This is a genomic window from Halomonas smyrnensis AAD6, assembly GCF_000265245.1.
GTDB classification, from domain to species: domain Bacteria; phylum Pseudomonadota; class Gammaproteobacteria; order Pseudomonadales; family Halomonadaceae; genus Halomonas; species Halomonas smyrnensis.
Genome location: NZ_AJKS02000002.1, coordinates 337,282 through 443,404, shown reverse-complemented (window position 1 = coordinate 443,404; position 106,123 = coordinate 337,282). Strand labels below are relative to the sequence as shown.

Here is a 106,123-nt window from a genome sequence, read left to right as displayed (position 1 = left end):
TGTGGATGCCAAGCTCTCTGGCAATCTGACGTCGGCTCATGCCCACGTCATGACGGGCATAGATCTGGTATCGTTGGGTCTGGGTCAGCTGTCGGTATCCCATGCTCTGCTTCACTTTGGTAGGTGAGCCGAGAAGGGTACCGGCGCTGCCCCTCCCGCCTCTACCTCGTGGGCCAAAGTGCTGCGTTTATTCTATGAATCCAGGAACAACAAGCCAGGCGAACCCGTGCCATGAGCGAACTCGATGACATCCCGACCCCGCGCGGCCATCTGACCCTCAAGCTGGTCGCCCGCCGCCAGGACACCAACTTCCACGGCGACATTCCCGCCGGCTGGCTGATCGGCCACATGGACCAGGCCGCCGAGCTCGCCGCCGGCCGCGAGGCCGGGGGGCGAACCGCCACCGTGGCCGTCGAGGCCATGGACTTCCTGTGCCCGGTACGGGTCGGCTCGATGGTCAACATCTTCACCGACGTCCGCGAGATCGGCCACAGCTCGATCAAGATCGACGTCGAGGTGTGGAGCCGCTCGCCCCACGAGCGCGACCCCGACGAACTGCACAAGGTCACCGAGGCCCGCTTCGTGACGGTGGCGCTGGACGACAACGGCCGCATCCGCGCGGTGCGTCAGGGCGGCTGAGCCGCCCCGATCTCCCTTCAGCCGACGAGCGTCTCCCGTGACTTCAGGTAGGCCAGCTCGCCGATATCGGTGAAGGCGCTGACCCGCTGCTGGAAGTCGCGATAGGCCTCGAAGATCCGCTTCGAGGCCTCGTCGTTCTCGACCTGCTGCTGGAGGACCCGCTGCGACGACTCGTGCAGCGCCGCCATGACGTCGTCGGGGAACTGACGCAGCTGGATGCCGTGCTCGTCGACCAGACTGCGCAGCGCCTCGGCGTTGCGGAAGGCGAACTCGCTGATCATCGCCAGGTTGGAGGCGCGGGCGGCCTCGGTGACCACCACCTTGAGGTCGTCCGGCAGCGCGTTCCACGCCTCCAGGTTGACGGTGCCCTCGAGGATCGCGCTGGGCTCGTTCCAGGCCGAGGTGTAGTAGTAGTCGGCCACCTGATGCAGGCCGAAGGCCAGATCGTTGTAGGGGCCGACCCAGTCGGCGGCGTCCAGCACGCCGGTCTCCATGGAGGTGAAGATCTCGCTGCCCGGGATCGTCAGGGTGGTCACGCCGATGCCGTTCATGGCCTCGCCGGCTAGGCCCGGCAGACGCAGCTTGAGGCCCTGCATGTCGTCCAGCGAGTGGATTTCCTTCTTGAACCAGCCGCCCATCTGGGTGCCGGTGTTGCCCACCGCGAAGGGCTTGAGGTTGTGCTCGGCGTAGAGCTCGTCCCACAGCGCCTGACCGCCGCCGTGGTACAGCCAGGCGTTGGTCTCGGTGGTGGTCATGCCGAAGGGCACGGCGGTGAAGAACTGGGCCGCGGCGACCTTGCCGCGCCAGTAGTAGGAGGCGGAGTGGCCCATCTCGGCGGTGCCGGCCGAGACCGCGTCGAACACCTCCAGGGCCGGTACCAGTTCACCGGCGCCGTGGACCCGGACCCGCATGCGGCCGCCGGACATGCGTTCGATGCGCTCGGCGAGGTCGTTGGCGCCGGTGCCCAGGGCCGGGAAGTTCTTGGGCCAGGAGGTCACCATGTTCCAGGTGATGGTCTCCTGGGCGCTGGCGGTGTTGACGAAGGGGGCGGCGACGGCACCGGCGGTGCCGGCCCCCAGGGTCTTGAGGCTGGTCTTGAGAAAGTTGCGACGCTCCATGGGGAGGGCGGCTCCTTGCGGTTCTTTTCGTATCGCATGCCGAGCGGCATACCGGTGTCCGCCGGGCAGTATCGCGAAAGCGGCATTTATCAGCAAGCGAACGACTGCCCAGGACAGTTGGGGGCCGATCCGGCGACCCTCACCACATCGAGGACCTGGTTTCTTGGTGTGTGCTCGCTAGAGAGGCGTCAACTTGGCGAAGCCCAGCACCAGCCACTTGTCGCCCTCGCCCTCGAAGCTGACCTGCACCCGGGCGCGCTCGCCCTCGCCCTCGGCGTTGAGGATCACGCCCTCGCCGAAGATCGGGTGGCTGACCCGCTGGCCCAGCGCCAGCGAGGGCAGCTCGGCGCCGCCGTCGACGCTCTCCTGGCGCGGGCCGGGGCGCGAGGCGGTGACCGGCCGCGAGACCTGGCCACGCAGCCGCACCTCCTCGAGGCAGTCCTCGGGCAGCTCGCGCAGGAAGCGCGACGGCCGCTGGAAGGTCTCCTTGCCGTGCAGCCGGCGCAGCTCGGCGTGGGTCAGGTAGAGCTTCTGCATCGCCCGGGTCAGGCCCACGTAGCACAGCCGGCGCTCCTCCTCGAGGCGGCCGGGCTCCTCCATCGACATCTTGTGCGGGAACAGGCCCTCCTCGACGCCGGCCACGAACACCACCGGGAACTCCAGGCCCTTGGCCGAGTGCAGGGTCATCAGCTGCACGCAGTCCTCGAACTCGTCGGCCTCGTGCTCGCCGGCGTTGAGCGCGGCCTCGGCGAGGAACGCCTCCAGCGCGGCCATGCCCTCGCCGGCCTCCACGGTATCCAGGGTCTCGCCCTGGCTGAAGGCCTTGGCGGCGGTGACCAGCTCCTCGAGGTTCTCGACCCGGGCCTGGCCCTTCTCGCCCTTCTCGTTGCGGTGGTGCTCGACCAGCCCGGTGCGCTCGTTGACGTGATCGATGATCTCGTGGAGCGCCATGCCGGAGGTCTCGTCGTCGAGCCGCTCGATCAGGTCGGCGAAGGCCTTCACCGAGGATACCGCGCGGCCCTTGAGCGAGCCGTCGAGCTGGGCGTCGTGCAGCGCCTGCCACAGCGAGATGCCGACGTGGCGAGCGCGCTCGCGCAGCACCTCGACGGTGCGGGTGCCGATGCCGCGTGCCGGCACGTTGATCACCCGCTCCAGCGAGGCATCGTCGTCGCGATTGAGCAGCAGCCGCAGGTAGGCCAGGGCGTTCTTGATCTCCAGGCGCTCGTAGAAGCGCTGGCCGCCGTAGATGCGGTAGGGCACCCCCTGGCGGATCAGCGTCTCCTCGATCACCCGCGACTGGGCGTTGGAGCGATAGAGGATGGCGATCTCGCGGCGCGTCATGCCCTCCTCGACCTTCTCGCGGATGGTGTCGACGATGAAGCGCGCCTCGTCCAGGTCGTTGAAGCCGCCGTACAGCGAGATCGGCTCGCCGCGGTCGCCGGCGGTCCACAGCTCCTTGCCCATGCGCTCCGAGTTGTGGCGGATCAGGGCATTGGCGGCGTCGAGGATGGCGCTGGTGGAACGGTAGTTCTGCTCCAGGCGCACCGTCTTGGTGGCGGGGAACTCGTCCTCGAAGCGGCGGATGTTCTCGATCCGCGCGCCGCGCCAGCCGTAGATCGACTGGTCGTCGTCGCCGACCACGGTCATCGGCGTGGTCATGCCGGTGAGCAGCTTCAGCCAGGCGTACTGCAGGGTGTTGGTGTCCTGGAACTCGTCGACCAGCACGTGGGCGAAGCGCTCCTGGTAGTGGGCCAGCAGGGCGGGATTGTCGCGCAACAGCTCGAGGCTCCTGAGCAACAGCTCGCCGAAGTCGACCAGGCCGCCGCGCTCGCAGGTCAGCTGGTAGCGCTCATAGAGCTCGACCATCTGGGTCATGTAGGCGTCGCCGTGGGCGTCCACCTGGTGCGGGCGCAGGCCCTCCTCCTTGCAGCCGGAGATGAACGACTGCACCTGGCGCGGCGGGAAGCGCTCGTCATCGACGTTGTTGTCCTTGAGCAGCCGCTTGATCAGGCGCAGCTGGTCGTCGCCGTCGATGATCTGGAAGTGCTGGGGCAGCCGCGCGTCCTGCCAGTGGGTGCGCAGCAGGCGGTGAGCGATGGAGTGGAAGGTGCCGACCCAGACGTGGCGCAGCGAGATGCCGAGCAGCGCCTCCAGGCGGGTGCGCATCTCGCGGGCCGCCTTGTTGGTGAAGGTCACCGCCAGCACGGCGTAGGGCGAGAGCCCCTCGGCCTGCATCAGCCAGGCGATGCGATGCACCAGCACCCGGGTCTTGCCGGAGCCGGCGCCGGCCAGCACCAGCATGTTGCCCTGGGGCGCGCTGACGGCCTCGCGCTGGGCCGGGTTCATGTGGTCGAGAATCGCCGTGACGTCGTCCATAGCGGGAAGGCATCGCTGCTCGGAAAATGGCCCGACAGCTTACCATATCGCGCCGGTCACGGCCGGTTCAGGACTCGTCGGGCTCCGGATAGCGCAGCGAGTTGAGGCTCTTCTTCACCGACTTGAGCTGCTCGGCGAGCCTGGGCCCGCGGGACTTGGCCACGCCGACCGCCAGCACGTCGATCATCACCAGATGGGCGATCCGCGAGCTCATCGGGGTGTAGATCTCGGTGTCCTCGTGGACGTCGATGTACAGCGGCAGGGTCACCTCCTCGGCCAGCGGCGAGCCGCTGGGGCACAGGCCGATCACCGTGGCGCCGGCCTCGCGGGCCAGGCGCACGCTGGCCACCAGCGCCCGGGTGCGCCCGGTCTGGGAGATCGCCACCACCACATCGCCCTCCTTGAGGGTCACCGCCGACATGTTCTGCATGTGCGGGTCGGTGTAGGCGGCGGTGGAGATCTGCAGACGGAAGAACTTGTGCTGGGCATCGAAGGCCACCGCGCCGGAGGCACCGAAGCCGTAGAACTCGACCCGATTGGCCATGCCCAGGGCATTGATCGCCTGGCTCAGCGCATCGTTGTCCAGCCGGTCGCGCACCGACAGCAGGGTACCTACCGTGGAGTCGAAGATGCTCTGGGAGAATTCCGCCACCGAGTCGCTGTCGTTCATCGAGAACTGGGCGAACTGGCTGCCGGTGGCCAGCATCTGGGCCAGCTTGAGCTTGAAGTCCTGGAAACCGTTGCAGCCCAGGGCGCGGCAGAAGCGCACCACGGTGGGCTCGCTGACCTTGGCCTCGGTGGCCAGGTCGACGATCCGCATGTGGATCACCTCATCGGGATTGCGCAGCACGAACCTCGCCACCTTCTGCTCGGAGCGGCGGAAGTGCGTCATGCGGCGTCTCATTTCATCGAACAGGCCAAGGCTCACGCGGCACTCCTGGGTCGGCGGATTCGAGGGCAATGCCCACAGTATGCCCCAACCGACGCCCCCATGGGCAGCAAGGCGCCGAAAGGATCGTTGACACTCCGATCTTCATCATTCTGTCAAGAGGGGTATAGTAAGAATTGCAGTGTCGCGCAGCGCCCCACGCCGATGCCGACACCCCCACTGCAGACAGGAGAGTCGATCATGCGTAATGTCGAACGCTTATCCTCCGTCAAGAGCGAACTCCTCGACATCTTCATGAGCATGGAAGTCGTCGAGCACGAAGAACGCTCCCGTACCGCCGCCCAGCGCAACCTGCGCGCCCGCCGCGGCATCGAGCTCCACGAGGAGTTCAAGCGTCTCAGCCAGGACATCGCCGACCTGCCCGAGGACGACGCCGACGAGATGCACTGATCCCGACTCCCGCCACCTCAGGCACCCGAACGCGGAGAGCCCCGCACGGGGCGGGGCTCTCGCGTCGGGGTCGGCCCCGGTATCGCCACGGCTTCGACCTCAGAGGCTGGTGAAGAACACCACCGCCACGCCGATCGGCGCGATGAAGCGCGTGATCAGGCTCCACAGGCTGAAGTCGTAGATGTCCATGCCGAGTTCGCGCCGCACGCTCTCCTTGTCGAGATACCAAGCGGTGAAGACGATGGCGCCCAGGCCGGTGAGCGGCAGCATGAACTTGCTGGTCACCCGGTCGAGCAGGTCGAAGACGTTCAGGCCGAACAGCACCGGGTCGCTCCACAGGTTGAACGACAGCAGCGCGGCGATGCCCAGCGCCCAGGCCGCCACCCCGGCCACCAGGGCGGAACCCACGCGCGGCAGCGGCGTGCGCTCCTCGACGAATTCCACCACCGGCTCGAGCAGCGAGATGGCCGAGGTCAGGGCGGCGAAGGTCAGCAGCAGGAAGAACAGCAGGCCGACCACGATGCCGCCGCCCATCTGGCCGAACGCCAGCGGCAGGGTGACGAAGATCAGCCCCGGGCCAGAGGCCACGTCGAGGTCGTTGGCGAACACCAGCGGGAAGATCGCCAGGCCGGCGCCCAGCGCGATCACGGTGTCCATGATCACCACGGTGCGCGCGGTCTTGAGCAGGTCGACCTCTTCGCCCAGGTAGGAGCCGTAGGCCATCATGATGCCCATGCCCAGCGACAGGGTGAAGAAGGCATGGCCCAGGGCCGCCAGCACGGTCTCGCCGGAGAGCTTGCTCCAGTCCGGATTGAACAGGTAGGAGACGGCCTCACCGAAGTGGCCGGTGGTCATGCCATAGCCGACCAGCACCACCATCAGCACGCCCAGCGCCGGCATCAGGATGCGGGCGGCACTCTCGATGCCCTTGGTCACGCCGCGGGCGACGATGCCGATGACCAGCAGCATGAACACCGAGTGGCCGGCCAGCAGCAGGCCCGGGCTACCCAGCATGGCATTGAACAGCGCGCCGATGCCATCGGCATCCTGGCCGCTGAAGGCGCCGGTGACGGAGTTCAGGGTGTAGTACAGCGACCAGCCGCCGATCACGCTGTAGAAGGACAGGATCAGGAAGGCGCCGAGGATGCCGCTGATGCCGACGATCATCCAGGCCCGGGTGCGGCCGGAGGCCTCGGCCAGGTCGGCCATGGCGTTGGCGGGATTGTTCTGGCCGCGGCGGCCGATCATCCACTCGGTGACCAGGATCGGCAGGCCGATCAGCGCGATGCACAGCAGGTAGACCAGCACGAAGGCCGCGCCGCCGCTCTCGCCCACCATGTAGGGGAACTTCCAGATATTACCCAGGCCGACCGCCGAGCCGGTGGCCGCGAGGATGAAGCCCAGCCGGGACGACCAGTGCGCGTGTTGCTGTTGCTTGAGGGACATAATTCACCTTGAAGGGTCGTGTCGCCATCGATCGATCGGATGCGATGACGTTCTGATTGTTGTCGCCACGTCCACGCCGTGCCGGATCTCGGTACGGCGCATTCAAGGGCATAAAACGCATGCCAAGCAGGATCACTACCAGGGCTACGTTTCCACCGGTGGGGTGAAGGGTGGAAACCGCAAGGAGGTATCGCGACACCCCACAGGGGTTAGGCGTGAGGGTCGACGATATTCGATGGCAAGTGACGAGCGAGGGGTAACATATCCGATCGTCTGCCCGGAGGCCACCCATGGCGGCAAAACCACGCAGCGCGCGCCCTGGCGTTCGAAACGAGCCGCCCCGCGGCTCAGAACAGCGCGGCCTGGCGCTCGCCCGGAAAGTCCGCCGTCGGCGGCAGTCCGGCCCGTGCCGCCACCGACGAATAGAGCCGACGCGCCAGCTGCGGGGCGCGGCGGTTATCGGCGGTATGCACAAACAGGAAAGGGGTTTTCCCCTGTTTTATCCACAGGACAAGGCGTTCGATCCAGGGCGTGAAGTAGTCGATATTGATCGACTCGTCAACATTGCCGATGAAGCGCACCACGGGAAATTCCCCTGTGGAAATCACATGTAACGGCCGTTTCGGCTTCTCGTGCTGAGCCTTCTGCATGCCCGGATGATCGCCGGCGGCGGTGGAGAACAGCGGCCGCACGTCGAGCATGACCCGGTTGGCGCCGTGACTTATCAACAACCTGTTGAGGGCCGTCTCGGCCGCCCCCTTGTGGAAAAACTCGCTGTGGCGCACCTCGACCGCGCAGGGCAGCCAGCTCGGCCAGCGGTCCAGCAGGGCCTCGAGGCGGGGCAGCTCCTCGGCGCCGAAGTCCCGCGGCAGCTGAACCATCATCGGCCCCAGGCGATCATGCAGCGGCGCCAGGGCCGCGAGGAAGTCATCGAAGCCCGCCTCGACGTCCACCAGGCGCCGCTCGTGGGTCAGCGACGACGGGAGCTTGAAGCAGAAGCGGAAGCCGGCCGGCGCCTGGCGCGTCCAGGCCGCCACCGTCTCGGCGCGGGGCGCGCCGCTGTAGAAGGTGGTGTTGCCCTCCACCGAGGAGAACACCCGGGCATAGTCGCCCAGCAGATCGTCGCTGCCGCCGTGGGGCGGATAGAGCCCGCCGCGCCAGTCGGGGTTGGCCCACATCGGCAGGCCCAGGTGCAGTCGCGGCGGCTCACTGGCGGCCATGTCGGCCTCGTCCCTCATTCCACGGTGACGGACTTGGCCAGGTTACGCGGCTGGTCGACGTCGGTGCCCTTGAGCACGGCGACATGATAGGAGAGCAGCTGCAGCGGCACGGTATAGAGGATCGGCGCCAGGGCCTCCTCCACCTTGGGCAGACGCAGCACCCGGATACCCTCGCCGTCCTCCAGTGCCACGCCCTCGTCGGCAAACACGAACAGCTCGCCGCCGCGGGCCCGGACCTCCTGGAGGTTGGACTTGAGCTTGTCGAGCAGGGCGTCGTTGGGGGCCACCGCGATCACCGGCATCTCGGCGTCGACCAGCGCCAGCGGCCCGTGCTTGAGCTCGCCGGCGGGATAGGCCTCGGCATGGATGTAGGAGATCTCCTTGAGCTTCAGCGCGCCCTCCAGCGCCACCGGGAACTCGGGCCCGCGCCCCAGGAACAGGGCGTGATGCTTCTCGGCGAAGGCCGCGGACAGCGCCTCGACGGCCGGATCCAGCGCCAGCACCTCGCCGACCCGGGCCGGCAGCTGACGCAGCGCCTCGACCAGCGTCGCCTGCTCGTCGGCGTCCTGGCCGCGCACCCGGCCCAGCGCCAGGGTCAGCAGCATCAGCGCGGTGAGCTGGGTGGTGAAGGCCTTGGTCGAGGCCACGCCGATCTCGGGACCGGCCTGGGTCATCAGCGTCAGGTCCGACTCGCGCACCAGCGAGCTGCCCGGCACGTTGCAGATCGCCAGGCTGCCCAGATAGCCGAGCCGCTTGGCGAAGCGCAGCGCGGCCAGGGTGTCGGCGGTCTCACCGGACTGGGACAGCGTCACGAACAGCGTGCCCTCGGGCACCACCACGCGACGATAGCGGAATTCGGAGGCCACCTCGACCTGCACCGGCACGCCGGCATAGCGCTCCAGCCAGTAGCGCGCCACCATGCCGGCGTGATAGCTGGTGCCGCAGGCCACCAGGTGGATCTGGCGGACCTCACCGAACAGCGCCTCGGCCTCGGGGCCGAAGCTCTCCACCAGCACGCTGCGATCGCCGAGCCGGCCCTCCAGGGCCGCGGCAATCACCGCCGGCTGCTCGTGGATCTCCTTGAGCATGAAGTGGCGATAACCGCCCTTGCTGGCCGCGCCGTCGCCGTGCTCGAAGGTCTGCACCGGGCGCTCCACGGCGTCACCGCCGGCATCGAAGATCTCGATCCTGCCGGCACCGGAGAGGCGCACCACATCGCCCTCTTCCAGATAGATGAAGCGGTCGGTGACCTGCAGCAGCGCCAGCGGATCGGAGGCCAGGAAGGCCTCCTCGATGCCGACGCCGACCACCAGCGGGCTGCCCTGGCGGGCGCCGATCACCACGCCCGGCTCGTCGACGTGGACCACGCCCAGCGCATAGGCCCCGTCGAGGCGCGCCAGCACCCGCTGCACGGCGGCCAGCAGGTCGCCGCCCTGCGCCTCGCGGGCGATCAGGTGGGCCATCGCCTCGGTATCGGTCTCGGAGCTGAAGGCATAGCCCTCGGCCTCGAGCTCGGCCTTCAGCGCCTCGTGATTCTCGATGATGCCGTTATGCACCAGCGCCAGGCGCTCACCGGACTGGTGGGGATGGGCGTTTTCCTCGCTGGGCCGGCCGTGGGTGGCCCAGCGGGTGTGGGCGATGCCGCTGTGGCCGGCCAGGGGCGCGGCGACCAGCGCCTCCTCCAGGGCCGCGACCTTGCCCAAGGCACGACGACGCTCGAGCCGGCCGTCACGCCCCGGCACGGCCATGCCGGCGGAGTCGTAGCCGCGATATTCGAGCCGCTTGAGCCCTTCCAGCAGGATGCCCTGTACGTTGCGCTGGGCGACAGCGCCGACGATGCCACACATGGTTCGCTCCTTAGAGGTCGTCTTTCTTGACCGGCCGCTGCCAGTCGTCCTTGCTGATCAGGCGTCCGCGGCTCACCGCCAGGGTATCGTCCGCCACGTCGCGGCTCAGCGTGGAGCCGGCGCCCACGGTGGCCCCCTTGCCGACGCGCATCGGCGCCACCAGGGCGGTATTGGAGCCGATGAAGGCCCCGTCGTCGATCTCGGTGCGGTGCTTGTTGGCGCCGTCGTAGTTGCAGGTGATGGTGCCGGCGCCGACGTTGACGTCGCGCCCGAGCCGGGCATCGCCCACATAGCTGAGGTGGTTGATCTTGCTGCCCTCGCCCACCTCGGCGTTCTTGGTCTCGACGAAGTTGCCGACCTTGGCCCCCACCGCCAGGCGCGAGCCGGGTCGCAGCCGGGCGAAGGGCCCGATGCGGTTGTGGCCGGCCACCACGGCGCCCTCGAGCACGCTGTGGGATTCGATCTCGCTCTCGGCGCCCACGTGGCTATCGCGGATCACGCAGTAGGGGCCGATGCGCACGCCCTCGCCCAGCTCGACGTGGCCCTCGAACACGCAGCCCACATCGATCTCGACGTCGTGGCCGCAGGTCAGGGTGCCGCGCACATCGAGGCGCGAGGGATCGGCCAGGGCCACGCCGGCGGTCATCAGCGACTCGGCGATGTCGCGCTGGTGGGCACGCTCCAGCTGCGCCATCTGCAGACGATTGTTGACGCCCTCGACCTCCAGCGCCCGGGCCGGCTGGGCGGTGGCGATCCTCACGCCCTCGGCGGCGGCCATGGCGATGACATCGGTCAGGTAGTACTCGCCCTGGGCGTTGTCGGCGGACAGCTGCGGCAGCCAGCGGCGCAGCTGGGCGGCGGTCATGGCCATGATGCCGGTGTTGCACTCGCGCACCGCGCGCTCGCTCTCGGAGGCGTCCTTGTGCTCGACGATGGCCACCGCCTCGCCGGCCTCGTTGCGCAGGATGCGGCCATAGCCGCTGGGGTCATCGAGGGTCACGGTGAGCAGGGCCATGTGCTGCTCGTCGACCCGTGCCAGCAGGTCGCGCAGGGTCTCGCGCCGGGTCAGCGGCACGTCGCCGTAGAGCACCAGCACCTTGCCCTCGCCGAGATGATCGAGCGTCTGGGCCACGGCGTGGCCGGTGCCCTTCTGCTCGGTCTGGCGGGCGAACCGCACCGGGCAGTCGGCCAGCGCCTCGCGCACGCGATCGGCGCCGTGGCCCACCACCACGTGGGTCCGATCGGCCTCGAGACCGGCGGCGGTGTCGATCACGTGCCGCACCAGGGGCCGGCCGGCCAGGCGATGCAGCACCTTGGGCAGGGTCGAACGCATCCGGGTCCCCTGCCCGGCCGCCAGTATCACCACGTCGAGACTCATCGTGACTCCTTGTCGATCCATCATTGAATCAGGCCATTCTAGTGCCTAGGGCCCCTCGGCCGCCACGCCGGCCACCGGCTCGTCCATCACCTCGATGCCCATCTCCTCGAGCCGGTCGCGGCCGAAGCGGGCCGCGAAGGCCGGGCTCGCCAGGCTGACCCAGTCGTCGTCGGCGGCGTTGCGCACCAGCATCATCACCGCCAGGTCATGTTCGACGGCCAGCGCCATGCCCTCGTCCTCGCCGAGTACCGACATGGCGGTGGCCCAGGCGTCGGCACGGGCATTGGAATCGTCCACCACCGTCACCGAGGCCATGCGATGCCGGATCGGTCGGCCGGTGCGCGGATCGATGGTATGAGAGTAGCGCCGGCCGTCTTCCTCGAAGTAGTTGCGATAGTCGCCGGAGGTGGCCACCGAGGTGTCCTCCAGCGGCAGCACGTACTTGGCCCGGGGCCGACCGTCGCGGGGAATCTCGACGCCGATGCGCCAGGGCTCGGCCTCGCCGTCGCGATGGCCGGCCACCTCGAGCTCGCCACCGATGTTGACCAGATAGTTGTCGAGGCCCTGGGAGGCCAGATAGGCCGCCACCCGATCGGTGGCGTAGCCCTTGGCCACGCCGGAGAGGTCCACGAACACGTCCTTGAGGCGACGCGCCCGCCGCTGATCCGCATCGATCTCCAGGGTGTCCATGCCGACCTCGGCGAGGCGCTGCTCGATCAGGGCGTCTCCCGGCACCTCGCGCGGCCTCGCCTCGGGGCCGAAGCTCCACAGGTTGACCAGCCCGCCCACGGTGACGTCGAAGGCGCCGTTGCTGGCCTCGCCCACCCGACGGGCGATCGACAGCACCTCGATCAATGACGCGGAGAGCGCCTGCCACTCGCCCAGCGGGGCGTGATCGAAGGCCACCAGCTCGGCGTCGTCGCGGTAGGTGGACATCGAGGCATCGACGCCCTCGAGCTCGTCGAGGATGCCCGCCTCGAGCTCGTCGCGGCGCTCGGCGGTGATCGGGTCGGCCAGCGTCACCTGGTAGAAGGTGCCGAAGATATCGCCCTCGAGCGTGACCGGCGTCTCGAGCGTTCGCTCGGAGCAGCCGGCCAGCAGGACGATCAGCATCAGCGTCACGAAGGCGAAGCGAAGACGTGGGAGTGGCATGAATCCTCCAACAAATAAACAAAAAGGATGCGCTGATTTATGTCGCGAGCGAAGAGAGGCTGGTTGCCGCCGGAGCGCAGGAACCGGAGTGTAGCCTGCTACATGAGGATTCCGATCGGACCGGCGCCCCGGCACCGCCGGCGACCAGGATATCAAGCGCAGCAATAAATCAGTGCTTCCTCAGCCGAACAGCCAGATCAGGGCAATACCCAGGATCAGTCGATAGGCCACGAAGGGCTGCATGCCGATGCGGCGGATGAAGACCAGGAAGAAATGAATGCACAGGTAGGCGCTGATACCGGAGAGCACGGTGCCCGCCGCCAGATCGCCCCAGGCCACCGGCACCGACGCCTGAGCCAGTTCCAGGGCCTCCAGACCGCCGGCCAGCACGATCACCGGAATCGACAGCAGGAAGGAGAAGCGTGCCGCCGCCTCCCGCGACAGGCCGAGCACCAGCGCCGCGGTCATGGTGATGCCCGAGCGCGAGGTGCCGGGAATCAGCGCCAGCGCCTGGGCCAGGCCGATCCACAGGGCATCGCGGCCGCTCATGCGATACTCGCTGCGGGTGCCGCGATGGCGCCAGTCGGCGATGCCCAGCACCACGCCGAAGACGATCAGGCCACCGGCCAGCACCAGCGGCGAGCGCATCACCTCCGAGATGACGTCCTGGAAGGCCAGCCCCACCACGCACACCGGTATCGTCGCCAGGATCACCCACCAGGCCAGGCGGGCATCGTCGTCGGTGCCGCGGCCGGCGACGCTGCGCCCCCAGCTGGCCGTCATGGTCACCAGCTCGTGGCGGAAGTAGAGCACCACCGCCATCAGGCTGCCCAGGTGCAGGGCCACGTCGAAGGCCAGCCCCTGATCGGGCCAGTCGGAGAAGACCGGCACCAGGATCAGGTGTGCGGAGCTGGAAACGGGCAGGAACTCGGTCAGCCCCTGGACGAGAGAAAGCACAACGATCTGTAGCCAATCCATGGTCGGTCTCAATCAAGCGAATTCAAGGAGATATAAACGTCACGAGGGCATACTGACCCGCCCTTCGTGTTGGCGTTCCCTTACCCGACGGGCAGCACCATGGTGGCGATGCCGAAGTAGATCAGCACCCCGGTGGCATCGATCAGGGTCGTGACCAACGGCGCCGAGGCCGTGGCCGGGTCCCAGCCCAGGCGGTCGAGCACAAAGGGCAGGCACAGGCCCAGCAGGCTGCCGACCAGCACGATGACGATCATGCTGACCGCGACCACCATGGCCACCGCCTCGCCGCCGCGGAACACGCCGATCGGCGCCACGGCGAGCGCCATGGTCAGCCCCAGCGAGCCGGCCACCAGCAGCTCGCGGCCGAACAGCTTGCCCCAGTCGCGCACCCCGACGTCGCCGGTGGCCATGCCGCGCACCGTCAGGGTGGCCGCCTGGGCGCCGGCGTTGCCGCCGCTGCCGATCAGCAGCGGCAGGAAGAACACCAGCGTCACCTGGGCCGAGATGGTCGCCTCGTAGTGGGCGATACCGGCCCCGGAGAGCAGGTTGCCGAACACCAGCAGCACCAGCCAGGTCACCCGCTTGCGATACAGGCTCAGCAGCGGCACCCGGCTGACGCCGCCCTCCAGCGCGCCGATCGACATCCCCTTGTGGAAATCCTCGGTGGCCTCGGATTCCACCACGTCGAGGGCATCATCGTGGGTGACGATGCCGACCAGCCGACGCATCTCGTCGACCACCGGCAGGGCCAGCAGGTCGTAGCGGGCCACGATCCGGGCGACCTCCTCCTGAGGCGTGTCCACCGAGGTATGGATGACGTCATGGATCATCATGTCGTCGACCCGGGCCCCGGGCCGCGCCACCATCAGCTGGCGCAGCGACATGGTGCCGGCCAGGCGACCCTCGGGGTCGATCACGTAGAGCTGGTAGACCGTCTCGGCGTCCGGCGCGGTCTGGCGCACCCGCATCATCGCCCGGGACACCGTCATCCCGGCGGGAATGGCCACGTAGTCGGAGGTCATCAGCGCGCCGGCGGTGCCTTCCTCGTAGCTGGCCAGGCGCTTGAGCTCCTCGCGCTCCTGATGCGCCATGCGCCTGAGCAGCGCCTCGCGGCGATCGTCGTCGAGGACCTTGAACAGGTCGGCACGCTCGTCGCCCCCCATCTCCTCGAGCACCGCCTGAAGGCGGTCGTCGCCCATGCCCGCGACGATCGCCAGCTGCTCCTCGCCATGCAGATAGCCCATCACGTTGGCACGCCGCTCCAGCGGCAGGCGGTCGAGCAGCGCGCGGGCGCGCAGCTCCTGCTCGCGTTCGAGCAGATCCTGGAGGATCTCGGCGATGTCCGCGGAGCGCAGCTCCGGCAACTGGGCGCTCAGGCGCGCGCGATCATCCGCTTCGAGGGCGGCAAGCAGGCCTTCCTTGTGGCGATTCAGGGCATCGCTGAGCGGCATGATCTTGTCCTCCCTGTGCCGGCGCGAACGAAAACGCCCCCCGGCCGGGCCAGGGGGCAACATGATCGCACAGGGCGTGGAGGGCGTCAGCTTCCCCTATCGGAAGGCGGCCCGATCAGACGCCGACCAGGCCTTCCCACCACTGACGCAGCGACGCCCACCCGTCCGGCACCGTTCTAGGCGTCGGCCGCCAGTGATCGGCGGGATCCTAAACGGCGGCCGGTGATGCCCACGCCGGGCGGCGATTCACCGCACCGTCGTCTCTTGCGGGGGATCGCCCATAAAAAAGCGCCCCCGACCGAGTCGGGGGCGCTGTCATCGCACGAGGCGGGGGCGCACAGCCTTAGCTGCTGCGACCCACCTTGCGACGCAGCTGCTGGATGGTCCGCAGCTGGGCCGCGGCCTCGGCCAGTTCGGCCGTGGCGCGGGTGTAGTCCATCTCGGCGGACTTGTCCTGCATCGCCTTGAGGGCCTGCTGGCGGGCCTCCTCGGCGGCGGCCTCGTCCAGGTCGTCGGCGCGCACGGCGGTATCGGCGAGCACGGTGACGACCTCGGGCTGGACCTCGAGGAAGCCGCCCGAGACATAGAAGTGATCCTCTTCACCTCCGCCACGGACGATGCGCACCGGGCCGGGGGCCAGTTCGGTGAGCAGCGGCGTATGCCCCGCCAATACCCCGAGATCCCCCGCGCGACCGGCCGCCACGACATGCTCGGCTTCGCCGGAGAAGATCGACGCCTCGGCGCTGACGATCTCGCACTTGAAGGTTTTCGTCATGATGACGTCTCCCAGGTGGAGGGATTACTTCATCTGGTTGGCTTTCTCGACGGCCTCGTCGATGGTGCCGACCATGTAGAAGGCCTGCTCCGGCAGCTCGTCGTACTCGCCGTCGAGGATGCCCTGGAAGCCACGGATGGTTTCCTTCAGCGACACGTACTTGCCGGGAGCGCCGGTGAAGACCTCGGCGACGAAGAACGGCTGCGACAGGAAGCGCTGGATCTTACGCGCCCGAGACACGGCCAGCTTGTCCTCGTCGGACAGCTCGTCCATGCCCAGGATGGCGATGATGTCCTTGAGCTCCTTGTAGCGCTGCAGCACGCCCTGCACGCCGCGGGCGGTCTTGTAGTGCTCCTCGCCGACGACCAGCGGATCCAGCTGACGAGAGGTGGAATCCAGCGGGTCGATGGCCGGGTAGATACCCAGCTCGGCGATGGAACGTGCCAGTACCACGGTCGCGTCGAGGTGCGAGAAGGTGGTGGCCGGGGACGGGTCGGTCAGGTCGTCCGCGGGCACGTACACCGCCTGCACGGAGGTGATGGAGCCGGTCTTGGTGGAGGTGATGCGCTCCTGCAGGACGCCCATCTCCTCGGCCAGGGTCGGCTGGTAACCCACCGCGGAGGGCATGCGGCCCAGCAGTGCGGACACCTCGGTACCGGCCAGGGTGTAGCGGTAGATGTTGTCGACGAACAGCAGCACGTCGCGGCCTTCATCGCGGAACTTCTCGGCGATGGTCAGGCCGGTCAGGGCCACGCGCAGACGGTTCCCGGGCGGCTCGTTCATCTGGCCGTAGACCAGCGACACCTTGTCGAGAACGTTGGACTCCTGCATCTCGTGATAGAAGTCGTTGCCCTCACGGGTACGCTCACCGACACCGGCGAACACGGAGTAACCGCTGTGCTCGGTGGCGATGTTGCGGATCAGCTCCATCATGTTGACGGTCTTGCCGACGCCGGCGCCGCCGAACAGGCCGACCTTGCCGCCCTTGGCGAACGGGCACACCAGGTCGATGACCTTGATGCCGGTCTCCAGCAGCTCGCTGGTGGCGGCCTGGTCGGCGTAGCCCGGTGCCTTGCGGTGGATCGGCATGCGCTCTTCTTCGCCGATCTCGCCCGCCTCGTCGATGGGCTCGCCGAGCACGTTCATGATCCGACCCAGGGTCTCCTTGCCGACCGGCACGGAGATGGCGGCCTGGGTGTTGGTGACGTCCATGCCACGCTTGAGGCCCTCGGTGGAGCCCATGGCGATGGTGCGCACCACGCCGTCGCCCAGCTGCTGCTGGACTTCGAGAACGGTCTCGGCATCCGAGACCTTCAGCGCGTCGTAGACCTTGGGAACATCGTCCCGCGGAAACTCTACGTCAATCACCGCGCCGATGATTTGTACGATACGTCCGCTCATCTTGGTTCCTCTCAAATACCTGCAAATGAAACCCGGTTGCCGGAAGGGATTCGCCCTTCCTCGGCGTTATACGGCGGCGGCGCCACCGACGATCTCGGAGATTTCCTGGGTAATGGCCGCCTGACGGGCCTTGTTGTACACCAGCTCCAGGTCGTCGATCAGATTGCCGGCATTGTCGGTGGCACTCTTCATGGCGATCATCCGCGCGGCCTGTTCGCAGGCCACGTTCTCGACCACCGCCTGATAGACCTGCGCCTCGACGAAACGCACGAGCAAGCTGTCCAGCAGCTCCTTGGCATCCGGCTCATACAGGTAGTCCCAGTTTCCGGGACGCTTGTTTTCTTCGTTCTGCTCTTCGGCACCCATCTCGGGCGACAGGGGCAGCAGTTGGCGAACCACCGGCTTCTGCGTCATGGTGTTGACGAATTCGTTGAACACCACGTACAGACGATCCAGCTTGCCCTCGTCGTAGGCGTCCAGCATCACCTTCACGCTGCCGATCAGCTCGTCGGCTTCCGGCGCCTCGCCCAGGCCGCTCTTGGCCGCGACCAGGCTGCCGCCGTACTTGCGGAAGAAGCTGGTGGCCTTGCTGCCCAATGCGCAGAAATCCAGCTCGGCGCCGTTGTCGCGCCAGGCCTTGGCCTCCTTGACGACGGCCTTGAACATGTTGACGTTCAGGCCACCGCACAGGCCGCGGTCACTCGACACCACGATGTAGCCGACCCGCTTGACCTCGCGATCCAGCATCCACGGATGCTTGTACTCGGGGTTGGCGTCGGCGACGTGGCCGACCACCTTGCGGATCTGCTGGGCGTAGGGCTGGCTGGCCTTCATCCGGTCCTGCGCCTTGCGCATCTTCGACGCAGCGACCATCTCCATGGCACTGGTGATCTTCTGCGTGTTCTTGATGCTGCCGATCTTGGTGCGTATCTCTTTTGCAGCTGCCATAGCGATCTACTCCGTTCGTGGCCCTCAGAAAGCTCCAGGGCCCGCTCCCCGGGGGGAGCGGGCCGGCGGGGTCACCAGCTCTGAGTGGCCTTGAACTTGTCGAGACCGGCCTTGAGGCCGCTCTTGATGTCGTCGCTGTAGTCGCCGGACTCATTGATCTTGTCGAGCAGCTCGGCGTGCTCGGCCTTCATGTAGTCCTGCAGGGCACGTTCGAAGTCCAGCACCTTGTTGACCTCGACGTCTTCCAGGTAGCCCTCGTTGGCGGCATACAGGGAGACGGCCATCTCGGCCACGGACATCGGCGCGTACTGGTTCTGCTTCATCAGCTCGGTGACGCGCTGACCGTGCTCCAGCTGCTTGCGGGTGGCCTCGTCCAGGTCGGAGGCGAACTGGGCGAAGGCCGCCAGCTCGCGGTACTGGGCCAGGGCCAGACGCACGCTGCCGCCGAGCTTCTTGACGATCTTGGTCTGGGCGGAGCCGCCGACACGAGACACCGAGAGACCGGCGTTGATGGCCGGACGGATGCCCGAGTTGAACAGATCGGTCTCGAGGAAGATCTGACCGTCGGTGATGGAGATCACGTTGGTCGGCACGAACGCGGAGACGTCGCCACCCTGGGTCTCGATGATCGGCAGCGCGGTCAGCGAGCCGGTCTTGCCCTTGACTTCGCCGTCGGTGAACTTCTCGACGTAGTCGGCGTTGACGCGCGCGGCGCGCTCGAGCAGACGGGAGTGGAGATAGAAGACGTCACCCGGGAAGGCTTCACGGCCCGGCGGACGACGCAGCAGCAGCGAGACCTGACGATAGGCCACGGCCTGCTTGGACAGATCGTCATAGACGATCATGGCGTCTTCACCGCGATCGCGGAAGTACTCGCCCATGGTGCAGCCGGAGTAGGCGGCCAGGAACTGCATCGGGGCCGGGTCGGCGGCGCCGGCGGCGACCACGATGGTGTGCTCCATGGCGCCGTGCTCTTCGAGCTTGCGCACCACGTTGGCGATGGTCGACTGCTTCTGACCGATGGCCACGTAGACACAGGTGACGCCGGTGCCTTTCTGGTTGATGATCGCGTCGATGGCGATCGCGGTCTTGCCGATCTGGCGGTCGCCGATGATCAGCTCACGCTGGCCGCGGCCGATCGGCACCATGGCGTCGATGGACTTGAAGCCGGTCTGGATCGGCTGGTCGACGGACTGACGGGTGATGACGCCCGGGGCGACCTTTTCCACCGCGTCGGTCTTGTCGGTGCCGAGCTCGCCCTTGCCGTCGATCGGGTTACCCAGGGCATCGACCACGCGACCGCGCAGCTCGGGGCCCACCGGCACCTCGAGGATGCGGCCGGTGCACTGGGCGGTCATGCCCTCTTCGAGCTGCAGGTAGTCGCCCAGCACCACGGCGCCGACGCTGTCGCGCTCGAGGTTCAGCGTCATGCCGTAGATGCCGCCGGGGAACTCGATCATCTCGCCGAACATCGCGTCGGTGAGGCCGTGGATCTGCACGATACCGTCAGACACGCTGACGATGGTGCCCTGGTTGCGGGCTTCGGTCGCGACATCCAGCTTCTCGATACGCTGCTTGATGATGTCGCTGATCTCGGAAGGATTCAGTTGCTGCATGCCATGTCCCTCAGACTCAGGCGGAAAGGGCCTCGTGGAGGCGGTTCAGTCGACCGCGCACCGACCCGTCGATGACGGTGTCGCCGGCGCGCAGGATGACGCCTCCCAGGAGGGTGGAATCCACCTGAGTGGTAATGGAGATTTCGCGGTTCAGACGCTTGGCCAGCGCGCTCGCGAGCTTGTCCTGCTGCGCTTCGTCCAGCGGGAAGGCAGAGACGATGTCGACGTCCATGCGCTTCTCCTGCTGGGCCTTGAGCAGCTCGAATTGCTCGGCGATGACCGGCAGGGCCGTCAGGCGACCCTGCTGTCCGACCAGACGCAGGAAGTTGCGCACGTCGTCGTCGACGGCATCGCCGCAGATCTCGACGATCGCATCCACCTTCTGTGCGCTGGAGAGTCGCGGGTTGCCCAGCACTCGACGGCGCATGTCGTCGTCTTCGACGACATGCGCCACGGTGGTGAGCATGCCGGACCAGTCCTCGAGCGCCTTACGTCCGACGGCGTGTTCGAAGGCCGCCTTGGCGTAGGGGCGAGCGACGGTAGACAGTTCCGCCATGGGTCACCTCCTCCTCAAAGCTCTTCGGCAAGTTGGTCAACGAGCTTGCCGTGCTGCTTCTCGTCGATGGAGGCTTCCAGGACTCGCTCGGCACCGACGATGGCGAGCCGCGAGACCTGACCACGCAGCTCTTCCTTCGCGCGGTTCACTTCCTGGTCGATCTCGGACTTGGCCTGGGCGATCATGCGCTCGCCTTCCTGGCGGGCCTGGTCGCGCGCCTCGTCGATCATCTGGGTGGACCGCTTGTGGGCCTGTTCCAGGATCTCGGCCGCTTGCTCCTTGCTTTCACGCAGGGTCTCGCTGGCCTGCTGTTCGGCCAGTTCGAGGTCGCGAGAAGCACGGCTGGCAGCATCCAGGCCATCGGCGATCTTCTTCTGGCGCTCATGGAGCGCGTTGCTGATCGGCGGCCACACGTACTTGGTGCAAAACCAGACGAAGATCGCGAAGGCGATCATCTGTCCGATAAGCGTCATGTTGATATTCACAGGGGCGTACCTCTGACAGATTCGTGGCGACCGGAAACAAGCAAACCGAGCGCAGCGCGCTCGGTATGCCAATCGTTAGCCGGCGACGACGAAGATCAGGTACATCGCGATACCAACGCCGATCATCGGCACGGCGTCCAGCAGGCCGGCCATCAGGAAGGTCTTGGTCTGCAGCTGGTTGCCCAGCTCCGGCTGGCGAGCGGTGGTCTCGAGCAGCTTGCCGCCCAGCAGAGCGAAGCCGATACCAGTACCCAGAGCGCCCAGGCCGATCATGAGGGAAGCGGCGATGTAGACGAGTTCCATGATGATACTCCTTACGAGTTGAGGTTAAGTTTCAAGGGTTTATCGGGTATTACGCGATTCAGTGATGCTCGTGAGCAGCGTTCAGGTAGACCACCGTCAGGACGGTGAAGATGAACGCCTGCAAGGTGATGACCAGGATGTGGAAGATGGCCCAGGGAACGTTGAGGGTCCAGGACACCCAGAACGGCAGCAGGGCGATCAGGATGAAGATCACCTCGCCGGCAAACATGTTACCGAAGAGACGCAGGCCAAGGCTGAGCGGCTTGACGAGCAGGCCAATGAGTTCCATCACCAGGTTGAAGGGGATCAGCAGCCAGTGGTTGAAAGGCGTCAGCGACAGTTCCTTGGCGAACCCTCCGAGGCCCTTGACCTTGATGCTGTAGTAGATGATCAGGCAGAACACGCCCAGCGCCATGCCCAGGGTGGCATTGGGATCGGTGGTCGGTACGAGCTTCATGTACTCGACCCCGAAGCGGGCGAACAGGGCGGGGGCGAAATCGACCGGCACCAGCTTGAGCAGGTTCATCAGGAAGATCCACACGAACAGCGTCAGCGCGATCGGCGCGATCAGCGGGTTCTTGCCCTTGAAGGCGCCGCGCACGGTGGATTCGATGAACTCGAAGACCATTTCGATGGCGTTCTGCAGCTTGCCGGGCACGCCGGTGGTCGCGGCCTTGCCGACCTTGCGGAACAGCCAGATGAACAGCGCGCCCATGGCCAGCGACCAGCCCATGGTATCCAGGTGAATGGCCCAGAACCCCATCTCCTGAGCCTCGCCCGCGGAGTGCGCGATGGACCAACCGTTCTCGGGGTGGTAGCCATATGTCAGGTTTTGCAGATGGTGCTGGATATACTCCACAGGAGTCGGGTTATTGCCTGCCATGAGCTGCCTCGATTTCAGTGGGGTAATGGTCGCGTGCCCAGCCAGGCGGCCAGCCAGTGAACGAACAGCATCACCACATAAACGCCAAAGAATAAAGCATGATTTGAGGGGGGCACTGCGATGAACACCATCGCGAACAGAGCCACCGTCAAACCAAACTTTCCCGCCTCCGCACGATAGAGGCCGCTCACCATCCGGCGCGCCTGGCGGCCGCCCCGATGACGAAACATTCGCCAGGCGAAGTAGCCGTTGGCGATCAGCGCCACACCGCCGCCCAGCAGGATCGAGACCGCGTCTCCCGGGCTCCCCAGGAGCCATCCCAGGCCGGACAGCGCACCGAGCATAGCAACCTGCGCGGCCATCAACCATCCGAGAATCGGGCGCCTGTACCTGGCTGCCATGGGATCTCCGTGCACGTTGCCGACATTGGGGCCGACGTCGGCGTCCCGTTTCCTCGCGCCGCCGTTCGCGGTAGCCAATGGCGAGCCCGGCGCGATTATAGGGAACCCCCTCGATGCCTTCAACCGATCGCGGGCCGATATCGCGCGAAAACGCCCCAGCTTACGACTAAAAGTCGATAAGTTTCGACAAACCGTTTAGCACCCTAATTGGGGCTACTTGATATGGCCGAGAATGCCGTCCAGCTCATCGAGGCTCGAATAGCGAATGGTCACTCGCCCCTTGCCGCCGCGGCCGTGCTGGATCTTCACCGGCGCGCCGAGCAGGTCCCCGAGGCGCGATTCCAGACGCGCCACATCGGGGCTCGCGGCCGGCGCCTCGGCCTTGGCCGGCTGTCCCTCGGCGAGTCGCTTCACCAGCGCCTCGGTGGCGCGCACCGTGAGGTCCTTGTTGACCACCTCGTGGGCGGCCTGGCGCTGCTTGGGGCCGGACAGCGCCAGCAGCGCCCGGGCATGCCCCATGTCCAGATCGCCGCGCTCGAGCAGCGTCTGCACCTCGGGGTCCAGCGCCAGCAGCCTCAGCAGGTTGGCCACCTGGGCCCGGGAACGGCCCACCGCGTCGGCGGCCTGCTGCTGGGTCAGTTCGAACTCGTCGAGCAGCCGCTTGAGCGCCAGCGCCTCCTCGATGGGATTGAGGTTCTCGCGCTGGATGTTCTCGATCAGGGCCAGGGCCAGGGCGACCTCGTCGGTGACCTCGCGGATCACCGCCGGAATGACGTCGAGCTCGGCCAGCTGCGCGGCCCGCCAGCGCCGTTCACCGGCGATGATCTCGTAGCGCTGCTCGCCGATCGGCCGCACCACGATCGGCTGCATCACGCCCTGGGCGCGAATCGAGTCGGCCAGCTCCTCGAGGGCCTCGGGCTGGATGTCGCGGCGCGGCTGGTACTTGCCGCGGGACAGCTGGCCAAGCGGCAGGCGCTCGAGCCGCTCGTCGGCGGCGGGGGCCATCGGCTCGGCGCCGTTGAGCTCGCCCTCCTCCGGCGCCTCTTCTGCCCCGGGCAGATCCAGGCTTTCGCGGCGGCGGGCGCCGGCGCCGATCAGGGCATCCAGCCCGCGTCCCAGAGCGCGTTGTTTGCGCGTCATCGAGTTCCCCTCATCGGTAAGCACCAAACGGTGTCGGCTACAGCGACAGGCGGCGAATCAGTTCCTTGGCCAGCACCCGGTGTGCCTGGCTGCCCCGCGAGAAGCGGGCGTACTTGGTGACCGGCAGGCCGTGGCTGGGCGCCTCGGCGACCCGCACGTTGCGCGGGATGGTGGTCTTGAGCAGGGCGTCGCCGAAGTAGTCGCGGAGCTGCTTGCTGACGTCGCGGGTCAGGCTGTTGCGGCCGTCGAACATGGTCCGCAGGATGCCATGGATCTCGAGGCCGGGGTTCACGCTGGCCTTGATCTGCTCAACGGTATCGAGCAGCGCCGAGAGCCCTTCGAGGGCGTAGAACTCGCACTGCAGCGGGATCAGCACGCCGTCGGCGGCGGTCAGGCCGTTGACGGTCAGCATGTTGAGCGACGGCGGGCAGTCGATCAGCACCACGTCGTATTCGCCGGCGACCTCGCCCAGCGCCTTGACCAGGCCCTGCTCGCGCCCTTCCTCGCGGTCGAGCAGCTCGACCTCGGCGGCGGTCAGGTCGCCGTTGCCGGGCAGCAGCGCGTAGCCGGCCTCGGGGCAGTCCAGGATCACCTCGGTGGCACGCTTCTCGCCCAGCAGCACGTCGAGCACGCTGCCGTCGAGGGAGTGCTTGTCGACGCCGCTGCCCATGGTGGCGTGGCCCTGGGGATCCAGATCGACCAGCAGCACGCGGCGCTCCAGGGAGGCCAGGCTGGCGGCCAGATTGACGGCGGAGGTGGTCTTGCCCACGCCACCCTTCTGGTTGGTCAAGGCGATAATCTTGGTCACGACGACATCCTTGCGTTGGGAGACAGGGTTCACGGCGGCGCCCGGCGGGCTCCCCGGGGGCGGCTCAGCGCTCGCCGGGGGCGCGCTCGAGGATCACCAGGCGGCGATCGCCGACCGAGAAGGGCACCCTCAGCGTATGGCGGGCCACCGCCGCGATCCCTTCCGGCAGGCCGGCGAGCTCGTCCTCCACGGCGGGCCCCTTCATCGCCAGCCACTGACCGCCCTTCCCCGGCAGCTCCCGGCTGAGGGCGAGGAAGTCCTCGAGGCTGGCGAAGGCCCGCGAGATGACCTGATCGAAGCCGCCGGCGGGGGCCTCGAAGGCCTCCACCCGGGCCTGCACGGGCGTGACCCGCGCAAGGCCCAGCTCCATCACCGCCTGACGCTGGAAGCGCACCTTCTTGCCGTTGCTGTCGAGCAGCGTGACGTCGAGCTCGGGCGCGAGAATCGCCAGCACCAGCCCCGGCAGGCCCGGGCCGGCGCCCACATCGAGCAGGCTCGGACCGGTCACGAAGGGCAGCACGGCGGCGCTGTCGAGCACGTGCCGAGCGACCATCTCCTCGGGATCGCGTACCGCGGTGAGGTTATAGGCGCGATTCCACTTGTGCAACAGGCCCACCAGGGCCACCAGCCGCTCGCGGCGATCCGCCGCCACGTCGAGGCCGAGCTCGGCCAGGCCGCGCTCGAGGCGGTCGTTCAGGATCGTATCGTTCGGGGTCATCCGTTGGCCACTCGGGTGTCGTCCAGCAGGCGTCGCTTCTTGAGGTGGATCAGCAGAATCGAGACCGCCGCCGGGGTCACGCCGGAGATACGACCGGCCTGGGCCAGGGTCTCGGGGCGCGTCTCGATGAGCTTCTGGCGGATCTCGTTGGACAGCCCCTCGACCTGCTCGTAGTCGAAGTCGTCGGGCAGCCGGGTGGCCTCGTGGCGCTTGAGCTTGTCGATCTCGTCCTGCTGACGATCGATGTAGCCCTGGTACTTGGCCTGGATCTGCACCTGTTCGGCGACGCGATCGTCCTCGACCGGCTCGCCGACCAGGCCCGCCACGTCGCCGTAGCCGAGCTCCGGACGCTTGAGCAGGTCCAGCAGGTTGTATTCGCGGGCCAGGGGCTGGCCGGTCTTCTCGGCCACGCGACCGGCGGCCTCGGTGCCGGGCTGCACCCAGCTGGCCTTGAGGCGCGCGCTCTCGGCCTCGATGCCCTCGCGCTTGGCGCTGAAGGCGGCCCAGCGGCGGTCATCGATCAGGCCCAGGCCACGGCCGGCTTCGGTGAGTCGCAGGTCGGCATTGTCCTCGCGCAGCAGCAGGCGATATTCCGCCCGCGAGGTGAACATCCGGTAGGGCTCCTTGGTGCCCAGGGTGATCAGGTCGTCGACCAGCACGCCGAGGTAGGCCTCGTCGCGCCGCGGCCACCAGGCCTCGAGCCCGCTGGCTCGACGGGCCGCGTTGAGGCCGGCCAGCAGCCCCTGGGCGCCGGCCTCCTCGTAGCCGGTGGTGCCGTTGATCTGCCCGGCGAAGAACAGGTTGTGGATAAATTTCGTCTCCAGCGAGTGCTTGAGGTCTCGCGGATCGAAGAAATCGTACTCGATGGCGTAGCCCGGACGGGTGATGTGGGCGTTCTCCAGGCCCTTCATCGAGCGCACGACCTGCAGCTGGACGTCGAATGGCAGCGAGGTCGAGATGCCGTTGGGATACAGCTCGTGGGTATCCAGGCCTTCCGGCTCGATGAAGATCTGGTGGCTCGCCTTGTCGGCGAAGCGATGCACCTTGTCCTCGATGGACGGGCAGTAGCGCGGCCCGACGCTCTCGATGCTGCCGGAGAACATCGGCGAACGATCGAGGTTGGCGCGGATGATCTCGTGGCTGCGCTCGTTGGTCTGGGCGATATGGCAGCTGATCTGGCGCGGGTGCATCTCGCGGCTGCCGAGATAAGACATCACCGGCGTCGGGGTATCGCCCGGCTGCTCCTCGAGCATCGAGAAGTCCACGCTCTTGGCATCGATGCGCGGCGGGGTGCCGGTCTTCAGACGATCGACGCGGAACGGCAGCGCGCGCAGGCGCTCGGCCAGGGCGTTGGAGGGCGGATCGCCGGCCCGGCCACCGCGGCTGTTGTCCAGCCCGATGTGGATAACCCCGCCGAGGAAGGTGCCCGTGCACAGCACCACGGTCTCGCCCATGAAGCGCACGCCGGTCTCGGTGACCACGCCGCGCACGGTGTCGCCGTCGACGATCAGGTCGCCGGCGGCCTGCTGGAAGATCGTCAGGTTGGCCTGGTTTTCCAGCATGCCGCGGATCGCCGCCTTGTAGCGCACACGATCGGCCTGGGCGCGGGTGGCGCGAACGGCGGGACCCTTGCGGGAATTGAGTACCCGGAACTGGATGCCGCCCATGTCGGTGGCGAGTCCCATGGCGCCGCCCAGCGCATCGATCTCCTTGACCAGATGGCTCTTGCCGATCCCGCCGATGGCGGGATTGCAGGACATCTGGCCGAGGGTCTCGATGTTGTGGGTCAGCAGCAGGGTCCGGCAGCCCATGCGAGCCGAGGCCAGGGCGGCTTCGGTCCCGGCATGGCCACCGCCGATGACGATGACGTCGAAGCGGTCGGGGTACTCCAAGGTTCACCTCGATCGGCGCCGTCGCGCCGAATGTTGCGGTTCAGGGGTCGAATCAGCCCGCCAGTATAACCCTCTTGTGGGTAATCGTCAGGGTTTTCCACACCCTCCAGGCTAATCCGCTTTCCGTCCGCCGAGACTTAAATAAAAAAACATATAGATAAAGAAGAAGTTCTGTTGTGGTAGTGATTACTGGTGTGGACATTTTCCGTGGATAACCGGCTTTACAACTTATCTATCAACAACTTGTAATGTTGACTGAAACAAGGACAAGGCGCGGACCGCCTGCGGAGGGCATGTTCGGGGGCTGTGGGTAACCCCTCGGGTTACCCACAAGCCGGCTCGGACACGGGTTGTCCACGGAGTTCTTCCGGGCTTGTCACCGCGGCTGTGAACAACCACCCCGATCTGTCCCCAGCCCCGCCATGGCCCGGCTGGACCGCCCATCGCGGAAAATCTTGTCCACAGGCCGAAAACGGCCAAAAAAAGGCCCCTGTCGCGGACGACAGGGGCCGTTGAGGCCGAGATGAACGGCGCTCGTCAGTGCTTGAGCACCCGGGACAGGAACTGCCGGGTGGGCTCGGCCTGAGGCGAATCGAAGATCGTCTCGGGCGGGCCTTCCTCGGCGATCTCGCCCTTGTGAATGAAGATCACCCGGTCGGCCACCTCGCGGGCGAAGCCCATCTCGTGGGTGACGATCAGCATGGTCATGCCCTCGTTGGCGAGCTCGCGCATGGCGTCGAGCACCTCGCCGATCATCTCCGGGTCCAGCGCCGAGGTCGGCTCGTCGAACAGCATCAGCCGTGGCTCCATGGCCAGCGCCCGGGCGATGGCCACGCGCTGCTGCTGGCCGCCGGAGAGCTGGGTCGGATACTTGGCGGCCTGGTCGGCGATGCCGACCCGGTCGAGCAGGCGCTCGGCGGTGTCGGTGGCCTCACGGTGGTCCATGCCGCGCACCTTCATCGGCGCCAGGGTGACGTTGTCCAGCACGCTCAGATGCGGGAACAGGTTGAACTGCTGGAACACCATGCCGACCTCGGTGCGGATCTTCTGCAGCGCCTGGGTGGCCTTGCCGTAGGGCTTGAGGGGATTGCCATCGACCTCCAGCTCGCCCTGCTGGAACTCCTCCAGGCCGTTGATGCAGCGGATCAGGGTCGACTTGCCGGAGCCGCTGGCACCGATGATCACCACCACCTCGCCGGGGGTGACCTCGAGGTCGATGTTCTTCAGCACGTGCAGGTCGCCGAAGGACTTGTTGAGCTTCTCCATGCGGACGATGCGCTCGCCGCCGGAGGGGGACGTCGGTTGGTTCATGTGCGTGTCTTCCTTCATTGTCCGACCAGGCCCTTGCGCTCGAGCAGGCGCAGCGCCGCGGAGAGCGACAGGGTGATGACCAGGTACAGCATGGCCACCATCAGATAGACCTCCAGGGCGTTGAAGGTGGTGGCGATGTAGACCTGGCCCTGGCGGACCAGCTCGCCCACGCCGATCACCGAGAACAGCGAGGTGTCCTTGATGCTGATGATGCCCTGGTTGCCGAGCGACGGGATCATGCGCCGCAGGGCCTGGGGCCAGATGATGTAGCGGAAGGTCTGTTGCCGAGACAGGCCCAGCGACAGCCCCGCCTCGCGCTGGCCGCGTTCGATGGACTGCACGCCGCCGCGGACGATCTCCGAGATATAGGCCCCGGAGTTGACCGCGATGGCGGCGATGCCGGCCACCAGGGCGTTGATGGGACCGCCGAGCAGCTGTGGCAGGCCGTAGAAGATGAACAGCACCTGCACCAGCACCGGGGTACCGCGGAAGACCTCGATGTAGGCCACGGCGGGTACCCGCAGCCAGCGCGACGGGCTGATGCGCAGCAGGCCGAACAGGATGCCGATCAGGAAACCGATCGCCAGGCCGGCGAAGGAGATCAGCAGCGTATAGGGAATCCCCGTCAGCAGATGGGGAATGGAGGCGAAGGCCGCCTGCCAGTCGAATTGAAAGGTGACGTCCACGTGGGAACTCCGTCAGGGTGCGCGGGAGAGTGACGCGCCGAAATGTAACGGGGCCGGGTCATGTGACCCGACCCCGTTCCGGCGTGGGGCGACGATTACTCGCCGCTGGCGCTGCCGAACCACTTGCTGTGGATCTCGTCGTAGGTGCCGTCTTCCTTCATCGAGGCCAGGGCCTCGTTGACGGGCTCGACCCAGTCGCTGCCCTTGACCAGCACGATGCCGTACTGCTGGCCCTCGTAGAGCGGGCCGACGACCTTGGCCCGGCCCTCGCCCTGGGTCTGGGAGAAGTAGCCGACGTTGGGGGCGTCGTAGAAGACCGCATCGACGCTGCCGCCGAGCAGTGCCATGTACATGTCGCTGGAGCCCGGATAGGGGGTGATGTCGGCGTCTTCGCCCAGGTTTGCCTGGAGGTAGTCGTAGCTGGTGGAGCCGATCTTGGTACCGACCGACTTGCCTGCCAGGTCCTCGATGGACTGGATGCTGTCGTCGCCGGCGTTGACCAGCAGGCGCAGGCCGCTGTCGTAGTAGGGATCGGAGAAGTCGACGATCTCGGCGCGTTCGTCGGTGATGGTGATGCCGGCGATGGCGATGTCGACGTTACCGGTCTGGACGGCGGGGATGATGCCGTTGAAGTCCATGGTGCGCAGGTTGTACTCGAACCCGGCCCGCTCGGCGACTTCGGCGACGATGTCCATGTCGAAGCCGACCATCTGGCCGGTTTCCTGGTCCATCATCTCGAAGGGCACGAAGCTCGGATCGGTGACGACGTCCAGGGTCTCCTGGGCGTGGGCCGAGGTGGCGAGGCCCAGGGCGAGACAGGACGCCAGTGAGGCGACCGTGAATTGACGCTTCATGTGCTTCTCCATTGGAGTGATTTGTTGTGGAGTACAAATCAACCATGGCGAGTTGCCGTGAGAGCGTCAAGTCTCGGCAAATGTTGCGGCGGGGCTGGTCGTCAACGCTCGCGATCAGACCATGAAGGAGGCGCCACAGCCGCAGGTGGTGGTGGCGTTGGGGTTCTGGATCAGGAAGCGCGCACCGGCCAGGCCTTCCTCGTAGTCGACCGTGGAGCCGACCAGGTACTGGTAGGAGAGCGGGTCGACCACCAGCGCCACGTCGCCGAACTCGATCAGGGTGTCGTCGTCGGCGGTGTCTTCGGCGAGGTCGAAGCCGTACTGGAAGCCGGAGCAGCCGCCGCCGGTCACGTAGACCCTCAGCGTGAGCCCGGACTTGCCTTCCGCCTCGCCGAGGGCCTTGAGACGGGCCTTGGCGCTGTCGGAGAGCAGCAGAGGGGTAGGAACGAAGGATGCGGCACCGCTCATGGGTGACCTCCCCGGAAATCGATGAATGTCGTGCAGGACGACGATTATCCATAACCCTTAGCAAAAGGGTCAACTATTGGAGGTGGGACAGGGCTATCGCAGCTATCGCGCCCGCTCGGGGCTGATCCGGGGACAGGTCTCCGAGGGGCGCTGTGAACCCCTCCCTGGGCGCTACTTTGGCCATCCATGGCCAAAACCCCCTCTTCGACCTGTCGCCGGCGCCCCTCGCCAAGCCTGGCAGCGATTGCCCTGGGGGAGGAGGGGTCAGGGCATCATCGCCGGGGCGTCGAGGCCGGCGAATTCGTCGAGGCCGAACATCAGGTTGAGGTTGTGCACGGCCTGGCCGGAGGCGCCCTTGACCAGGTTATCGATCACCGAGAGCACCACCACGGTGTCGCCGTCGCCGGGGCGATGCACGGCCATCCGGCAGACGTTGGCGCCCTTGACGCTGCGCGTCTCCGGGTGGCTGCCCGCGGGCATGACGTCGACGAAGGGCTCGTCGGCGAAGCGCTGCTCGAACAGCGCCTGCAGGTCGTCCGGCTCGCCGGTGAGGCGCCCGTAGAGGGTGGCATGGATGCCGCGGATCATTGGCGTCAGGTGCGGCACGAAGGTCAGGCCCACCGGGCCGTTGGCGGCGTCGCCCAGGCCCTGGCGAATCTCGGGCAGGTGGCGGTGGCCGGAGGCGCCGTAGGCCTTCATCGATTCGCTGGCCTCGGCCAGCAGCGACGGCACCTTGGCGCCGCGGCCGGCGCCGGTGACGCCGGACTTGCAGTCGGCGATCACGCGCCCGGCGTCGATCAGGCCGGCCTCCAGCAGCGGCAGCAGGCCGAGCTGGACGGCGGTCGGGTAGCAGCCGGGCACGGCGATCAGGCGCGCCTGGCGGATACGCTCGCGATTGACCTCGGGCAGGCCATAGACGGCTTCCTCGAGCAGCTCGGGCGCGCCGTGGGGCTGGCCGTACCAGGCGGCCCACTCGTCGGCGTCGCGCAGGCGGAAGTCGGCCGACAGGTCGATGACCCGGGTGCCGCGCTCGAGCAGCTCCCCGGCCAGGGCGTGGGCCACGCCGTGGGGCGTGGCGAAGAATACCGCATCGCAGGCCGCCAGACGCGCCGGGTCGGGCTCGCTGAAGCGCAGCTCGTCATAGTGGCCGCGCAGGTTGGGGTACAGCTCGCTGACACCGAGTCCGGACTCGCTGCGCGAGGTGATGGCCTCGACGCTGACCTCCGGATGGCGAGCCAGCAACCTGAGCAGTTCGACGCCGGTATAACCGGTGCCGCCGACGATTCCGACCTTGATCACGATGGGGCTCCTCAATGGTGGACGCTGGGACCTGGGTGGGAGGATATGATACACAAGAGAAAGGGCTCCCACCCAGCCTCGCCGGGCCCGGGTTGAAATAGGGGCCGGGGCCGAACAGGAAGGATACCTTGCCGCGTCTGCCACTCCCCCGCTTTAGTCTCGACCGTTTCCGCCGCCAGCTGGCCAGCGTGGATGCCCTGCCCCAGCTCTGTGTGCTGGGGCTGGTGTCCGGCCTGATCACCGGGGGCCTGATGGTGCTGTTTCGCCTGGCGCTGTTGCTGGGTGCCATGGCCTTCCTGCCGGATGACAATCCCGAAAACTTCGAGGCGCTGCCGCCGCTGACCCGTGCCCTGCTGCCGATGCTGGCGGTGACGCTGATCGGCGCCTGGCTGTGGTGGCTGCGGCCCGCCGGCCGGCAGATCGGCATCGCCCACGTGATCGAGCGGCTGACCTACCATCAGGGACGCTTCCCGGTACGCAACTGGTTCACCCAGTGGTGGGTGGGGCTGATCTCGGTGCTGGGCGGGCTCTCGGCGGGCCGCGAGGGGCCCGCCATCCACCTGGGCGCGGCGGCCTGCAGCGGGCTCGGCCAGCGCCTGCGCCTGCCCCACAACAGCCTGCGCGTGCTGGTGGCCTGCGGCACCGCGGCGGGCATCTCGGCCTCGTTTCACACGCCGGTCGCCGGCGTGATCTTCGCCATGGAAGTGGTGATGATGGAATACACCATCACCGGCTTCATGCCGGTGATCCTGGCCTCGACCATGGGAGCGGTGGTGTCCCAGGCGGTGTTCGGCTTCGAGCTGCCCTTCGAGGGCACCGGCATCGCCCTGGGATCGCTGCTCAACCTGCCCTGGATCGTGCTGAGCGCGCTGGGCATCGGCCTGCTGGCCGGCGGCTTCGTGCGCGTGGCCCGCGCCGGCGATCGCCTCAAGCGGGTGCCCTTCGCCGCGCGCTTCGCCCTGGCCGGGGGCGTGGTCGGCGTCCTGGCCTGGTGGTATCCCCAGGTGCAGGGCATGGGCTACGACACCCTGGGGCTGACCATCGGCGGCTCGCTGAGCCTCGACGTGCTGCTGGCGGTGGCCATCGGCAAGCTGCTGATCACCGCCTTCGCCGTGGCCTGCGGCATCCCGGTGAGCATCATCGGCCCGGTGCTGGTGGCCGGCGGGGCGGCCGGCGCGCTGTGCGGCCTGCTGGGCGCTCAGCTCATGCCCGAGCTCGCCGCCGGCCCGGCCGTCTACGCCATGCTGGGCATGGCCGCGATGATGGGGGCGGTGCTGCAGGCGCCGCTGGCGGCGCTGATGGCGCTGCTGGAGCTGACCCACAATCCCAACCTGATCCTGCCCGGCATGCTGGCGGTGGTGGTGGCATGCCTGACCTCGCGCCAGCTGTGCGGCTGCGACGGCTTCTTCATCAGCGTGACGCGCCACGGCCTTCATCCGCTGCAGCAGCCACTGATGCAGGCCCTCAACCGGGTCTCGGTGCCGGCGGTGATGGAGCGTGCGCTGGTGCGCACGCGGCGCCGGGTGACGCTCGATCAGGCCAGCACGCTGCTCGAGGCCAACCCCGTGTGGATCATGATCGAGCGCTCCAGCGACGCCAAGCCGACCCTGGCGCTGAAGGCGGCCGACCTGGCGCGCTGGATGCTCGAGCACGACGAGACCGACAAGCTGATCGACAAGGAGGACCGCCTGGACCTGCTGGAGATTCCCGGCCAGCGCCTCGACCTGGCACCGATCCACCTGCAGGCGACGCTCTCCGAAGCCTTCTCGCGGCTCAATACCAAGCACGCCGATGCGCTCTACGTGGAGCACGGGCATCGGCCGAAGCAGAAGCGGATTTCCGGTATCATCACCCGCGACGCCATCGAGCGTTACTATCGCTACAGCGATGCATCCCCCGGCTAGGAGTCGACATGTACCTCTGGATCAAGGCCCTGCACCTGGTGGCCGTGGTGACCTGGTTCGCCGCCCTGTTCTATCTGCCGCGCCTCTACGTCTATCACGCCATGGCCCGGGACCGTGGTGAGTCGCAGGCCATCGAGTATTTCAAGACCATGGAGCGCAAGCTCTACCGGGGCATCATGACGCCCTCGATGATCGCCGTGCTGGTGTTCGGCGGCGGGCTGCTGGCGCTGAATCCCGGCTGGCTGTCCCAGGGCTGGATGCACGCCAAGCTGACCCTGGTGGCGGCGCTGGTGGCCTATCACCACGTGTGCCTGATCTATCTGAAGCAGTTCGCCGACGCTCGCTGTACCCGCAGCCATCGCTATTTCCGGATCTTCAACGAGCTGCCGGTGGTCGCCCTGCTGCTGGTCGTCCTGCTCGCCGTGCTGAAGCCGTTCTGATGGCTGGGGAGGCGCAGACCCACCCTCACCTGCCGGCGGTACTGGTGCTGGCCGGCCACGATCCCACCGGCGGCGCCGGCCTGGTGGCCGACAGCGAGGCGGTGGCCGCCTGCGGCGGCTGGGCGCTGACCGTGCCCACGGCACTGACGGTGCAGAACTGCCGCGACGTCGCGACCGTGCAGCCGGTGGACGCCGCGCTGATCCGCGAGGCCGCCGCCGCGCTGGAGGACATCGAGATCACCGCCATCAAGGTCGGCCTGCTGACCTCCGAGGCGGCCCTCGATGCGGTGGTGGAGATCATCAAGCGCCGCCCGGGCGTGCCGGTGGTGGTCGATCCGGTGCTCAGGGCCGGCGGCGGGCATGAGTTGTCCACACCCGCTCTGGTCGAAGCCTTCCGCCGACGGCTGCTGCCCCTTGTGGATATCCTCACCCCCAACCGCCGCGAGCTGGCCCGCCTGGCCGGCCCCGACTGCGGCGACGACACCGAGCGGGTCGTCGAACTGATGCATCTGGGCTGCCAGGCGGTGCTGGTCACCGGCACCGACGAGCCCGAGGCGCGGGCGCCGGTGGACCAGGTGGTGCACACGCTGCACGTGCCGGACGGGGATCGCCAGTGGCGCTGGCCGCGACTGTCCGGCACCTTCCACGGCTCCGGCTGCACCCTGGCCTCGGCGCTGGCCTCCCGGCTGGCCCAGGGCGAATCGCTGGTGGTCGCCTGTGAGCAGGCCCAGGACTACACCTGGCAGACCCTGGCCCATGGCTGGCGCCCGGGGGATGAAAACGAGGCCGATGACGCCGCCGGCCAGTGGCTGCCGAGGCGCCTGTGGCGGCTGCCGGTGGCCCGCTTCGAGCAGGGCGCCTAGGCGCCGGGCTGGTCATCCACGGTCTCAACATCGAGAATGAGCCATGACGGAGACATCTTCGATGGCAATGGGCGACGTTCACCGGGGAATCACCGCTCGCCAAGAGTTTGTCCAGAGAATTATCCACAGGCCGAAGGCCGTGACCGCGCGGCTCCGGCGCGATACGACGCTTACTTTCAACAGCAAATGAGGTTGACATGACCACATCCGCTCAGCTCTTCGAACGGGCCTGCCGCCACATCCCCGGAGGCGTCAATTCGCCGGTGCGCGCCTTCAAGGGCCTGGAACGTCCGCCGGTGTTCATGGAGCGGGCGCAGGGCGCCTACCTGTTCGACGTCGAGGGCAAGCGCTATGTGGATTACGTCGGCTCCTGGGGGCCGATGATCACCGGCCATGCCGACCCGGAAGTGCTCGGCGCGGTGCGCGAGCGGCTCGACAGCGGCCTCTCCTTCGGCACGCCCACGGCCATCGAGACCACCATGGCCGACCTGATCTGCGAGATGATCCCCAGCATCGAGATGGTGCGCATGGTCAACTCCGGCACCGAGGCCACCATGTCGGCGATCCGCCTGGCCCGCGGCTATACCGGACGCGACAAGATCGTGAAGTTCGAGGGCAACTACCACGGCCACTCCGACTCGCTGCTGGTCAAGGCCGGCTCCGGCGCCCTGACCCACGGCGAGCCCAGCTCGCCGGGCGTGCCGGCGGCCCTGGCCGAGCACACCGTGACCCTGCCGTACAACGATCCGGACGCGGTCGAGCAGTGCTTCGAGGAGATCGGCGACCAGGTGGCCTGCATCATCGTCGAGCCGGTGGCCGGCAACATGAACTGCATCCCGCCGCAGCCCGGCTTCCTCGAGACCCTGCGCCGGGTCTGCGATCGTCACGAGAGCGTGCTGATCTTCGACGAGGTGATGACCGGCTTCCGCGTCGCCATGGGCGGTGCCCAGGCGCACTACGGCGTCCAGCCCGACCTGACCTGCCTGGGCAAGATCGTCGGCGGCGGCATGCCCGTGGGTGCCTTCGGCGGCCGCCGCGGCATCATGGAGAACATCTCGCCGCTGGGTCCCGTCTATCAGGCCGGCACCCTGGCCGGCAATCCGCTGGCCATGGCGGCGGGCATCGCCCTGCTCACCAAGCTGCGCGAACCGGGCTTCCACGACGCCCTCAGCCAGCGCGTCGAGACCCTGTGCCACGGCCTCCAGGAGCGGGCCGATGCCGCCGGCATCGACATGATCACCCAGCAGGCCGGCGGCATGTTCGGCATCTTCTTCACCGGCCAGAGCCGGGTCGACAACTTTGCCCAGGCCACCGCCTGCGATGGCGACGCCTTCCGCCGCTTCTTTGCCGCCATGCTCGAGCAGGGCGTCTACATGGCGCCCTCCGCCTTCGAGGCCGGCTTCATGTCCAGCGCCCATGCGCCCGAGGACATCCAGCTGACCCTGGACGCGGCCGAGGTGGCCTTTGCCGCCATGCGCCAGGACTGACGGCACCCGACAAGACCGCGTGAACGGAGAAGAACGATGAACCAGCGACACGCCCCCGGAAGTCCGACCCGCGATTTCACCCTCGAGACGCTGGTCGAGAGCCTGAGCGCCTGGCATGCCGATCACGCCATCGATGCGGCCGATTCCCTGCAGCAGGCCGTGCGTCAGCGGGTGGCCGCCGAGACGCAGGCCCTGACGTCGCTGATCGCCGCCGATGAAGACTGCCAGCGGCTGCAGGCCCTGAGCCGCTGGCTGGACGAGAACCTCGCCCGTCTGGCACCCGTGCTCGAGGCGCGCGAGGCCCATGTCGTCGCGCGCAGCTGGGCCTGCGAGCAGCATGACAGCCGCCTGCTGGACGAGGGACGCGTGGTGATGGCCAACGCCATCGACCGCGACCTTCAGGGCCACGGCGCCGAGGTCGTGCAGGATCCCGCCGCGGATCTGGCCTCGCTGCTGGTGGGGCTCGAGGTGCGCGACGAGGCCCGGCTGGCGCGCCAGGCGCTGGATGCCTACCTGCGGCTGAGCGGCGACTATCAGGCCGCCCGGCTGCTGTCGGTGTTCCGGGTGCTCGAGTGCCTGGCCGGCGCACGGCGGGCCCTGCGCCGGCTGGAGGCGGCCGAGGGCGACGACGAGCGCCCTGCCCTGCGGGCGGAGACCATGGCCGCCTGCCGGCGCTACCTGGAACTGGCGGAGCGCCATGCCGAGTTCCGCTTCCCCCCGCTGGTGATCGGGGTGGGCGTGTCGGGCAGCGGCAAGAGCCGCTTCACCCGCAACCTGGTCACGCGGCTGGGTGCCGTGCGCGTCAGCTCCTATGCCGAGCGCCGTCGCCTGCATGGACTTTCTCCACAGGCCGTGGAGGGCGAGGCGGCTGTGGATATCTTCGGCGAGACGGCCACCGAGCGCACCTACCAGCGCCTGGCGCAGTGTGCCGGCCATCTGCTGGATGCCGGCCTGCCGGCCTGCATCGACGCGACCTGCCTGACCCAGGCACAGCGCGACTGGCTGCGGCATCAGGCCGAGAGCCGTGGCCTGCCGGTGCTGATGGTCAGCTTCGAGGCGGATCAGGCGACCCTGACCCGTCGCATCACCAAGCGGGCCGGTCGCCACGGGGTGACCGCCGAGGAAGGCCTGGCGGTGCTGTCGCATCAGCAGGCGGCCTTCGAACCCTTCTCCGACGAGGAACGCTTCCACCTCGTGCGGCTGGACACCACGGCGGACAACGCCGGCGAGACCCTGGCCGGGCTGATCCAGGAGCATATGCACTGGAGCTGAGGTGCCCGCCGAGACCGGCCGCCGAGGCCGGTCTCTCCATGCCGTCTCCCCTGTAGCCTCTCTTTCACGCATGGCCGAGTGTTACATCGGCTTGGCACCCCGCCTTGCGGTTCGGCGTCGGCTGTTACTACATAAGATATTGAAAATTAAATGAATGTATTGAGGCGTGACGAAAGTGTCAAGACTGAAACAGGTTTGTACCTAATATGTTTCATTATGTTAAATAATTGTTTTTAAATACCTTAATCACGCATTCCTGCGCCACGATCGAAGCCACTGTTTCATCAGCCTGACACTCCGCTCGGCGATATCCCGCTCCTGTCCTGCCTGCCCCGCCCGCGACCCGACCTCGACGGGTTTCTTCAGCCGAACTATCAAAAGGTTACCGAAAACTGGCACGCCCCGTGCTCTAGGTTTCATGCCTGCGAGTGGGATCTACAAGGGTTCAAGAGAGACCACCGGCTCAGCAGGACGTGACACCGACGCCGGCAACGATCCGAAGATCGTCCGGCAAGACGCAAGGGATTCTGTCGAATCGAACGGGAGTGTGATCATGAGTACCAAAGCATATGCAATCGCGGGAACTTCCCTGCTGGCGCTGGTCATGGCGATTTCCACCGCTCAGGCCGATAGCAGAAATGGTGGTGGTGGGTTCGAAGTCGAAGACAACGTCATCGCCATTGGGGGATCTAGCGGATCTGCTGACGGCGGTAACGGCACTGGCCTCGGTCTTGGTGTCGGGGGGGATGCCGATGCTGGTGGTAGTGGCGGCAAGAGGCATGATTCCCACCGGGGTGGTGGCCATGGTGGTGATGATGGTGGCGATGCCTATGGCGGGTCCGGCCTTGGCATGGGTCTCGGCGCAGGAGGCGACGGTGGCTCAACCGGCCGTGGTGGCGACGCTTGGGCGATGAGCGACTCCTTCAACACCCTGAACGTGTCGAAGGTCAACGTGATCTCCCTGCAGAAGATGAACTCTGAGGTCTCTGGGAACAGCGGTATCAGCGTGCAGGGCGGGTCTGGAAGCCACTTCAGCCTCGGTGGCAAGGGTGGCACCAACGTTGCCGTGAGTGCCGGCGTCGGTATCGGCGGTGAAGGCGGCGCCGGTGATGGTGGCGATGGCAGCAATGCCGGCGCACTGAGCCTCGGCTTTGGCGGGGGTGGTGATGGCTATGGCGCCGGGCTTGGCCTGGGTGCAGGGCATGGCGGCGATACTGATGCCGACGCCGATGCCTCTGCCACGAATACCAATGGTGGTAGCGGTCGTGGCGATCGTGGCGGTCCGAATCGTCTCTTGGGCGGCGGCTTCCCGGGATTCCCGGGATCTGATGATGGCAATGACCAGGATGCCGATGGTGGCCTCGCGGGTGCAACGGCCGGCAGTGCCGATGGTACCGGGACCGGCTATGGTGCCGGCGCCGGCACCGGAGGTGACGGCAAGGGCGCCGGCTGGGCCAGCGCCGTGGCCGGTGACACCGGTGATGGCTATGGCGGCGGTGGCGGTGGCGGCCAGGGTATTGCCGGTGCGGCCACTGCCACAGGTGCTAATGGCGGTAACGCCGGCAACGGTGGCAACGGTGGTGCGGCAGTCCTGCGCACCGGGGCAGCCAGCATCTCCGTGGCGGCCGGGGGCGTTTATGGTGGTGTGGCCAACATGAACAACTCCACCGGCTTCTACAACTCCCAGCTGTCCGGTACCAGCATCTCGGCGCACAGCGGCGTGAGCATCGGCAATTGATGGCTCCTGCCTCGATAGAGGTCCGTTCGGCCTGAGTCAGGAACTGGTGGAGTCATGCTCCGCCAGTTCCTTCACTGCCGATATCAGTCGTGGGAGGAAAGACGATGAAAAGGTCAGTACAGTCGATGTGGCTTGTCGCGTTTGGCTTGACGCTGTCCGGCGGCGCAATGGCGGCCGAAGACGTAGGAGGTAGCGCACTGGAAGGGTTCGGGGCGCTGAAAAGTATGGGAATGGAAAGCCTCGAGCAGACCCGAGGGCGTGATGGCGCCAACCTGCATCTCGAGCAGGTCAATGTGCAGAGCATTCAGGAGATGAAGGCCATTTCCAGCGATGCGAGCTTCGATGTCGGCGGCAACATGATCAGCGGTAATATCACTTTCGAAAGCGGTTCCATGGGACATTACAGCGGTACCGGCATCTTCAACAACGTGACCGGCAATGCCAACGCGATCAATAACGCGATAGGTATCAGCGTTTATATCGCCAATCCATAAACAATTGAAGAGAGACCGGGGCATCCTGACGACAAGAGGGTGCCGGGTTTAGAGGATGCAGCGTTCAGAGGTCGTGATCATGCGCAAGGAGATGCAAGGGGCTTTCCTGGTCGCTACCCTCTTGGTCGGGGGAGGTGGCATTGTGCCGTCGGCCGAGGCGGGCCCCGTTCGAATTTCCAACCCGTTCGGCCACTTCGAGGTCGAGGCCAAGAGTCTGGCGGAACTCAGCTGGGAGGGTGTCGTGCGCCAGCAGTACGACTACAGCTGTGGATCGGCGGCCGTCGCCACCCTGATGACCTATCACTATGAACGCCCCACCAGCGAGGGCGAGGTCTTCGAGGCCATGATCCGTCGTGGAGATCGTGAGCAGATCGAGACCTACGGCTTCTCCATGCTGGACATGAAGCGCTTCCTGGATGACAGCGGGCTCAACGCCGACGGCTTCGAGATCGCATTGGATGACTTCATCCGCATCGGCGTTCCGGCCATAACGCTGATAAATACCGCCGGCTACAAGCACTTCGTCGTCGTCAAGGGAATGGATGCCGACAACGTGCTGGTGGGCGATCCGGCGGCTGGAACGGTCGTGGTGCCCAAGGATATCTTCGAGACGTTATGGAGCAACAAGGTGCTCGGTGTGCGCAACGAAATCGAGGTGGCACGAGCGAACTTCAACAGTGAACGGGACTGGCGCGTGCGGCCCCCCTCGCCGATCGAGTCGGGGGTTCGACGCACCAGCGTGGGATCGTATCTGCTGACACTGCCAGGCGCCAACGAGCTGGGTAGGTGATGATCTCGCAGGAGTGATCAACCATGAGCATGCAGCATGCAGGACACGCAATGGCGGTGAGCCGGTGGAGAGGCTGCCGGCGAAGTATCGGCCTCCTGGTCGCGTCGGTTTCCCTGGCGATGGCGTCAGCATCCCCGGCCGCGACATCCCCCTCGGGCATCCTGTCGGCGGGAACGCACGATATTTACTACCGAGGGGTAGTGCTGCCTGACGAAGGCATGGCAGAGCTTCGTGGCGGCTTTCGACTGGCGGGCATGGATCTCAACTTCGGCGCCAAGCTGACCACGGCCATCAATGAACGGGTTCGTTACATCACCCAGGTTGCCTTCGACAATGCCGGTGCCAGGGTACTGTCCAGCACGCTGGAACAATCGGGTTCCGAGTCCGTCACCCAGGTGGGTGGGCCGGGGGGCGTCGATGCGGCGAGTATCGGCGGCAAGATCGACCTCACCGGGCTTTCCGACTTTTCCGGTGTCCTGATGAGCGATGGCCAGGGGGGGATGACGGCAGCGCTTCACAACATCACGCGCGATGCGATCGTCAGCAGCCTGTCGACCACGGCCAGCGGGCAAAGCATCAGTAACGAGATCGACGTCAGCGTGCAGGTCATGAATATCGGCGAGATGCGCTCTTCCCGCCAGAGAGGGGCGATTCTCAACTCGCTGCAGGGCATGCTTCCTCGTTGAACGATATCACGAAAAAAACAAAAAAAGGCTGCCCCTTCGGGCAGCCTTTCTCGTGAGTCATCGTCGATCAGAAGACATTCAGCCCGAAGGGAGTCCGCAGGGTGAGAGTGGTATCCGGGGCGTCTTCGGTCACGCCGAATTCCAGCCCCAGGTTGAACACCGAATCGTCGGACATCTGGTAGGACCAGCCGAGCAGCATGGAGCCCACATTTAGCGAGCGACCGCTCTGAGTGACGGTACTGCCGGTTTCCGTATTGACGAAGGTGGTATCGGTCTCCTGGATAAAGTCGTTCTTGTAGCCCAGCGTGAAGGAGGAGCGTGGGTTGATCGAGTACGACATGCCGAGGCTCATCCTTACGGCATCCCCCGGATCGACCTCCTTGACTCTGACCTCGCCGATCGTTTCGTTGACATCGTCCTCGAGGTTGAACAGGTAGCCCAGGTTGGCGAAGTAGACCGCCGGTGCGGAGGGGACCAGCACGGTCAGGCTGGGCTCTATCGAGTGGAAGCCCGAACCGGTGGCAAGTTCGCGCTCGATGCCATTGCTGTCGCGATCGACGTCGAAGGGCCCCGTCCCGGTGGTCGACTTGTAGCGCAGGTTACCCACGAAGAAGGGGCCGCCCCCCTGGCCGCTGTTGATCTGATAGTGGGCGGCCAGTTCGATATCTCCTAGTCCATTACCCGACTCGGTGCTTTCAAGGTCAAACTCGGGACTTTCGCTGCCAAAGTTAGCTGAGTCGTCTCGATATAGATATGGAACTCTGAGTTCCAGCTCGAGCCGGTCGGTTACCCCGAGCCGACCGGTGACGGAGGCGGTGAAGGTATCCCGATCGATATCCTCGGCAGCCAACAAGCCGATCTGTAAAGTTTCCAGAATTTCTACGCCGTTAAAGGTTAGTCGGTTGACGCTGGCGTGGGAGTACTGGAACTCGGGCTCGATGACGAGGCGTCCCTTGGGGGTCAGAACGCCACCGATGTCCGGGATGGCCTGAATCTCTGGCGCTTCTTCCACCGGGGGCGGACGCTGCCCCACGGGGTCGATGGCACCGTTACTGTCCGTCTGAGCCCAGGCATGTCCGGCCATGGCGAGCGGTGCCAGGCCGCAGGCTAGCGTGAAACCTCTTTGGATCAGTTTCATGACGTTATCCCTTTTATCCCTTGGTTCAAGGCCTTGCGCTGTAAGAGCCTTACGGCTTTCAAGTCATCGGGCCTTTTCTTGTGCTGCTCATGGAGAGCATAGATCAACATGTCATTCTGTTGAGTGTAAGCGTGGTGCTACCGGCTAACGCTGTGTGACTGCCTGCAGCGGCCCGGTCTGCCGAAGGGTTCGCCAACGGCTTGTTCAGGTGAGGTGTAATATCACTTCATTCTCTTGAAATTCAGTATGTTAGGTTTTTTCGAACTCGCCGATTCCCCATGACTCGAATCATCACCCCCTTGATCTTCACGGTGTATTTGGTGTTTTTCCATCAGGCGATAGAGAGTGACCCGGGAAATGCCCAGATCGCGTGCGGCATGTAGGATATTGAAGGAATGGCGTGTGAGAGAGGCCAGGACGACCCCCCGTTCTGCCAGGTCTCTCGCCTCCTCGAGACTCGCCGCGTGACGAGAGTTCAGCACTCGACGCTCCAGGCCAAGATCCCCGGGGCGAATCAGTGGGTGCTCGCTCATGACCATCGCCCTTCTCACGCGATTGATCAGTTCTCGGATGTTACCCGGCCATTCATAAAGCTGCATGACGGACAGGCTGTCCTTGCTGAAGCCGTTCACAATGGAAGACTTTTCGCTGGAAAACTTGTTGAAGAAGTAATGGGCCAGCGTCGCGATGTCATCCCCTCTTTCACGCAGGGGGGGGACTCGAATCTGAAGAACATTAAGGCGGTGATAAAGATCCTCTCTGAACTTCCCTTCCTTTACCGCCTTTTCCAGATCCACGTGCGTCGCAGCCAGAACGCGAACATCGACCTCGATTTCCTTGAGCCCCCCTACCCTCTGTATCGTATGGTTTTCCAGGAACCGAAGCAGGTTGACCTGCATGTCCAAGGGGAGATCGCCGATTTCATCCAGGAAGAGTGTTCCACCATCCGTATTCTCGATGATGCCGATCTTTCTCTGTGAAGCACCGGTAAAGGATCCCTTCTCGTGGCCGAAAAGTTCCGACTGGATCAGGTTGCTCGGCAAGGCGCCGCAGTTGATGGCATTGAAGGGAGACTCCGCGCGAGCGGAGGAACGGTGAATGGCCTTGGCCGCCAACTCCTTGCCCGTACCGGACTCTCCCTGAATCAGAACGGGGGCATCGACGGCACCGACCTTTTGAATGGTCTTTAATAGTGTCTTTATGACAGGGCTTTCACCGACCATCTGGCATTCATGCCTTCCCCTGTGGCTACCTTCCTCAAGGATGTCTTTATCCAGGTTGATGACCGACAGGAGATTTTCGAGTGCGTGATGTAGCCTCTCCGTTTCGACCGGAATAATATGATAACCGAAGAACAGTCGACCGATACCCTGATGGTGACGAAGGTTATCGAAGACATCCTCGTGGCAGATGGCTATCAGCCTGGTGTCGAGCCTGTTGGCCGCATTCTCGAAACTCTTGATATTATCGAGGTCGTCTTGTGTCAGGAACAAGACGCCGACGCCATAATCCGCGTAGGTTTCTGTGAAGGGGATGCTGTCCAGTTCTTGAATGTGCGTGACATCCCAGCCATATGCTTCGAGTTCCCCGATGAGTCTTTCGCCATCTTCAATGGGCTGACTAATGAAGAGTAGCTTCTTGTTAGGATTCATCGCACATCCCTGATATTCTATAGAACGATCGTTTGCGAAAAAATGAGGCGAAGCACCATTCTACCGGCGTGAAATCTAGCATTCGGTTCGGGAAAAATGCTCATGAATTTTCTAGTCTCGGCGACCTAGCTGTGATGAGATTTCTGAGGGATAGGAGGTGGGGCGCCGAGGTTATGCCGTGCCCAATTGACCGCCTGTAGCCGGTTATGGACATCGATTTTCTTGAAGATATTATAGAGATGTGACTTGACCGTATGCTCGCTGACAAAGAGCCGGTCGGCGATTTCCATATTGGAAGCACCGGTTCCCAGCAGGCCGATGATCTCGAGCTCTCTCTGGGTCAGTCCGCAGGCCGGTCGATAGGCGTTGATCTGGTGGCGCCGATAGAATTCCAGCATTCGTCCCATCAGGGAGCGTGACATCCATAGCTGCCCTTCCTGGAGGGTTCGAAGCCCTTTACAGATGAGTGGCAGGCTGTCGTCACGGTAGAAAATTCCCCTGACATGCATACAGGACAATATCTCGACGGCATGATCCTCGTCCCTGAGGTTGAAGCTCGCCAGGGAGGTCTCAGGCCGTTCCGCGACATGAGATTGCCAGGCCTGCATCGCGGCATCGTCCATATGGTCGGCATCGAGCAGGATGAGGGTTTCCTCATCGGCATTGGCCACCTTGGGTTTCCGTATGCTGGATGGCGGCACGATGGCGACCTGGCAGTCGAGCTGCTGGCGCAGGTAGTCAGCGAACAGCTGAGACTGGGGCGTGTTCGCGGTCACCAGCTGTATAAGGCGATCATTGCTTTCCATAACCGGACCTCGAAAGAATGTCTGACATACTCGACCCCTTATTCCTTACGAGTAATAGGATGAGAGTAAGGCCTTAATAAGTCTCGTCCTTAATGTAAGAAAATGTAACTAACAAAAAGGCATAAAAATATCATATATATTCCCTTTTGATCTTTTGAAGTCTTCATTATTTATCAAGTAGTTAGAGAATTATATTATCCTGTTGTTATTTCTTCTCTCGCTATTGATGAATAAAATCAGTCGAAAGACTGATCGATTTTTGGTTTGGCTGTGTTTTTTCTCATGTTTGGGCGCGGTAGATTCGTCGCTAGCGCAGCGTGTTTCATTCACTTCATGAGGCGCTTAAAATGCCGCCGCAATGATCATGAACAACCGGATGACGAGATGACGACAACTGTTGTGCTGGCCAGCGGCAATGCCGGCAAGCTGCGCGAATTCAACCAGCTGCTCGCGCCCCTGGGCATGGACGTTCGCCCCCAGGCCGACTTCGCCGTGACGGAGGTCGAGGAGACCGGCCTGACCTTCGTCGAGAATGCGCTGCTCAAGGCGCGCGAGGCGAGCCGCGTCAGCGGCTTGCCGGCCATGGCGGATGACTCGGGGCTGGCCGTGGATGCGCTTCAGGGGCGCCCCGGCATCTACTCCGCGCGCTTCTCCGGAGAGCCCAAGGACGATGGTCGTAACAACGCTTACCTGCTCGAGTCCTTGGCGGATGTGCCGGCGGCACGACGGACGGCCCGCTACTGGTGCGTGCTGGTGATGCTGCGTCACGCGGAGGACCCGGTGCCGCTGATCGTGCAGCAGAGCTGGGACGGCGAGATCCTCACCGAGGCTCGCGGCGAAGGGGGCTTCGGCTATGACCCGCTGTTCTGGGTGCCGGAATGCGGCAGGACGGCCGCCGAGCTCCCGGCCGACGAGAAGAATCGGCTGAGCCATCGCGGTCGCGCCCTGAAAGCCCTGGTGGCGCAGCTCGGCGACGAGTCCTTCGCCTCATGAGCCTGTTGCTGCCGCCCCTGGCGCTCTATATCCACGTGCCCTGGTGCGTGCGCAAGTGCCCCTACTGTGACTTCAATTCCCACGGTGTCGGGTCCGGAGCCAGCCTGCCCGAGGAGGCCTATCTGGCGGCACTGATCGCCGATCTGGACGCCGATCTGCCGCTGGCCGCGGGGCGGGAGCTGGTCAGCATCTTCATCGGCGGCGGCACCCCGAGCCTGATGTCGGCCGACTTCTATGGCCGCCTGCTCGATGCCATCTCGGCACGGCTGACGTTCGCCGATGACATCGAGATCACCCTGGAAGCCAATCCGGGGACCGTCGAAAGAGGACGCTTCGCCGGCTATCGCGCCGCGGGCATCAACCGCCTGTCGATCGGCGTGCAGAGCTTTCAGGATGCCCAGCTGTCCGAGCTGGGCCGCATCCACAGCGGTGACGAGGCCCGGCTGGCCGTGGCCGAGGCCCGCCAGGCCGGGTTCGATAACCTCAACCTGGATCTGATGCATGGCCTGCCGGGCCAGACGCCGGCGCTGGCACTCGACGATCTCGACCAGGCCCTGGCACTCTCCCCCGAGCACCTGTCCTGGTACCAGCTCACCCTCGAGCCCAACACCGAGTTTCACTCGCGCCCGCCCGTGCTGCCCGAAGAGGAGGCCCTCTGGGACATCCAGGAGCTCGGCCACGAGCGGCTGGAAGCCGCCGGCTTCGCGCGCTACGAGATTTCCGCCTATGCTCGGCCAGGCCGTGCCGCGCGCCACAATCTCAACTACTGGCGATTCGGCGACTATCTGGGCATCGGGGCCGGCGCCCATGGCAAGCTGAGCGCCCACGACGATCACGGCTTTCATGTCGAGCGTCGCTGGAAGACCCGCCAGCCAGAGGCTTACCTGCGCCGGCATGATGACCCGCGCGGCTTCGTGGCCGGTCGCGAGCCGATCTCGCCCGAGGAGCTGCCGCTCGAGTTCGCCATGAACGCGCTGCGTCTCGTCGAGGGCGTGCCGCTGTCGACCTGGTCGGCCCACACCGGCCGACCGCTCGACCGGCTGCAGGCAAGTCTCGAAGCGGCGAGGAAAAAAGGACTTCTGGTGGAAGATGGCGAAAGGCTTCAAGCCTCCCCCCAGGGTCTATTATTCTTGAACGAGCTGCTGGCCCTGATCGACGCCTGAGTGAAGACTCGGGTAGATAGCTTGGTAAGGAGAGGGGCCGGCCGGAATGCCATTCGTCAACATGGAGTCGACGACGCTATGACCAAGACCGTTCGCATGATCGCGCCGCTCGCGGCCGCCGCCCTGCTGGTGGGCTGCACCACGACCAACCCGAACACCGGTGAGACCCAGCGCAGCCAGACCGGCACCGGCGCCACCATCGGTGCGCTGGTCGGCGCCGCCGCCGGCGCGCTCAGCGGCGACGGCAGCACCAGTCGTCGTGACCGCGCGCTGATCGGCGCCGCCGTGGGGGCCGCCGCCGGTGGCGGCATCGGCGCCTACATGGACAAGCAGGAAGAGGAACTGCGCCAGAGCATGGAAGGCACCGGCATCGGGGTCGAACGTCAGGGCAACGACATCATTCTCAACATGCCCAGCAGCGTGACCTTCGGCTTCGATTCCAGCGATCTGACCATGCAGGCGCGCAACGCCCTGAACGACGTCTCCTCGGTGCTGACCCAGTATCCCGAGACACGCGTCAACATCGCCGGTCACACCGACAGCACCGGCGACGCCGGCTACAACCAGCAGCTCTCCGAGCGTCGTGCCCAGGCGGTCGGCAACTATCTCTCGCAGAGCGGTGTGGCTTCCAACCGTCTCTACATGAACGGCTACGGCGAGAACCAGCCGGTGGCCAGCAACGAGACCGAAGCCGGCCGTGCCCAGAACCGTCGCGTGGAGATCACCCTGACGCCCATCTCCCAGGGCTGATCGGGTTCCCACGTTCGCCGGGCCCGTCCCCGTCAGGGGGCGGGCCCTTTTTCTTTCCGATGACGCGACCACTGCCATGCTTTCCTATCAGCACGCCTATCATGCGGGCAACTTCGCCGACGTTCACAAGCATCTGACGCTTTACGCCGTCGTCGACCACTTGTTACGTAAAAAATCATCCATTACGTATATGGATACTCACGCCGGTCGAGGCCTCTATCCGCTGGCCGCGGCCGAGACGGCGCGGCTGCAGGAATACCAGGAGGGCGTGGCCAGGCTATGGGCGAAGAGGGCGGGGCTGTCGGAGGCCTCGCCGCTGCTGGGCGACTGGCTGGCGGCGATCGCAGAGGTCCAGCAGGGCGGCGGGCTCGACCACTATCCCGGCTCGCCCTGGTGGCTGTCGCATCGCCTGCGCGAGCAGGATCGGCTGCGGCTGTTCGAGCTGCACCCGGGCGAGCATGGCCACCTGGCCGATCAGGCCTTGCCCCAGGCGGTGAAGCGCATCCAGGGCGATGGCCTGGCCGTGCTGCTGAAGGCGCTGCCGGTGAAGACGCCGCGTCTTTGCGTGCTGATCGATCCCAGCTACGAGCGCAAGGCGGAATACGACGAGGTGGCCGACACCGTGCTGTCGGCCATGCGCAAGGCGCGCCACGGGGTGGTCATGATCTGGTATCCGATGCTGCCCGCCGGGCGTCATCAGGCGCTGCTGGAGGGCCTCCGCGACGGCGGGCTGCGCAAGATCTGGCGCAGTGAACTGACGCTGGGCGACCCCGGTGAGGGCCATGGCATGTACGGCAGCGGCATGCTGGTGGTGAATCCGCCCTGGGGCCTCGACGAGCGGATCAACGAGGCCATGGCGGCGCTGCTGCCGCTGTGGGGGCCCACCGCCCGCCATCGCGGTGACTGGTGGGTGGGCGAGTAGACAAGGCCCCAAGGGAGCCTTGCTCGCGGCTATTTGCCGATACAGAAACTGCCGAAGATCTCGCCCAAGAGGTCGTCGGCGCTGAATTCGCCGGTGATCTCGCCCAGCGCCTGCTGGGCGTCGCGCAGGTCCTCGGCGAGCAGTTCGCCGGCGCCGTAGCCGGCCAGCTGGGCCTCACCGTTGCCGAGGGCCTGCTCGGCGCGATCCAGGGCGTCCAGATGGCGGCGCCGGGCCGAGAAGCGGCCCTCGGTGGTGGCCGAGAACCCCATCACCGCCTTGAGATGCTCCTTGAGGTTATCCACACCCTCGCCGGTCTTCGCCGACAGCCGCACCACCGGGGTGGCTGTGGACAAGTCGAGCCCCGGCGTTTCCTGGCTGGTGTCGACCTTGTTGCGCACCAGGGTCAGCCGCGACGGATCGGCCAGGCGCTCGACGAATTCCGGCCAGATCGCCATGGGCTCGAGGGCATCCGTGGTGGCGGCATCGACCATCAGTAGTACCCGGTCGGCCTTCTCGATCTCGCTCCAGGCCCGGGCCACGCCGATCTGCTCCACCGCGTCCGGGGTGTCGCGCAGGCCGGCGGTATCGATCACGTGCAGCGGCATGCCGTCCAGATGGATGTGCTCGCGCAGCACGTCCCGGGTGGTGCCCTCGATGTCGGTGACGATGGCGGTCTCCTGCTCGGTGAGGGCGTTGAGCAGGCTGGACTTGCCGGCGTTGGGGCGCCCGGCGATCACCACGCTCATGCCCTCGCGCATCAGCGCGCCCTGGGCCGCCGCCGCCCGCACCTCGGAAAGCTCGCCGCGGACCTCGGCCAGCTTGGCCGCCACGTGGCCGTCGGCCAGGAAGTCGATCTCCTCCTCGGGGAAGTCGATGGCCGCCTCGACGTACATGCGCAGCTCGATCAGGCGCTGCACCAGCCCCTCGACCCGTCGCGAGAACTCGCCCTGCAGCGAGCGCAGGGCGTTCTCGGCGGCGCCCCGGGAGCTGGCCTCGATCAGGTCGGCGATGGCCTCGGCCTGGGCCAGATCGAGCTTGTCGTTGAGGAAGGCGCGCTCGGAGAATTCGCCGGGGCGAGCCAGGCGGGCGCCGAGCCGCACGCAGCGCTCCAGCAGCAGATCCATGAGCACCGGGCCGCCGTGGCCCTGGAGCTCCAGCACGTCCTCGCCGGTGAAGGAGTTCGGACCCTCGAAGAACAGCGCGATGCCCTCGTCGATCATGCCCTGCTCGCCCCTGAACGGCCCGTAGAGGGCGAAGCGCGGGGCAGGGCAGTGGCCCAGCAGGCTGCCGGCGATCGACCGGCAGGCGGGCCCTGAGACGCGAATGATGCCGACGCCGCCACGCCCCGGGGGCGTGGCCAAGGCGGCGATGGTGTCCTGGGAATAGAGGCTTTCGGCCATCGGTGGCTCCTCGGTGAGACGTGGCTATTGTCCGGTTCCGGCCCCGCAAACGCCAGACCCCCGCCGAGGCGGGGGTCTGGAGCGGGAGGGAAGACCTGTGACGGCGAGCCGTTACTTGGTCTTCATGCCCTTGCCGACGCTGGGATCGGCCTCGATCTTGCGGGTGATGAAGTACTGCTGGGCGATCGAGGTGATGTTGTTCACCACCCAGTAGATCACCAGGCCGGCCGGGAACCACAGGAAGAAGAAGGTGAAGACCACCGGCAGCAGCTTCATGATCTTCGCCTGGGTCGGGTCCGGCGGCGTCGGGTTGAGCAGCTGCTGCACGAACATCGAGGCGCCCATCAGGATCGGCAGCACGAAGAACGGATCCTTCACCGACAGGTCCTGAATCCAGAACATGAAGGGCGCGTGGCGCAGCTCCACGGACTCGAGCAGCATCCAGTAGAGGGCGATGAAGACCGGCATCTGCACCAAGATCGGCAGGCAGCCCCCCAGAGGATTGATCTTCTCCTTCTGGTAGAACTTCATCATCTCCTGGGACATCTTCTGGCGGTCGTCGCCGTACTGTTCCTTGAGACGCTGCATCTCCGGGCCGAGCTTGCGCATCCGCGCCATGGACTTGTAGGCCTTGGCGGAGAGCGGCAGCAGCGCGGCCTTGACCAGCAGGGTCAGGATGACGATCGACCAGCCCCAGTTGCCGATCACGTCCTGGATATGATCCAGCAGCCAGAACAGCGGGTTGGCGATGAACCACAGCCAGCCGAAGTCGACGGTCAGTTCCAGGTGCGGCGCCACGGCCTCGAGGCGCTCCTGGACCTTCGGCCCCACGTAGAGCGTGGCGCCCAGGGCGGCGGTGCCGCCCGCGGCGACGCTCTGGTTGGCGCCGGCGAAGGCGGCCACGTTGCGGCCCTGGGAGTCGGTGGTGGCGTAGTACAGGTTCTGCTGGTCCTGGGGCGGCGCCCAGGCGGATGTGAAGTAGTGCTGGATCATGGCGACCCAGCCGCCCTCGACGTCGCGATTGTCGAAGTTGCCTTCCTGGATCTCCTCGAAGTCGACCTTGAGGTAGTTGTCCTCCGGCGTGGAGTAGGCGGCGCCCAGGTAGGAGCGCATGCCCATCTTCGGACCGCTCGACGGATCGGCGCTGTCATCGCGCACCAGCTGGCCGATGAAGCGGGCGGTCACCGGGGTCTCGCCCTGGTTGTCCAGCAGGTAGTCGACCTTCACCGCATAGCTGTCGCGGTCGAAGGTGAAGCGCTTGATGACGTCCACGCCGTCGACGCTGGCCGAGAGGTCCACCTGCAGCGCGTCCTCGCCCTCGGCGAGCCGGTACTCGGTCTGCTCGGGAGAGAAGGTCAGGCGGCCCTGGTGGCCTTCCAGCTGCAGGCCGGAGCGTGCCACGTAGCTGCGCGTCCGGTCGTTGGAGAGCAGCACGAAGGGCTGACCGGAGTCGAGCGCGTATTGGTGCTGGGGGAGGGCGGCGTAGACGATGTCGCCGCCCTGCGGGTCGATGCGCACGTCCAGCACGTCGGTGGAGACGGCCACCAGATCGCGGCTGTTGCCGGATGCCTGGCCGGGCATCTCGCTGGCCATGTCGTCCGCCGAGCGGTTCTGGGTCGGCACCGAGAGGTCGTCACCGCCGCTGTCCCCGGAGGAGGACGTCTGGCTCTCGTTGGAGATGGTCGGGGCCTGGGGGGCGGTGGCCACCTGACCGTAATCCTGATTCCACTGCACGACGATCAGGTAGGCGAGGACCGCCAGGGGAATCAGCAGTAGTAGTCGTTTTACATCCATGAGGGGTCTGCTCGATGGGTGGTGAACAATCCGGTGGCGCGATGCCGCTCGCCGGCCCGACATACGCGAAAGCCTGCCGGGGGCAGGCTAGCGTTGGCTCGCAGAGCGTCCCTTGGGAACGCGACGAGGTCAAGCGGGATGGCGTCTGGCGTGATCACGCGGATGCAGGCTCCGGGCGGTGCCAACAGCGACGGGCAGGGAGCGTCATCGACGCTCTGCCGCAGATGCGTCGCCGGCGGTCGCCTTGTTCGCTTCGCGTTCCAGACGCTTCCACATGCCGTGCAGCTGGCGGTGGACGGTAGCGTTGTCCAGATCCTGAACGCCGCGTCGGGCGAGCAGCACGATATCCACAGGGGGAAGTCGGTGTTGGCGAAGACGAATGGAGTCGCGCGCGATGCGCTTGAGGCGGTTGCGGTCGACGGCCCGACGCACGTTCTTCTTGCTGAAGATCAGTCCGAGGCGGGGATGCCCCAGATCATTGGGGGAGGCCAAGGCCATCAATCCCTTGCCATGGACCTTGAAGGCAGCGCTGTCGAAGACGCGTCGGTAGTCCCCGGCAGTCAGCAGGCGCAGCTGCCGGGGAAAGCCCTGACTGGACACGGGAGGTCCGCGATCAGGCGCTCAGGCGCTTGCGGCCCTTGGCGCGACGACGCGCCAGGACGGCACGACCGTTTTTGGTGGCCATGCGAGCACGGAAGCCATGCGCGCGCTTGCGCTTGAGAACGCTGGGTTGAAATGTGCGTTTCATAACTCGTTATTCCCACGTGGTTTTTGGAACAAATCGGCGAATAGAGGCGCCCGGGTTCCGGTGGGGAATCCGGGTAGATTCGGCTCAGGACCGGAAATTGTAGTGATATCGGGCCTCGGGCGCAATTTTTCCTTGCGACTTTTCGCCGGGGCGTTCTCTCCCCGTCGATGGCGAATCCACTACCATTACTAGTATTGGTTTTCTATTACACCCTGTGATTATTGATGGGGAAGGTTTCTGTGGATAACCGGGACAACCTTTTCCACATCAGATTCTTGGCGTTATCACAATCGTGTGGATAGCCTCTTGGGAAGGTCGAGACAGGCGGTGGACGAGCGGTGCATGGATATGCCACTCATCCACAGGACCGGGATGGTGCCCAGATTCCGCCCAGCTTCCTCCCGTTTCCCCGGGCAGGTTTTCCACAGCGTTGTCCGCAGCGGTCATCCATGTGGATAACCCGGCGGTGGCGCGATACAATGTCCGGTCGTTCTTCAACCGAATGGTGAGGTCGCGTGTCGCTCGCTCTCTGGCAACAATGTCTGGATACCCTGCAGGACGAACTGAGTTCTCAGCAGTTCAACACCTGGATTCGCCCCTTGCAGGCGGAGGAAGGTGAGGCCAACCAGCTGCGTCTGCTGGCACCCAACCGCTTCGTGCGCGACTGGGTCAGCGACAAGTTCGCCAAGCGCATCAGCGAGCTCATGCGTGAACTGTCGCCGGCCAAGCCGCCCAAGGTGGTGGTGACCGTGGGCAGTCGGCGCGTGGCGTCGCCGGCCCCGCAGACCCGCGAACTGGGCGACCCCGTCTCCGCCGCGCCTCGGGCCCCGGCGGTACAGACCCCGCCGCGCGGCGACGTGGCCGACGAGAGCGAGATCGACCAGCTGCGTGACGAGGGCGGCGACGTGCCCCGCCGGCCCGGCAGCGAGCGCCAGGTGCAGGTGGAAGGCAGCCTCAAGCACAACAGCGGCCTGAACCCGAGCTTTACCTTCGAGACCTTCGTCGAGGGCAAGTCCAACCAGCTGGCCCGGGCCGCTTCCCGTCAGGTCTCGGAGAATCCCGGTGGCGCCTACAACCCGCTGTTCCTCTATGGCGGCGTCGGCCTCGGTAAGACCCACCTGATGCATGCCGTCGGCAACGCCCTGGCCGGGCGGCGCGAGAACGCGCGGGTCGTCTACCTGCACTCCGAGCGCTTCGTCGCCGACATGGTCAAGGCGCTGCAGCTCAACGCCATCAACGACTTCAAGCGCTTCTACCGCAGCGTCGATGCGCTGCTGATCGATGACATCCAGTTCTTCGCCGGCAAGGAGCGCTCCCAGGAGGAGTTCTTCCACACCTTCAATGCCCTGCTCGAGGGTGGCCAGCAGATGATCCTGACCTCGGATCGCTATCCCAAGGAGATCAGCGGGGTGGAGGAGCGCCTCAAGTCGCGCTTCGGCTGGGGGCTGACGGTGGCCATCGAGCCGCCGGAGCTCGAGACCCGGGTGGCGATCCTGATGAAGAAGGCCGACCAGGCCAAGGTCGATCTGCCCCATGACGCCGCCTTCTTCATCGCCCAGAAGATCCGCTCCAACGTCCGCGAGCTGGAGGGCGCCCTGAAGAAGGTCATCGCCGATTCCCACTTCATGGGGCGGCCGATCACCCAGGACTTCATCCGCGAATCGCTCAAGGACCTGCTGGCCCTGCAGGACAAGCAGGTCGGGGTCGACAACATCCAGCGCACCGTCGCCGAGTACTACAAGATCAAGCTCGCCGATCTGCTCTCCAAGCGGCGCTCGCGCTCGGTGGCTCGCCCCCGCCAGGTCGCCATGGCGCTGGCCAAGGAGCTGACCAACCACAGCCTGCCGGAGATCGGCGACGCCTTCGGCGGACGCGACCACACCACCGTGCTGCACGCCTGCCGCAAGGTGCAGGCGCTTCAGGAAGAGAACGCGGACATCCGCGAGGACTACAAGAATCTGCTGCGTCTGCTGACCAGCTGATTGCCCGAATGCGAAGGGCCGGGCGCGGCGCCGGCCCCCATCCCTCCAGGACAAGAGAAGTGGAGTCGACATGAAATTTTCCATCTCCCGTGAAGCGCTGCTGCGCCCGCTGGCGCTGGTCGCCGGCGTGGTGGAGCGTCGTCAGACCCTGCCGGTGCTGTCCAACGTGCTGATTCAGGTCGAGCAGGACCAGGTCTCGCTGACCGGCACCGACCTCGAGGTCGAGCTGATCGGGCGCACCGTGGCCAGCCAGGTCGAACAGCCGGGCGGCATCACCGTGCCGGCGCGCAAGCTGATGGACATCTGCAAGTCGCTGCCCGACCAGTCCGAGATTCAGCTGTCGCTGGAAGAGGGGCGGGCGGTGCTGCGCAGCGGCCGCTCGCGTTTCACGCTTTCGACCCTGCCGGTGGCCGAATTCCCGAGCATCGAGGACGGCCAGAGCAGCGTCGAGCTGAGCCTGCCCCGCGGCACCCTCAAGCACCTCATCGACTCCACCTCCTTCGCCATGGCGCAGCAGGACGTGCGCTACTATCTCAACGGCATGCTGCTGGAGTTCGCCAGCAACCTGGTGCGCGCGGTGTCCACCGACGGCCACCGCCTGGCGGTCTGCTCGCGTCCGGCCGAGATCCAGGTCGAGCCGTCACAGAAGCTGATCGTGCCGCGCAAGGGCATCCTCGAGCTGGTGCGCCTGCTCGACGACAGCGACGAGCCGGTCAGCCTGACCCTCGGCGCTACCCACATCCGCGCCCACACCGGCGACTTCACCTTCACCTCCAAGCTGGTGGACGGCAAGTTCCCCGACTACGAGCGGGTGGTGCCGCGCAACGGCGACAAGGTGTTCATCGCCGAGCGCTCCGAGCTGCGTCAGGTCCTGTCGCGTACCGCCATCCTCTCCAACGAGAAGTACCGCGGCGTGCGCCTCAACCTGGAGGAGGGCAACCTGCGGGTCATGGCCAACAATCCCGAGCAGGAAGAGGCCGAGGAGAACGTGGCCATCGAATACGCCGGGCCGGCCATGGAGATCGGTTTCAACGTCGGCTATCTGGTGGACGTGCTCAACGTGCTCGACCAGGAGCGGGTGCAGATGACCCTGGCCGATCCCAACAGCAGTGCGCTGATGGAAGAGACGGGCGGCGGCGACGCCCTCTACGTCGTCATGCCCATGCGCCTCTGACGGAATGCCCCTCGATCGTCTCTCCTTCCAGGGCCTGCGCAACCTGCAGGCCCTGGAGCTCGCGCCCGGCCCGGGCATCAATCTCTTCACGGGCGCCAACGGCAGCGGCAAGACCAGCCTGCTCGAGGGCATCCACGTGCTGGGCATGGGGCGTTCGTTCCGCACGCGCCGCCTGCCCAACGCCATCGCCCACGATGCCGAGAGCCTGACTCTCCACGGTCGCCTGGTGGGCGACCCGCCCGTTCCGCTCGGCGTGCGCCGCCGCCGCGACGCCGAGGAGCTCGAGCTGCGTCTCGGCGGCGAGCGCCTGGACCGCCTCTCGGGGCTGGTCGAGGTGCTGCCGCTGCAGCTGATCAATCCCGACGCCTTCCGCCTGCTCGAGGGCTCGCCGGCCGGCCGCCGCGAGTTCCTCGACTGGGGCGTGTTTCACGTGAAACACGATTTCCTCGACGCCTGGCGGCGCTATCGTCGGGCCCTCAAGCATCGGAATGCCCTGCTCAGGCATGGTAGAATGCACGATGCTTCACTGGATGCCTGGGAGCAGGAACTGGTGCTGTGGGGCGAACGACTGGACGCCCTGCGTCGCGACTGGATGGCGGACTTCCAGCCGGTGTTCAGCGAGACCCTGGCCGGGTTGATCGAGCTGCCGGGCCTGACCCTGCGCTATTCGCGGGGCTGGGACCGCAAGCGCTCCCTGGCCGAGGTGCTGCAGCAGGGGCGGGACACCGATCGCCAGATGGGATTCACGCAGCAGGGGCCGCAGCGGGCCGACCTGGGCATTCGCCTCGACCGGCGGCCGGCCGTGGAGGTGCTCTCACGGGGCCAGCAGAAGCTGGTGGTGAGTGCCCTGAAGCTGGCCCAGGGGCGTCTGCTGGAGCAGGCCACGGGCCAGTCCTGCGTCTATCTGATCGACGACCTTCCCGCCGAACTGGACGAAGCGCACCGCCGAGTCTTCTGCACCTGGCTGGAACGGATGCGCTGCCAGGCATTCATCACCAGTGTCGACCCGGAGGCGCTGGACGGCGCGTGGAGCGCGCAGACGCCGGTGGCGATGTTTCACGTGAAACGCACCGAATCGGGGCAGGGGCAGCTGCTGCCAACGGACAGACAGACTTCATGACGGAGTAGTCAATGAGCGAACAGGCTTACGACTCATCGAGCATCAAGGTCCTCAAGGGCCTGGATGCGGTACGCAAGCGGCCCGGCATGTACATCGGCGACACCGACGATGGCACAGGCCTGCACCACATGGTGTTCGAGCTGGTGGACAACTCCATCGATGAGGCCCTGGCCGGCTATTGCAGCGAGATCCGGGTGATCATTCATCCGGACGAGTCGATCACGGTCAGCGACAACGGCCGCGGCATTCCGACCGACGTGCACGAGGAAGAGGGCGTGTCGGCGGCCGAGGTGATCATGACCGTGCTGCACGCCGGCGGCAAGTTCGACGACAACTCCTACAAGGTCTCCGGCGGCCTGCACGGCGTCGGGGTCTCGGTGGTCAACGCGCTCTCCGAGGAGCTCAAGCTGACCATCTGGCGCAACGAGCAGGTCCACGAGCAGGTCTACCGTCATGGCGTGCCCGTGGCGCCGCTGTCGGTGGTCGGCAAGACCGAGCAGAGCGGCAGCCGGGTGCACTTCAGGCCGTCGCCCGAGACCTTCCACAACATCGAGTTCCACTACGATGTGCTGGCCAAGCGTCTGCGCGAGCTGTCCTTCCTCAACTCCGGCGTCGCCATCCGGCTGATGGACGAGCGCACCGGCAAGGAAGAGCTGTTCCACTACGAGGGCGGCCTCAAGGCATTCGTCGACCACCTGAACACCAACAAGACGGTGCTCAACCCGGTCTTCCACTTCAACATCGAGCGCGAGGACGGCGTCGGCGTCGAGATCGCCATGCAGTGGAACGACACCTTTGCCGAGAACATCTTCTGCTACACCAACAACATTCCCCAGCGGGATGGCGGCACCCACCTGGCCGGCTTCCGTGCCTCGCTGACGCGCACGCTGAACCACTACATCGAGGCCGAGGGCCTGCTCAAGAAGGCCAAGGTCAGCACCTCCGGCGATGATGCCCGCGAGGGCCTGACCGCGATCATCTCGGTCAAGGTGCCGGACCCGAAGTTCTCCTCCCAGACCAAGGACAAGCTGGTCTCCTCCGAGGTGAAGACCGCGGTGGAGCAGGAGATGGGGCGGCAGTTCGCCGAGTACCTGGTCGAGAAGCCGAACGAGGCCAAGTCCATCGTCAACAAGATGCTGGACGCGGCCCGCGCCCGCGAGGCGGCGCGCAAGGCCCGCGACATGACCCGTCGCAAGGGCGCGCTGGACATCGCCGGCCTGCCCGGCAAGCTGGCCGACTGCCAGGAGAAGGACCCGGGCCTGTCCGAGCTGTTCCTGGTCGAGGGTGACTCGGCCGGCGGCAGCGCCAAGCAGGGCCGCGATCGTCGTACCCAGGCGATCCTGCCGCTCAAGGGCAAGATCCTCAACGTCGAGAAGGCGCGCTTCGACAAGATGCTGTCCTCGGCCGAGGTCGGCACCCTGATCACCGCGCTGGGCTGCGGCATCGGGCGCGAGGAGTTCAACCCCGACAAGCTGCGCTACCACTCCATCATCATCATGACCGATGCGGACGTGGACGGCTCCCACATCCGGACCCTGCTGCTGACCTTCTTCTTCCGTCAGATGTCGCAGCTGATCGAGCGCGGTCATGTGTTCATCGCCCAGCCGCCGCTCTACAAGATCAAGCGCGGCAAGCAGGAGAGCTACCTCAAGGATGAACAGGCGCTCACCGACTATCTGACCACCACCGCCCTGGACGGCGCACGCCTTCACGTGAGCGCCGACGCCCCGGGCATCGGCGGCGAGCACCTGCAGTCGCTGGTGGATCAGTACCGTGACGTGATGCGCCGCATCGAGCGCCTGTCGCGGGTCTATCCGGACGTGGTGCTACGCAAGATCGTCCACGCCGCGCGCGTCGAGGGCGAGGAGAGCCTGCGCGACCGTGCCGCGATGCAGGGCTGGATCGACTACCTGCAGCGCGAGATGGATGCCCTGGTGGACTACGAGGGTGGCCCGCGCTACCACTTCCGCCTGGAAGAAGACAGCGAGCGAGGCCTCTACCTGCCGGCGGTGACCCTGCTCGCCCATGGCGTCACCAGCGACTACGTGTGGGGCGTCGACTTCTTCACCAGCGCCGACTACCGCGCCATCGCCGGCCTCGGCGAGACCCTGGACGGTCTGGTCGAGGAGGGCGCCTTCGTGGCCCGCGGCGAGCGTCAGCAGGCGATCGGCAGCTTCTACGATGCCCTGGAGTGGCTGATGAACGAGGCCCAGCGTGGCCTGTCCATCCAGCGCTACAAGGGCCTGGGCGAGATGAACCCGGAGCAGCTGTGGGAGACCACCATGGATCCCGAGACGCGGCGCATGCTGCGCGTGTCCATCGAGGATGCCGTGGCCGCCGACATGATGTTCAACACCCTGATGGGTGATGAGGTCGAGCCGCGCCGCGACTTCATCGAGCGCAACGCTTTGGTGGCCAATCTGGATATCTGATCCCCGGCACGATGTTTCACGTGAAACATCGCTGGCGCCGCGCACAAGAAAACCCCGAAGGTTAAGCCTTCGGGGTTTTCTTTTTGCTGTGGGTGATTCCCGTCTGCCGACTGGCAGCTTACGGCTGTCGTTCGAGCAGCCAGTTGACGAAGGCTGCCAGGTCGTCGAACACCCGTGTCCGATCGTCACTCGCGCGCTCGGGATGCCTGGCCAGGGTCCGTTCGCCCTTGCCGGTGCGTACCAGCACCGCTCGGCAGCCGACCGCTTCGCCGGCTTCCAGATCGCGCAGGCTGTCGCCGACCATCCAGCTGCCCGTGAGGCTCTCGAGTTCGAGAGCGGCCCCCAGCCGCTCGAGCAGCCCGGGCAGTGGCTTGCGGCAGTCGCAGTCATCGTCGGGGCCATGCGGACAGTGAACGATGTGGGCAATCTCGCCGCCGGCCGCGGCGACGAGCGCCTTCAGCCGCTCATGCATCGCCGCCAGCGTTGCCTCGTCGTAGTAGCCACGGGCGATCCCCGACTGGTTGGTGGCCACGGCCACCGTCCAGCCGGCCTTCGACAGGCGGGCGATGGCGTCGATGGCCTGAGGGTAGGGCAGGAACTCGTCGAGCGACTTCACGTAGTCGTCGGAATCCCGATTGATCACGCCATCCCGGTCGAGGATGACTAGCTGGGCGGCAGGCGCCTCGTCACACGGCATGACGGCTCCGGGCAGAATGGGAACGGTCACGGAAGTGTTTCATGTGAAACAGAAGATGCCAAGCGTCGGGTGGCGCCCGACGCTCGACTTGGTGCGGCGTCAATCGGCCCGGTGACCGGCGACGGGCGATTCAAGGAATGACGCGTCGTTCCCGCAGACGATCCAGGGCATGAAGGAGCCGCTCATGGGAGTCGCAGCGGGGGGTGAAGCCGTACCGGTAGATCTTGTTGACGTCGGAGATGACGTCACACTCGGTACGGAAGATGAAGTCACCGAAGCCCCAGCCGACCAGTCGATCTAACCGCTCTTCGACCAGATCGTGACGCCTGGCGATGCGCTCCCAGACCGGCTGCTTGTCGGCCATGTGCTGCGTGAGCGGAATCGGCACGGGAGAGGCGCTTTCCAACCCCAGGTGCTCGGCGGCTTCCGGCCACAGCCGTTCCCAGCGGAAGACGTCACCGTTGGTAATGTTGAAGGCCTCGCCGGCGATGCCCTCGGCGGTCGCCGCCCAGGCGCTGGCCTCGCCGAGCAGGTCGGCATCGGTGAACTGCATCAGTACGCGATAGGCGGCCTCGGTACCGGGATAGCGCATCGGCACGCCCAGCTCACGCGACAGCGCCGCGAAGACACCGATGACGACGGCGATGTTCATGGGGTTGCCATGGACGTTGCCATCGATCATCAGGTCGGGGCGCAGCACGACATGATCCCAGCGGGCGCTGCGGGCGCGTTCCGTCAGGATGGCCTCCTGAGCCTGATACAGGTTGGGCGGCAGATGACTGGGGTCGTCCTCGCGAGCGGGCGTCGGTACCTTGGCGCCCAAATGGATGCCGTAGATCTTGAACCCCTGGTAGATGACGACCCGTTCGAGTGGCGCTTCGGCTACCTCCAGGGCATCCAGCAGATTCTCGAGCATCGCCGCGTTGCGTTGCGCTTCCACGGCGAGGTCATCGTCCGGTGACAGGGCCGCATAGAACAGGTGGGTGGTGTCGGCGGCCTGCTCGGCGATCACCCGGCGAGTGGCCTCGGGATCGGTGAGGTCGACGCACAGGGTGTCCATGCCGTCGATGGGATGGCGTGCCAGCCCCCTAACCACGTTGTGTGGCGTATCGAGGGCGCGGTGCACGCCGTGACCGATGATGCCGCTGGCACCGGCGATCAGGGCCTTGATGGGCTGGCTCATGGGGCCTCCATGTTGGGTAAGGGGAGGGGCGAGGATGATGCGTCGTCGATCAGGCGATACGACCACCGCCGTCGACGTGTAGTACCTGGGCGTCGATATAGCCGTTCTCGAGGATCGCGAGGCCCGCGGTGGCCAGATCCTGTACCTGGCCGATACGCCCCACCGGCAGGCTCCTGGGCGTCTCGTCAAACATCGTCTGGCGTGCGGATTCGTCCATGCCGTCCCAGGTGGCGGAGTCCACCACCCCAGGAAAAATGACGTTCACTCGACGCGGCGCGAGCTCGACCGCCAGTCCGTTCATGATGCCTTCGAGCCAGTGATTGGCGGACGAGACCAGGCTGGCTCCCGGTGCCGGACGGTAGGCCGCCACGCCGGAGTAGAACAACAGGCTGCCCTTGGGTGCCAGATAGTGATGGGCGGCGCGTCCGAGCTGGATCGAGGCCCAGATCTTGCTGTCCAGGGTGCGCTGGATATCCTCGTCGGTGAGCTCGATGAACGGTTTGAAGGTGAGGTCCGCGGCCGTGCTGACGATATGATCGACCTGGCCGACCTCGTCCAATGCCGCCTCGAGCGATTCGCGCCGACTGATGTCCAGCGGGTGAACGCTGACGGGGCCGTCGAGGGAGGCCGCCACGGTGTCCAGGCGTTCGCGGCGACGGCCCGCGAGGGCGATACGCGCGCCCTGGGCGCTGGCCTGGCGGGCCAGCTCGGCGCCCATGCCGGAGCCGCCGCCGACGATGAAGAGGGTTTGTTGATCGAAGCGTTTCATGCGTCCGTCTCCTCCGCGTGCGTAGCATGTGCATTCATCCTCACCGCGGTAGAGAATTCAATATACACTTGTATGACGAAACCACTCTTCAATATTGTCGAATAATGGACGAGCTTCTTACCTACCGACTCTTCATTGCCACCATAGAGTCAGGCAGCCTGTCGGCGGCCGCGCATCAGCAGGGCATGGCACTATCGTCGGCGAGCTACCGATTAAAGCGCCTCGAACATCGTCTTGGCGTCACGCTGCTCAATCGAACCACGCGCGTACTGTCGCTGACCGAGGAGGGCGCGGCCTTCCTCCAGGGATGCCGGCAGGCCGTTTCGGCCATGGAGCAGGCCGAGGATCGCATGCATCGTCGCCAGGCCGCGCTGTCCGGAGATCTGGTGGTGACCGCTCCCCATGATTTGGGTGAACGACGGATCGCTCCGGCCTTGCTCGCTTTCCAGCGTCGCCATCCGCGTGTCTCGCTGGAATTGCACCTCAGCGATGGTCTATCGAGAGGCGTCGGTCGGGGGATCGATCTGGCCATCAGGGTCGGCCCGTTGACCGATAGTGCGTTGATCGGTGTGCCGCTCGCCGACGACGAGCGTCGGGTCGTGGCATCGCCAGACTACTGGGCGCGCCGCGGTCGCCCGATGCACCCGCGGGAACTGCGTGCGCACGACTGTCTGGTACTGACGCGAGACGGGGAGCCGCAGACCCCGTGGCACTTCCAGGAGGGCGGCAAGGCTTTGAGCGTGCCGGTTGCCGGCTCACTCAGGGCCAACTCCGGGACGCTGTTGAGGCGCTGGGCCATGGAAGGCGCGGGCGTGATTCTCAAGTCGTCTGCTGATATTCGTGCGGCTCTCGATGAGGGAGTCCTGGAGAGCGCCCTGGACGATTACATGCCGCCGTCCTCCGGCATGCATGCCCTGATGGCGAGAGATCGCTATCGTCCCCAGCGGCTGGAGGCCCTGGTGGCCTGGTTGAAGCAGTGGTTTCGTGACGCCTGTCAGTCCCCGTGACCGCGAGATGTTTCACGTGGAACATGGTGATCGTGAGGGGAGGGGGAGCGGTGGTCGCCGCCTTCTGTCGCAGGGAGGCTTTCTTGCCTTGCCCACCTTGCCCCAATGTTTCACATGAAACATCGGAAAAAAGAAGGGCCGGCGAGTCGCCTCGCTGGCCCTTTCGCATCGCTCGCTTCGCTCAGTGCTGGAGCTCGGCGATGTCCGCGACCTCGAGGAACAGCGCCTGGAGGCTGGCCAGCAGGGCCAGACGGTTGCGCTTCACTGCCTCGTCATCGGCCATCACCATGACGTCGTCGAAGAAGCGGTCGACCGGCTCGCGCAGGGTCGCCAGCACGTCCAGGGCATCGCTGTAGCGCGCTTCGGCGAACAGCGGGGCGACCTGCTCGTGGCAGCCGCTCAGCGCCTCGGCCAGGGCCTTCTCGGCGTCTTCCTGCAGCAGGCCGGCGTCGACCTCGACGGCCACGTCGCCGCCCTGTTTGGCGAGGATGTTGGAGACCCGCTTGTTGGCGGCGGCCAGGGCCGCGGCTTCCTCGCGGCGGCCGAAGGCGTTCACCGCCTGCAGGCGACGGGCGAAGTCCAGCGGCTTGGTGACCGGGCGGGCACGCACGGCCAGATAGACCTCGGCGCCGATGCCTTCGTCCTGGGCCCAGGCGCGGAAGCGGTCGAGCATGTAGGTCAGCACCTCGTCGACCAGGCCGTCGGCGTAGGGCAGTTCCTGATGCTGGGCGGCGGCCAGCTCGAGCAGCTCGCGCAGGTCGAGGTCCAGCTCACCCTGGATCAGGATGTTCAGCACGCCGATGGAGGCGCGGCGCAGGGCGAACGGGTCCTTGGTGCCGGTGGGGCGCTGGCCGATGCCGAAGATGCCGGTCAGGGTGTCGAGGCGGTCGGCCAGGGCCAGGGCCTGGCCGGCGCGGGTCTGCGGGATGGCGTCGCCGGCGAAGCGCGGCAGGTACTGCTCCTCGAGCGCCTGGGCGACCTCGGCGTCCTCGCCGTCATGGGTGGCGTAGTAGCGGCCCATGATGCCCTGCAGCTCGGGGAACTCCAGCACCATCTCGGTGACCAGGTCACACTTGGCCAGCTCGGCGGCGCGGCGAGCCTGGTGCACGTCGCCGTCGATGCGGCCGGCGATGAAGGCGGCCACGGCGGCGTTGCGGTGGGACTTGTCGCCCAGCGAGCCGAGCTTCTGCTGGAAGACCACGCTGGCGAGGCCCTCGACGCGGGCAGCCAGCGGCTGCTGGCGGTCGGTCTCGTAGAAGAAGGCGGCATCGGCCAGGCGCGGGTGGATCACCTTCTCGTTGCCGCGGATCACCTGCTCCGGCTCGGCGCTGTCGATGTTGGAGATGGTGATGAAGCCGGGCTTGAGATTGCCCTCGGCGTCCAGCAGGTGGAAGTACTTCTGGTTGGCCTTCATGGAGGAGACCAGGCACTCGGCCGGCACCTCGAGGAAGCGCTCGTCGAAGCCGCCGGCCAGGGCGACCGGCCATTCCACCAGGCCGCTGACCTCGACCAGCAGCTCCTCGTCGATCACCGCCTGGGCCTCCTGGACCTCGGCCTCGGCCAGCACCTGCTCGCGGATGCGCTCGCGGCGCTTGTCGCGGTCGGCCAGCACCCAGGCCTGTTCCAGCGCCTCGAGGTAGTCGTCGGCGTGGGCCAGCTCGAGCGGCTCGGGGGCGTGGTAGCGGTGGCCGCGGGTGGTGCGGCCGGCGCTCAGGCCGAGGGCGCTGGCCTCCACGACGTCGCTGCCGTAGAGCATCACCAGCCAGTGGGCGGGGCGGGAGAACTCGATGCGCGAGGCGCCCCAGCGCATGTTCTTCGGCACCGGCAGCCCGGCGATGGCCTTCTCGACGATGGCGGGCAGCAGGGCGGTGGTGGCCTCGCCCTGCTGCTGCTCGCGGTAGCCGAGCCAGGTGCCCTTGTCGGTCTCGAGGTGGATCAGCTGGTCGACCTCGACGCCGCAGGAGCGGGCGAAGCCCTGGGCGGCCTTGGTCGGCTCGCCGTCCTTGAAGGCGGCGGCCAGCGCCGGGCCGCGACGCTCGACCTCGCGGTCCGGCTGCTTGTCGGCCAGCGCCTCGACGTGCACGGCCAGGCGGCGCGGGGAGGCGTAGGCCTTCACCTCGCCGTGGGTGATATCGGCGTCGGCCAGCCCGCGGGACACGCCCTCGGCCAGGGCATCGGAGAGTTTGTCGATCGCACTCGGCGGCAGTTCCTCGACGCCCAGTTCGACCAGAAAGCTATCGGCTGCCATCTCAAGCGTCTCCTTCGGCAAGCAGTTCGCGGCGCAGGGCTTCGGGGGCCAGCGGGAAGCCGGCGGCCTTGCGCGATTCGTAGTAGGCGTGGGCCACGTCACGGGCCATGGTGCGGACGCGCAGGATGTAGCGCTGGCGTTCGGTCACCGAGATGGCGTGACGGGCATCGAGCAGGTTGAAGGTGTGCGAGGCCTTGAGCACCTGCTCGTAGGCGGGCAGCGGCAGGCCGGTCTCGATCAGCTTGGTGCATTCGCCTTCCTGGTGATCGAAGGCGGCGAACAGCGCCGGCACGTCGGCGTGCTCGAAGTTGTAGGTCGACTGCTCGCGCTCGTTCTGCAGGAAGACGTCGCCGTAGGTGACCCTGGTGCCATCGGGGGCGACGGTCCACACCAGGTCGTAGACGCTGTCGACGTCCTGGACGTACATGGCGATGCGCTCGATGCCGTAGGTCAGCTCGCCGGTGACCGGGTAGCACTCCAGGCCGCCGGCCTGCTGGAAGTAGGTGAACTGGGTCACCTCCATGCCGTTGAGCCACACTTCCCAGCCCAGGCCCCAGGCGCCGAGGGTCGGGGATTCCCAGTTGTCTTCGACGAAGCGGATGTCGTGAACCAGCGGGTCGAGGCCGAGACGCTTGAGCGAGCCCAGGTAGAGCTCCTGGAGATTGGCCGGGGACGGCTTCATCACCACCTGGAACTGGTAGTAGTGCTGCAGGCGGTTGGGGTTTTCCCCGTAGCGGCCGTCGGTGGGGCGGCGGGATGGCTGCACGTAGGCGGCATTCCAGGTCTCGGGACCGATGGAGCGCAGGAAGGTCGCTGGGTGGAAGGTCCCGGCGCCGACCTCCATGTCCAGGGGCTGGAGGACCACACAGCCCTGCTCGGCCCAGTACTGCTGCAGGGCCAGGATCAGGCCCTGGAAGGTTGTCACGTCTGGCGTCGACTGTGTCATTGGCGGGTCACCGTTGGCCATGAATTCACGAGCGGTCAAGTATACAATCACGGGCAGATCGGTTATAGGCGCAGCCCGGAATACCTTGGGCCATCGTCGTCGGGCGAGGGCTCGGGGCTGATCCGTCGACGGAGCTGCGAGAGGGCGCTGTGAACCCCTCCCTGGGCGCTACCGACGCCATCCATGGCGTAGGACCCTCTCTTCGCTCCGTCCCCGGCGCCCCTCATCATCGGCCCAACCGCGGTGGCTCCAACCGCATAGAGAGGAATCCCCATGATCGTAGTGACAGGCGGAGCCGGCTTCATCGGCTCGAATCTGGTCAAGGCACTCAACGAGCGCGGCCGCAACGACGTGCTGGTGGTCGACGACCTGAGCGACGGCACCAAGTTCGTCAATCTGGCCGATTGCACCCTCGGCGACTACCTGGACAAGGACGACTTCCTGGCCCGGGTGAAGGCCGCCCTGAACGGCGAGACCTCGCACCTGCCGCCCATCGAGGCGATCTTCCACGAGGGCGCCTGCTCCGACACCACGGAGTGGGACGGCCGCTTCATGCTCGAGAACAACTTCGAGTACTCCAAGGAGCTGCTGCACTTCTGCCAGCTCAAGGGCATTCCCTTCATCTACGCCTCCTCCGCGGCCACCTACGGCGGCAGCGAGGTGTTCCGCGAGGAGCCCGAGCACGAGAAGCCGCTCAACGTCTATGGCTACTCCAAGCTGCTGTTCGACCAGTACGTGCGCGCCCGCCACGACGAGTTCGAGAGCCAGGTGGTCGGCTTCCGCTACTTCAACGTCTACGGCCCCCGCGAGCAGCACAAGGGCAAGATGGCCAGCGTCGCCTACCACCACCACACCCAGATCAGCGGCGGCCAGGACCTCAAGCTGTTCGGCGCCTGGGATGGCTATGAGGCCGGCATGCAGAGCCGCGACTTCGTCTACGTGGGCGACGTGGTCGACGTGAACATGTGGTTCCTCGACCACCCCGAGGCCTCCGGCATCTTCAACCTCGGAACCGGCCGCGCCGAGCCGTTCAAGGCGATCGGCGAGGCGGTGGTCGACTACTACGGCAAGGGCAAGATCGAGTACATCGACTTCCCCGACGAGCTCAAGGGCCGCTACCAGAGCTACACCCGCGCCGACATCACGCGGCTGCGCGAGGCCGGCTACGACCGCGAGTTCCACACCGTCGCCGAAGGCGTGAAGGCCTACCTGGAGTGGCTGAATGCCTGACCCGGGCGAGCGCATCCTGGTCGTCGGCCCGTCCTGGGTCGGCGACATGGTCATGGCCCAGAGCCTGTTCAAGACGCTCAAGGAACGCGACCCGGCGGCGACCATCGGCGTGGTGGCGCCGGCCTGGTCGCGACCGATCCTCGAGCGGATGGAAGAGGTCGACGAGGTGGCCGCGCTGGAAGTCGGCCACGGCGAGTTCGGCTGGGCCGCGCGGCGCCGGCTGGCCGCCTCGCTGCGGGGGCGCTTCGATCGCGCCATCGTGCTGCCGCGCTCATGGAAGTCGGCGCTGGTGCCCTTCCTGGCGCGCATCCCGCGGCGCGTCGGCTTCCACGGCGAGCAGCGCTACGGGCTGCTCAACGAGCGTCGCCGCCTCGACAAGGCCGTGCTCGACCAGACCGTGAAGCGCTTCGTGTCGCTGGGGCTGCCGGCCGGCGAGGCGGCGCGGGGCGACTTCCCGATCCCGCGCCCGGCGCTGCGGCGCGACGACGCCAATCTGGCGTCGCTGCACGCCTCGCTCGGAATCGGCGGCCGCCCGGCCATCGCCATGATGCCCGGCGCCGAGTACGGTCCCGCCAAGCAGTGGCCGCTCGAGTATTTCCGCCGCCTGGCCGAGGCGCTGATCGCCGAGGGCTTCGAGGTGCGGGTGATGGGCGGGCCCAAGGACGAGCCCGCCGGCGAGACCATCGCCGGCGGGCTCGAGCATGCCCATAACCTGTGCGGCAAGACCCGGCTGGCCGACGCGGTGGACCTGCTCGCCGACTGCCGCCAGGCGGTGACCAACGACTCGGGGCTGATGCACGTGGCCGCCGCCGCGGGCACCCGCATCCAGGCGATCTACGGCTCCTCCTCGCCGGCCTACACGCCGCCGCTCACCGGCAACGCCGAGATCCACTACCTGGCGCTGGACTGCTCGCCCTGCTTCGAGCGGACCTGCCCGCTGGGGCACACCCACTGCCTCAAGCGGCAGCCGCCGGAGAAGATCCTGTCGGCCATCCTGGCCGGCTAGGCAATGCTGAAAAGTGTCTGCGCTCGGCTATACGGCGTTAAAACTCAACTCAAAGCCCTCATTTACAGCTCGTAAACTCCGGCTTTTCGTTGATTTTTGCCTTGTCTAACCTTCGCTCGCCGACTTTTCAGGCAATGCCCGCGGCTCTTGGCCAGAATGCTCCGCCCGAACCGACGTCGGCTCCGGGCGGGGCAGATCCAGCCCCTTCCACAGTCGGCGCTGCAGGGCGGTCTCCTCCTGCATCCGGGCGTTGATGGCCTCCAGGCCGTGGCGCTCGACCAGCGTCGGTTCCCGCGACAGCAGCGAGACGCCGAGTCCCGCGCGGTGGTCCTCGACGCGAAAGCCCATGGCCTCCAGCACGGTGGGCAGCACGTCGAGGGTCGAACCCTCGCGGTCGAGGCGCCGCGGTATCAGGTCGTTGTGCAGCAGCATGAAGGTATTGGCGCGTGGGCCGGCGATCAGCTCGTCCCAGGCCGAGACGCGCATGGTCAGGTGATCGCTGGCGAGCACCACCAGGGTGTTGTCCAGCAGCCCCTCGGCCTCCAGGCGCTCGACCAGCCGCCGGGCCAGCCAGGCCGAGCATTCCACCGCGTAGAGGATGTCCTCGCCGTCGTGCTCGCCCTGGCGTGCCTCGCAGGCGCGGGCCGGGTAGCCGGCGGGCGGATGGGTGCCGAGGCTCAGTGCGATCACGCCCCAGGGGCCGCCTTCGGCCTCGCGGCGGCGGATCTCCTCCAGGGTGAAGTCGTAGAGGCTGTCGTCGTACAGCCCCCAGCTGTTGAGGTAGTCCGGATCCTCGAGCCGCGGTGACAGGGTCTCGCGGCCGCGCACCCGCGTGACGCCGTGGCCGGTGTAGAAGCGCCCCTTGCCGGCGAAGCGGGTGCTGGCGCCGCCGAGATAGCTCAGGGCATAGCCCTGCTCCTGCAGCAGGTCGCCCAGGCAGTCGACGCCCGGCACGACCCGCTCCAGCGGCTCGAACTGGCTGTCGTGGAGCAGGCCGGCGGGCATCAGCGGCGTGCCGCACTGGCTGGCGATCATGCCGGCCATGGTCCAGCCGGTGTTGTCGATCTGGCGCACGCCCTCGAAGACCACGCCGCGTTCGCCCAGCTCGGCGAGCGGCGCATAGGCGTCGCCGAAGCGATCGCGGTCGGCGTAGGTGCGCTCCAGGCTCTCCAGGTAGAGCACCAGCAGGTTGGGCGGATCGGCCGGCGCCGCCTGGATCACCGGCGCCACATAGCGGCGATCGAGCCAGGCGCCGTCCTCGGTGACCAGGGCCATGCCGCGCTGGCCGAGCCCCAGCAGCATCGGGTTGCCGAGCAGCAGCACCGCGGCCAGCAGGCGTTCATGGCGGGCCCAGCGGTCGTCGCGTCGGACCAGCCAGGTGAAGGCCGCCAGCACCGCCAGCACGGCCAGGGTATAGAGCACGGCCGCGACCAGCCGCTCGCCGCCGCCGTGATCGCTGATGCCGGCCTGCAGATGGAAGAACACCGCGCCGAGATCGACCTTGCCGAAGCTGTCGGCCAGGTAGACGTAGATGCCCCACAGGATCAGCGGCAGCAGCGACCAGGGCCAGCGGCGGCGCGGCATCGACGCGGCCGCGTCGTCACCCCAGCGCAGGCGATGGGCCAGCCACAGCCAGCCGGCGGCGATCGGCCACAGCGCAAGCGTCGGTAGCCGGGTCACGGTGACGGCGGCGAAGCCCAGCGCCAGGCCGAGGGTCAGCAGGGCCCATCTCCGTGGGCGCCTGAATCGCATGGGCCGGGCGTGCTCAGCGCGGGTCATGATCGGCACGCTCGTTCTCGTAGAGTTCGTTGAGCTTGGCGTACTTCATGTAGGCGTGAAATGCCGTGGTCATGGCCACGGTGAAACCGTCCGCGCCCTGGAAGAGGCCGCCCTTGAGGATCAACTTGCGGAAGGTGGCGGTGGCCGCGTGCAGCGCCGGCCGCACCGCCGAGGGCCGCTTGCCGCGCTCCTTCATCGCCCAGGCGTCGCGGCTGGAGAGCGCGTCGATGCGGCTGATCCAGTGCGACAGGTCGCGGTAGGTGAAGTGGCGGATATGGGCATCCAGATCGACCACCGAGGGCGCCTGCACCGAGGAGTGCGCTTTTTTAGGCAGATAGCCCGAGGTGGTGCGGTGGTAGAGCCGGGTGACCGGATCGGGATAGAAGCCCGCGGCGCGGATCCAGTGGCGGCCGGCGAAGTTGCGGCGCCTGAAGCGGTAGGCCTGCTGCGGGTCATCCAGCGCCAGCCCCTGGATCGCCGCGATGGCGTCGTCGTCGAGGCGCTCGTCGGCGTCCAGTGCCAGGATCCAGTCGTGGGCGGCCTGGGGCACGGCGAAGGCCTTCTGCGGGCCGTCGCCGAGGTAGGGCTGGTGGATCACCCGGGCGCCGGCGGCCTCGGCCAGCGCCACGGTGTCGTCCTGGCTGCCGGAGTCGACGACGATCACCTCGTCGCAGACCCGTTGCAGGGAGACGACGCAGTCGGTGACGTTGTCGGCCTCGTTGAGCGTGATGATGATGCCGGAGATGGGCGTCATGGGCGGGCCTCGCTGATCGAAGGGGAGGTCAGGCGTGCGGCGATGGCCTCGGCGGCGGCGGCCAGATCGATGGATGCCATGTCCGCCTCGTGGGCGCCCTTGGGCGGGCAGAAGGCCAGGCGCCGGTCCTCGGCGTTGCAGGTCTGCCAGCGCAGCGGCGTGGCCGAGCGCCGCGAGGGGTAGAAGCCCGCGGTGGGCCGGTTCAGGCAGGCGGCGACGTGCAGCGGCCCGGTGGAGCCGGCGATGAACACATCGGCGGCCGCGAGGCTTCGGGCGAAGGCCTCCAGCCCAGCGCTCGGCAGCAGGCGCCGGGCCTCGAGCCCGGCCTCGCGCAGCATCTCGCACAGGGCGTCGGCGTTGTCGGTCTCGCCGGGGCCTGCCGTGATCACCCAGGCCGGCGCCGTGTCCGCTTCGCGCAGCCGGGCGTCGACGCCGCGGGCCAGCCGCGCATAGGCCTCGGGCGCGAGGTTGACCGCCGAGCCGCCGCTGCCGGGGTGCAGGAACAGCCAGGGGCGGTCATCACTGAGCCCGGTGGCCTCGGCCACGAGACGGCGCTGGCGCGCGTGCTCGGCGTCGTCCAGCGGCCAGCAGGGCGGCGCCGGCCGCGTCGGCACCGTGATGCCCAGCGCCTCGAGCAGCGCCTCGGCGAGCTCCAGGTTGTAGACGTACTCGGGTTTCTCCGAGCGCGACCTGCGCTGGGTGACGCGGCGGCTGTAGAATAGCTGGGCCCACTTGGTGGCCGGCGCCAGGCGCAGCGGAATGCCGGCCCGCCAGCCCAGCCAGCCGATGCGCGGCGTGGAGTAAAGCGTCAGCAGCGCATCGAAGCGGCCGGCCTTGAGCTCGGCCAGCAGCTCGCGCCGGCCCTCGCGGCCGGCGTCGTCGCCCGGGTCGAGGATCACCTCGTCGATCCAGGGGCAGGCGCGGGCCAGCGGGGCGGTGTAGCTCGGCACCAGCACGCTGACGTGGGGGCGCGGCGAGGCGGCCTTGAGGGCCGCCAGGGCCGGCCAGGCCAGCATGAAGTCGCCGAGCTTGTCGTTGCGAACCACCAGCAGGCGCGGCGGCCGTTGATCGGAGAAACTCGTCATGGGGCTCCCGAGCCCCGATACCGAATGGAGGATGCCTTGAGACCCAAGGTCATGCAGCTCTGCCTCTCGAACGGCTGGGGCGGACTGGAAATGTATCCTGCGCGGATTATACCCGAGCTGGCCCGTCAGGGGTGGGAGGCCCACGGCCTGGCGCTCGCTGGCTCGCGGGTGGCGGCGAGCCTGGAGGCCGTCGGCGTCACGCCGCTGACGGTGCCATCCCGCGGCCAGGCGCTGTGGCGGGTCGGGCGCATCCTGGCCTACCTCAAGGCCCACGGCATCGAGGCCATCCACTGCCACAAGTCCAGCGACCTGCGCCTGGGCGCGCTGCTGGCCACGCTGCGCCCGGGGCTCCGGCTGTTCTTCACCGACCACATGGGCGTCACCCGGCCCAAGCGCGATGTCTACCATCGCTGGGCCTACGGCCGTGTCACCCGGCTGTTCTCGATCAGCGAGGCGACCCGCGCCCGCAATCTCCAGGCCTTCCCGCTGCCCGACGAGCGCATCCGCCGGCTCTATCTCGGCATCGATCCGGCGCCCTACGTGGCCGAGCCGGCCGATGCCGAGCGCGCGACGCTGCGCGCCGAGCTGGGCGTGCCCGAGGGCGCGGTGGCGATCGGCCTGCCGGGGCGCATCACCCCGGGCAAGGGGCAGCGGGTGTGGGTCGAGGCGCTGGCGCGGCTGGCCGAAACGCGCGCTGACGCGGCCTGGCACGGCGTGATGATCGGCGGGCTGAGGGCCGAGGAGGGCAGCAACGCGGCCTTCGTCGAGGCGCTGCGCGAGCGCGTCGAGGCGCTGGGACTCGGTGACCGCATGACCTTCGCCGGCTTCCGCGCCGACCTGCCGCGCTGCCTGCAGGCGCTGGACGTGGTCTGCACGCCGTCGCGCAACGAGGCCTTCGGGCTGACGGTGATCGAGGCCATGGCCGCCGGCCGGCCGGTGGTGGGGGCCTCGAGCGGGGCGATCCCGGAGCTGGTGAGTCCGAACACCGGGCGACTGGCCGATCCCGAAATGCCCGAGGCCTGGGCCGCGGCCCTGGCCGAGCTGGTCGACGACGGCGCGCTGCGCGAGCGGCTCGGCGCGGCGGGCCGGGCGCGGGTGCTGGAGGACTTCACCCAGGCGCGCCACGTCGAGGCGCTGGTGGCGGAGTACGCCGGTCAGGCGTCGCCGGCCTCGTAGCCGCGACGGATGGCGGTCATGGCGGGGGCGGCGTCGAACTTGGCCAGCGAGCGGGCCAGCCGCTCGAGGTTGGCCTCCTGCCACTTGCCGGGCGCGCGCAGCCGGCAGCGGTCGAAGTCGATCAGCCACACGGTGCCGGCGTCGTCGATCAGCAGGTTGCGGGCGTTGAGGTCCACGTGGTCGAGGCCGGCGTCGTGGAAGCGGCGCACCGTGGCGCCGACCCGGGCCAGCAGGGTGTCGTCGGCGTCATGGAGCCGCTCGGCCAGGGCGCGGGCGCCGGAGAGGCGCACGGTGATCAGCGCGGCCTCGTACCCGGGGCCGTGGCGGGTCGTGACCGCCGCCACCGGGCGGGGCACCGGCAGGCCGAGCGAGAACAGGTGGGCGGTCAGGCGCAGCTCGTGGAAGGAACGGCTGCGCTCGGCGCCGGTCCACAGGTAGCGCGATTCGCTGACCCGGGCCACCAGGCCGCCGCGGCGGTAGGGGCGCAGCACCCACTCGGCCTCGCCGGCGGCCAGGAACAGGCTGGCGCCGCGGCCGGGGGCCTCGCCGGTGACCAGGCCCTGCCGGCGCCAGTGGTCGGGATCGAAGGTCGACGGGCCGATTTGTGGCGCCCCATCGGCGTCACATAAACTGTCCGCATCATATAAAATGTAAACCTTTCCCGTTTGAAGCGTTGCCAATCGCATGAAGCATCCTCTGCCCGCCAGCCCCGCCCATATCGGCGTGCTGCGCCTTTCCGCCCTGGGCGATGTCTGTAACCTGGTTCCGACGATCCGCGCGCTGCAGCGTCAGTGGCCCGATGCGCGCATCACCTGGATCATCGGCAAGGGCGAGCACAGTCTACTGGCCGGTATGTCGGGGGTCGAGTTCGTCGTCTACGACAAGGCCACCGGCCTCTCGGGGATGCGCGAGCTGTGGCGGCAGCTGGCGGATACGCGCTTCGACGTGCTGCTGCACATGCAGCAGGCGCTGCGTGCCAGCGTGCTCTCGCTGGGCCTCAAGGCCGACCTGCGCGTCGGCTACGACAAGGCCCGCGCCAAGGATGCCCAGCACTGGTTCACCCACCGCCAGCTGGCACCGCACCCCCGCGCCCACGTGCTCGAGTCGTTCCTCGACTTCGCCCGGCTGCTGGGTGTCGAGGATCTCTCGCTGGCGTGGGACATGCCGATCCCCGACGCCGCCCGGCACGAGGCCGCGACGCTGACCGGCGACGCGCCCTATATCCTGATGAGCCCCTGCGCCAACCCGCGGCTGCGCAACTTCCGCAACTGGTCGGCGGAGGGCTACGCCAGCGTGGTCGAGCACGCCTGGGTCCAGCACGGGCTGAAGACGGTGCTGACCGGCGGCGGCAGCACCCAGGAGCGCGAGATGGGCAGCCGCATCCAGGCGCTGTCCCAGCCCGGGGCGGTGATCGACGCCATCGGTGGCTCCTCGCTGAAGGGCCTGCTGGCGCTGATCGACGGCGCCCGGGCGGTGGTGGCGCCGGACTCGGGCCCGGTGCACATGGCCAACGCCCTGAATACCCCCGTGGTCGGCCTGTTCGCCACCACCAACCCGGACCGGGCCGCGCCCTACTGCTGGCGCGAGCACGTGGTGAACCGCTATCCCGACGCGGTGCGCCAGTTCCTGCACAAGGATCCCGAGACGCTGTCCTGGGGGCAGCGGGTCCGCCATCCCGACGCCATGTCGCTGATCCAGGCCGACGACGTCATCCGTAATCTCGAGGCGGTGCTGGCCATCGCCGCGTCCCGTCAGGAAAGGGAGCCTTCCGATGAAGCTTGATCTGACCGCCCTGGAGCACTCACGCCTGCTGGTGGTGGGCGACGTGATGCTCGACCGCTACTTCCACGGGGGCACCTCGCGGATCTCGCCCGAGGCCCCGGTGCCGGTGGTGCGGGTCGAGGAGGCCGAGGACCGTCCCGGCGGCGCCGCCAACGTGGCGCTCAACATCGCCTCGCTGGGCGCGCGGGCGGCACTGGCCGGCCTGGTCGGCGACGACGACAACGCCGACCTGCTGAGCCGCCGCCTCGAGGACGCCGGTGTAAGCACTCACTTCGCTCGCAGCGCCGATATTCCGACCATCACCAAGCTCCGTGTGATGAGCCGCAACCAGCAGCTGATCCGCCTCGACTTCGAGCAGAGCCTCGGCGACGTGGACACCGGGCCACTGGCGGAGGAGGTCGAGACGGCCCTGGACGACGCCGACCTGGTGATCCTCTCCGACTATGGCAAGGGCACCCTGGCCGATGTCCAGGGGCTGATCGGCCGCGTGCGGGCCGCTGGCAAGCGGGTGCTGGTCGATCCCAAGGGCAGCGACTTCCGCAAGTACCGGGGCGCCAGCGTGATCACCCCCAACCTGGCCGAGTTCGAGGCCGTCGCCGGCCCCTGCCCGGACGATGCCACCCTGTCCGAACGCGGCGAGGCGCTGCGCGCCGAGCTGGAGCTCGAGGCGCTGCTGATCACCCGCAGCGAGAAGGGCATGACGCTGATTCGTGAGGGCCACGAGCCGTTGCACCTGCCGACCCGCGCCCGGGAGGTGTTCGACGTCACCGGCGCCGGCGACACCGTGATCGGCGTGCTGGGGCTGGCGCTGGCCGCCGGCCACGGCTTCCCCGAGGCCATGACCCTGGCCAACCTGGCCGCCGGCCTGGTGGTCGCCAAGCCCGGTACCGCCACGCTGTCCGTGGCCGAGCTCTACACCGCCCTGCACGGCGACAAGCTGGCCGAATTCGGGGTGATCGGCGAGGCGCCGCTGATCGAGGCGGTGCGCGCCGCCCAGGCCCGCGGCGAGCGGGTGGTGATGACCAACGGCTGCTTCGACATCCTCCACGCCGGCCACGTGGCCTACCTGGAGCACGCCCGCCGGCTCGGCGACCGGCTGATCGTGGCGGTCAACGACGACGCCTCCATCGGCCGCCTCAAGGGGCCCAAGCGGCCGATCAACCCGCTGGCGCGGCGCATGCAGGTGCTGGCCGGGCTGGGCGCGGTGGACTGGGTGGTGCCCTTCGCCGAGGACACCCCGCAGCGGCTGATCGAGGCGGTGCTGCCCGATGTGCTGGTCAAGGGCGGCGACTACCGGCCCGAGGACATCGCCGGCGGCGAGGCCGTGCGGTCGGCCGGCGGCGAGGTGCAGGTGCTGGGCTTCGAGGACGGCGTCTCCACCACGGCGATGATCTCCACCATCCTCGACCGCGAGGCCTGATGGCCGGCCATCCTTGGGCGCGGCGCGGCTACTCCGCCGCGCTGCTGTCGCTCTCGCCGCTGGTCTGGCGGCGAGTGTGGCGGGAGAGCCTGCCCGGGCGCTCCCGTGTCGAGCGGCTGGGGCGCATCGCCGCCTCGCCGGAGGGGGCCCATAGCCTGTGGCTGCACTGCGCCTCGGTGGGCGAGGTGCAGGCCGCCCGCCCGCTGATCGAGGCCCTGGCGCGCCGGCATCCCGACCGCCGCCTGGTGATCACCACCATGACCGCCACCGGGGCCGAGCGCGCCCATGCCGTCGCCGAACGCCTGCAGTACGAGGCGGATGTGGCCGAAGTGAGTCATCACTTCGTGCCGCTGGACTTCCCCGGCGCCGCGCGGCGTTTCCTCGATCGCCTGCGCCCCGATCTCGCCATCTTCTTCGAGACCGAGCTGTGGCCCAACCTGCTGGCCGGCTGCGAGCGACGGGGCATTCCGGTGGCGGTGGTCAACGGCCGGCTCTCGCCGCGGGCCTTCCGGGGCTATCGTCGCCTCGGGCGGCTGATGGCCGAGGCGCTGTCCCACGTCAGCTGGCTGGGGGCCAAGTCCGAGGCCGACGCCGAACGCTTCCGGGCGCTGGGCATGGCGGCGGGGAAGACCGAGGTGACCGGCTCGCTGAAGTTCGATCTGGCCCGTGATGACAAGGCCTTCGGCGTGAGTGAGCGCTTGCGCACCGAGATCGGCAAGCGGCCGGTGTGGGTGGCGGGGTCGACCCACGAGGGCGAGGACGAGGCACTGCTCGAGGCCCATGCGCGGCTGCGGGAGCGCTGTCCCGAGGCGCTGCTGATCCTGGTGCCGCGCCATCCGCGGCGCTTCGAGGCGGCGGCCGAGCTGTGCCGCCACGCGGGCATGCCGCTGGCGCGGCGCTCGCGGAACGAGGCGGTGACCGGCGAGACCGCGGTCTATCTGGGCGACACCATGGGCGAGCTGTCCGCGCTCTACGGTGCGGGCGACGCGGCCTTCGTCGGCGGCAGCCTGGTGCCGATCGGCGGCCACAACCTGCTGGAACCGGCCGCCATGGGCGTGCCGGTGCTGACCGGCCCCGAGCTCGCCAACTTCACCGACGTGGCCGAGGCGCTGCGCGAGCGGCAGGCGCTGGTGGAGGTCAGTGACGCCACGACACTCGCCGACGCGCTCGCACGCCTGCTCGGCGATGCGGCGGAGCGTGAACGCCTGGCCGCGGCCGGGCGGGCGGTGGTCGAGGCCAACCGCGGCGCCCTGGCGCGGACGCTGGAAGGCCTGGATCGGTTCCTCCAGGCGAAGTGAGTGCTTGCTTGCATCACGCCTTCGGCATCAGGCGCGGCTCCGGGGTGGGCGGCAAGGCGGCTGCAGCATGAAGGTCTGATACGTGAGGCGCTGAAACTCGTGATCCAGCATGCCGAGGCCGACCAGGGAGGTGATCAGGAGTGACAGGGCATAGCCGTAGCCATAGAAGGCCGGCCCCAGCTGTTGGCTCACCATCGTCAGCCCCAGGTTGGTTCCCGCGAACAACAGGCACAGGCACAGCGCCGGCCTCAGGCGGTCGAGATAGAACAGCACGTTGAGGATCGCCATGAACAGCACCTGGATGCCTACCGCCACCAGGAAGATATTGAACAGCGGCAGATACCAGGCCGAGAAGCCTAGCCAGTCGAGCAGGGTCGGCCCGGCCATCAGCAGGGCCAGGATGGTGATGCCCTGAACCTTGAAGATATCGTAGATGCCGCGTCGTACGCTGGTGATCATCTGGCCGCGCAGCAGCTCGATATGGTCGAGGGTATCGCCGCCGCGGACGGCCTCGTAATAGGCGCTGCAGCGCTCGGCGAAGTCCGTCTCCATGCGCATCAGGAACACGGCCATGCCGGGGACGATGGAGAGGTAGGCGAGGAAGAGCGGGAGGTCGTGAATCGGCGCGGCACGCAGCGGGCCGATGATGGACTCGGATGTGTCGGGATTGAACCAGAAAGCCAGCTTGTCGACCCAGATGCCCAGGTTGTAGCTCAGGCCGATCAGGATCAGCGAGAGATGGCGTTGCCCCCGACGGTGGAGGTCGAAGGCCCATAGCCGCTCGCTGGGATAGTGGCGGATCACCATGAAGAGCAGGCAGTAGAGCAGCAGCCCCTGACCCAGCACGAAACCGCCCAGCAGCCCTTCGAGCCCCAGGTCGCGCAGCAGCAGGCCCGCGCCGAGTGTGGCGCCATAGCCCAGGGCAAAGGCGCCTAGTACCTGATGGTAGGCCTTGACGCCCGCCACGAAGACAGCCACGCACCAGATGTTGCTCAGCAGCACGAAGGCGACCGCCATCTCCAGTCGATAGACCACGCCGGTGCCGGCGAAGGCGGGCATCGCCGCCAGCCCCAGCGTGCCTGCCGCCAGCGTCACCAGGGTCAGTAGTCCGAAGAGGTTGGGCAGCACCCGCTCGGCGTGGTGCTCGAATAGCCGGTCGGCCACGAAGCGGGTGAACAGCAGCTGCACCAGGCCGGTAAATATCAGCGACGCGGCCACCAGCCAGGTCACCGAAACCAGGAACTCGGTGACGTGACCGCTGGCACCCTGCCGGGTCGAGGCCGAGATCATCCCCAGCGCCATCACGGCCAGGATCGACAAGACCCAGGGGCCGGAGCCGATGATGCCCGCGTAGCTGTAGGCACGCAGCAGCCCCAGGTAACTGTCCTGCCGCAGCAGCCTACGCAGTTCGAAGCCGATCCCCGCCATCTTTGCTCGTCTCCTTCCCGTCACCGGGCAGTGCCCCGGCATCGACGTAGAGTTGCCGGTAGCGGGAGAGCATCAGCGCCTCGGTATATTCCGCCTCGACGCGGGCTATTCCCGCCTCCCGAGCCTGTTGCCAGGCCTGGTCGTCTTCCAGCAGCTCTGCCATGGCAGCCGCCGTGGCGCCGGGACTGGCGATGGGCACGATGCGCCCCGAGGGTCGCTCTGACCGATCGCTTCCCAGCACCAGTTCACGACAGGCGCCGACGTCGCTGCATACCACCGGCACCCCGGCGGCCATGGCCTCGAGCGCCACCAGGGGCTGGGCCTCGCTGATGGAGGTCAGCACCACCAGGCGGGACTGTGCGAGGATCGTCTCGGTGCGCTGGAAGCCGAGAAAACGCACCCGCGTCTCGAGGCCGAGCTGCTGCACCAGGTCGTGGCACTCGCGCGCATAGTCGGGATCCTCGCTCTCCGGCCCGACGATCCAGCCCTCGGCCTGGGGAACGCGCGACAACAGCTGGTGCATGGCGCGTATGAAGGTCTTGATGTCCTTGATGGGCGTGACCCGGCCGAGCAGCGTCACGACCTGCCGCCCTGCGCTCCCTGTGGTATCGCGCAGGGGGCGAAAGCGCTCGATGCCGATGCCGTTGGGGATCACGCTGGTGCGGTCCTCGGCGGCGCCATCGAGCAGCTGACGCTGACGATTGCCTTCGTAGAGGGTGGTGATGCCGCAGGCCGAGGCGTAGGTCATGCGCCCGAGGCTCTGGAAGAAGCGAACCCACATGCGTCGCAGGTAACCGGTATGGGGCTGGAAGCCGTGGGTCAGGGGATCGGCCGGGTCGCGTATCCAGTCGGCCTGTACCAGGTCGATCTGGCGCTCCTTGGTGTAGATGCCGTGCTCGGAGACCAGCAGCGGCCGTCGGGTGATGTGGTGCGCCAGGGCTCCGAGAAAGCCGGCATAGCCGGTGGAGATGGCATGCAGACAGCGTCCCGGCGGCAGCTTCCTGGCGATGCGCGAGAGCAGAAACAGCGGGGTGTGCATGTTGCGCACCGACCAGAAGTAGTCGATGAAGGAAGGATCAGGGTAGTCGCGATGGTAGTGCTCGAGGATCTGCTCCCAGGCGGCCTGGCTGTACAGGAAGTCGTCCTGACTCAGGCCCCCGATACGCCCCAGCAGCCGAGCGGCCTGACACAGGGCGGCGTCCGGACTGGCCTCGGGAGCGCGCAGGGTCTCATGCAGCTCGCGACTGGCTGCGAAGGCGCGCCTGTTGCCGCGCCGTTGCCGCGGCGTGCCGGACCGCAGCATGTCGTCGAACAGGTAGTGGCACTCGAGGTGCACCACGTTCTCCGGTCGTGCATAGAGGATCCCCTCGTAGTCCTGTCGTCGTCCGCCCAGAAAGACCAGGGCGAAGCGCAGGTCGGGCAGTCCTCGGATCAGCTGGTCGACCCAGCCGGCGACCCCGCCGCGTACCATGGGGTAGGTGCCCTCGAGCAACAGGATGATGTCGGCGGGGCGCGCGCGCCGCCTGAGTGTCGGCCAGCCGTCCGTCATTGCCATGCCTCCTGTCTTTCCCGGGCGGCGGTCGTGTCCGTGTCGCCCCGAGGGGCGGCGTCCACACGCCAGAAGCTGGCCACCGGATGCAAGGTGGGATCGCCGGCAGCGGCGGCACTGAGCCGGGCCAGCTGCCGGCGCACTTCCGCGAAACGTCGCTGCCGGAAGGCCAGCTCCGCGCGATGCGGTGCCAGGTCGTCGTCGTTCATCCCCAGGCGCTCGCAATGCGCGAAGGCGCGCTCGGCATCCGCGACATCGCCCAGCGTCGCGCACAGCCTGCCGCGCTGCAGCCAGCGCTGGGCAGTTGTCCGATGCTCCAGCGCCTGGTCGATGAACGCCAGGGCCTGTTCGAGCAGATAACGCAGCGTGCTGCCCTGCGCCAGGCCCAGGTAGGCATACTCCCAGTACAGGGTCGAGATGGCCTCGGCGCGGTGGCCGGCCGGGTCGTCGCCCTGTGCGATGGTCCGGGTCAAGGCGAGGAGTCGGCTATCCAGCTCGCGTTCGATGGCATTCAGCATCGAGTATGCGAGCAGGCGGACATCGTCGCTGGCATCCATCAGCCCCTGGCGTAGCAAAGGGACGGCCTGCCGCCGGGGCAGGTGTCGACAGGCCAGAATCGCCTGCTGACGCTGCTGGGGATCGCCGACTCCCGACAGCACGCTGCCCAGACCGTTGCGGAGGGTGGGGTCGTTCGCGGCCGGAAGGGGGACGGCGCGGAATGGCAGGTCGGGGATGGGAAGCGGGCGCCAGGTCTTCGGCCTGGTGCGACGAGCGCTGTGCAGGGCGGGCAGCACCCCCAGCGCGATCCCCACGGCACCGATGCCTGGCAGCAGTATCAGCGAGGCCAGCAGGAAAGCCAGCGTACCGGCCATGGGGTGTGCGATATCCTTCGGCAGTCCCTTCCACAGTCCGACGGCGAGCAGCAGGCTGGCCATCAGGTGCTGCGGCAGGCTGCGCCACCAGAGCAGCTCGGGAGTGAGCAGCAGGCAGTAGGCGGCGATGCCCTCCAGGGTCAGCCCGGCGAGCAGCCACGGGATGATCACCGGCAGCGGAGAACGCGGTGGCGCGTCAGGCCGCCGCATGGTGGCGCTCCTGAAGGTCGAGGCCGTCCAGAAGTGCCCTGGCCGAGCGGTGGCCGTCGATGAGCCGATGGCTAAGTCGTACGCCTTCCTGGCGAGGATCTTGTGGCAGCTGGGTCTCCAGGCGCTGCCAGAGACGCTCGGCGAAGGCGGTGGCGGCCCGCTCGTCGGCCAGCGGCATCAGGATATGCAAGCAGGTCGTGTGCAGCCTCGTGCCGAACACCCATCCCTGATCCAGGGCGCGCAGCTGGGCAAAGGCTTCGTCGATGATGGTCCGGCCATGCGTCTCGTCCAGTGTCTCCGGGAGTTCCAGGGTGACGAGGAGTGAAGACAGGTGGTTGCGTCGGGCCTGGGCGACCCAACGCGCCAGGCTGGCGGATAGATCGGCGGGCGAGGCATGCCCCTGACGCGCTTCGGCCCGGTGAAGCAGGTCGCCGAGCTGGGCGCCGAGCACCGCCAGCAGATGCAGTTGTCCGCGATGGAAGTCGAGAAAGGGCATTTGCGTGACCGCGACAAGGGCATGGATGCGCTCATGCACATCGATCAGTGGCACCACCGCGAGCAGCGAGCCCTGTTCGGGTAGCTGGGGGTCGACGGCGTTGCCGGCATAGAGCATCTCGCGTTGCTCGAGGCAGGCGAGGATCATCGGGTCCTGGTGATCGATGCCGACCCCGCCGCCGTAGCAGACCGGTGCTTCCTTGAGGGGACGATGATGTTCGTCGAGGCGAATCAGCGCCGCCTGCTGGATACGGCCGTTGAGCGCCAGGAAGCTGAGTATCTCGCTACCGTGGTGCTGGAGCGGTGCTCCGTGCTCGGCCAGATGCTGAAAGCGCTGGGCGAGCCGATGCAGCGCATCGCGCAGCGTGAACGGATTGGCGGCCAGGCGCTCGGCCAGCTGATCATGCGAGACGCGTAGCAGATGATAGTGTCGGACGAACTCGTCGAGCCGAGTGGCCTGATCGTGGTTGATGGTGGCCAACTGGCGCAGCCGACGTTGCCAGGTGTCGGCCATCTCGCCCGACAGCATTCCCACCAGCACCACCGCCACGGCATTGGGCAGTGCCTGCGCCTGGTCCGGCACCAGCGCCCCGGTTCGCCACCAGGTCTCGGCGCCGATCAGGGCGACGCTGATCAGGGCGCTGCCGAAGCCGAAGGCAAACCCGTAACGAATGCCGATCAACAGCGGTCCCGCCACCAGCAGCCAGGCCGTTCCGCTCTCCAGCAGCAGTGGATCCTCGGGATGCAGGATGAAGCCGAGCGCGGGTATCGCCAGGCTGATGACCAGGGTCTCCAGCATCCGTAGCCAGCGCGGTGGCGGCTCGACCGGGATGTGCTCGAAACGCGTCGCCATATTCACCTCAGCGCTCCAGGGGCAGTTCGTCGACCAGATCGGCCATCAGTTCCTGGCCGACGCCGCTGGTGGTGCTGAAGCCCCAGCCGCTGCGTGCGCCACTGGCGCTCCACAGCGTTTCGCCGCTGTTGACGTCGACCACCCGCAGGCTCAGGCCCACGGCGGGCTCGCCATCCAGGCCGGTCTTGTACTGCCATTCGTCCACGGAGCCCGTGACGCCATAGCGGATACCCTGCTGCTGGGCCCAGTTCAGGGCCTCCTGCAGGTCATGGCCGCCGGTGAGGTCGAGCAGCCCGGAGGGAGGCGGGTGGGGGGCCTGGGTCAGCGACGCGACGCCATGCTGGTGCAGCAGGGTGGTCAGGCCGGATTCGGCGCGTCGTCCGGCCAACGGCGTTTCGGAGTGGTTGGCGATCGGCAGCAGCGCCCAGCGTGCATCGGGGTCCAGGGGGGCCGAGCGGTGCACGTCGGTCACGGCGCAGCCGCCGAGCGCGAAGAGACCGATGAGCGTCGCCATGGCCAGTGAGGAAGCGAATGAGCGGGACATGGGCATCACTCCTTGCTAGTGGCGGGCGGCCTTTTGGCGGCCCAGGAAGTACTGATAGGTCAGGGCAATGGCGAAGCGCGTGTCGTCGCTGTTGCTTGCCCCCTGTTCGGTGCCCTGATCGAGGGTGAGCCGCAGCCCCAGCTCGTCATTGCCCAGCAGCCGGGAGCCGACAGCGAAGGTGGTATTGATGGCGAACTCGTCGTTCGGCATGTGGTAGCCGGCATCCAGGTCGAAACGCAGCCTGGGAGAGGCCACCCGGGGGTAGGCGTGGCCCGGCTCGCCTCGCGCAATGCCTATCCCGACGCCCACGAAGGTGTTGCTGTCGTCGAGCAGCCGGTCCGGTGTGCTGCCGGCGGGTAGGCGGGCGGCGGTGTCCTCGGGCAATTGGTCCACCGGATCGTGTTGCTCGTGACTGGCCATCAGGCGCAGCTCCAGCCGCCGGCTGGCGCCCGCCACCAGGGCGTGGCTCCAATCCGCCTCCAGGCGCATGCCGTCGCCCAGTCGTTCATGCTCCTCGCGGCTGCGGAAGATCAGATGACTGGCATCGAACGACAGGACGTCACGGGCCGTGGGCTGCCATTCGAGATTGGCGCCGACTCGGTCTTCGACCCCCAGTACTCGCATCAGGTCGCCGATCTCGGAGGTCTGGCCCAGCGCACCGTAGACGCCGCCCGCCAGGCGCGACGTCGCCTGCCAGCGCTGGTCGAGCCGGAGCTGGACCCGAGTGTCGTCGTCGGTCTCGACGCCGCCCAGCTGCAGCCGGGTATCGCTGCGTGCGCCGTTCCAGCCGAGGGTCAGCCCTGCGACGCTCTCTTCTTCCAGGCCGTCCGCATCGAGATCGAGATGCCCGGTATCCAGCCGTCGCTTCGCCAGATCGAGCCTGCCCCACCAGCGTTCGCCGGCTCGCTCGTAGCTCAGCTGGCCGCCGTCGATGCTCAGGTCGCCGAGTTCCTCGTGGGAGGCACGAGTGACGAGGCGGTGGGGCAGCTCGTTGGCCAGCGCCACGGCGTCGGCTCGCTGGTCATGGCCGGCGGCGGTCAGGTCGGTGGCCAGCGCCAGTGCTTCCTGGCGGCGGTCGAGCCGCTGGAGGGCCGCGAGCCGGTCGGCCGCGGACAGGGCGGCCGTGTCATCGTCGAGCAATCGCTTCAGGGTGGCGCGATCATTCTTCTCCAGCGCGACCGACAGGCGCTGCCAGTCGGGGCTGCGATGCCCCAGGTCGCGGGCCCGCAGCAGCAGGTAGCGGGCGTGCAGCGGCCGGTTCAGGGCCAGGTTGGCGTCGAACAGCCAATCGCTGTCTTCCACCGTCGGTGGCGTGTCGTCGAACGCCTTCAGCAGCAGGGTGTGGTACCAGCCCCGGCCGCTGTCGGGGCCGGCCAGCGTCGTCAGCGTGCCCAGTGCCCGGACCCGATCTTCCCGGCCGTCACGGCCCGGCTGCGTCGAGGCGTTCGGGTTGGCCGCGAGTTGGGGCAGCAGGTCGGCCAGCGCCTGATGACGCAGCCGGAAGGCGGCTGCCGCGTGACCGGTCAATGCCAGGGTGTCGGCATGATCGAGCCGGAGCCAGGTATCCCGAGGCGCAGCCCGGGCTGCCGAGCGATACCATCTCAAAGCCCGGTCGAGCTCCCCCAGCTGGCGATGGCCATTGGCCATGGCGGCCATCAGGTCGGTATGACCGCGGGCGGCGGCGGCCCATTCGCCGAGGCGTTGGCGAAGCCTCTCGTGCTCCCCGTCGGCGGCCAGTGCATAGAGCATCCCGGCGCGGAGGTAGGGCTCGCCGGGGGCCAGGGCGAGGGCTTCCCGGTACGCCGAGACGGCACCGGGAGCATCCCGTTCCCGCAGCCGTTGGGCGCCCAGGGCCCCCCAGTAGTGGGGCGAGTCGGCCAGGGGGGCGGGATCCTGCTCGACCATCGCTAAGAGCGCTCGCGTGAGGTCGGGGCGAGACTCACGCTGGGCAAGGTCAAGCATCTCCATGATCGCGTCGGTGTCGCGCTCGGCTTCCCAGCGCTCGCGAGTCACCCGCATGGCCAGCGACAGGTCGCCGCTGTCTCCCGCGGTGCGGATGAGGCGCGTCGCCTCATCGTTCTCCAGGCTATGGCGGGCGAACAGGGCCCGATAGGCCTGCCGGCTGCTCCTCGCATCGCCGACCTGCCAGGCCAGCTCGGCGCGCTGGCGCCAGTATTCGTCGGCCATGGCCGAGGTGCTGTCGGGGTCGATGCGGCCGAGGACGGTCAGGGCCTCGTCGAGTCGCCACTGCTGGGTCAGAAGGCGACTCCGCTCGCGGGTCGCCTCGACTTCCAGCCCGGAATGCCCCGCTAGCCTGGCCCAGGCATCTTGTGCGTCATCGAGACGGCCGACCTGTTCCAGCCAGGTGGCCAGGCGAATGCGCAGTTCCCGATCGCCGTCGCCGGCGGCTTCCCAGCGGCGAATCTGGGCGATGGCGGCGTCCGGCTCGCCCAAGGCATCGAGTAGGTCGACCAGCAGATGGCGCTCATCAGGCGTCAGTTCGCCGCGCTCGTTGAGGCGCCGCAGGGCGGCCAGGGCGGTGGTGCGATAGCGCAGACTCAGCGCGAGGGTCACGACCTCGCGATCATGCTCGGCCCGTTCGCTGGCCCGGGCCAGTCGCTCCAGAGTGTCCAGCGCCTGCCGGTGTTGGTCGGCCCACTGCTGGGTATGGGCGAGGCGCTCGAGGTGGTCGAGCTGATTCGGTTCCAGGCGCTGCAGCCGCTCCAGGCCCTGGATGGCCGACCCCAGACGGTCGAGGCCCAGGGCGATCGAGACGTGGCGCTCGAGGGCTTCCACGTCATCGGGATGCAGATCGAGATAGTGCTGTGACCATTCGAATGCCTGTTCCGGTTCGTCATGAGCCAGTGCCAGGCGAATCCCGAGCGTCAGCAACGTTTCATCATCGGGATAGTGGCTCAGATATTCCCGTGCATACGCCACGCCGATGTCGCTCTCGCTCTGTTCGGCGGCGGTCAAGGCGGCCAGGGCGGCTTCCCGGCGTGGCGGGTCCTCGGAGCCGAGGGAATCCTGCTGGGCATGGGCCGCGGGGATCACCCACCCCAGCCAGCCGAGATCGTGAGGGGCATTCCCGGCGATCTGCCAGGCCCGGTGCCAGGCCCTGGCCGAGCGCTCCGGTGCGCCGGCCTTGAGCCACCAGTAGCCGGCCTGGGTCAACCAGTGGTAGCCCTTCGGTGAGTCACGCTCGGCCAGCTGCTCGTAGCATTGGGCCGCGCGGGCGGGATGGCCGATTGCCAGCCAGTGATCGGCGATCGTGGCCAGGTGCGGTGGTGGAAGATCATCGCGCGACTCGAGCGCAGCGAGTTGCCGGGTCAGCCGCTCGAGGTGGCGAGCCCGCTCGGGAGCCTCTGCGGGTAGGGCCGCGTAGGCCTGCCAGTTCAGCTCCAGCAGCAGCCACTGGATGTCGATGTCGTGGTCGCCGCCCGGTGGCGCCAAGGCCTCGCGTGCGGCGGCGAGCTCGCCGATCTCCATGAGCTGGCGGGCCAGGGCAAGGCGCAGTCCGACGTTGTCGGGGCTGACCCTGAGCAGGGCCTGATGGTAGAGGATCGCCATGCGTTCGTAGGCGGTCTCCGGTGAGGCGCCGAGCTGCAGGAAGTGGCGAGCCGGGAAGAGGCCGATCAGGATGAGCGCCAGCAGGATACCCAGCCCCCGCAGGGTCAAGGGGCGGAGCAGGTGACCGGCGCGCATGGGATGCCGGTGTCGGGAACGAAGGGGATCAGTCGTCACAGGACACCTCGATGCGATCGGAGTGGCTCCCAGCGTAGCTCAGGATCACCCGGTCGCCTTGCTGCTGCTGTCTGGCACCGGGGGCGTCGATATCGCAGTCATTCATGCCGGCCAGCTCGATGCGCAAGGAGACCTGTTCGGCGGCAAGGCGCAGCGAGAGGCGTTTGGCGTCGTGTCGCTCCCAGCGGGAGATACGGCCGTTGGCCAGCCTCAGGTGGGGGGTCTCGGGAGGCCGTGGTGACAGCTGAAGAAGGGAATCACCGGCGCCGCTCAAGGCGACATAGCGCCCGGTGTCGGTGTCCCTGACGCCGGCCACGCCCCGGGAGGCTGCCAGATCCGGCCAGCCCAGGGCCGGGGGCAGGCGCAGGGTGCGAAGCCGAGTGGCGGCGCGGATCTGCCAACCACCGTCGAGCCTGCGGGCGATACCCAGGTCGTACCACTGGCTGGCAACATCGCTCCACGTGCTGGTATAGACCGGGAGCGTCTCCTGGGTGCTGACGTAGTCGTAGACTTGCTGCAGCGCCTTCAGTGCGGCGGGGCTCGCCGCCGAGTAGAAGTGGTAGTAGATGTCGATCGGCTTGAGCCGGCGGGGACGATCGGTCAGCCGGTAGGTTTCGATGACACGACGATAGCCCCACAGGGGTCCGCGCATGTGGTTGGTGTAGATGTTCTCGTTGGTCTGAGGGGCGTATACCTGCAGGTAGTCGCCCTGGGGACGCAGCATGGGCGACACCCGGGTCAAGGTGGGGAAGCTGTCGGTGATGTGGGTGTTGCCGCCGTTCATGTTTCGCAGGCCGATCCGTTCGGCGTGCGCAAGGGCCTCTTCCGGAGGCAAGGTGTTGCCGCTCCACAGCACCACGGACACCGACTTGTCGGGCGGCGCCAGGTGGTCATTGATGTATGCCGTGGCGCCGGCGATCTCGCGCTCAAGAGAGAACGCGTAGCCTGGTATCGGCAGGTTGTAGTTGAAGCCGGCCTGGGTCTCGCCCTGCCCGGCGAGATCGCCTTCGTCGAGCTTTTCCCACTGGAAGGGGTGACTGAAGGTGTGATTGGCCATCTCGACCCAGGGCAACTCGAAGATGCGTCGGGCGAGTGGTTCCAGCTGTGAGCGGAGATGTGGATGCATGCTGTGCGGTCCGAACTCTCCCTCGATCACCGACACGGTGGTCGGTACCCGGTAGCGTTGCAGGACCTCCGTCAACATGAGTTCGCCGGTGAAATGCGAGCCGGGAAAATCGGCTCGACTGACAAAGGCGTCGCCGTCGATCTGTGTCATCCAGTAGCGGGCGCCATTCTCCGTGGTGGGGTCCGGTACGGGGATCTCGGGGAGGGCCAGTGCGGTCTCGAGGAACGCAAAGGGATCGAGAATCCAGCGCTGCTGCGCCTCACCGGCCTGCTGAAGGATCCAGGGCCAGGTGGCGATTCCGCCCCAGGGCCCGCTCAGTACCGGGGACAGGGAACGGCCCCCCGGGGCCTCCAGGGTCAGGTGGCGGATGATGTCGGCACGTGTTGTCTGATAGCCGTGCTGATAAGGCGCGGGGCGTGAAGGCATGCCTTCGAATCCCAGCATGTCGTCGTGGTCCGCGATGCGCAGCTGGCGCTGCTCGGAGCCCTCGATGAGTCCCATGTGGTTGCCCAAGGCGCCATTCAATGGAATCCCGGGGTCACCCAGGATGACGACGCGAAGGCCATCGCGCATCTGTTCGAGCAGCCAGTCGGCGTAGCGTTGTCCATCGGGGATCGGACCATCGAACCAGCTGACAATGCCGGCGTAGCGGCCATTCAGGACGTCGTCGGGCAGTGCGGCGTTGACGTCATGATACTCCGCCGCATAGCCCATATATTCCAGCGGCATGGCCAGGTAACGGTGGGCATTGGTGTTGGCCAGCTCACCCGCCTCGGTAGAGGCCTTGTCATACAACATCAATATGCGACGAGGCACCGGCTCGATAAGCCCAACGCCCACCTGATTAAGCTGCGCCACGCTGACCCAAGGGATGAACCCCTCGGCCGCTATCCGCTCGGCGGTCCGGCGCGCCAGCGCACGATCGGCGGCCGGCACGTAATCGATGGCGATGGTGGGCAGGCCGTATTCGTCCCTCGCCCGACTCAGCTGATCATGCAGCCACTGACTGTCCGTGTCTGGCACCGAACCGTAGATGCCGGTCGCCGGGTTCCAGCGACGATAAAGGGACTCGGCTGCGATACCGACGATATCGCCATGAATGCGATCGAGGACCTCGAAGCCGCGATTGACCAGCAGCTTCATGTCGGGGAAGCGTTGTCGTATCTCCCCGATCAGCTCGACCAACGCCTGCTGCTGACGCCGAGCGGCCCTGCCCTCCGGGGCAAACAGCCGATAGCTGTCGAGGGTGTCGAGGAAGAGTCCTCGGTAGCCGTCGTTCCACAGTGGCTGGATGCGTTCCTCGAGCAGGTAGCGTTGCCACTCCTCGCTGGTGAGGTCGGCCACCCTGCTGTTCCAGTGAGGGTTGTCCTCGAGGAGGACCGAGTCCGGAAGATGCGAGGGCTGGGGACGCCAGGCATCGAGTTCGCCGACACTCACGTAAGCAAAGGCCTGCGTACCATGGCGCTCCAGCCGCTCCCGCTGCCTGGGCGCGAGATTGGCCGCTTCTATCGCCACCCAGTCGAACTGATCCAGTAACTCCAGTGGGGCGTCATTCCCGTAGTAGAAGGCTACGCTGGGCGAAGAGGCGCCGTCCGGAATGACCGCACGCGCGGTGTCAGGAAGCGCTGCCAGCGCTATCGCGATGAAGAGTAGCCCAACGATGTTGCGCATCTTTTCTACCTCGCACGCGGTGCCGTGCTTCTCTCAACCATGAGACGTCGTCGTGATGGCATCGGCCGGCTGCTGCTGAATCGTGCTGGACACCAGGGCGTGGAGCCCGTCTTCCAGCGACCACTCCGCCTGTATGCCGAGCCACTGCTCGAGGCGCTGGGCATGCCCGCACGAATCCCGAATGTCGTCTTGCCTGGCCGGCGAAAACTGAAGGGTGGGGGGGTGATGGGTCAGCGAGCCGAGAGTCTCCAGCAAGCCCAACAGGTTGGTGCGCTGCCCCGTGGCCACGTTACAGACGCCCTGGTATCCGGTTTCCAGGGCCGACACGTTGGCCCGCGCGACATCTCGAACGTAGATGAAATCGCGAGTCTGGAGGCCATCGCCGAAGATCCGAGGGGACTGTCCGAGCAGGAGCGTGTCGAGGAAGCGTGCAATGACACCCGCATAGGGCGATTGCGGGTCCTGACGAGGGCCGTAGACATTGAAGTAGCGCAGCCCCAGGCTCGACAGACCCTGAGAGGTGTGCAGCAACTCTGCGTAACGTTCATCCGCCCACTTTTCCAGCCCGTAGGGCGAGATCGGAGATGGAGTGAGTGTCTCGCGTATTGGCAAATATCGGGGGATGCCGTAAACGGCCGCAGACGAGGCATAGACGATGCGCTCGACGCCAGCCGACGCTGCGGCGTGAAACACATTGAGCGTACCGAGGATATTGTGGCTGGCCGAGGCGGCCGGGTCCTCGACGGAGCGTACGACCGACACCTGAGCCGCCAGGTGGAGGCAGAGGCTGACGTCACGCATGGCCTGTGCCACGCTCGATGCATCGCGAATGTCGCCTTTGACGAACTCCAGACGCCTGTTCTGCAGAGGCAGGTTGGAGAGATTGCCGCTGGAAAGGTTGTCCAGCACGCGCACTCGATACCCCCTTGCCAGCAGTAACTCGACGCTGTGGGAGCCGATGAAACCGGCACCGCCGGTGACCAGTACCCGATGGGCGAACTGCGTCATGTTCCCTTACCCCCCCGTGTTGTCATGGCGTACGGCTTCTTCTGGCCGCTGCCATCTCCGTAACTGGAAGGTTACTCAGTTACAGAAATTAACCTATTGGGTGCAGGATAAGAGGGCGGGCCTACCGCTACCGCCTGTAATGGCTAATTATGCTGTGGTGGTTTTTCTCGTGGGGGAGTATGAGAGATGGGGCAGGGCCGGGCGATATCCGGCCCTGTGCAAGGAGACGTCAGGCCGGCGTCAGGCGCTGGACGCCCTGGTCGGTGCCCAGCAGCAGCACGTCGGCGCCGCGGGCGGCGAACAGCCCGTTGGTGACCACGCCGACGATGGCGTTGAGTGTCGCCTCCATGGCCACCGGGTCGTCGATCATGAACTCGTAGCAGTCGAGGATCTGGTTGCCGTTGTCGGTGACCACGCCCTCGCGGTAGACCGGGTCGGCGCCCAGCTTGACCAGCTCCCGCGCTACGTAGGAGCGGGCCATGGGAATCACCTCCACCGGCAGCGGGAAGTCGCCCAGGCGCTTCACCTTCTTGGAGCCGTCGGCGATGCACACGAAGCGCTGGGCGCAGGCGGCGACGATCTTCTCCCGGGTCAGGGCCGCACCGCCGCCCTTGATCATCTGAAGGTGAGCGTTCACTTCGTCCGCGCCATCGACATAGACGGGCACGGTGCCGACCTCGTTGAGCTCGAAGACATCGATGCCGTGGCTGCGCAGGCGCTCGGCGCTGGCCTCGGAGCTGGCCACGGCGCCACGGAAGTCGCTGCTCAGCGCGGCCAGCTGGTCGATGAAGCGATTGGCGGTGGAGCCGGTACCGACGCCGATCACCACGTCGCGCCCGAGCAGCGGGCGGATCTCGTCGATGGCGGCAGCGGCCACGGCGTCCTTGAGTTCGTCCTGGGTCATGGAGTGCTCGTCTGGCTGGAGGGTGGAAATGCCGCGCCATTATAGGCCATGGCGCCTCGCCGTGCTGGACGCCGTGCCGGCGCGAATGCTACCAATAGAGGTTCCCTCCGCGCCGCGTCACGCGGCCCCTCGCGCTACTATCGGAATGTCAGGATGCTCGAAGATACCGTCAAGAAGATTCTCCAGGCCCGGGTCTATGAGGCCGCCCGGGAAACGCCGATCTCGTCGGCGCCGTTTCTCTCCAAGCGGTTCGACAACCAGATTCTGATCAAGCGCGAAGATCTCCAGCCGGTCTACTCCTTCAAGATTCGCGGCGCCTACAACAAGATGGCGCAGCTCAGCGACGAGCAGAAGGCCAAGGGCGTGATCGCCGCCTCGGCGGGCAATCATGCCCAGGGGCTGGCCATGGCCGCCAGGCAGATGGGCGTCAAGGCGGTGATCGTGATGCCGCGCATCACCCCGGAGATCAAGGTCGCCGCGGTGCGTGCCCGGGGCGCCAGGGTGGTGCTCAAGGGCGATGCCTTCGGCGAGGCCGCGGCCCACGCCCAGGAACTGATCGAGGAGCACGGCTACACCTACATCCCGCCGTTCGACGACATCGACGTGATCGCCGGCCAGGGCACCGTGGCGGTGGAGATCCTGCGCCAGAACCCCGGCCGGCTGGACGCCATCTTCGTGCCGGTGGGCGGCGGCGGGCTGATCGCCGGCGTGGCCGCCTACGTGAAGTACCTGCGCCCGGAGATCAAGGTGATCGGCGTGGAGTCCGAGGACAGCGCCAGCCTCAAGGCCGCCCTGGACCGCGGCGAGCGCGTGGTGCTGGACCAGGTCGGCGTGTTCGCCGAGGGCGTGGCCGTGGCTCAGGTCGGCGAGGCGCCCTTCGCGGTGATGCGCGACCTGGTGGACGACGTCATCACCGTCAACACCGACGAGATGTGCGCCGCGGTGAAGGACATCTTCGAGGACACCCGCGCGGTCTCCGAGACCTCCGGCGCCCTGTCGCTGGCGGGTCTCAAGAAGTACATCCAGCAGACCGGCGCCAGCGGCGAGACCCTGGTGTGCATCAACTCCGGCGCCAACACCAACTTCGATCGCCTGCAGCACATCGCCGAGCGCACCGAGCTGGGCGAGCAGCGCGAGGCGATCCTGGCGGTGACCATCCCCGAGCGGCCGGGCAGCTTCAAGAAGTTCTGCCGCACCATCGGCAAGCGCATGGTCACCGAGTTCAGCTATCGCTATGCCGATCCCGAGCAGGCGCACATCTTCGTCGGCGTGCAGGTCAAGCCGGGCGGCGAGGATCGCCAGGCGGTGATCGACAAGCTGCGCGAGGCTGGCTATCCGGTGGAGGACCTCACCGACAACGAGCTGGCCAAGCTGCACCTGCGCCATCTCGGCGGCGGTCGCCCCCAGGAGCGCTTCGACGAGGAGGTCTATCGCTTCGAGTTTCCGGAGCGTCCCGGCGCGCTGATGAACTTCCTCACCCACCTGCCCCACGACTGGAACATCTCGCTGTTTCACTACCGCAATCACGGCGCCGCCTACGGCCGGGTGCTGGTCGGCATGCAGCTGCCGGAGGACGATCGCGGGCACGTCGAGGAGCACTTCGACGAGATCGGCTATCGCTACTGGAAGGAGTCGGACAACCCCGCCTATCGCCTGTTCATGGCGTGACGCTCCCGGGCGGCGTGAGTAAGCGGTTGCTTGCGCGCTGCGCTCGGCCATGACAGCGTCGTTTGCGCTCATTCCCGAGCATGACGGTTGTCATGCTCGGGCGCTTCGGCTAGGCTGTGGCCCCGCTCGAGGCGGCCCCGACGGGCCTCCGGCCTTGCTCTCGCGGCCGGGTGGCCGGAAACCGTGAACAAACGGTGTTCGAGGGGGGCAAATGCGCCTTTCGCGGCGGTCTCGACGCCGTATAGTCGAAAGCAGTCAACGCCAGCCGATGCCCGGAACGTCATCCGGACACGGCGCCGTCACATCGAAGGGAGTCGACGATGAAGCGCAAGCCCGACCTGGTCATGATCCTGGTGCTGATCTTCGGTATCGGTGTCGTGGCGACCGGCTACGCCCAGGCGCTGGTCGGCCAGTAAGCGCCAGCGGTCAGGACGATTCCCGAAAAAAAGCGGTCGATGCTCAGGTATCGGCCGCTTTTTTTCATGCCGGAATGGCCCGCGAGGCCATCAGGGGCGCACGACGCGCCGGTCGCTGACGATGGCATCCAGCGGCACGTCCCAGGGCGCCACCGGCAGGCGCTCGACGCGCTGGCAGTCGTGGGCCAGGCCGATCAGGCGCGGCCGCGGCCCGCGGCCGCGGGTGAAGGCCAGGGTGCGGTCGTAGAAGCCGCCCCCCATGCCGATGCGCTGCCCGTCGTCGTCGAAGCCCACCAGCGGCATCAGGATCAGGTCCAGCGCCCAGGCCGGCGTGCGGCGGGCGCGATGGGCACCGTGACGGGTGCAGGGTTCGGGGATGCCGAAGCGGTTGGTCACCATCGGCGTGCCGGCGTGGTAGTGCACGAACCACAGGGCGTTATGCGAAAGCGGACGCAGCACGGGCAGATGGACGCGGACGCCGCGGCCGTTCAGCCAGGGCACCAGGCGGGTCGGGTCGATCTCGCCGTCGTTGGGCAGGTAGAGGGCCACGCGCCTTGCGCGCTGCACTTCGGGAAGGCGCCGCAGCTGGTGGCATAGCCGCCGGGCGGCCTGAGATTGCTCTTGCGCGCTCAGCCGGCGACGGCGACGTCGGAGGTCACGACGCAGGGCGCGTCGCTCGTCGTCACGCACGGTGCAGGCGGCGGTGTCTTGCAGATCGGTCATGCAGAAAGGAGTTCCCCAGAGTGCCGCTGTCATTCTGGCCCTTGAACCCTGTGGTTCAAGGTGGGTGGCCGCAGCCGGACCGTCAGGCTTTCCGTCGCACGGACATGCACACGGGTCCGGACTAGCTGTTGGCCCCCTGGGTACTGCGCATAGGCTCGAGGGACTTAACGACTGGCGAACACCCCAGGGAACGCCTCTATCCTAGCAGAGCGAGGCCTGCGTCCAAAGCGAAGAATCCTCTAGCGCGAGGGCGCGTCGGCCAGCGCCTTCTCCAGGCGCGCGCTGAGCTCGCCGAGGCTCTTCTCGCCGGCGCGGCGCTCCTCGAGGGTCTCGAGCAGCTCGTGGGTGATGTTCAGGGCCGCCATGATGGCGACCTTCTCCCGGTCGACCACCTTGCCCTGGGCGTGGATGCCCTGCATGGCGCGGTCCAGGTAGCGGGCAGCGCGCTCCAGCTTGTCCTGCTCGTCCGGCGGACAGGCGATGACGTACTGGCGCTCCAGCAGGGTGATCTCGGTGGTGGGCCGCGAGGCGTCGGTCATGGGGGGCTCCGGCGGGCCCGGAGGAGCACGCGGGGTGCGGCGCCATGGGGGCCCGATGCGTTAACATCGTGGGGTATACGTACGTCAAGTCACTATAAGAGAGCCGTTTGCGGCCGGTCAACGCGCCGCGCGGCCCTCGCACCGGATGGTCCCATGTCTCTGATCAACGAACGCCAGGATTTCTCCGACATCGCCGACACCTTCCTGCTGCACGGCAGCATGCAGTCGCCGGCCTTCCTCGACGGCCGCCTGTGCGCCTCGCTGGCGCTGCACGACCTCAGCGCCGAGGGCTGGCTGGAAGTCGTGTGCCAGAACCTGGGCGTCGAGCAGCCCCGCGACGAGCCCTCCGCCGAGCGCCTGCTGGGCTGGCGCCGCCAGACCGTCGAGGCGCTCTCGGCCAGCGAGATGAACTACGAGCCGCTGCTGCCCGACGACCTGTTCTCCCTCGGCGAGCGCGCCCAGGGCCTGAAGGACTGGACCCTGGGCTTCCTCGAGGTGATCGAGGATGCCGGCGATGCGCCGCGCAAGGCATGGTCCGAGCCGCTGCGCGAGGCGGTCGACGACCTCAAGGGCCTGGCCGCCATCGACACCGACCTCGATGACGACCCGGAGAACGAGAACGACCTCTTCGCCCTCACCGAGCACGCCCGCATGGCCGCCATGATGCTCTACACCGAGCAGCATCCCGGCCAGCCGCAGGTCGAGAAGGTCGACGACCCCGAGTCCTACACCAAGCACTGAGACGGCCCGGGCCGCCGGCCCGGTACCGCGCGATGCCCGCCCCGCCGCCCGGCGGGGCTCCCGCCTGCCCCAGGAGCTGCCATGCCGCCCGAGATCCTGCCTCGCCCCGCCGCCATCGGCCTCGATGAATTCCGCGAACGTCGCCGCCGCCTGATGGCCACGCTGCCCGACGATGCCGCCGTGCTGCTGCCCGGCGCCGCGCTGGTCACCCGCTCCGGTGACAGCGAATACGCCTTCCGTCAGGACAGCGACTTCCACTATCTCACCGGCTTCCCCGAGCCCGATGCCCTGCTGCTGCTGCTGCCCGGCCGGGAGGACGGCGAGAGCGTGCTGTTCTGCCAGGATCGCGATCCCGAGATGGAGGCCTGGACCGGGCGCCGGCTGGGCGCGGAAGGGGCCGAGCGCGTGCATGGCCTCGACCAGGCCTTCGGCAACGCCGAGCGCGACGAGGCCCTCGCCGCGCTGCTCGACGGCCGCACCGCCCTCTATCTGCCGCTGGACGACAGCGAGGCGCTGAACCTGGCCGAGTCGATCCGCGCCGAGCTGCAGGCCGGTGCCCGTCGCGGCGCGCGGCCGCCGCTTGCCTTCGCCGACGTGTCCGCGCGCCTGCACGAGCAGCGGCTGATCAAGAGTCCGGCGGAGCTGGCGCTGATGCGCCATGCCGGCGCGGTCAGCGCCAAGGCCCACCGCCGGGCGATGCGCGCCTGTGCCCCCGGGCTCGCCGAGTACCAGCTGCAGGCCGAGCTCGAGCATGAGTTCCGGTGGCAGGGCGGCAGCGGCCCGGCCTACGCCAGCATCGTCGCTGGCGGCGACAATGCCCGTGTGCTGCACTACATCGAGAACGCCGATGCGCTGCAGGACGGCGACCTGGTGCTGATCGACGCCGGCGCCGAGTTCGACCTCTATGCCGGCGACATCACCCGTACCTTCCCGGTCGGCGGCCGCTTCGGCGACGCGCAGCGCGCGCTCTACGAGGTGGTGCTCGGCGCCCAGCAGCGCGCCATCGAGGCGGTGCGCCCCGGCACCACCCTGGCCGCCATCCATCGCGGCGTGGTGCGCGACCTGACCCAGGGGCTGATCGAGCTCGGCCTGCTGCCGGACGAGCTGGACGCCTGCCTCGAGCAAGAGGCCTGGCGGCGCTTCTATCTCCACGCCACCTCCCACTGGCTGGGCCTCGACGTCCACGACGTCGGCCAGTACCGCCAGGACGGCGAACCGCGTCCGCTGGTGCCGGGCATGGTGCTGACCATCGAGCCGGGGCTCTACGTGCCCGAGGACGACGACATACCCGTCGCCTATCGCGGCATCGGCATCCGCATCGAGGACGACGTGGCGGTGACCGAGGCGGGTCACGAGGTATTGACCGCCGACGTGCCCAAGCGGGTGGCCGATATCGAGGCGCTGATGGTCAAGGAATAACCGTTAGCAAGCGATAAAGCATTACCGTTACGTAACGTACATTATGAAAAATGGGCCGTGAATCGGCGCCCCGGCGCCGAGGCATGAGCGCCGGATGACGAGGGCCGTGATGACAGTCGTGATGAATGAGAGGAGCCGGCCATGAGCGATCTGGGCGGGGGCGAGGCCCCGCGGCACGTGGATATCGCCATCGTCGGCGGAGGACTGGTGGGCGCCAGCCTGGGCTGTGCCCTGGCGCCGCTGATCGAGCGGCTGGGGCTGACGGTGGCCGTGATCGAGCCCGCGCCCATGGCGGCGGATCTCGACGCGCCCTGGCAGCCGAGCTTCGATGCCCGGGCCAGCGCCATCGCCCAGGGCTCGGTGGCGCACTTCCGCACCCTGGGGCTGTGGGACGGCCTGGCCGAACAGGCCTCGCCGATCCGCCGCATCCATGTCAGCGAGCAGGGGCGCCTGGGCGCGACCCGGCTGAACGCCGAGGAGCTCGGCGGCGAGGCCCTGGGCCAGGTGATTCCCAACGCCTGGCTGGGGCGCGTGCTGCATCGCCGCCTGGCCGAGCTGCCGCTGGACTGGCACTGCCCGGCCAGGGTCGAGGAGATCCGGCCCGTGGCCGGCGGCCACCGGCTGACGCTCTCCGACGGCGCCTGCCTGGAGGCGGGGCTGACGGTGCTGGCCGACGGCGGACGCTCGGGGCTCAAGGAGCGCCTCGGCATCGAGAGCCGCGCGCGGCCCTACGATCAGGTCGCGCTGATCGCCGGCGTCGAGCTCGACCGGCCCCACGACGGCTGGGCCTACGAGCGCTTCACCGGCGACGGCCCGATCGCCCTGCTGCCGCTCAAGGGCCAGGCCATGGAGCTGGTCTGGACCCATGAGACGGGCCAGGAGAAGGGCCGCCTGGCGCTCTCCGACGGCGACTTCCTGGCCCAGCTGCAGCGCGCCTTCGGCGACCGCGCCGGGCGCTTCCGCCGGGTCGGCAAGCGCCACGCCTATCCGCTGTCGCTGGTCACGGCCCGGGAGACCACCCGGCCGGGGCTGGCGGTGATGGGCAACGCGGCCCACTCGCTGCACCCGGTGGCCGGCCAGGGCTTCAACCTGGCGCTGCGCGGGGTGATGGACCTGGTGGCCGCCATCGAGGCCGGCGCCGCGCGCGGCGAACCCGCCGGCAGCGCCGAGACCCTCGCCGACTTCGAGGCCCGCCGCGGCGGCGACCGCCACGACGTGATCCGCTTCAGCGACGGCCTGATCCGGCTGTTCGGCCTCGACAGCCCCCTGCTCTCCCATGCCCGGGCCGCCGGCCTGATCGGGCTCAACCTGCTGGGCCCGCTGCGCCGGACCCTGGCCCGCCGGGCCATGGGTGTTGAGCGATGACGACGGTTCCCAAGAAGGAGGACGACGGCGTGAATGACGAGACGAGCGGCATGCGCCGCGACGCGACGCCGGCCGGCGAGGCGATCATCGTCGGCGGCGGCATGGTCGGGGCGACCCTGGCCTGCCTGCTGGGTGAGGCCGGCGTGGCGGTGACGCTGGTGGACGCGCGCCCGGCGCCGCTGGACGCCGAGGCCGTGGGCCGCGGCCGCCCGGAGCGACGGGTCAGCGCCCTGACGCCGGTCTCCCAGCGCCTGCTCGAGGGGCTGGGCGCCTGGACATGGATGCAGGGCCGGCGCGTGACCCCCTATCGCGGCATGCGCGTGTGGGACGCCGAGGGCACCGGCGAGGTGGCGTTCTCCGCCGAGGAGGCCGGCCTGCCGGTGCTCGGCCATATCGTCGAGAACGACGTGGTGGTGGCGGCGCTGGAATCGCGGCTGGCCGGCCTGCCCACGGTGACGCGGCGCTTCGGGGCCAGGGTCACGGGCCTCGAGCACGGGCCGGGGGGGCGCGAGCTGGTGCTGGACGGCGGCGAACGCCTCGGCGCCCCGCTGGTGGTGGCCGCCGACGGTGCCCGTTCGCCGCTGCGCGAGCTGGCCGGCATCGGCGTGACGGCCAGCGAGACCGGTCATTCGGCGATGGTGACCACGGTGCATACCGCCGAGCCCCACGGCGGCGTGGCGCGTCAGGCCTTCCTGGCCGACGGCCCGGTGGCCTTCCTGCCGCTGACGGTGGAGGGCGACGAGCATTACTGCTCGATCGTCTGGTCGACCACGCCGGAGCACGCCGAACGGCTCTGCGGCCTCTCTCCCGCGGCCCTCGGCCAGGCGCTGACCACGGCCTTCGACGGTCGACTGGGCGAGGTGGAGCCGGTCGACGGTGCCCTGGCGGTGCCGCTGACCCAGCGCCACGCCGAGCGCTACGTGCTGCCGGGGCTGGCGCTGGTGGGCGACGCCGCCCACAGCATCCATCCGCTGGCCGGGCAGGGCGTGAACCTGGGGCTGATGGATGCCGCGGTGCTGGCCGAGGAGCTGCTGACGGCGCGCCGGCGCGGCGTGGGGCTGGGCAGCGAGGCGTGGCTGTCGCGCTATGCGCGGCGCCGCCGCGGCGACAACGCCGCCATGCTGAAGATGATGGACGGCTTCCGGCTGCTGTTCGGGGCCCGCCATCCGGCGCTGACCCTGGTCCGCAACCTGGGCATGTCCGGGGTCGACCGGCTGTCGCCGCTCAAGCGGCTGCTGATGCAGCAGGCGGCGGGGCGCCGGGGCCGGCTGCCTGGCTCTTGTAAATGAGGGCCTTCGCCCTCCGCTGAAGGCTCCTGTCAATGAGGGCTCTTTTCAGGCGCTGAAGGCTCTCGCCCCCCGCTGAAGGCGCCTGCCAACAAGGGCTCTTTTCAGGCGCTGAGGGCTCTCGCCTTCCGTCGAGGGCGCTTGTCTGATGCCGAGGGCGCTACGCCGGTCGTTGGGAGCCCTCGGCGCCTGCCGGCTTGGCGCTAGCCGTCGTTGCCTCGGCCGACGGCGGCGGCACCGCGCTCGCCGAGCACGTTGAGCGCCTTGAGCAGGTTGAGCGCCTCGCCGAGCTGATAGTCGTCGCGCAGCCGTTCGCTCATCTCGCCGCGGGCGTCGTCCTCGCCGTTGCCGGCCAGGTGGCCCTCCAGGTCGGCCTCGCGTACCCGCATGCCGGTATTCTCGGCGACCTCGAGGCGGCCGCGCACCACCTGCACGTCGGGCTCGATGCCCAGCGCCTGGATGGAGCGCCCGCTGGGGGTGAAGTAGCGGGCGGTGGTCAGCTTCAGCGCCTCGTCGTCGCCCAGCGGCATGATCTGCTGCACCGAGCCCTTGCCGAAGCTCTCGGTGCCCATCACCACGCCGCGGCGCTGGTCCTGCAGGGCGCCGGCGACGATCTCCGCCGCCGAGGCGCTGCCGCCGTTGATCAGGATGACCAGCGGCACGTCCGGCGCGGCGGTGTCGCGGTGGGCGGAGAAGCGCATGGCGCTGTCCGGCAGTCGGCCCTCGGTGTAGACGACCAGGCCGCTCTCGAGGAAGGCGTCGGCCACGTCGACCGCGGCCTGCAGCACGCCGCCGGGGTTGTTGCGCAGATCGAGCACCAGGCCCTGCAGCGGACCCTCGTCGCGCAGCGTGTCCAGGGCATCGACGACCTGCTCGCCGGTGCGGGTCTGGAACTGGCTGACGCGCAGGTAGCCGTAGCCCGGGGCCAGCAGCTCCTGCTTGACGCTCTCGGTGCGGATCACCTCGCGCTCGATGTTCATCTCGCGGGGCGCATTCTCGCCCTCGCGCATGATGGTCAGGCGGATGTCGGTGCCGGGCTCGCCGCGCATCAGGTCGACGGCCTCCTGCAGCGACATGCCCTCGGTGGGCGTGTCGTCGATGCGCAGGATGACATCCTGGGCCTGCAGGCCGGCGCGGGAGGCCGGGGTGTCGTCGATGGGGGTGATCACGGTGAGCTGGCCATCGCGCTTGCCGACCTCGATGCCCACGCCGCCGAACTCGCCCTGGGTGGACTCCTGCAGGCTCTGATAGGCCTCGGCGTCCAGGTAGGTGGAGTGCGGGTCGAGCTCGCTGAGCATGCCGCGCATGGCGTTGCGCATCAGGGTGGCGTCGTCGACCTCCTCGACGTAGGCCCGCTTGATGCGCTCGAACACCTCGGCGAAGGCCTGGATCTCGGCCACCGGCAGCTCGTCGCCGGCCGGCTCGGCGTCGGAGGCGGCCTGCAGGGGCAGCGGCAGGGTCAGCAGGGCGACCGGCAGCAGGGCCGCCTTCAGGCGCCGCAGCGGGGCGTTCGTCGGGAACATGCACTCTCTCGCGGTGTGTCGCAGTTGGGTTTCCAGCATAGCGTGGCGGCGGACGCGATTGGAATAGCGTGGCGGCGGACGCTCATGAATGGCGTGGTAGTGGACGCTGTCGGAAGAGTGGAGGCTCTCGCAGGAGATCCCGGCAGTACTCCGCAGAGGAGCTCCTGCGCCATGGACGGCGCCGGGAGCTACAAGGAGGTATTCATGCGTCTCCTCGAGGGGTGCTGCCGGGGTGCCATTGCCCCAGTATGAACTCTAGCGCCGGGCGATCCAGCGATTGGGATCGATGGGCTCGCCGTTGCGGCGCACCTCGAAGTAGAGCCCGGCGGACGACTGGCCGCCGCTGGCGCCCACCGCGCCCAGGGTCTCGCCGGCGCTGACCGCCTCGCCGACCCCGACCGTGAAGCGCTGCAGGTGGGCGTGGAGGGTCATCACGCCGTCGCCGTGATCGAGGATCAGCAGGTTGCCGAAGCCGCGCATCCAGTCGGCGAACACCACCCGGCCGGCGTGGACCGCCTCGACCGGCGTGCCCTCGCGGGCGCGGATCACCAGGCCGTTGCGGTGCACGCCGTCGCCGCGGCCGAACGACGAGGTCACGCCGCCCTGCACCGGCCACGGCAGGTCGCCCTGGGTGGCGGCGATGTTGGTGGAGGGCGGCGGCTGCTGCATGCGTGCCAGGCGCTCCTGCACCTGGCGCAGCACCCGCTCGGCGTGGGCGCGATCCTGGTCGAGTTCGGTCAGCCGCGCCTGCTCGCTGGCGAAGCGGTCGTCGAGCCTCGCTACCAGGGCCTCGCGCTCGTCGACCCGGCGGGCGAGCTCGGCGCCCTGTTGCTGCAGGGTCTCGGACAGCTGCGCCAGGCGTTCGCCGCGCTCATCGAGGGCGCGGCGATTGTCGGCCAGCGCCGCGTCGAGCCGCTCGAGCTCGTCGAGCCGCTGCCGGCGGGCCTCGGCGAGGCGGTTGAGGTAGGCCTGCAGGCGATCCAGGCGGGCCGGGTCGTCCTGATTGAGCAGCAGCTTGAGCTGCGGCGTCGGCCCCAGTCGGTAGAGGGCGTCGAGCTGCTCCTCGATCGCCGCCAGCTGGGCCCGGCGTTCGTCCTCGAGGGCCTGGCGCCGGTCCTCGAGCGCCGCGACCTCGTCACGCAGGTCGCGCTTCTCGGCCTGGAGCGCGTCCAGTCGGGCATGGGTCTCGGCCAGGGCGGTCTCGACCTCGCGCAGGTCCTCGTTGGCGTCGTCCCGCGCGTCGCGGGTGGCGGAGAGGTCCTGGGTGGCCGCCTGGATGCGCTCGCCGATGGCATCGAGGCGCTCTCGCGCCTCGCGTTCGTCCACCGCCGCCGCCTGGGTGGCCCCCAGGGCGGCGCTCAGCGCGGCGGCCATCACGAGGCCCGGCAGCCATCGCCGCCGGGCCGGGCAGCGCCCTCGACTCACGCCTCGATCAGCACGCGGCCGGTCATTTCCTCGGGCACCGGCTGGTCCATCAGCGTCAGCAGGGTCGGGGCGAGGTCGCACAGCCGGCCGTCCTGGGCCAGGCTCAGCGGACGCGGGCCGACGTAGATCAGCGGCACGTCGAAGGTGGTGTGAGCGGTCTGGGCGACACCGGTCTCGGGGTGGACCATCTGTTCGGCGTTGCCGTGGTCGGCGGTGATCAGGCAGGCGCCGCCGACCTTCTCGAGCGCCTCGACCACGCGGCCGACGCAGGCATCGACGGCCTCCACGGCCTTGACCGCGGCATCGAAGTCGCCGGTGTGGCCGACCATGTCGCCGTTGGCGTAGTTGCACACGATCAGGTCGTGGGCGCCGGACTCGATGGCCTCGACCAGGCGGTCGGTGACCTCTACGGCGCTCATCTCTGGCTTCTCGTCGTAGGTCTTCACGTCCTGGGGCGAGGGCACCAGCACGCGGGTCTCGCCCTCGTACTCGGCCTCACGGCCGCCGGAGAAGAAGAAGGTGACGTGGGCGTACTTCTCGGTCTCGGCGATGCGCAGCTGGGTCAGGCCGCGCTTCTCCATCACCTCGCCCAGGGTGTTGTGCAGCTCTTCCGGCGGGAAGGCGGCCGGGGCCGGGATGTCGGCGGCGTACTGGGTCATGGTCACCAGGCTGCCGCCGGCCAGCCGCGGACGGGCCTGGCGCTCGAAGCCGGCGAAGTCGTCCTCGACGAAGGCGCGGGTCAGCTCGCGGGCGCGGTCGGCACGGAAGTTCATGAAGAAGGCGGCGTCGCCGTCCTCCATGCGCACCGGGGCGTCGCCGCTGAGGATGGCGGTGGCGGTGACGAATTCGTCGGTCTCGCCGCGGTCGTAGGCCGCGTCCAGGCCGGCCTCGGCGCTCTGGGCGACGTGCTCGGCGCTGCCCTCGGTGGCCAGGCGGTAGGCCTGCTCGACGCGGTCCCAGCGGTTGTCGCGGTCCATGGCGAAGTAGCGGCCGACCAGCGAGGCCACGCAGCCGTTGTCGGCGCCGACCAGCTCGGCCAGCCTGGCGTTGACGCGCTCGATGGAGGCGCGGGCGCTCTTGGGCGCGGTGTCGCGGCCGTCGAGGAAGGCATGGACGTAGATGCGCGTGGCGCCGCGCTGCGCGGCCAGCTCGGCCATGGCGAGGATGTGGTCCTCGTGGCTGTGCACGCCGCCCGGCGACAGCAGGCCCAGCAGATGCACGGCGCGGCCGGCCTCGGCGGCGGCGTCCAGCGGGCCGGTGAGGATGGCGTTGTCGGCCAGTGCGCCTTCCTCGACGGCCTTGGTGATGCGAGTGAAGTCCTGGTAGACGATGCGTCCGGCGCCGAGGTTCATGTGGCCGACTTCCGAATTGCCCATCTGGCCGTCCGGCAGCCCCACGTAGCGACCGTCGGTGTGAACCAGGGCATGGGCGCGGGTCTCCCACAGCCGGTCCATCACCGGGGTGTTGGCGGCCAGGATGGCGTTGTCGGTGGGGTCCGGGTTGTACCCGTAGCCATCGAGGATGATCAGGGCCACCGGGCGGGGAGTCGGGGTCGATGAGTCGGTCATGCGTCGAAGCCTCTTGGTTGGGTCGTTGCCGCCCTGGCCCTGTGGCCTCGGGCGGGGTCGCGACTTGCCTCTGCTTGCGGCATCATATCGCACGGTCCCGCCGGGCGTCATATCGCACGCCCCCCGGTGGTCCCACGGCTTCATGTATACTGGCGCCTCCGGCCCGGCCGGTTTTCGTTCACCGCGTACCCGAAGAAGAGTCTTTCCGAATCATGATCGATCAGCTGTTCGAATTCGTGCAGAACCACCCGCTACTGGTCGCCGCCTTCGCGCTGGTGCTGGTCGCCTGGATCGCCTACGAGATCCGCAGCGGCGGGGCCAACGGCGTGACCACCAGCGAGGCCACTCAGCTGGTCAATCGCGAGGACGCTGTGGTGCTCGACATCCGCGACAAAAACGACTTCAAGGCGGGCCATATCGCCGGCGCCCGCAACATCCCGCAGAGCGGCCTCGACGGTCGCCTGGGCGAGCTCGAGAAGTACAAGAGCAAGCCGATCATCGTGGCCTGCAAGCATGGCCAGACCGCCGGCGTGGCGATGGCCAAGCTGACCAAGGCCGGCTTCGAGCGCGTCTACAAGCTCAAGGGCGGCATGACCCAGTGGCAGACCGACGGCCTGCCGCTGGTCAAGAAGTGATCGCGCCCTCCTAACATTCCAACGACCAAAGGATTGCTTTCCATGGCGGAAGACAACAACCCGAACGGCGGCGCCAACGGCGAGGCAGCCGGCCAGCAGGACAAGCCCCAGGTGCAGTTCGCCCTGCAGCGTATCTACGTCAAGGACATCTCCTTCGAGGCGCCGAACTCCCCGGCGGTGTTCCAGCAGCCGTTCAAGCCGAAGGTCGGCCTGGACCTGAACACCACCCACCAGAAGGTCGGCGAGGACCTCTACGAGGTGGTGATCAAGGTCACCGCCCAGGTCACCCACAGCGAGGAAGGCACCACCTCCTTCCTGGCCGAGATCGAGCAGGCCGGCCTGTTCCGCATCGGCGGCATCGAGGGTTCCCAGCTCGAGCACACCCTGGGCGCCTTCTGCCCGAACATGCTGTTCCCCTACGCGCGTGAGTGCATCGACAACCTGGTCAACCGCGGCGGCTTCCCGCCGCTGATGCTCTCGCCGGTCAACTTCGAGGCGATCTACGCCCAGAAGAAGCAGCGCGAGGCCCAGCAGCAGCAGCAAGGCGAGCAGGCCACGCAGTAAGCGGCCGTCGCCGGCAGCATCGCGCCGGGGCAGAGCGGCGCGAGGGCATCTCCCTCGCGCAGGCCTGCTCCGGCGCTTATCGTTTCGACCGTCCTCAGGAGAGTGTCTTCCCCATGGCGATCAAGGCCCCCCGTATCCATGTCGATGCCGCGCTGGCCGTCGGCGCCGACGTCGTCCTGCCGGAAGGTCCGGCCCGCCACGTGGCCCGGGTGCTGCGCCTCGGCGAGGGCG

General features: G+C 67.4%; 93 protein-coding genes and 1 other RNA gene (1 of these 94 cut by a window edge). 34 read left to right on the top strand and 60 right to left on the bottom strand.

Going from position 1 to position 106,123, the window contains the following annotated elements; translation table 11 throughout:
- The coding region (locus UYS_RS17890; protein WP_156821532.1) for a helix-turn-helix domain-containing protein at positions 1–103 on the bottom strand (103 nt) is incomplete at its 3' end.
- A gap of 128 nt (positions 104–231) precedes the next feature.
- Here UYS_RS17890 and UYS_RS0204125 point away from each other — a divergent pair.
- Positions 232–639, top strand: a complete 408-nt coding sequence (locus tag UYS_RS0204125; RefSeq protein WP_016854232.1) for an acyl-CoA thioesterase — start codon at positions 232–234, stop codon at positions 637–639.
- A gap of 17 nt (positions 640–656) precedes the next feature.
- Here UYS_RS0204125 and UYS_RS0204120 read toward each other — a convergent pair whose 3' ends face one another.
- The 3 genes from UYS_RS0204120 to hexR form a co-directional block, all read right to left on the bottom strand.
- Positions 657–1,757 (bottom strand): TRAP transporter substrate-binding protein, encoded by a 1,101-nt coding sequence (locus tag UYS_RS0204120; protein ID WP_016854231.1) that lies wholly within the window; start codon positions 1,755–1,757, stop codon positions 657–659.
- 177 nt (positions 1,758–1,934) lie between these two features.
- Entirely contained in the window at positions 1,935–4,133 is a 2,199-nt protein-coding gene (gene uvrD / locus UYS_RS0204115) for a DNA helicase II (RefSeq protein ID WP_016854230.1), read from the bottom strand.
- 67 nt (positions 4,134–4,200) lie between these two features.
- Positions 4,201–5,061: a transcriptional regulator HexR gene (gene hexR / locus UYS_RS0204110; RefSeq protein ID WP_026068333.1), complete on the bottom strand. Its 861-nt coding sequence runs from the start codon at positions 5,059–5,061 to the stop codon at positions 4,201–4,203.
- A gap of 201 nt (positions 5,062–5,262) precedes the next feature.
- On the opposite strand from hexR, the gene UYS_RS0204105 reads away from it, so the two are divergent.
- Positions 5,263–5,472: a PA3496 family putative envelope integrity protein gene (locus UYS_RS0204105; protein ID WP_016854228.1), complete on the top strand. Its 210-nt coding sequence runs from the start codon at positions 5,263–5,265 to the stop codon at positions 5,470–5,472.
- Between the two features lie 99 nt (positions 5,473–5,571).
- On the opposite strand, the gene UYS_RS0204100 is transcribed toward UYS_RS0204105, so the two are convergent.
- The 25 genes from UYS_RS0204100 to argC form a co-directional block, all read right to left on the bottom strand.
- Positions 5,572–6,918 carry a sodium-dependent transporter gene (locus UYS_RS0204100; protein WP_016854227.1) on the bottom strand — a complete coding sequence of 449 codons (1,347 nt, stop codon included), beginning with the start codon at positions 6,916–6,918 and terminating at the stop codon, positions 5,572–5,574.
- A gap of 347 nt (positions 6,919–7,265) precedes the next feature.
- The gene (locus UYS_RS0204095) at positions 7,266–8,138 is read right to left on the bottom strand and encodes a DUF72 domain-containing protein (RefSeq protein WP_016854226.1); all 873 of its coding nucleotides are present in this window, start codon (positions 8,136–8,138) and stop codon (positions 7,266–7,268) included.
- A gap of 14 nt (positions 8,139–8,152) precedes the next feature.
- Entirely contained in the window at positions 8,153–9,985 is a 1,833-nt protein-coding gene (gene glmS, locus UYS_RS0204090; RefSeq protein WP_016854225.1) for a glutamine--fructose-6-phosphate transaminase (isomerizing), read from the bottom strand.
- A gap of 10 nt (positions 9,986–9,995) precedes the next feature.
- Positions 9,996–11,363 (bottom strand): bifunctional UDP-N-acetylglucosamine diphosphorylase/glucosamine-1-phosphate N-acetyltransferase GlmU, encoded by a 1,368-nt coding sequence (glmU, locus tag UYS_RS0204085; RefSeq protein ID WP_016854224.1) that lies wholly within the window; start codon positions 11,361–11,363, stop codon positions 9,996–9,998.
- A 45-nt stretch (positions 11,364–11,408) separates the two neighbouring features.
- Complete coding sequence (locus tag UYS_RS0204080; RefSeq protein WP_016854223.1) at positions 11,409–12,515, bottom strand: FAD:protein FMN transferase; 1,107 nt, start codon at positions 12,513–12,515, stop codon at positions 11,409–11,411.
- Positions 12,516–12,695: 180 nt separating this feature from the next.
- On the bottom strand, positions 12,696–13,493 hold the full coding sequence (locus UYS_RS0204075; RefSeq protein WP_016854222.1) for an undecaprenyl-diphosphate phosphatase: 798 nt from the start codon (positions 13,491–13,493) through the stop codon (positions 12,696–12,698).
- 80 nt (positions 13,494–13,573) lie between these two features.
- On the bottom strand, positions 13,574–14,944 hold the full coding sequence (gene mgtE / locus UYS_RS0204070) for a magnesium transporter (protein WP_016854221.1): 1,371 nt from the start codon (positions 14,942–14,944) through the stop codon (positions 13,574–13,576).
- A gap of 343 nt (positions 14,945–15,287) precedes the next feature.
- Positions 15,288–15,719, bottom strand: coding sequence for a F0F1 ATP synthase subunit epsilon (locus tag UYS_RS0204065; RefSeq protein WP_016854220.1), 432 nt, complete (start codon positions 15,717–15,719; stop codon positions 15,288–15,290).
- 24 nt (positions 15,720–15,743) lie between these two features.
- The gene (atpD, locus tag UYS_RS0204060) at positions 15,744–17,120 is read right to left on the bottom strand and encodes a F0F1 ATP synthase subunit beta (RefSeq protein ID WP_016854219.1); all 1,377 of its coding nucleotides are present in this window, start codon (positions 17,118–17,120) and stop codon (positions 15,744–15,746) included.
- A 66-nt stretch (positions 17,121–17,186) separates the two neighbouring features.
- Entirely contained in the window at positions 17,187–18,068 is an 882-nt protein-coding gene (gene atpG / locus UYS_RS0204055) for a F0F1 ATP synthase subunit gamma (protein ID WP_016854218.1), read from the bottom strand.
- Positions 18,069–18,139: 71 nt separating this feature from the next.
- A complete protein-coding gene (gene atpA, locus UYS_RS0204050) occupies positions 18,140–19,684 on the bottom strand; it encodes a F0F1 ATP synthase subunit alpha (protein ID WP_016854217.1) in 1,545 nt (514 codons plus the stop codon).
- A gap of 16 nt (positions 19,685–19,700) precedes the next feature.
- Complete coding sequence (locus tag UYS_RS0204045; protein ID WP_016854216.1) at positions 19,701–20,240, bottom strand: F0F1 ATP synthase subunit delta; 540 nt, start codon at positions 20,238–20,240, stop codon at positions 19,701–19,703.
- A gap of 14 nt (positions 20,241–20,254) precedes the next feature.
- Entirely contained in the window at positions 20,255–20,725 is a 471-nt protein-coding gene (locus tag UYS_RS0204040; protein WP_026068332.1) for a F0F1 ATP synthase subunit B, read from the bottom strand.
- Between the two features lie 75 nt (positions 20,726–20,800).
- Positions 20,801–21,028 (bottom strand): F0F1 ATP synthase subunit C, encoded by a 228-nt coding sequence (gene atpE / locus UYS_RS0204035; RefSeq protein ID WP_016854214.1) that lies wholly within the window; start codon positions 21,026–21,028, stop codon positions 20,801–20,803.
- Positions 21,029–21,086: 58 nt separating this feature from the next.
- A complete protein-coding gene (atpB, locus tag UYS_RS0204030) occupies positions 21,087–21,911 on the bottom strand; it encodes a F0F1 ATP synthase subunit A (protein WP_026068331.1) in 825 nt (274 codons plus the stop codon).
- Positions 21,912–21,925: 14 nt separating this feature from the next.
- A complete protein-coding gene (locus UYS_RS0204025) occupies positions 21,926–22,273 on the bottom strand; it encodes an ATP synthase subunit I (RefSeq protein WP_237738419.1) in 348 nt (115 codons plus the stop codon).
- Positions 22,274–22,525: 252 nt separating this feature from the next.
- Positions 22,526–23,452 (bottom strand): ParB/RepB/Spo0J family partition protein, encoded by a 927-nt coding sequence (locus tag UYS_RS0204020; RefSeq protein WP_016854211.1) that lies wholly within the window; start codon positions 23,450–23,452, stop codon positions 22,526–22,528.
- Between the two features lie 37 nt (positions 23,453–23,489).
- Positions 23,490–24,260, bottom strand: a complete 771-nt coding sequence (locus UYS_RS0204015; RefSeq protein ID WP_016854210.1) for a ParA family protein — start codon at positions 24,258–24,260, stop codon at positions 23,490–23,492.
- A 64-nt stretch (positions 24,261–24,324) separates the two neighbouring features.
- A complete protein-coding gene (gene rsmG, locus UYS_RS0204010) occupies positions 24,325–24,978 on the bottom strand; it encodes a 16S rRNA (guanine(527)-N(7))-methyltransferase RsmG (protein WP_016854209.1) in 654 nt (217 codons plus the stop codon).
- On the bottom strand, positions 24,975–26,870 hold the full coding sequence (gene mnmG, locus UYS_RS0204005; RefSeq protein ID WP_016854208.1) for a tRNA uridine-5-carboxymethylaminomethyl(34) synthesis enzyme MnmG: 1,896 nt from the start codon (positions 26,868–26,870) through the stop codon (positions 24,975–24,977). The genes rsmG and mnmG overlap by 4 nt, the downstream gene beginning before the upstream one ends.
- A 537-nt stretch (positions 26,871–27,407) precedes the next feature.
- Complete coding sequence (locus tag UYS_RS0204000) at positions 27,408–28,181, bottom strand: amino acid ABC transporter ATP-binding protein (protein ID WP_016854207.1); 774 nt, start codon at positions 28,179–28,181, stop codon at positions 27,408–27,410.
- 14 nt (positions 28,182–28,195) lie between these two features.
- The gene (locus UYS_RS0203995) at positions 28,196–28,867 is read right to left on the bottom strand and encodes an amino acid ABC transporter permease (RefSeq protein WP_016854206.1); all 672 of its coding nucleotides are present in this window, start codon (positions 28,865–28,867) and stop codon (positions 28,196–28,198) included.
- A gap of 95 nt (positions 28,868–28,962) precedes the next feature.
- A complete protein-coding gene (locus tag UYS_RS0203990) occupies positions 28,963–29,721 on the bottom strand; it encodes a transporter substrate-binding domain-containing protein (protein WP_016854205.1) in 759 nt (252 codons plus the stop codon).
- 114 nt (positions 29,722–29,835) lie between these two features.
- Positions 29,836–30,189, bottom strand: a complete 354-nt coding sequence (erpA, locus tag UYS_RS0203985; RefSeq protein ID WP_016854204.1) for an iron-sulfur cluster insertion protein ErpA — start codon at positions 30,187–30,189, stop codon at positions 29,836–29,838.
- A 264-nt stretch (positions 30,190–30,453) separates the two neighbouring features.
- Entirely contained in the window at positions 30,454–31,488 is a 1,035-nt protein-coding gene (gene argC, locus UYS_RS0203980; RefSeq protein ID WP_016854203.1) for an N-acetyl-gamma-glutamyl-phosphate reductase, read from the bottom strand.
- Positions 31,489–31,616: 128 nt separating this feature from the next.
- Between argC and UYS_RS0203975 the strand changes: the two genes are divergently transcribed.
- The 9 genes from UYS_RS0203975 (at position 31,617) to UYS_RS0203925 (ending at position 41,162) form a co-directional block, all read left to right on the top strand.
- Positions 31,617–33,392 (top strand): chloride channel protein, encoded by a 1,776-nt coding sequence (locus UYS_RS0203975; protein WP_016854202.1) that lies wholly within the window; start codon positions 31,617–31,619, stop codon positions 33,390–33,392.
- Between the two features lie 8 nt (positions 33,393–33,400).
- Positions 33,401–33,832: a protoporphyrinogen oxidase HemJ gene (gene hemJ, locus UYS_RS0203970; protein ID WP_016854201.1), complete on the top strand. Its 432-nt coding sequence runs from the start codon at positions 33,401–33,403 to the stop codon at positions 33,830–33,832.
- Entirely contained in the window at positions 33,832–34,695 is an 864-nt protein-coding gene (gene thiD / locus UYS_RS0203965) for a bifunctional hydroxymethylpyrimidine kinase/phosphomethylpyrimidine kinase (protein WP_016854200.1), read from the top strand. Before hemJ ends, thiD begins: the two co-directional genes overlap by 1 nt.
- Before the next feature lie 197 nt (positions 34,696–34,892).
- Complete coding sequence (gene hemL / locus UYS_RS0203955; RefSeq protein ID WP_016854198.1) at positions 34,893–36,182, top strand: glutamate-1-semialdehyde 2,1-aminomutase; 1,290 nt, start codon at positions 34,893–34,895, stop codon at positions 36,180–36,182.
- Positions 36,183–36,218: 36 nt separating this feature from the next.
- Positions 36,219–37,454 carry a bifunctional aminoglycoside phosphotransferase/ATP-binding protein gene (locus UYS_RS0203950; protein WP_016854197.1) on the top strand — a complete coding sequence of 412 codons (1,236 nt, stop codon included), beginning with the start codon at positions 36,219–36,221 and terminating at the stop codon, positions 37,452–37,454.
- A 553-nt stretch (positions 37,455–38,007) separates the two neighbouring features.
- On the top strand, positions 38,008–39,192 hold the full coding sequence (locus tag UYS_RS18365) for a hypothetical protein (RefSeq protein WP_156821531.1): 1,185 nt from the start codon (positions 38,008–38,010) through the stop codon (positions 39,190–39,192).
- A 104-nt stretch (positions 39,193–39,296) separates the two neighbouring features.
- Positions 39,297–39,686: a hypothetical protein gene (locus tag UYS_RS0203935; RefSeq protein WP_156821530.1), complete on the top strand. Its 390-nt coding sequence runs from the start codon at positions 39,297–39,299 to the stop codon at positions 39,684–39,686.
- Positions 39,687–39,765: 79 nt separating this feature from the next.
- Positions 39,766–40,476 (top strand): C39 family peptidase, encoded by a 711-nt coding sequence (locus UYS_RS16860; protein ID WP_237738418.1) that lies wholly within the window; start codon positions 39,766–39,768, stop codon positions 40,474–40,476.
- Between the two features lie 23 nt (positions 40,477–40,499).
- Positions 40,500–41,162, top strand: coding sequence for a hypothetical protein (locus tag UYS_RS0203925; RefSeq protein WP_016854193.1), 663 nt, complete (start codon positions 40,500–40,502; stop codon positions 41,160–41,162).
- Between the two features lie 67 nt (positions 41,163–41,229).
- On the opposite strand, the gene UYS_RS0203920 is transcribed toward UYS_RS0203925, so the two are convergent.
- The 3 genes from UYS_RS0203920 to UYS_RS0203910 form a co-directional block, all read right to left on the bottom strand.
- Positions 41,230–42,300, bottom strand: coding sequence for a transporter (locus UYS_RS0203920; RefSeq protein ID WP_016854192.1), 1,071 nt, complete (start codon positions 42,298–42,300; stop codon positions 41,230–41,232).
- A gap of 221 nt (positions 42,301–42,521) precedes the next feature.
- Complete coding sequence (locus tag UYS_RS16855; protein ID WP_016854191.1) at positions 42,522–43,952, bottom strand: sigma-54 dependent transcriptional regulator; 1,431 nt, start codon at positions 43,950–43,952, stop codon at positions 42,522–42,524.
- Positions 43,953–44,077: 125 nt separating this feature from the next.
- Complete coding sequence (locus tag UYS_RS0203910) at positions 44,078–44,758, bottom strand: LuxR C-terminal-related transcriptional regulator (RefSeq protein ID WP_016854190.1); 681 nt, start codon at positions 44,756–44,758, stop codon at positions 44,078–44,080.
- A 384-nt stretch (positions 44,759–45,142) separates the two neighbouring features.
- Here UYS_RS0203910 and rdgB point away from each other — a divergent pair, with 384 nt between their 5' ends.
- From rdgB to UYS_RS0203890, 4 genes are all read left to right on the top strand, one after another.
- Complete coding sequence (rdgB, locus tag UYS_RS0203905) at positions 45,143–45,751, top strand: RdgB/HAM1 family non-canonical purine NTP pyrophosphatase (protein ID WP_040477866.1); 609 nt, start codon at positions 45,143–45,145, stop codon at positions 45,749–45,751.
- Complete coding sequence (gene hemW, locus UYS_RS0203900; RefSeq protein WP_016854188.1) at positions 45,748–46,914, top strand: radical SAM family heme chaperone HemW; 1,167 nt, start codon at positions 45,748–45,750, stop codon at positions 46,912–46,914. The genes rdgB and hemW overlap by 4 nt, the downstream gene beginning before the upstream one ends.
- 78 nt (positions 46,915–46,992) lie before the next feature.
- The gene (locus tag UYS_RS0203895) at positions 46,993–47,664 is read left to right on the top strand and encodes a YiaD family glycine zipper/OmpA-like lipoprotein (RefSeq protein ID WP_016854187.1); all 672 of its coding nucleotides are present in this window, start codon (positions 46,993–46,995) and stop codon (positions 47,662–47,664) included.
- A gap of 76 nt (positions 47,665–47,740) precedes the next feature.
- Positions 47,741–48,586, top strand: a complete 846-nt coding sequence (locus tag UYS_RS0203890; protein WP_026068328.1) for a 23S rRNA (adenine(2030)-N(6))-methyltransferase RlmJ — start codon at positions 47,741–47,743, stop codon at positions 48,584–48,586.
- 29 nt (positions 48,587–48,615) lie between these two features.
- On the opposite strand, the gene mnmE is transcribed toward UYS_RS0203890, so the two are convergent.
- From mnmE to rpmH, 4 genes are all read right to left on the bottom strand, one after another.
- A complete protein-coding gene (gene mnmE, locus UYS_RS0203885) occupies positions 48,616–49,986 on the bottom strand; it encodes a tRNA uridine-5-carboxymethylaminomethyl(34) synthesis GTPase MnmE (protein ID WP_016854185.1) in 1,371 nt (456 codons plus the stop codon).
- 111 nt (positions 49,987–50,097) lie between these two features.
- Positions 50,098–51,780, bottom strand: a complete 1,683-nt coding sequence (yidC, locus tag UYS_RS0203880; protein WP_016854184.1) for a membrane protein insertase YidC — start codon at positions 51,778–51,780, stop codon at positions 50,098–50,100.
- A 204-nt stretch (positions 51,781–51,984) separates the two neighbouring features.
- Positions 51,985–52,380, bottom strand: coding sequence for a ribonuclease P protein component (gene rnpA / locus UYS_RS16850; RefSeq protein ID WP_016854183.1), 396 nt, complete (start codon positions 52,378–52,380; stop codon positions 51,985–51,987).
- A 13-nt stretch (positions 52,381–52,393) separates the two neighbouring features.
- Complete coding sequence (gene rpmH / locus UYS_RS17885) at positions 52,394–52,528, bottom strand: 50S ribosomal protein L34 (RefSeq protein ID WP_008959105.1); 135 nt, start codon at positions 52,526–52,528, stop codon at positions 52,394–52,396.
- 515 nt (positions 52,529–53,043) lie between these two features.
- On the opposite strand from rpmH, the gene dnaA reads away from it, so the two are divergent.
- The 4 genes from dnaA to gyrB all read left to right on the top strand — a co-directional run bounded on the left by dnaA (position 53,044) and on the right by gyrB (position 59,236).
- On the top strand, positions 53,044–54,510 hold the full coding sequence (gene dnaA, locus UYS_RS0203870) for a chromosomal replication initiator protein DnaA (RefSeq protein ID WP_026068327.1): 1,467 nt from the start codon (positions 53,044–53,046) through the stop codon (positions 54,508–54,510).
- A gap of 70 nt (positions 54,511–54,580) precedes the next feature.
- Entirely contained in the window at positions 54,581–55,684 is a 1,104-nt protein-coding gene (dnaN, locus tag UYS_RS0203865) for a DNA polymerase III subunit beta (protein ID WP_016854181.1), read from the top strand.
- Positions 55,685–55,688: 4 nt separating this feature from the next.
- Positions 55,689–56,804, top strand: a complete 1,116-nt coding sequence (gene recF / locus UYS_RS0203860) for a DNA replication/repair protein RecF (protein ID WP_016854180.1) — start codon at positions 55,689–55,691, stop codon at positions 56,802–56,804.
- An 11-nt stretch (positions 56,805–56,815) separates the two neighbouring features.
- Positions 56,816–59,236: a DNA topoisomerase (ATP-hydrolyzing) subunit B gene (gene gyrB / locus UYS_RS0203855; RefSeq protein ID WP_016854179.1), complete on the top strand. Its 2,421-nt coding sequence runs from the start codon at positions 56,816–56,818 to the stop codon at positions 59,234–59,236.
- A 118-nt stretch (positions 59,237–59,354) separates the two neighbouring features.
- Here gyrB and gmhB read toward each other — a convergent pair whose 3' ends face one another.
- From gmhB to UYS_RS0203840, 3 genes are all read right to left on the bottom strand, one after another.
- Positions 59,355–59,933, bottom strand: coding sequence for a D-glycero-beta-D-manno-heptose 1,7-bisphosphate 7-phosphatase (gmhB, locus tag UYS_RS0203850; RefSeq protein ID WP_016854178.1), 579 nt, complete (start codon positions 59,931–59,933; stop codon positions 59,355–59,357).
- Between the two features lie 130 nt (positions 59,934–60,063).
- Entirely contained in the window at positions 60,064–61,116 is a 1,053-nt protein-coding gene (locus UYS_RS0203845; RefSeq protein WP_016854177.1) for an SDR family oxidoreductase, read from the bottom strand.
- 49 nt (positions 61,117–61,165) lie between these two features.
- The gene (locus UYS_RS0203840) at positions 61,166–61,885 is read right to left on the bottom strand and encodes an SDR family oxidoreductase (RefSeq protein WP_016854176.1); all 720 of its coding nucleotides are present in this window, start codon (positions 61,883–61,885) and stop codon (positions 61,166–61,168) included.
- Between the two features lie 68 nt (positions 61,886–61,953).
- Here UYS_RS0203840 and UYS_RS0203835 point away from each other — a divergent pair, with 68 nt between their 5' ends.
- Positions 61,954–62,892, top strand: coding sequence for a LysR family transcriptional regulator (locus UYS_RS0203835; RefSeq protein ID WP_192813912.1), 939 nt, complete (start codon positions 61,954–61,956; stop codon positions 62,890–62,892).
- Positions 62,893–63,073: 181 nt separating this feature from the next.
- Here the strand turns inward: UYS_RS0203835 and glyS are convergent, their stop codons facing one another.
- Together glyS and glyQ are read right to left on the bottom strand one after the other, a co-directional pair.
- Positions 63,074–65,140 (bottom strand): glycine--tRNA ligase subunit beta, encoded by a 2,067-nt coding sequence (glyS, locus tag UYS_RS0203830; protein ID WP_016854174.1) that lies wholly within the window; start codon positions 65,138–65,140, stop codon positions 63,074–63,076.
- A 1-nt stretch (position 65,141) separates the two neighbouring features.
- Positions 65,142–66,086 (bottom strand): glycine--tRNA ligase subunit alpha, encoded by a 945-nt coding sequence (gene glyQ, locus UYS_RS0203825; protein ID WP_040477865.1) that lies wholly within the window; start codon positions 66,084–66,086, stop codon positions 65,142–65,144.
- Between the two features lie 273 nt (positions 66,087–66,359).
- Here glyQ and rfaD point away from each other — a divergent pair, with 273 nt between their 5' ends.
- Positions 66,360–67,316, top strand: coding sequence for an ADP-glyceromanno-heptose 6-epimerase (gene rfaD, locus UYS_RS0203820; protein WP_016854172.1), 957 nt, complete (start codon positions 66,360–66,362; stop codon positions 67,314–67,316).
- Positions 67,309–68,322: a lipopolysaccharide heptosyltransferase II gene (gene waaF, locus UYS_RS0203815; protein WP_016854171.1), complete on the top strand. Its 1,014-nt coding sequence runs from the start codon at positions 67,309–67,311 to the stop codon at positions 68,320–68,322. Before rfaD ends, waaF begins: the two co-directional genes overlap by 8 nt.
- Before the next feature lie 105 nt (positions 68,323–68,427).
- Here waaF and UYS_RS0203810 read toward each other — a convergent pair whose 3' ends face one another.
- From UYS_RS0203810 to UYS_RS0203800, 3 genes are read right to left on the bottom strand one after another with little or no spacing between them, the layout of a single operon-like run.
- A complete protein-coding gene (locus tag UYS_RS0203810) occupies positions 68,428–70,101 on the bottom strand; it encodes a sulfatase-like hydrolase/transferase (protein WP_016854170.1) in 1,674 nt (557 codons plus the stop codon).
- Positions 70,088–70,855 carry a glycosyltransferase family 2 protein gene (locus UYS_RS0203805; RefSeq protein ID WP_016854169.1) on the bottom strand — a complete coding sequence of 256 codons (768 nt, stop codon included), beginning with the start codon at positions 70,853–70,855 and terminating at the stop codon, positions 70,088–70,090. Before UYS_RS0203805 ends, UYS_RS0203810 begins: the two co-directional genes overlap by 14 nt.
- Positions 70,852–71,940, bottom strand: coding sequence for a glycosyltransferase family 9 protein (locus tag UYS_RS0203800; RefSeq protein WP_016854168.1), 1,089 nt, complete (start codon positions 71,938–71,940; stop codon positions 70,852–70,854). The genes UYS_RS0203805 and UYS_RS0203800 overlap by 4 nt, the downstream gene beginning before the upstream one ends.
- 36 nt (positions 71,941–71,976) lie before the next feature.
- Here UYS_RS0203800 and UYS_RS0203795 point away from each other — a divergent pair, with 36 nt between their 5' ends.
- Positions 71,977–73,116 carry a glycosyltransferase family 4 protein gene (locus tag UYS_RS0203795; protein ID WP_237738417.1) on the top strand — a complete coding sequence of 380 codons (1,140 nt, stop codon included), beginning with the start codon at positions 71,977–71,979 and terminating at the stop codon, positions 73,114–73,116.
- Here UYS_RS0203795 and UYS_RS0203790 read toward each other — a convergent pair.
- Positions 73,095–73,802, bottom strand: coding sequence for a 3-deoxy-D-manno-octulosonic acid kinase (locus tag UYS_RS0203790; RefSeq protein WP_016854166.1), 708 nt, complete (start codon positions 73,800–73,802; stop codon positions 73,095–73,097). The two genes, UYS_RS0203795 and UYS_RS0203790, sit on opposite strands and share 22 nt — an antisense overlap.
- Here UYS_RS0203790 and UYS_RS0203785 point away from each other — a divergent pair.
- The 3 genes from UYS_RS0203785 to waaA are packed head-to-tail and all read left to right on the top strand — an operon-like array spanning position 73,801 to position 77,616.
- Positions 73,801–74,898, top strand: a complete 1,098-nt coding sequence (locus UYS_RS0203785; RefSeq protein WP_016854165.1) for a glycosyltransferase family 9 protein — start codon at positions 73,801–73,803, stop codon at positions 74,896–74,898. The two genes, UYS_RS0203790 and UYS_RS0203785, sit on opposite strands and share 2 nt — an antisense overlap.
- A complete protein-coding gene (gene hldE, locus UYS_RS0203780) occupies positions 74,888–76,318 on the top strand; it encodes a bifunctional D-glycero-beta-D-manno-heptose-7-phosphate kinase/D-glycero-beta-D-manno-heptose 1-phosphate adenylyltransferase HldE (protein WP_016854164.1) in 1,431 nt (476 codons plus the stop codon). The genes UYS_RS0203785 and hldE overlap by 11 nt, the downstream gene beginning before the upstream one ends.
- On the top strand, positions 76,318–77,616 hold the full coding sequence (gene waaA / locus UYS_RS0203775; protein ID WP_016854163.1) for a lipid IV(A) 3-deoxy-D-manno-octulosonic acid transferase: 1,299 nt from the start codon (positions 76,318–76,320) through the stop codon (positions 77,614–77,616). Before hldE ends, waaA begins: the two co-directional genes overlap by 1 nt.
- Positions 77,617–77,643: 27 nt before the next feature.
- Here waaA and pelG read toward each other — a convergent pair whose 3' ends face one another.
- The 9 genes from pelG to rpiA all read right to left on the bottom strand — a co-directional run bounded on the left by pelG (position 77,644) and on the right by rpiA (position 92,020).
- Positions 77,644–79,044, bottom strand: coding sequence for an exopolysaccharide Pel transporter PelG (gene pelG, locus UYS_RS0203770; protein ID WP_016854162.1), 1,401 nt, complete (start codon positions 79,042–79,044; stop codon positions 77,644–77,646).
- Positions 79,016–80,599: a GT4 family glycosyltransferase PelF gene (gene pelF, locus UYS_RS0203765; RefSeq protein ID WP_202802761.1), complete on the bottom strand. Its 1,584-nt coding sequence runs from the start codon at positions 80,597–80,599 to the stop codon at positions 79,016–79,018. Before pelF ends, pelG begins: the two co-directional genes overlap by 29 nt.
- Entirely contained in the window at positions 80,590–81,675 is a 1,086-nt protein-coding gene (locus tag UYS_RS0203760) for a tetratricopeptide repeat protein (protein WP_016854160.1), read from the bottom strand. The genes pelF and UYS_RS0203760 overlap by 10 nt, the downstream gene beginning before the upstream one ends.
- Complete coding sequence (locus UYS_RS0203755; protein WP_016854159.1) at positions 81,662–83,023, bottom strand: PelD GGDEF domain-containing protein; 1,362 nt, start codon at positions 83,021–83,023, stop codon at positions 81,662–81,664. Before UYS_RS0203755 ends, UYS_RS0203760 begins: the two co-directional genes overlap by 14 nt.
- Positions 83,024–83,030: 7 nt before the next feature.
- A complete protein-coding gene (locus tag UYS_RS0203750; protein WP_016854158.1) occupies positions 83,031–83,567 on the bottom strand; it encodes a hypothetical protein in 537 nt (178 codons plus the stop codon).
- Positions 83,568–83,582: 15 nt separating this feature from the next.
- Positions 83,583–87,272, bottom strand: a complete 3,690-nt coding sequence (locus tag UYS_RS0203745) for a tetratricopeptide repeat protein (protein WP_016854157.1) — start codon at positions 87,270–87,272, stop codon at positions 83,583–83,585.
- Positions 87,273–87,300: 28 nt separating this feature from the next.
- Complete coding sequence (locus UYS_RS16845; RefSeq protein ID WP_083868075.1) at positions 87,301–90,108, bottom strand: bifunctional glycoside hydrolase/polysaccharide deacetylase family protein; 2,808 nt, start codon at positions 90,106–90,108, stop codon at positions 87,301–87,303.
- Between the two features lie 33 nt (positions 90,109–90,141).
- The gene (locus UYS_RS0203735; RefSeq protein ID WP_016854154.1) at positions 90,142–91,116 is read right to left on the bottom strand and encodes an NAD-dependent epimerase/dehydratase family protein; all 975 of its coding nucleotides are present in this window, start codon (positions 91,114–91,116) and stop codon (positions 90,142–90,144) included.
- 229 nt (positions 91,117–91,345) lie between these two features.
- The gene (gene rpiA, locus UYS_RS0203730; protein WP_016854153.1) at positions 91,346–92,020 is read right to left on the bottom strand and encodes a ribose-5-phosphate isomerase RpiA; all 675 of its coding nucleotides are present in this window, start codon (positions 92,018–92,020) and stop codon (positions 91,346–91,348) included.
- Between the two features lie 48 nt (positions 92,021–92,068).
- Here rpiA and ilvA point away from each other — a divergent pair, with 48 nt between their 5' ends.
- Positions 92,069–93,688 carry a threonine ammonia-lyase, biosynthetic gene (ilvA, locus tag UYS_RS0203725; protein WP_272943082.1) on the top strand — a complete coding sequence of 540 codons (1,620 nt, stop codon included), beginning with the start codon at positions 92,069–92,071 and terminating at the stop codon, positions 93,686–93,688.
- A 506-nt stretch (positions 93,689–94,194) separates the two neighbouring features.
- Here the strand turns inward: ilvA and UYS_RS0203715 are convergent.
- The 3 genes from UYS_RS0203715 to UYS_RS0203710 form a co-directional block, all read right to left on the bottom strand.
- On the bottom strand, positions 94,195–94,827 hold the full coding sequence (locus UYS_RS0203715) for a 5-formyltetrahydrofolate cyclo-ligase (RefSeq protein ID WP_016854150.1): 633 nt from the start codon (positions 94,825–94,827) through the stop codon (positions 94,195–94,197).
- A gap of 8 nt (positions 94,828–94,835) precedes the next feature.
- A non-coding RNA gene (gene ssrS / locus UYS_RS17880) (6S RNA) lies at positions 94,836–95,020 on the bottom strand.
- A 46-nt stretch (positions 95,021–95,066) separates the two neighbouring features.
- Complete coding sequence (locus tag UYS_RS0203710; protein WP_016854149.1) at positions 95,067–95,366, bottom strand: cell division protein ZapA; 300 nt, start codon at positions 95,364–95,366, stop codon at positions 95,067–95,069.
- Positions 95,367–95,519: 153 nt separating this feature from the next.
- On the opposite strand from UYS_RS0203710, the gene UYS_RS0203705 reads away from it, so the two are divergent.
- The 4 genes from UYS_RS0203705 (at position 95,520) to UYS_RS0203690 (ending at position 100,180) form a co-directional block, all read left to right on the top strand.
- Entirely contained in the window at positions 95,520–96,107 is a 588-nt protein-coding gene (locus tag UYS_RS0203705; protein WP_016854148.1) for a UPF0149 family protein, read from the top strand.
- Between the two features lie 81 nt (positions 96,108–96,188).
- Entirely contained in the window at positions 96,189–97,526 is a 1,338-nt protein-coding gene (gene pepP / locus UYS_RS0203700) for a Xaa-Pro aminopeptidase (protein ID WP_016854147.1), read from the top strand.
- Between the two features lie 141 nt (positions 97,527–97,667).
- Positions 97,668–98,891, top strand: a complete 1,224-nt coding sequence (ubiH, locus tag UYS_RS0203695; RefSeq protein ID WP_016854146.1) for a 2-octaprenyl-6-methoxyphenyl hydroxylase — start codon at positions 97,668–97,670, stop codon at positions 98,889–98,891.
- Entirely contained in the window at positions 98,888–100,180 is a 1,293-nt protein-coding gene (locus UYS_RS0203690) for a UbiH/UbiF/VisC/COQ6 family ubiquinone biosynthesis hydroxylase (protein WP_016854145.1), read from the top strand. Before ubiH ends, UYS_RS0203690 begins: the two co-directional genes overlap by 4 nt.
- 200 nt (positions 100,181–100,380) lie before the next feature.
- On the opposite strand, the gene UYS_RS0203685 is transcribed toward UYS_RS0203690, so the two are convergent.
- The 3 genes from UYS_RS0203685 to gpmI form a co-directional block, all read right to left on the bottom strand.
- Entirely contained in the window at positions 100,381–101,700 is a 1,320-nt protein-coding gene (locus UYS_RS0203685; RefSeq protein WP_016854144.1) for a S41 family peptidase, read from the bottom strand.
- Between the two features lie 255 nt (positions 101,701–101,955).
- Positions 101,956–103,074, bottom strand: a complete 1,119-nt coding sequence (locus UYS_RS0203680) for a murein hydrolase activator EnvC family protein (RefSeq protein ID WP_016854143.1) — start codon at positions 103,072–103,074, stop codon at positions 101,956–101,958.
- Between the two features lie 47 nt (positions 103,075–103,121).
- Positions 103,122–104,693: a 2,3-bisphosphoglycerate-independent phosphoglycerate mutase gene (gene gpmI / locus UYS_RS0203675; RefSeq protein WP_016854142.1), complete on the bottom strand. Its 1,572-nt coding sequence runs from the start codon at positions 104,691–104,693 to the stop codon at positions 103,122–103,124.
- 212 nt (positions 104,694–104,905) lie between these two features.
- On the opposite strand from gpmI, the gene UYS_RS0203670 reads away from it, so the two are divergent.
- The 3 genes from UYS_RS0203670 to UYS_RS0203660 all read left to right on the top strand — a co-directional run.
- The gene (locus UYS_RS0203670; protein ID WP_016854141.1) at positions 104,906–105,328 is read left to right on the top strand and encodes a rhodanese-like domain-containing protein; all 423 of its coding nucleotides are present in this window, start codon (positions 104,906–104,908) and stop codon (positions 105,326–105,328) included.
- Positions 105,329–105,370: 42 nt separating this feature from the next.
- A complete protein-coding gene (secB, locus tag UYS_RS0203665; protein WP_016854140.1) occupies positions 105,371–105,892 on the top strand; it encodes a protein-export chaperone SecB in 522 nt (173 codons plus the stop codon).
- A gap of 113 nt (positions 105,893–106,005) precedes the next feature.
- Positions 106,006–106,123: the beginning of a 16S rRNA (uracil(1498)-N(3))-methyltransferase gene (locus UYS_RS0203660; RefSeq protein WP_016854139.1), read on the top strand. 614 nt of this gene lie beyond the right edge of the window; the window shows 118 of its 732 coding nt (coding positions 1–118); its start codon is at positions 106,006–106,008; its stop codon lies beyond the right edge, outside the window.

Coding starts and splice junctions, on each gene's coding strand:
- UYS_RS0203810 (WP_016854170.1), bottom strand. CDS start 70,101: ATGACCCGCGCTGAGCACGCCCGGCCCATGCGATTCAGGCGCCCACGG.
- hemJ (WP_016854201.1), top strand. CDS start 33,401: ATGTACCTCTGGATCAAGGCCCTGCACCTGGTGGCCGTGGTGACCTGG.
- hemL (WP_016854198.1), top strand. CDS start 34,893: ATGACCACATCCGCTCAGCTCTTCGAACGGGCCTGCCGCCACATCCCC.
- UYS_RS0203935 (WP_156821530.1), top strand. CDS start 39,297: ATGAAAAGGTCAGTACAGTCGATGTGGCTTGTCGCGTTTGGCTTGACG.
- atpB (WP_026068331.1), bottom strand. CDS start 21,911: ATGGCAGGCAATAACCCGACTCCTGTGGAGTATATCCAGCACCATCTG.
- UYS_RS0203950 (WP_016854197.1), top strand. CDS start 36,219: ATGAACCAGCGACACGCCCCCGGAAGTCCGACCCGCGATTTCACCCTC.
- pelG (WP_016854162.1), bottom strand. CDS start 79,044: ATGGCGGGGATCGGCTTCGAACTGCGTAGGCTGCTGCGGCAGGACAGT.
- pepP (WP_016854147.1), top strand. CDS start 96,189: ATGCCGCCCGAGATCCTGCCTCGCCCCGCCGCCATCGGCCTCGATGAA.
- glyS (WP_016854174.1), bottom strand. CDS start 65,140: ATGGCAGCCGATAGCTTTCTGGTCGAACTGGGCGTCGAGGAACTGCCG.
- rfaD (WP_016854172.1), top strand. CDS start 66,360: ATGATCGTAGTGACAGGCGGAGCCGGCTTCATCGGCTCGAATCTGGTC.
- UYS_RS0203845 (WP_016854177.1), bottom strand. CDS start 61,116: ATGAGCCAGCCCATCAAGGCCCTGATCGCCGGTGCCAGCGGCATCATC.
- UYS_RS0204120 (WP_016854231.1), bottom strand. CDS start 1,757: ATGGAGCGTCGCAACTTTCTCAAGACCAGCCTCAAGACCCTGGGGGCC.
- pelF (WP_202802761.1), bottom strand. CDS start 80,599: ATGGCAATGACGGACGGCTGGCCGACACTCAGGCGGCGCGCGCGCCCC.
- UYS_RS0204000 (WP_016854207.1), bottom strand. CDS start 28,181: ATGAACCAACCGACGTCCCCCTCCGGCGGCGAGCGCATCGTCCGCATG.
- thiD (WP_016854200.1), top strand. CDS start 33,832: ATGGCTGGGGAGGCGCAGACCCACCCTCACCTGCCGGCGGTACTGGTG.
- UYS_RS0204105 (WP_016854228.1), top strand. CDS start 5,263: ATGCGTAATGTCGAACGCTTATCCTCCGTCAAGAGCGAACTCCTCGAC.
- UYS_RS0203840 (WP_016854176.1), bottom strand. CDS start 61,885: ATGAAACGCTTCGATCAACAAACCCTCTTCATCGTCGGCGGCGGCTCC.
- UYS_RS0204065 (WP_016854220.1), bottom strand. CDS start 15,719: ATGACGAAAACCTTCAAGTGCGAGATCGTCAGCGCCGAGGCGTCGATC.
- uvrD (WP_016854230.1), bottom strand. CDS start 4,133: ATGGACGACGTCACGGCGATTCTCGACCACATGAACCCGGCCCAGCGC.
- mgtE (WP_016854221.1), bottom strand. CDS start 14,944: ATGCCGCTCAGCGATGCCCTGAATCGCCACAAGGAAGGCCTGCTTGCC.
- UYS_RS0203670 (WP_016854141.1), top strand. CDS start 104,906: ATGATCGATCAGCTGTTCGAATTCGTGCAGAACCACCCGCTACTGGTC.
- UYS_RS0203750 (WP_016854158.1), bottom strand. CDS start 83,567: ATGTCCCGCTCATTCGCTTCCTCACTGGCCATGGCGACGCTCATCGGT.
- UYS_RS0203790 (WP_016854166.1), bottom strand. CDS start 73,802: ATGCGATTGGCAACGCTTCAAACGGGAAAGGTTTACATTTTATATGAT.
- ubiH (WP_016854146.1), top strand. CDS start 97,668: ATGAGCGATCTGGGCGGGGGCGAGGCCCCGCGGCACGTGGATATCGCC.
- rdgB (WP_040477866.1), top strand. CDS start 45,143: ATGACGACAACTGTTGTGCTGGCCAGCGGCAATGCCGGCAAGCTGCGC.
- UYS_RS0204095 (WP_016854226.1), bottom strand. CDS start 8,138: ATGGCCGCCAGTGAGCCGCCGCGACTGCACCTGGGCCTGCCGATGTGG.
- recF (WP_016854180.1), top strand. CDS start 55,689: ATGCCCCTCGATCGTCTCTCCTTCCAGGGCCTGCGCAACCTGCAGGCC.
- UYS_RS0203710 (WP_016854149.1), bottom strand. CDS start 95,366: ATGACCGACGCCTCGCGGCCCACCACCGAGATCACCCTGCTGGAGCGC.
- UYS_RS0203690 (WP_016854145.1), top strand. CDS start 98,888: ATGACGACGGTTCCCAAGAAGGAGGACGACGGCGTGAATGACGAGACG.
- UYS_RS0204100 (WP_016854227.1), bottom strand. CDS start 6,918: ATGTCCCTCAAGCAACAGCAACACGCGCACTGGTCGTCCCGGCTGGGC.
- UYS_RS16845 (WP_083868075.1), bottom strand. CDS start 90,108: ATGCGCAACATCGTTGGGCTACTCTTCATCGCGATAGCGCTGGCAGCG.
- atpG (WP_016854218.1), bottom strand. CDS start 18,068: ATGGCAGCTGCAAAAGAGATACGCACCAAGATCGGCAGCATCAAGAAC.
- dnaN (WP_016854181.1), top strand. CDS start 54,581: ATGAAATTTTCCATCTCCCGTGAAGCGCTGCTGCGCCCGCTGGCGCTG.
- UYS_RS0203920 (WP_016854192.1), bottom strand. CDS start 42,300: ATGAAACTGATCCAAAGAGGTTTCACGCTAGCCTGCGGCCTGGCACCG.
- atpA (WP_016854217.1), bottom strand. CDS start 19,684: ATGCAGCAACTGAATCCTTCCGAGATCAGCGACATCATCAAGCAGCGT.
- UYS_RS16860 (WP_237738418.1), top strand. CDS start 39,766: ATGCGCAAGGAGATGCAAGGGGCTTTCCTGGTCGCTACCCTCTTGGTC.
- UYS_RS0203805 (WP_016854169.1), bottom strand. CDS start 70,855: ATGACGCCCATCTCCGGCATCATCATCACGCTCAACGAGGCCGACAAC.
- gpmI (WP_016854142.1), bottom strand. CDS start 104,693: ATGACCGACTCATCGACCCCGACTCCCCGCCCGGTGGCCCTGATCATC.
- ilvA (WP_272943082.1), top strand. CDS start 92,069: ATGGCGCCTCGCCGTGCTGGACGCCGTGCCGGCGCGAATGCTACCAAT.
- atpE (WP_016854214.1), bottom strand. CDS start 21,028: ATGGAACTCGTCTACATCGCCGCTTCCCTCATGATCGGCCTGGGCGCT.
- rpmH (WP_008959105.1), bottom strand. CDS start 52,528: ATGAAACGCACATTTCAACCCAGCGTTCTCAAGCGCAAGCGCGCGCAT.
- UYS_RS0203990 (WP_016854205.1), bottom strand. CDS start 29,721: ATGAAGCGTCAATTCACGGTCGCCTCACTGGCGTCCTGTCTCGCCCTG.
- UYS_RS0203745 (WP_016854157.1), bottom strand. CDS start 87,272: ATGCGCGCCGGTCACCTGCTCCGCCCCTTGACCCTGCGGGGGCTGGGT.
- rpiA (WP_016854153.1), bottom strand. CDS start 92,020: ATGACCCAGGACGAACTCAAGGACGCCGTGGCCGCTGCCGCCATCGAC.
- rsmG (WP_016854209.1), bottom strand. CDS start 24,978: ATGACCCCGAACGATACGATCCTGAACGACCGCCTCGAGCGCGGCCTG.
- UYS_RS0203760 (WP_016854160.1), bottom strand. CDS start 81,675: ATGCGGCGGCCTGACGCGCCACCGCGTTCTCCGCTGCCGGTGATCATC.
- UYS_RS0204025 (WP_237738419.1), bottom strand. CDS start 22,273: ATGGCCGCGCAGGTTGCTATGCTCGGTGCGCTGTCCGGCCTGGGATGG.
- UYS_RS0203685 (WP_016854144.1), bottom strand. CDS start 101,700: ATGTTCCCGACGAACGCCCCGCTGCGGCGCCTGAAGGCGGCCCTGCTG.
- gyrB (WP_016854179.1), top strand. CDS start 56,816: ATGAGCGAACAGGCTTACGACTCATCGAGCATCAAGGTCCTCAAGGGC.
- UYS_RS0203735 (WP_016854154.1), bottom strand. CDS start 91,116: ATGACGCAGTTCGCCCATCGGGTACTGGTCACCGGCGGTGCCGGTTTC.
- UYS_RS0203785 (WP_016854165.1), top strand. CDS start 73,801: ATGAAGCATCCTCTGCCCGCCAGCCCCGCCCATATCGGCGTGCTGCGC.
- atpD (WP_016854219.1), bottom strand. CDS start 17,120: ATGAGCGGACGTATCGTACAAATCATCGGCGCGGTGATTGACGTAGAG.
- UYS_RS0203705 (WP_016854148.1), top strand. CDS start 95,520: ATGTCTCTGATCAACGAACGCCAGGATTTCTCCGACATCGCCGACACC.
- secB (WP_016854140.1), top strand. CDS start 105,371: ATGGCGGAAGACAACAACCCGAACGGCGGCGCCAACGGCGAGGCAGCC.
- UYS_RS0203895 (WP_016854187.1), top strand. CDS start 46,993: ATGACCAAGACCGTTCGCATGATCGCGCCGCTCGCGGCCGCCGCCCTG.
- yidC (WP_016854184.1), bottom strand. CDS start 51,780: ATGGATGTAAAACGACTACTACTGCTGATTCCCCTGGCGGTCCTCGCC.
- UYS_RS16855 (WP_016854191.1), bottom strand. CDS start 43,952: ATGAATCCTAACAAGAAGCTACTCTTCATTAGTCAGCCCATTGAAGAT.
- UYS_RS0203680 (WP_016854143.1), bottom strand. CDS start 103,074: ATGGCCGCCGCGCTGAGCGCCGCCCTGGGGGCCACCCAGGCGGCGGCG.
- glmU (WP_016854224.1), bottom strand. CDS start 11,363: ATGAGTCTCGACGTGGTGATACTGGCGGCCGGGCAGGGGACCCGGATG.
- UYS_RS0203910 (WP_016854190.1), bottom strand. CDS start 44,758: ATGGAAAGCAATGATCGCCTTATACAGCTGGTGACCGCGAACACGCCC.
- glmS (WP_016854225.1), bottom strand. CDS start 9,985: ATGTGTGGCATCGTCGGCGCTGTCGCCCAGCGCAACGTACAGGGCATC.
- UYS_RS0204080 (WP_016854223.1), bottom strand. CDS start 12,515: ATGCCACTCCCACGTCTTCGCTTCGCCTTCGTGACGCTGATGCTGATC.
- UYS_RS0204125 (WP_016854232.1), top strand. CDS start 232: ATGAGCGAACTCGATGACATCCCGACCCCGCGCGGCCATCTGACCCTC.
- hemW (WP_016854188.1), top strand. CDS start 45,748: ATGAGCCTGTTGCTGCCGCCCCTGGCGCTCTATATCCACGTGCCCTGG.
- waaA (WP_016854163.1), top strand. CDS start 76,318: ATGGCCGGCCATCCTTGGGCGCGGCGCGGCTACTCCGCCGCGCTGCTG.
- UYS_RS0203800 (WP_016854168.1), bottom strand. CDS start 71,940: ATGACGAGTTTCTCCGATCAACGGCCGCCGCGCCTGCTGGTGGTTCGC.
- gmhB (WP_016854178.1), bottom strand. CDS start 59,933: ATGCCGTGTGACGAGGCGCCTGCCGCCCAGCTAGTCATCCTCGACCGG.
- erpA (WP_016854204.1), bottom strand. CDS start 30,189: ATGAGCGGTGCCGCATCCTTCGTTCCTACCCCTCTGCTGCTCTCCGAC.
- UYS_RS0204075 (WP_016854222.1), bottom strand. CDS start 13,493: ATGGATTGGCTACAGATCGTTGTGCTTTCTCTCGTCCAGGGGCTGACC.
- UYS_RS0204020 (WP_016854211.1), bottom strand. CDS start 23,452: ATGACGCGCAAACAACGCGCTCTGGGACGCGGGCTGGATGCCCTGATC.
- waaF (WP_016854171.1), top strand. CDS start 67,309: ATGCCTGACCCGGGCGAGCGCATCCTGGTCGTCGGCCCGTCCTGGGTC.
- UYS_RS0203925 (WP_016854193.1), top strand. CDS start 40,500: ATGAGCATGCAGCATGCAGGACACGCAATGGCGGTGAGCCGGTGGAGA.
- UYS_RS0203890 (WP_026068328.1), top strand. CDS start 47,741: ATGCTTTCCTATCAGCACGCCTATCATGCGGGCAACTTCGCCGACGTT.
- UYS_RS0203755 (WP_016854159.1), bottom strand. CDS start 83,023: ATGGCGACGCGTTTCGAGCACATCCCGGTCGAGCCGCCACCGCGCTGG.
- hldE (WP_016854164.1), top strand. CDS start 74,888: ATGAAGCTTGATCTGACCGCCCTGGAGCACTCACGCCTGCTGGTGGTG.
- glyQ (WP_040477865.1), bottom strand. CDS start 66,086: ATGACACAGTCGACGCCAGACGTGACAACCTTCCAGGGCCTGATCCTG.
- UYS_RS18365 (WP_156821531.1), top strand. CDS start 38,008: ATGAGTACCAAAGCATATGCAATCGCGGGAACTTCCCTGCTGGCGCTG.
- UYS_RS0204045 (WP_016854216.1), bottom strand. CDS start 20,240: ATGGCGGAACTGTCTACCGTCGCTCGCCCCTACGCCAAGGCGGCCTTC.
- UYS_RS0203715 (WP_016854150.1), bottom strand. CDS start 94,827: ATGACCGATCTGCAAGACACCGCCGCCTGCACCGTGCGTGACGACGAG.
- mnmE (WP_016854185.1), bottom strand. CDS start 49,986: ATGGCCGAAAGCCTCTATTCCCAGGACACCATCGCCGCCTTGGCCACG.